This is a genomic window from Aureimonas sp. OT7 (assembly GCF_014844055.1).
Taxonomy (GTDB): Bacteria; Pseudomonadota; Alphaproteobacteria; order Rhizobiales; family Rhizobiaceae; genus Aureimonas; species Aureimonas altamirensis_A.
Window position 1 is genome coordinate 2573509 of sequence record NZ_CP062167.1, and the last position, 111804, is coordinate 2685312.

Consider the following 111804-nt stretch of genomic DNA (forward strand, 5'->3'; position numbering starts at 1 on the left):
CATGACGCTTCTTCTCGGCGTCGGTGCCATCGACGTTTCGGTCGGCGTCGCCATGGGGCTCGCGGCGATCCTGGCGGGCCGGATGCTGGAAGCCGGCGCGCCCTGGTATCTGGTGGCGCTGGCCGGGCCCCTGGCCGGCGCCGCACTCGGCCTTCTCGCCTCGCTCGTGGTCGTCGTCGGGCGCGTACCGGCCATCGTCGGCACGCTCGGCCTTTACGGCATCTATCGCGCCGCAATCTTTCTGGCGCTTGGCGGTAGCTGGCTTTCCGGCCTGCCGACCGGCCTGACCGATATTCTGGCCGCCCGCCCATTCGGCATCCCGGTCGCACTGCCGCTGATCGCCCTCGCCTATCTGGCGGTCTTCGTCGCCGTTCGCAAGACGCCCTTCGGCCCGCATCTGCTGGCCATCGGCCAGTCCGAGCCCAAGGCACGGCTGGCCGGCGTTCCGGTGCGTCGCACCGCCTGTATCGCATTCGTCGTCAGCGGCCTTCTTTGCGGCCTCGCCGCCATCTTCTACATCGCCACCTACCGCAACGTCGCCATGACCATCGGCGGCACGCTGGCGCTGGAGGCCATCGCAGCGGTGGTGCTGGGCGGAACCAGCATCCTCGGCGGGCGCATCAGCCTGATGGGCACCGCGCTGGGCGTGCTTCTGCTGCGTATCCTGCAGAACGGCCTGCTGCTCGTCGGCGTGCCGTCGCTTTGGCAGCCGGTGGTAACGGGTGCGCTCATCCTGCTGGTTCTGGGGGGAGAAGTCGCTTCGGGCCGCCTTGCGGTGCCGCGCATACGCAAGACCGCGGAGGCCGCACGATGATCCGCTCCAGGGACTTCACCCTTTATCTCCTGGCCGGTCTGTGGCTGGCGGCGATCGCCATTCTGGCGGTGATGCAGCCCGGGGCGCTGGCGCTGTCCACGGTGACGACCGTCCTGCAATTCTCCACCATCCTGGCGCTGGTGGCGCTCGGACAGGCCATGGTGATCCTGTGCGGCGGCGCCGGCATCGACCTGTCGGTCGGCGGCACCATGTCGCTGACCGCCATCCTGTCCATGATGGCGGTGGCAGCCGGCATGCCGGGCTGGCTGCTCGTGCCGGGCTGCGTGGCGCTCGGAGGCATCCTTGGCCTTGCCAACGGGCTGATCGTCACGCGCCTCGGCATCCTGCCGCTGATCGGCACGCTCGGCACCTTCTACATCTATTCCGGCACGGCGCTGGCCATTACCAGCGGGGCCAATATCGGCAACGTGCCCGCCGCACTGACGGTCTGGGGACGCGGCATGCTCGGCGGGCTGCCGCTTCCCTTCCTGACGCTCGCCCTGCCGCTGTTCCTGATTGCCGGCGGCCTGCTGCGCTTCACGAGCTGGGGCCGCTGGATCTATGCCGCCGGCTTCAACGAGCGGTCCGCCCGGCTTGTCGGCATCCCGGTGGATCGCCTGCGGCTTTCGGCCTATGTCGCCAGCGGCGCCCTTGCGGGCACCGCTGCGCTCGTCAGCCTCGCCTGGCTGGGCAGCGCTCGCCCCAATATCGGCCAGAACCTGGAACTCACCTCGTTGACGGCCGCCATGCTGGGCGGAATCGCCATCTTCGGCGGCCGGGGTGGCGTCATCGGCGTGCTTGCGGCCGTGCTGCTGCTCGTCACGGTGCAGACCGGGCTCCTGCTCATCAACGTCAACAGCATCTGGCAACTCGGCATCGTCGGCGCGCTGCTTCTGGCGGTGCTTCTCGTCGACACGCTTGCCATCGTTCGGAGAACATCATGACCCTATCGCCGGAAACCATCGCCGAGGCCGTGGAGGCGCGCGCCAGCCGCATCGTGGATACGCTGTCGCGCCTCGTCGAATTCCCATCCATCGTGTTGAACGACCCCACCAAGGCCGGCCCGGGCGAGCGCGATTGCCAGATCTACCTGCAGAAGCGGCTGGAAGCGCTCGGCTTCACGACCGACCTCTGGGAGCCGGACGGGCCTGCCCTCCTGGAAAAGTACGAAGGGCGGCCCGGCGCCAACAAGGGCCGCACCTTCGACGGGCGGCCCAATCTGGGCGGAACGCTGAAGGGCAGCGGCAACGGCCGCTCCATCATGCTGACGGGCCATATCGACGTCGTGCCCCCCGGACCTGCCACGCATTGGCAGAGCGACCCCTTCGTTCCCGTGGTGGAGGACGGGTTCGTGCGGGGGCGTGGCACGGTGGACATGAAGGGCGGCGTCGCCTGCATGCTGATGGCGGTGGAGATCCTGAAAGAGATCGGAGCCGAGTTGAAGGGCGATGTCGTCTTCACCACCGTCGTCGACGAGGAGATCGGCGGCATGGGCTCGCTCGCCATGGTCGACAGGGGCTTTTGCGCCGATGCCGGCATCATGACCGAGCCGACAGCCAACCGCATCGCGCCGCTGTGCCACGGCATCCTCTGGGGCCGCATCGTCATCGACGGCATCGGCGGCCATGCCGAGCTGACGCCGAACGCCTGGTATGCCGGCGGCCCGGTGGACGCTGTGCAATTGACCCGGCAGATGCTGGACGGCCTGGATATCCTGAACCGGCGCTGGATGCACGATCCCCGCAAGAACCACCCCCTAATGGCGATGCCCAACCAGATCATCATCACCCAGCTCAATGTCGGAGAGCATCCATCCTCGATGGCAGGCCGCGGCGAGATCGTCATCGACGTTCAGTATCTGCCGCATGAAAAGGACGAGTTCGGCCTCGGCGGGCATGTCAAGCGCGAGATCGAGGCGCATGTGGCGGCGGTGTGCCTGGCTGATCCTTACCTGAAAGAGCATCCGGCGCGGGTGGAATGGATACTCGACGCCGACTGTGCCGAGGTTCCGGCGGACCATCCGTTCGTCGAGAGCTTCCAGGGCGCCGTGGCTGCGGCCAAGCTGGACCCCGCCTTGTCAGGCTTCGGCGCGCACAGCGATATCGGGCTGCCGACCGGCCTCGGCAACACGCCGACGGTCAATTTCGGGCCGGGAGATCCGGCCCAGAGCCATCAGCCCAACGAACGGGTCTCGATCGAGGATCTGGTGGCCTGCACGAAGGCCATTGCGCTTACCGTCTACGACTGGACCAACCGGGAGCGGTCCGCCGCCTGAGGCGGCGGCGCCATGCGGGGCTTGCGGTCCGCAAGCCCCCCGGAGACATCGCCCACAGTGCGCCCGACGATGCGCATATGGATGCCCATCGCCTCGGCCGCGGCACCGCCATCGCCTGCCAGTATGGCCGCCACCACGCGGCCATGCTCTTCCTGAGAGCGGTCTATACGCCGGTCGGCATCGAACTGAAGCCGCCGGAACGGCGCCACCCGCCGGCGCACGCTGCGCGCGGTTTCCTCCAGAAAGCCATTGTGACTGCCGCCATAAATGGCGTCGTGGAAGCGGTCGTTGTGGGAGCGGTAGCGCTCCACCTCCCCCGCCGCCACCAGCGCCTCGCCAGACGCATGGAGCGCCTCGAGCCGGCATCGTTCGTTGTCGGTCATGGCCGTGGCGCACAAACGGGCGGCAAGGGTTTCAAGCTCCGCCATCACCAGAAAGATGTTCTGGAACTCGGCTTCCGTCAGCGTCGTCACCACCGCGCCCCGATGCGGCCGCGACAAGGCAAGGCCGATGGATTCCAATTGGCGGATCGCCTCGCGCACCGGCGTACGCGAAACGCCGAACTCGCCCGCCAGCCCTGCCTCGTCCAGAGGCTCTCCCGGCAACAAAATGCCATGCACGATCCGGTCGGCGATGGCCTCGCGGATCATGTCGGCCTGCGTACGGCGTGCCATGGTCTTGTCTGTCTGTGTCATCGTGCCGTGTCACGCTGCCGGGGCGCGGCCAGCGATATAATTGCGCCAACCACCATAATGCGTGATCTCTTGCGCGTTGGCGAGCGCGGCCGGTTCGCAGATGAAGCCGGTGACCAACGAGCCGTCGTCCAGCTCCACCTTGCCGACCCCGAGCGGCTGCGGGATGCCCGCAACGAACCGTCCGAAGCCGCCGGCCGGCATGGTCCACACCTCTACCTCAAGCCCCGGGCCGGCAAATCCGCCATCCCGCACAAGGCCGGGTTTGGGCGGCACCGTGCCGGACAGGGCATGGAGCCGGTAATGCGGCGCCGTGCGTGCCATGCGCAGCAACCGTGCGCCCTGCGCCGCAAGCTCGCCGTTCAACGGCATGCCCGTCAGATGCGCGCCGACAACGGCGATCTCCAGCCAGCCGCCATCCGATTGCGCGGCAGGCGCGCTCCGCGCGATCAGGCCACGATCCAGCCCCGCGCCGCAGGCGGCCTTTTCATGCAGGCGTGCCGCAAAAGCGGCCAGCGCGTCGTCGCTGTCGGCCGGGCCCACCAGTTGGACACCGAAGGGCAGCCCGCTTTCGGTAAAGCCGGCAGGCACGGCGATTGCCGCCGCACCGAAGAAATTGGCAAAATTGGTAAACCGGCCGAAGCGCGCATTCAGCGCCAGCGGATCGGCAAGCATCGCCGCCACCGTCTGGATGTCGGGCGAAGTCGGCAGCAACAAAGCGTCGACATCGGCCATCGCTTCTTCCGCCTGTCGGCGGTATGCGGCAAGGGCGTAGACACCCTCGAAGGCGTCCACGGCGCTCATGCCGCGCGCGCCCTCCATGATGGCGCGCACCGTCGGCTCGACGCTGTCCGGCTGCGCATCGATGAAGGGCTTGATGGCCGCAAGCCGTTCGGCCACCCACGGCCCCTCGTACAGCAGGGCCGCCGCCTTGCGGAAGGGTGCGTAGTCGAAGGGTACGATCTCCGCCCCCAGACTGCGTGCCCGTTCCACTGCCGCACCAAACAGCGCCGCATAGGCATCGTTGCCGAAGAACTCCAGCTCTTCCGCCTCCGGCACGCCAAGGCGCAGCCGCGTCGGCAGCGGGGTGTAGCCGAAGCGGCGTGAGAAGGCATCGGCGGCGTCGAAGCCCTCCATTACACGGCGCGCCGCGATGCCGTCGGCAACCGTTGCGGCAAACACGGTGACGACGTCGATGGAGCGGCAGGCGGGGACGACGCCGGTCGTGGACACCCGGCCGGTCGAAGGCTTGATCCCGACGATGTTGTTGAAGGCGGCGGGCACGCGCCCGGAGCCCGCGGTATCGGTGCCGAGCGCCAGCGCCGCCATGCCGGAGGCGACCGCCACAGCCGAGCCGGAGGACGAGCCGCCCGAGACATAGTCGGCATCGAACACGCAACGCGGCGCGCCATAGGGCGAGCGCGTGCCGTTCAGCCCCGTGGCGAACTGGTCTAGGTTCGTCTTGCCGACGATGATCGCGCCGGCCTGCCGCAGCCGGGCCACCACATGGGCGTCCGTATCCGGCGTATAGGCGAAGTCGGGGCACGCGGCCGTCGTCGGAAAGCCGGTAACGTCGATATTGTCCTTGACGGCGACCGGCACGCCCCACAGCGGCAGGCTGCCGGGAACGGGAGACCGCGCCTCCAGCGCCCTTGCCTGCAGCGTCAACTGCTGCCGGCTGGCCGGGGTGATGAATGCCGCCGGATCGCCCGCCGCGATGCGCCGGGACACGGCATCGACCATCGCATCCAGCGTCAGTCCCGCCGCGTAGGCGTCGGCCAGCGAAGCAAGGTCGATGATCTTCGGAAGATCGGTCATTATCGGTATGTCCTCAAGCCTGTTCGTCTTCATCGAGAATTTCCACCGGCGCCGCCCAGTGGATCAGCACCAGGCAACCCTCGTCGGACCAGACCCGGTGGATGCTGCCGGGGCGGTTGACGACGAAATCGCCGGCGACATAGCGCCCGGCATCGTCGGTTTGCGCCCCTTCCAGCACCAGAATGGTTTCCAGTCCGGCGTGTCGGTGGCGGGGCACGGACGCCCCGGCCCGGTATCGCAACAGGGCGACGCCGGGACCCCCATCCACCGAGCGGGCGATATGGTGGATGTCCACTCCGGGGCGGAACGGCTCGAAGGCCACGGCATCCGGCGCAAGGGCCAGAAGCCCCTGCAGGACTTCGGGTGTCATGTCGTCAATCCTTCCGCAATGGCGTCCACGGTAGCCGTCCAGCCGACAATGCCCCCCTGCGCGCGCACCATGTCCAGTGTCGCCTCCTTGAAGTGCGCAAAGTAGCTTTCCGTCGCGTCCTCGGCGAGCAGACAGTCGTAGCCGCGGTCGTTGGCCTCGCGCATGGTCGTCTGCACGCAGACCTCGGTCGTTACGCCGGCCAGCACCAGCGCGGTGACGCCGAAGCCTTCCAGGATCTCGGACAGGTCCGTCGCATGGAAGGCGCCCTTGCCCGGCTTGTCGATCACCGTTTCGCCCGGCAGCGGAAACAGTTCGGGCACGATCTCCGCGCCGGGCGCACCGGCCACAAGAATCCTGCCCATGGGCCCGATATCGCCGATACGCCGTCCCTCCGGCCCGCGCCGCCACTTGGCCGGCGGGCAGTCCGACAGATCCGGGCGATGACATTCGCGCGTGTGGACGATGGGTGCGCCACGCGCACGAAACAGCTCTATCAGCCTGCGCGTTGCGGGCACGATGGCCCGCAGCCGCGAAACGTCGTTGCCGAGGCTCTCGCCAAATCCGCCGGGCTCCAGAAAATCGCGCTGCATATCGATGACGATGAGCGCCACGCGCCCGTCCTCGAAGCGGAATGGAGAAGGGCTTGCCGCGATCGTGCCCATCATCGATGCCCCGCCATGTGCCTGCCGATTTCCATCGGATCGGCCTTGCGGCCGCCTTCCGTCTCAAAGACGATCCTGCCCTCGTGCATCACGAGGATACGGTCGGACAGGGCGATCACCTCATCCAGATCCTCGCTGACCAGCAACACCGCCGTTCCTTTGTTGCGCGCCTTCAAAAGCGCCGCGCGGATATCGGCCACCGCGCCGAAATCCAGCCCGAAGCACGGATTGGCGACCACCAGCAATTCGGCATCGCCGTCCAGTTCGCGGGCCAGTACGGTACGCTGCACATTGCCGCCCGAAAGAGTGGCGATGGGCGCGTCGGGAGACTGGGTCTTGATGGAATAGGCGGCAATCTGCGCCTCCGCGTAGCGGCGCATGCCGCGCCTGTCGACAAGGATACGCGCCCGCCCATCCGCATGCCGGTCGAAGCTGCGCAAGGCGAGATTTTCCATCACGCTCATCCGGCCGACGCAGGCATTGCGCAGCGGCTCTTCGGGCAGGACGCGCACGCCCATTGCCTGCGCCTGCGCGCGGCGGGCCTGGTATGGCGCACCGCCGACATGGATGGCGCCGGAGGCCGGCGTAGTCTGGCCGGACAGCGTCTCCACCAGCACCGCCTGGCCGTTACCGGATATGCCGGCGATGCCGACGATTTCACCGGCCCGCACCTCCAGCCTGTCGATATCGATGCCGCCGCGTTGCGGCCCGGCCTTGACGCCGCTGAGATCGAGGACGGCGCGCGCCTTGGCAGAGGCAGGCTCGGGCCGGGGCGCGGCCGCAAGATCGCGCTTGCCGATCATCATCTCTGCCATATCCGCCACCGACAAGGCATCGACGCGGCCATGCCCGGCCAGCCGGCCCCGGCGCAGCACGGTCACCTCGTCGCAGAAGCCCGTGACCTCCGGAAACTTGTGGCTGATCAGAAGAACGCCCAACCCCTCTTCGTTGGCGCGGCGACGCAGAAACCCCAGCACGTCGCTTGCCTCGCCCGGGGTCAGCACGGATGTCGGCTCGTCGAGCACCAGGACCCGGGAGCCGAGATACAATTCCTTCAGGATTTCGGTCTTCTGCCGTTCACCCGCCGACAGGCGATGCACGGGCACGTCCATCGGCACTTTCAGCGGCATATCGGCCATGAAGGCGGCCAGCTTTGCCCGCTCCTTGCGCCAATCCACGATGGCGGGCACATCCGGGCCGGCCATCACCAGATTTTCCAGAACGGTCATGGCCGGCACCAGGGTGAAATGCTGGTACACCATGCCGATGCCGAGGCGGCGCGCATCGCGCGGGCTGGCCACTTCAACCTCGCGGTCGTCCATCAGGACGCTGCCCTCGTCGGCGCGGTAATAGCCGAGAACGCATTTGACGAGGGTGGATTTGCCGGCGCCGTTCTCGCCCAGCAGGGCGTGGAACGTGCCGCGCCGCAGGCGCAGCGATACGCCATCCAGCGCCGTGAGGGCGCCGAAGCGCTTGGTCAGCCCCACCACCTCGAGCAGCGTCGTCAACGCAGGGCCTCCAGCAGCGCGTCGCTGTGGGCCACAGCGCCGAAGACACCGCCCTGCATGGTCACCATGCGGATGGCCGCGTCGTGGTTGCTTCTGTCGGTGGCGCCGCAGCAATCTTCCAGGATGACGCATTCATAGCCGCGGTCGTTTGCTTCGCGCATGGTCGTATGCACGCAGACATCGGTGGTGATGCCCGTCAGCACGATGTTGCGGATTCCCCGCTGGTTCAGGATCAGCTCCAGATCCGTGGCACAGAAGGAGCCCTTGCCCGGCTTGTCGATGACGACTTCGCCCGGCAAGGGCGCAAGCTCGGGGATGATTTCCCATCCCGGCTCGCCGCGCACCAGGATGCGCCCGCAGGGCCCCGGGTCGCCGATACCGGCGCCGATATTGCGCGAGCGCCAACGCTTGTTGGCCGGCAGGTCGGCAAGGTCTGGTCGGTGCCCCTCGCGCGTATGGATGATGTGGTAGCCGCCTGCCCGCATGGCCGCCATGACCCGTGCGATGGGTTCGATGGGCGCGCGCGTCAGCGACAGGTCGTAGCCCATTGCATCGACATAACCGCCCTTGCCGCAAAAATCGGTCTGCATGTCGATGACGATCAGCGCCGTATTGTCCGGGCGCAGGCTTGCGTCGTAGGGCCAGGCATAGGGCTGCGAGGCGATGGTGCCCACGGTGGTGCTCGATGTCGTGTCCATTGGGAGGGCCTCCTTATTCCGCCGCTTCGCGGGCCGGGCCGCCATAGCGGCGCGTCGGCGCGGCGAAGCCGAAGCCGGTTCCGTCCGTCACCTTCACGTCGTCTTCCCACGGCAGGCGATAGGTGCCCGCGGCAAGGTCGTGCATGTATGTGTAGGGGCAATCGCCGGCGCCGCCGGCCACGGCGACATAGCCGCGATGGCCGAGCTGGTAGATGTTGTTCTCCACGCCCCAATTGCGCCTTGCCTCGCGCACCAGGTCGGGCCGCACCTCGGCCGTGATGATCTCGTCCACCCGGCCGGTCGTGCCATGGGCGATGACCGTGCCGTCGAAATTGACGATCATGCCCTCGCCCATGGAATCGAAGCTTCCGTCCGACCCGCACATGCAGACATTGGCCGTGACCATGAGATTGCAGAAGGCGTTGGCCTGGTTGGTGAACCGCCAGCTTTCCCGGATCGGCGCGGTGTAACCGGCCGTCCGCAGCATGATCTCGGCCCCCTTGTAGGCGCATTCGCGCGCCATTTCCGGAAACATGCCGTCATGACAGATGATGAGAGCCAGCCTGGCGCCCCGGGGCCCGTCGATGACTGGAATGCCGAGGTTTCCGGGCTCCCACGGCTCCACCGGCACCCATGGGTGGAGCTTGCGATAATTCAGCCGGATTTCCCCGGTGTCGTCGATGACAAGCCCGGTATTGTAGGGCATGCCGCCGGGGTTCAGCTCCATGATGGAGAAGCAGCCCCAGATGGAGTTGTCGCGGCAGGCCTGCCGGAAGGCGGCAACCTCCGGCCCGTCGATACGGCACATGATGTCCGGGTTGGTGTCCATCGAAAGCCCGTGCAACGCGTATTCGGGAAACACGACAAGATCCATCGTGCCGAGGTTGCGCCGGGCTTTTGCCACCATGTCGACGATGCGCTGCGTCTGCGCGGCCAGATCGTCCTTCGTCACCACGGTCGGCAATTGCAGTTGCACGCAGCCGATGACGACGCCGTTTTCCGATTTGTTGAGTCCTCCAAGGCCGTTCATGCCTGGTCTCCCTATCTGGTGATCGAAAGTTCGCGCGGGGCGCCGTCGAGGGCGCGGTCCGGCGAGGAAGTGAAGATGAGAATGGCGAGGGTGAGCACGTAGGGCGCCGCATAGAACAGGTAGTAGCCCTGCGTGACGCCGATGGACTGAAGCGCCGGGCCAAGCGCCCCGGCGCCGCCGAAGATCAGCGCTGCGCCGAGGCACGCCACGGGCCGCCACCTGGCGAAGATAACCAGCGCAACGGCGATCAGCCCCTGGCCGGATGAAATTCCCTCGTTCCAGCTTCCGGGGTAGTAGAGCGACAGATAGGCGCCGGCGACGCCGGCCATGAAGCCGCCGAAGGCCGTTGCCCCGATGCGCACCGGCAGGATCGGATAGCCCATCGCCCGTGCGGCGTCGCTGCTGTCGCCCACCATGCGCAGCACCAGACCCAGCCGCGTGCGGCGAAAGACGAAGGCAATCACGAAGGCGAGCGCGATACCGATCAGGAACAGCGGGTTTACCTGCAGCGCCGCGCGCAGTTGCGGGCTGCCGGCCCAGAAGCCGAGGTCGATGGATGGCAGCATGGGCGCCGCCGGCTGGATCAGCGGCTTGCCGAGGAAGAATGCCAGCCCGGTGCCGAAAAGCATCAGCGCAATGCCCACGGCAATGTCGTTGACCCGCGGCAGCGAGCATAGAGCGCCGTGAAGCAGGCCGAACAGCGTTCCGGCAAGTCCGGCCGCCAGCACGCCCGTCCAGGGAGAACCCGTCAGGAGCGAGCCGCCGTAGCCGGCCATGGCCCCGAAGACGAGTGTGCCTTCCAGACCGAGATTGATGCGGCCGCTTTTCTCGGTCACGCATTCGCCGAGGCTGACGAACAGGAATGGGGTGGAAACGCGGATCGCGCCGCCAAGAACCGCAATCAGCACGCCCCACAGGCCGAGATCGCCGCTCATCGTCCGGCCTCCGTGGATGCGGCCCGGCGGGGCACCAGCCGGCCTGACAGGGTTTCGGAGGCCAGCATGGCGATGAACAGGATGCCCTGAAGCACCAGCATGGTAGCGTCGGGAAGCTGCATTCGGCGTTGAACCAGCCCACCGGCCGCGTCGATACCGCCGATCAGGATGGCCATCGGAATGATGGCAAGCGGGTTCTGTCGTGCCAGGAAGGCGACGAGGATGCCGGTATAGCCATAGCCGGCAATCAGCGCCGCATTGGCATTTCCGTGAATGGCAGCAACGTCGATCATGCCGGCGATGCCGGCCGCCGCCCCGCCCGCCATGCAGAACAGCACGATGAGCCGTCCGACGGGCAGGCCCTGTACGGCGGCGGCGCGCGGATTGCCGCCGGCGATGCGCGCCGCAAAACCGAAGCTCGTGCGCCCGATGACGAATGCCGAAACAAGGCAGGCCAGCGTTCCGATGACGAAGCCCCAATGCACGTCCAGCCCCGGCATCGCGCCGATGCGGAACTCGGCAGGCAAAGGCAGGGTCGACGGCTTGTTGAGGCTTGCGGGGTCGCGCAGCGGCCCTTCCACCATGTGGTTGAACAGCGCAATGGCGATATAGGCAAAGAGCAGGCTGGCGATCGTTTCGTTCACGCCGCGCCGCACGCGCAACAGGCCGACGCAGCCGATCCACAGGCCACCGGCCAGCGCTCCGGCCATGGCCATCAGGGCAATCGCCGGCAAGGCCGGCATTCCGGAAAGGGCCGCCCCGGTGACGGCGGCGGCAAGGCCGCCCAGCACGAAGGCGCCCTCGCCGCCGATGACGATCAGGCCGAGCTGGGCCGGCAGGGCTACGCACAAGGCCGTCAGCAGCAGCGGCGCAGCACGTTGCAGCGTATTGGACACGGAAAACTGCGTGCCGAAACCGCCACGCCAGACCAGTTGGTAGAACTCGATCGGCGATTTGCCGAAGGCCAGCAGGAACAGGCCGAACAGAAGCAGCCCGGCCAGGAGTGCCAGCAGCGGCAGCACCACCGCCTCCACCCGTGCGGCCTGCCGCTCCGGCAAGGCAAAGCCGCGCCTTGCGGCCGTCGCGCTCTGCATGATGCTCGTCATCGCAGTGCCCCTGCCGTCAGGAGGTCGAGCCGACGACGCCTTCGACCAGGTAGTCCATGCTCTCCAGCTCGATCGCCGTTTCCGGATAGTCCGTGCCCGCCGCGACGATCTCGTTGCCGCGATTGTCCTTCAGCGGACCCTTGATGATGGCGTAGCCGCCCTTCATCATCTCGTCGCGCACGGCGTCGGCCTGACGCCGCGCCGCATCGCCCACCATTGCGCCGTAGGGGCTGGATTTGACGAAGCCCTCGGCAAGGCCGCCCCGTACGAAGTTGGGCAGCGGCTCTCCAGCCAGGGCCTTCTCGACGAAGGATCGGTAGACATTGGCCCAGTTCCACTCCGCGCCGGTCAGATAATGCTCCGGCGCCAGCGCCGCCTGGCTGGTGTGGTAGCCGCAGACGAAGACGCCGCGCGCGGCGGCGGCCTGCGTCAGCACCTTCGGCCCATCGACATGGCAGGTGATAACGTCCACGCCCTGGTCGGCCAGCGCGTTGACGGCCTCTGCCTCCTTCACCGGCATCGACCAGTCACCCGTAAAGATCACCTGCGTCTGGATCGAAGGGTCGACGCTGCGCGCACCAAGGGTAAACGAGTTGATGTTCAGTAGCACCTGCGGAATGGGCTTTGCGGCGATGAAGCCGAGCTTCTTCGATTTGGTCTGGTGCCCGGCCACGATGCCGGACAGATACTGCGCCATGCCGATATAGCCGAAATACGAGCCGGCATTCGTGGGGTCGCTCTCGCTCCACAATCCACCGCAATGGCGGAACTGGACATCGGGGTTGGCATCGGCCGCCTGCAGCACGAAGGGCTTGTAGTAACCGAAGGATGTCGGAAACAGGAGCTGCGCGCCGTCCAGCTCGATCATCGACTGCATCGACCGCACGACGGCGTCGCTTTCCGGCACGTTCTCTTCTTCCAGCACCGTTACGCCGGCGATGTCCTTCACCGCTGCGGCGCCCTCGGCGTGCGCCTGATTGTATCCGAAGTCGTCGCGCGGCCCGACATAGAGAAAGCCGACGGTCATGTCGGCGGCAAAGGCGGGCGTGATCCGCCCCAGCGCCGGCATCAGCGCCATCGAGCCGGCAGCGGTCAGAAGGCGGCGGCGATTGAGGATGAAGGATGACATGGGGCTCTCCGGCGGGTTTCGATCTCTCGCCGGCAATTGCATGCAATGCGCGTGCCAAAACCGCTCACTGCTGCCATAACAATGATTTAGGAACATCCATGCCCGTCGGCCGAATTGCATAATGCCTATTTTATAGGCGGATTGTCGATAATTGTGCTGCCGCGCTTGGATAATTCGCGCGGCTTAGCAACAGTAATTGACTCGCCGAACCTGCGGCGCTTAAACGCCAACCTCAAGAGATCGTGAGCTGATGGTGCTATCTGCTCACGATAAACGGAGGTTTGTTCTACATGACGGTCAGCAAGGATGCCGAAGGAGCGATCGGAGGCGATCGCTGTCGGGCTGCACGGGGAAAGGCGCCATCCGGCGCCACCAAGGTTCGTTACTTCGTATTGTTCATGTGTTTCGTCGGCCTGACGATCAATTATCTCGACCGCGCCAACATGAGCGTCGCGCTGCCGTTCATCGACGAAGAGCTCGGTCTCAACCTGACGAACACACAGAAAGGCCTGATCCTCGGCGCGTTCTTCTGGGCCTATGACGGGATGATGCTGCTGGCCGGCTGGCTGACCGACAAGCTCGGCGCGCGCAAGAGCTTTTCGCTGGCCGCCGTCTGGTGGTCGGTGTTCACCGCACTGACGCCGCTGGCCAACAGCTTCTGGAGCTTCTTCGCGGTGCGCTTCATGCTGGGTGCCGGCGAGGCTCCCGCCTACCCGTCGTCCACCAAGGCCGCGTCGCGCTGGTTTCCCACCAGTGAGCGCGCCTTTGCAACGGCCGTCATCGATTCCGGCTCGCGTGTCGGCACGGTGCTGGCCCTGCCTATCGTGACCGCCATCATGGCGTTCGCCACCTGGCACTATTCCTTCGTCATTCTGGGAGTGGTCGGCATCGTCTGGGCATTGGCCTGGTACGTCACCTACCGCGATCCGGAGGAACAACCCCGCGCCAATGCGCTGGAACTCCAGTACATCGCCGACAATGGCGGGCGCTCGGAACAGAACGATGACCCCGCGGCGCTCGCTGTTCGCTGGGGCGATCTTTTCCGTTACCGCACGGTCTGGGGCATGATGGTGGGCTTCTTCTGCCTCAACTTCGTGATCTATTTCTTCCTGACGTGGTTCCCCAGCTACCTGAAGACGGCGCGGGGGCTGAACCTCGCGGAGCTCGGGCTCTACGGCATGCTGCCGGGCCTTGCCGCCGTGGTCACCGCATGGGCCGCCGGCCTTCTGGCCGACCGCGCGATCCGCAACGGGGCCGATGTCACGCTGGTGCGCAAGACGGTCATGGTCGGCGGCATGCTGGGCGGCGCCGCCATCCTGCCCGCGGCGCTGGTGGAGTCTCTCGCCGCCGCGCTGTTCTTCCTGGCGGTGTCCTACAGCAGCCTTGCCGTCGCGGCCACCGGCATCTGGTCCTTGCCCGCGGATGTCGCGCCAAGTTCCAGGCATGTCGCCTCCATCGGCGGCATCCAGAACTTCGCCTCCAACATTGCCGGCATCATCAGCCCGTTCCTGTTCGGCTGGCTGCTCGACATGTTCGGCGGCAGCTACACGCCGTCCTTCATGATGGCGGCGGTGATGGCGCTGGTGGGGGCGTTCTCCTACGCATTCGTCGTTGGCCGCGCGGAACCCCTGCCCGCTCTTGCCCCACGTCGCTAAAGCGGATGGCGTCCGGCCCTTCAGGCCGGACGCCGCATCCCGATCAGGATTTGCGCAGAACGTCCTGCCACTCCGGATGGCGGGCGATCTGCGCCTTCGCAAAGGGGCATAGCGGCAGGATGGTAATACCTTCGCGGCGTGCGTCCTCTACCGCGCGTTGCACCAGCCGCTGCCCTACATGCCGGCCCCGAAGTGCATCCGGAACGCCCGTATGGTCGATGATGATCATCGTTTCGCCGGCGCGGCTGTAGGTCATTTCCGCCTCGACGCCATCGACGACAAGGACGTACCGCCCCTTGGAGGGCCCATCCTGCCGTTCGATCTGCCCGGCCCCAGCCCTATCCTCGCTCATGATGTCTCCTTCGCTTGCCCGGTGCGGGTGCTGCCTCACAGGATATGAGACGCCGCCGGCCGCGCAAAGGGCCGTGATCTGCCACAGAGCGTCCCGTGGCGGGGAACGGTACGCCCGGAAGTGCTACTGCGTCAGCAGCGACTGGAAATCCGCATCGAGCCTGCCCAGGGCGGCGTCGATATGGTTCTGCCGCTCGGCAACCCAGCTTTCCTGCCGGTCCAGCCGCGCCGTGGCTTCGTCCAGCATGCGCTTCATCTCCGCCGGCTGAGGCCCCCCGGACGTCGCGCGGCCCCGCACGATGGCGACCGGGTCCAGCGCGGCGCGGAACTCGGCTTCACTCAACGGCAGCTCCTGTGGGAAATCGGTGCCCTTGACCGTCTCTGTGTAGATGTCCCGTGCCTTCTGATAGGGAAAGTCCAGGGGCCCGATTCCTTCCGCCCGGGCATAGGTGACGATCTCGGACGCGACATGGTGGCCTTCCCGGAACGGCAAACCGTGGTCGCGCATCAGGATATCGGCGATCTCCTGCGAGGCGGTCCAGTCCGCGTTCAGCTCCTCCAGGGCGCGTTCGGGGCTGATCACCAATGCCTTCAAGACCTTGTCGAGATCGGCGAGGGTCTTTACGCCGGCCTCGACCATGGCTGAGTTTGCCTCGACATCCTTTGGATCGGGCATGCCAGGGGTAATGTTGTGGGCCTGGATCATCGGGCCGAGAGCCAGCGTGATGGCCGTCGACGCCTGGCTGCGGGTGTTGTTGAGCAGGCCGGGATTGCGCTTCTGCGGCATGGCGGACGAGACATAGGTGTTGCCCCCGCCCTCCTGCAGCAAAATCCATGGCCGCGTCTGCGCATACTGGGTCATCACGTCTTCGACGAAGTTGCCGCTGTGCAGGGCGATCGCGGTGACGATGGAACCGATCTCGACCGGTTGGTCCATGGAGGCGATCTGCGAGGCGTCGTAGGCATTGTCCACCACGCCGGCGAAGCCGAGATAATCGGCCATCCGCTGCCGGTTCAGCGGCCAGCCCGTGCCGTTCAGGACCGTCGTGCCCATGGCGGAGCGGTCCACCCGCGCGTAAGCCTCGCGGATCCGGTCCGCATCGCGCGCGAAGCCGGCCGCGTGTCCCAGAAGGTAATGGCCATAGCTGTTGGGCTGCGCCGCGACGCCGTTGGTGTAATTGGGAACGATCGTTTCGGCGTGCGTGGCCGCAAGATCGACCAGCGTGCGGGAGGTGGCGTTGAGCTGCGTGGCGAGTTCCAGCAGCCCGTCTCGGAGGATGGCCGCCCGGTAGGTGGCGTGCATGTCCTGGCTGGAGCGGCCGGCATGCAGCAGGGTCACCTCCACCCCGCCTTCATCGATGAGCAGCGGCTCGAAGGTGATGACGGTGGCCGGGCGCTTTGCTCCCGGCTCGTTGCCGGCCTTGATGACGCTGTCGATCGCCTTTGCGATTGCCGGCGTCTTCGCCTTGTCGAGCAGGCCTTCCTGCGTGTTGATGACGGCCGTCGCCTTGTTGATCTGTCCCAGCCAGAAAAACTCGTCGCGCACGCCGTCCTGTGCCCAGGCGGGGCCGCACAGTATCGCGGCAAGCCCCGTCAAGCAGCCTAGTGCAGACAGGGGCCGCAGCCCCCGATCCCGAACTTCGACCATGACTTCCTCCCATGATGCCGCGGTTCAGGCGGCCTTGAACCTGTCCAGCGCCGTCAGTGTGACGGTCACAGGGTCGGCTTCCTCGCGCCGGTAGATCTCCTGGCGCAGAAACGACAATTCCGCATCGTAGGCCGCCTCGTCGACCTCGACCCACCAGCATTTCGGGCGGCCGTCGCTGCCATCCGACCAGCGATAGCCGCGCCGTTTCAGGACATCCTTCAGGTCGAAGGGCGTATGTTCGGCATAGATGCGCCGGCGGGTCCGACCGCTCGATTCCAGGAGATGGGCGAAGGCGCTGCGCCCATCCGCCCCGGAAGGACGCGTCAGCACTTCCAGAAGCGCATGGCAATCATCCACCGCGCGATGGCCATCGTGGAACAGGCCGCACTGCGACAGAAGATAGGACAGCTTGCTGCCTTCGAAACCGAGTTCGCGCCAGGGGATCTCGGCATGCGAGCACGCCCAGGCCTTGAATTCGAAGCAGGCGGACAGCCCCTCGCAGAAACGCCGGTCGAAGGCGGCATTATGCGCGATGACGAGGTCCGCCGTCTCTGCCAGCCGCTCCAGGGCGGCAAGGTCGATGCGCTGGCCCGCCACCATAGCATCGGTGATGCCCGTCAGTTGCGTGATCTCGGGCGGGATCGGCACGGAGGGCTGCTGCAGCCCGCCGAACACGCCGACGACATCGCCGATCGTGCCGTCGTCATCATAGGTGAAGGCAACGGCCCCCACCTCGATCACTTCGTCCATGCCATGGCGAAGGCCGGTCGTCTCGGTGTCGATCAGCAGCGCGACATGCGGAAACAGGCTTTCTTCGCGCGCCACCACGGGGCGCGGCACGAGCTTGCGCAAAATGCGGAACCGGCCCGTCGCCTCCAGCCGGCGCGCCATACGCTCCTCTTCGTCGAAGCTGAACAGATCGAGTTGGCCCATGCGAAATTCCTGCGTGCGTCGAGTATCAACTACCCGCAAGGATGGTCTGCGTCAAAAACTGAGCTTCACACCCGCAACCGCCACACGCCCCATGCCGCCATAGCCGTAGACATCCTCGTAGCGCTCGCCGAACAGGTTTTCGACACGGGCGAAGGCCTCCGCATGATCGTTGAAACGATACGATCCGGCGAGGTTCACCAGCGTATAGGGATCAAGCTCCACGCGTGACTGGTTGTAGAAGGCATCGAACGCGATATCCTGCTGTCCGCCGGTATAAAGGATGCCGAGGTTGAGCGCAGCCGCACCGTCCAGGAAGCTGTAGCCTATGTCGAGGCTCGCGACGTTTTCCGGACGGCGGGCCAGGGTGACGCCGTCCGCGTCATCGCCGTCGAGGAACGTATAGGCCGCGCGCACGGTCAGCCCATCCAGAAGATAGGCCGTCACCCCAAGCTCGATGCCGTGGATCGTGGACGTACCGTCCAGGTTGATGGACGTCGTACCCGCTCCCTGGATCAGGTCGGTAATGCGCTGGTTGAAATAGGTTGCTTCGATCGACAGCGCATCGCGCAGGATCCACTGGTCCAAGCCGATGTCCCAGCCTTCCGCCTTTTCCGGCTTCAGGTCGGGGTTTCCGCGATAGGTGCCGTCATAGCCGAACAGTTCGAACAAGGAAGGGTTCTTGATACCCGTACCATAGGAGCCGCGCAGTTTCGTTCCGGTCCGCGACAGATCGTAGGCCGCGGTGCCCCGCCATGTGGTGGCATCGGCGAAACGCTCGTTCATGTCGTGGCGCACCGCCCCGGTCAGGAACAGCGCGTCCGCGATACCGAGTTGGTACTGGCCGACCAGCCCGCTCTGGCCGGTGGAGCGGTCGAAGCTGGAGTATGCACCGTCCACTTCGGCGGATTCTTCCTCGTGCTCGGCAAGGAAGGTCAGCGTATGGTCCAGGCGCGCGGCCTCCTGCGCCAGGAAGACGTTGGATTGATAGTCCACCTTGGTCCGGTCGCCGACATAATCGTCGGTGCGGGACCTATCGGTGAAGTAGCGCAGCGTCGAATGGCTGCGGCTGATGCCGGCGACGTGCTGCCAGCGCCCGTCCAGCGTATCCAGCCGGGCCTGCACACGTCCGTACATCTGCCGGCCGCGTGTCGCGGCGTCCGCATCGGCCGGCAGGCCGTCGGCGAACCCATCCGCGTCGGCCCGATGGTCCGTCACGCGGCCCACCATGTCGAACCGCAGGTCCTGCGTGGCATCGAAGCCGAGTTTGGCGAAGCCCGTGACGTTGTCATAACCGTCGCGCTCAAGGTTGCCGCGCCACTCGGACGCGCTCGAGGCGCCGTCCGTGCGGTAGCCGCCGAGGCTGCCGAAAAAGTCGGCGCCGCCCGAAGCGCCGCCGATGGACAGGAGGCCGCTGGCCGTGCCCATGCTACCACCTTCCAGGCGTGCCGAAGCGGACGTCCGGCCCTCGCCCTTGCGGGTGACGATGTTGACGACGCCGCCGATGGCGTCGGACCCGTAGAGCGCACTCTGCGGACCGCGCAGCACCTCGATCCGCTCCACATCGTCGGCAAGCATGTTGGCGAAATCGTACTCGCCGCCACTGGCGGGATCGTTCACCTCGATGCCGTCGATGAGCACGAGCGTCTGGTTGCCCTCGGCGCCGCGCAGCCGAACCTGGGTCAGGCCGCCCACCGTGCCCGTGCGGCTCAGGCCCACCCCCGGCACGCTCCGCAACGCGTCGGCCACGAAGCGCACCTGCCGCCGCTCCAGTTCGGCCCTGTCGATGACGGTGACGGCGCTGCCGACGGCGCGCGCCGGCGTCGACGTCCGGTTGGCCGTGACGATGACGGGGTCCAGCGCGATCGCCGCCGGCAGCAAACTGATCTGTGCGCTGGCGGCGGACGAAATGGCGATAAGAGCCGAGCCTGTCAGGCAGGCAGCAAGGCGGATGGACAAGGCAACCTCGTTAACATCGTTTCCGGTTGCATCGAACGAGGTCCGGCCCTGTCGAGGCACCCCGCCCGACATGTTCGCGTGCAACCACGGCTGACGGCAGGTCTCCTGGCTCGCGGGTCCTTCCGCCGTGCCGCCTTCCCGGGGGCGCTGGCCCCAGTGGCATAATGGCAAGGCAGTCTCCGCCTACAGTTGCGGGGGCAGCCGCAGCATGGCCGGATGGCGCACTGCGTTCCCTTTGAAGCCCTTTCGGGGCACCGTCGCGCGGCACAATAGACACGGTACCGCGGCCTCACAAGCATCCACAGGATAAGGGATGGCTGACTTTCTGGTTGTGCTGCCGCAACGCAACTGTAACAAGGAGATGAGGGGCCGGTCCGGTCAGCGCGGAGTGCAAGGATGGCGCATAGTTTTCGGCAAGACCGTCCGACGGGGCGTGACGGACCGAGAATCCTGATCTACAGCCACGACACGTTCGGCCTTGGCCATCTTCGGCGTTGCCGCGCCATCGCCAACCGGCTGGTCGGGTCGATGGATGACGCCTCAATCGTCATCATTTCCGGCTCTCCCATCATCGGCCGCTTCGACTTCGAGGACGGCGTCGATTACGTACGCGTGCCGGGCGTGGTCAAGCTGCCGAATGGCGGGTACACAACCTCCAATCTGCGCCTGTCGCTGGACGAGACCGTGCAGATCCGCCGCTCCGTCATCATGGCAACGGCGCGCAGCCTGAACCCCGACCTCCTGATCGTCGACAAGGAGCCCGCCGGCTTCCGCGACGAGTTGCTGCCGACGCTGGAGCACCTGAAGGCGACAGGCGCGCGCATCGTGCTGGGCCTGCGCGACGTCCTGGACGATGCCGCAGTGATCGTGCCCGAATGGGAGCGCAAGGGCGCGACCGAGGCGCTTTCTGCCTTCTACGACAACGTCTGGGTCTACGGCCTTCCCGAGATCCACGAGCCGCTGGCGCCCTTTTCCCTGCCCGAGCGGCTGCAAAACGAAATCATCTATACCGGCTATCTCCGGCGCGACCTGCCCCAGGTCTCCGCGACGGCGGCCTACCCATCCATCACCTGCAAACCCTATGTGCTCGTTACGACGGGCGGTGGCGGCGACGGCGAAGGGCTGATCGACTGGACCCTTTCGGCCTACGAGGCCGACCGGTCCCTGCCCCTTGGCGCGCTCATCGTCTTCGGCCCCTTCGTGCCGCCCGATCAGCGTGCCGCCTTCATGGAGCGCGTGGCCCGCCTGCCCGACGTGGAAGCGATCACCTTCGATTCCAGAATCGAGCACCTCATCGCCAACTCCGAAGGCATCATCGCCATGGGTGGCTACAACACGTTCTGCGAGATCCTGTCCTTCGACAAACGATCCGTGATCGTGCCGCGCCGCACGCCGCGCATGGAACAGACCATCCGCGCCGAGCGGGCCGCCGAGCTGGGCCTCATCACGTGCCTGGACGGTGCCGGGCTGGAAGACGGCGCCCACCGCAACCCGCATTTGATGGCAGAAGCCATCCGCGCCCTTCCCGGACGCCCGAAACCTTCGGAAAAGACCCTGCCAAGGCTGCTTGATGGACTGGATACAATCGACGCAACGGTGCGAGGCTGGTTCCCCAGCCCCTCGAAAGAAACGGCCCGAACCGCAAGCCGGTAGAATTGCCGTCGTCCTGAAGGGCTATCCCCGGCTTTCGGAAACCTTCATCGCACAGGAAATCCTGGGGCTGGAGCAACTGGGCTTTTGTCTGGATATCTGGTCGTTGCGGCGCCCGACGGACCGTGCGCGCCACCCGATGCACGAGCAGATCGCGGCGCCTGTCTACTACCTGCCGGAATATCTGAAGGACGATCCGCTGCGCGTCCTGCGCGGCGTACTGGCGCTGCCACGCCAGAAGGGCCTTGGCCGCTTCGTCCGCACGGCGCTTGCCGACCTGCGCCGAGATCCGAGCCCCAACCGGCTGCGGCGCATCGGCCAGGCGGCGGTTCTGGCTCGGGAACTATCGCCGCAGATCACGCAAATCTACGCGCATTTCCTGCACACGCCGGCTTCCGTCGCACGCTATGCGGCGCAGCTCCGGCAACTGCCCTTCAGCTTTTCCGCCCATGCCAAGGATATCTGGACGACGCCGGACTGGGAAAAGCGCGAAAAGATCGCCGACAGCATCTGGGGAACCACCTGTACGCGGCAGGGCCACGACGAACTCGTGCGCCTGTCGCCGGGCGGCGACAAGAACCGCGTGCGCCTCGTCTATCATGGGCTGGACCTTCGTCGCTTTCCGGCACCGCCCGTCCGCGATGGCGGCGGAAACGGACGGGACACCCCCGTCCGGCTGGTCAGCATCGGCCGCCTGGTGGCCAAGAAGGGTTATGACGATCTCCTGCAGGCGCTCGCCATGTTGCCCAGGGAGCTGGACTGGCGCCTGACGCAGATCGGTGGGGGCGATCTGGCGAAGCCGCTTGCCGAAACGGCGGAGCGGCTGGGCCTGGCCGGCCGGATCGACTGGTTGGGAGCGCGCCCCCAAGGGCAGGTCATCGAGGCGCTACGCGCGGCAGACCTGTTCGTGCTGGCGTGCCGCGAGGGCGACGGCGGAGACCGGGACGGCCTGCCCAACGTCTTGATGGAGGCGGCCACGCAGGGCCTGCCCATCCTGTCGACGGACTTTGCCGGCGTGCCTGAGTTCGTCACCGATGGTGTGGAGGGGCTGCTGGTGCCGCCTCGGGACCCGGCGGCGCTGGCCGAGGCGCTGGAGCGGCTGATCGGGCGGCCTGCGTTGCGACTGCAACTGGGGGCGGCGGCCCGTGCCCGTGTGACGGGCGACTTTTCCGCCGACGCCGGCATCGGCAGGATCGCCGCGCTTCTATCGCACGGCGATGTCGATCAGCGGGCGGAAACGCGGGTCAGATAGGCTTCGGCCAGACGAGCATTCTCGCACTCGTCGGCGCGGTGGTGGCCCGCCACGCAGGAGGCGGTCACCTCGGCGCGCATCGGCTCGTTGGCCACCAGGCTGGCAACGCTTTCCGGAGGCGATTTGAGGAAGAGAAGGCACAGGACGCCCGCGCCGATCGCCAGGCGGCAGCCTGTTTTCATTACCGTTGCAGAACCAGTCATCGTATCGTTTCGATCGCTCGGTGTTACTTGCGGCGGGCTATATGTCACCACTTTTTAACCATTGCAAGCCCCCGCGGCGACGGGGCCTTTCCGGGCCTGGTGCAGGCCCGGAAAGCGTTTTTAATCAAAGCTTTGCGCGTGCGACCAATACGGCGTCGATATCCGAGGCGGCATGCCTTTCCCGCAATCCCGGCCCTTTTTCGCCGTCATTGCTATTCACGATCCGGCCGCGCTGCACGCCGGGCCGCGCACCGACCTCATCCGTCCAGCGGCGCAGGTTGGTATAGGACTCCACACCCAGGAAACGGCCGGCCTTGTAGGCCTCGTTGTTCATCAGGGCGCCCAGCCACGGCCATGCCGCGATATCGGCGATGGTGTAGGAGTCGCCCCCCAGGTACCGCGCCTCGGCCAGCCGCCTGTCGGCGACATCCAGCAGCCGCTTGGTTTCCATGGCGTATCGGTTGATGGGGTATTCCTGCGGGAACGGTGCGTAAGCATAGAAATGGCCGAAGCCCCCACCGATGAACGGTGCCGAACCCTGCAGCCAGAACAGCCAGTTCAAAGCTTCCGTGCGCTCCGGGCCGGACGCCGGCAGAAACTTGCCGAACCTGTCGGCAAGATGCAGCAGGATGGCACCGGACTCGAAAACGCGGACCGGTGTCTCGCTCGAGCAGTCCAGAAGCGCCGGAATCTTGGAGTTGGGGTTGACCGCGACGAAGCCGCTCGAAAACTGGTCACCCTTGCCGATATCGATCATCCAGGCATCGTATTCGGCACCGCTTTCGCCGGCGGCCAGCAGCTCTTCCAGCATGATCCCGGCCTTCTGGCCGTTGGGCGTCGCAAGGGAGTAGAGCTGCATGGGATGGCTGCCGCGCGGAAGCTCCGCCTCGTGACGCGCGCCTGCGGTGGGGCGGTTGATGGACGACCAGCGCCCCGCGTCCCCGGCAGGTGGGCTCCACACCTCGGGCGGTGTATAATCGGCGTTTTCGTCGCTCATTTCTTCTGTCCTTCCGTTCGTCGGTCTTCAGGCCTTGACGACGCGGCTCATGTCCGCTCCAGCCTTTTCGAAGGCGTTCCGCGTATCGACGCCCAGCTTCATCACCGAGGCGATCCGCGCATAGTCGACGCCGCCATGGTCCGTCGCAACAAGCACAGCGTCATAGGATGCGATGCCGTGATCGTCGAGCAACCGGGAGGCGCGCCCGGCAAGATGGGGATGCTCCCGCGTCTTCGGCAACACCGGAACATGCGGATCGTGATAATTGACCCGTGCACCGCGTTCTTCCAGAAGGTCGATCAGGCGCAGCGATGCGCTTTCGCGCGTATCTTCCACGTCCCGCTTGTAGGCGACCCCGAGCACGAGGATCGAGGAGCCGTTGAGGCCGCGCCCGAAATACCTGTCCAGCGCCTCCGCCGTGGCGCGCACGACATGGCGCGGCATATCGGTGTTGATCTCGCCGGCCAGTTCGATGAACCGTGTGGCGATCTCGTATTCCCGGGCTTTCCATGTCAGGTAGAAGGGGTCGATGGGAATGCAGTGCCCGCCGAGCCCAGGGCCGGGATAGAAGGGCATGAAGCCGAAGGGCTTGGTCTTCGCGGCCTCGATCACTTCCCAGATGTCGATGCCCATCGCGCCGTAGACGAGTTTCAGCTCGTTCATCAAGGCGATATTGACCGAACGGAAGATGTTCTCCGTCAGCTTGACCGCCTCAGCCACGCCCGGCGAGGATACCGGCACGACGGACTGCATGGCCGCCCCGTACAGGGCGCTTGCCAGCCGCAATGCCGCCGGGCCGTCGCCCCCCACCACCTTCGGTATGTCGCGCGTTCCGTACTCCCGGTTTCCGGGATCTTCCCGCTCTGGCGAAAAGGCCAGGAAGAAGTCCTGCCCCGACCGCATCCCGGCGGCTTCGAGAATGGGCTTCACCAGCTCGAGCGTCGTTCCGGGCCATGTCGTGGATTCCAGCACGATCAACTGGCCCGGCCGCAGGGACTGCGCGATCTGGCGCACCGACCGCTCCACGAAGGACAGGTCGGGCTCGCGGTGACGCGTCAGCGGTGTCGGCACGCAGATCAGGATCGCGTCCGCTTCGCCGGCCCTTGCAAAGTCCACCGTGGCTTCGAAGCGTTCCTCACGCAGCGCCTCGGCCAGCGCGTCGCCGGGAATGTGCGTGAAGCCGCTTTCGCCCCGGTTCAGAAGCGCGACGCGTTCCGGATTGATGTCGAAGCCCAGCACCGGAAAACCCGCCCGGCACATGGCGAGCGCCAGGGGCAGGCCAACATAGCCGAGCCCGATGATGCCGACTTTGGCGCGGCGCGCTTCCAGGGCCCGCGCCAATGCACCCGCTATATCCGAATCCGTCATTGCCTGCTCCACATGCCGTGTGCCGAACAAAATCGCACGGCGGGATGCCTGGCCAAAAGGGCCAGCAACCTGTCGACGAAGCGCCATGTCGCGCCGTCATGAATGAGATGGTGGGTCAGAAGTCCCACCGGTTCGCCCAAGTCGGCCAGAGCCGCGATGCGCTCGACAAACAATGCCGGCTCGCCCAGCCGCTTGCCCCCGCGCCAATCCACCGGGTCTATGTGGGTATTGAACACGCGCAGCCCGGCGAGCCGCGCCGACGCACGACGGCCGAATGTCGAAAGTCCTTCGAAACCAAGATCATGAAGCCGCCCGATAATGTTTTGGTCTATCCTGTTCCAGGGTGGCACCATGACCGGAAGAGCCCTGTCGCCAAAGGTATCCCGGTGACGGGACAACCCTTCGGAGAGCGGCGCGATGAAGGCGCCCGGCGGCGCATAGCCCAACTCCTGCCGCTTCGCGCCGGGTGGCGCATTGTTTCGATGCTCCAGGCCATGCAGCAGGACATCGACCCCGGCTTCCTCGCGCAGAAGCCGCGGCAGGGCCGGCTGGATCAGAAAGGGGCTCACGGCCAACGCCACCGGCACGCCGTGCCGCTGCCGCAGCGCCAGCAGGCGGCGTAGCTGCGGCGTATCGTCGGCCGCGTCGTCGTCGCGCCACCAGATGTCCATGACGGTCCCTTGCGCATGCAGGGAATTGAGCCTGTCCACCAAGGCCGCAAACGACATCTCTGTCGCATCGCGCCGGCGCACCGCCGCCTCGGCGATCCGGACAGCCTGCCGGGCGCCGTCCGGCGGCGCGGCCGGCGCCCTGCGCGGCAGCTCCGCAAGGCCGGTGCGCACGCACGACAAAAGGGTTTCGCCATTCAAACGCGCGGCATCCAGCAGCATCGCCACGCGATCGGCGGCCAACGCCTCGGCGCGCAGCCGTTGCTCCTGCTCGCCCCCGTCTTCGAAAGGCACCAGAACGGCGGGCGTTCCGGCGGCAGCCAGATCGGCCGCCGTATTGTAACCGGCCTGACTGACGGACAGTCGGGCCGCAGCCAGCAAAGCGGGGAAATCAGGCCGCGCCCGCTCGACTTGCGCATTGGACGGCGCGCCGGCCACAAGACCCTGCATGTCGCCTTGGCTGACCCCAGCCCCGACAAGGATATGCCAGGTAAGGTCCGGCGCGGCGTGTGCCGCCGCGATGGCGGCACGGAACAGCGGCAACGCCGCCGCGCTACCGCCGCCCGAAACCAGAATGGCGCCGTCTCCATCGAAAGCGGCCACGGTGTCGCGTGGTCTTGCGACATATCCCGTATAGGAAAGGAAGGTCTCCAGCCGGCTACTGACCGGCCAGGAGCGGGACAAGGGCGTGCGTGCGGGATCGCCGTGCACCAGCACCCCATCGTAATGCTCCACGATGCAGTCTTCCGCGCGTTCCGCCTTTTGTGGTTTCGATGGAGGGTTCAGGATATCGCGTATGGACGCCAACGCCACGGGACGCGGCAGGGCACTGTCCGCATAATCAAGCAAAGCCTGAAATTCTTGTCGCAACGCATTGCGCCCGAACGGAAATGTCTCAGTCATAATGCAGTCCGGGGCGAAGTCGGCCGCGTGTCGCAGGAGGTGTTCTGCGCGGTCTTCCAGATAGATAGGGGTAACGGGCCCGTCGCCTTCATCGCGCAGGTTCACGAAGTCGGCCCCATGGGCATGGACGGCCGGCAATTGTGCGGTCCGCACGCCCTTTCCCGGCAGGTGGTGGGGGTGTGGCCGGCCGCCCGACACCAGCAGCACGTCATGCCCGGCATCAGCGAAGGCATCGGCCAGGACGGCCGCCCGCGCGAGATGTCCGACGCCCAGCAGATGGGTGACAGCAATCAGGACACGCAAGACCGGCTCCCATACGCCGCAAGCCGCTGCAGCCGGCCCGATACCGACGACGCGGCGGATTCGATGTCATGGCGGCGGGCCAGGTCCGCCGCGCCGCGCCCGAGCGCGGACAGGCGCCCTGGGTCCGACAGCAGATGGACGAGGGTTTGCGCATAGGCGACGGTATCGCCGGCGGCGACGAGATGGCCGCTCACGCCATCGGCGACCACTTCGCCGACACCGCCATACGCCATAGCAAGGCTGGGACAGCCGCTGGCGGCCGCCTCCAGATAGGCCATGCCGAACGCTTCGTTCACGCCGGGCCAGACGATGAGGTCGCTTTGGCGGTAGAGAGCGCCAAGCATGGCGGCGTCGACCTCGCCCAGAAAGGTCACCCTGTCGCCGAACGGCAGGAACAGGGCCTCGACCTGCGCTCGGGCGGGCCCGTCCCCTGCGATTTCGAGGCGCCAGCCGTCCGGTGCATGCCGCAGCGCATCGGCCAGCAGGGCGTAGGAGGCAAGCTTGTCGCCCGACCGCATCATGGCCACGGAGGCCAGCCGGACCGGCGTTCCGATACGCCAGCCGGTCCTGCACGGCCACTGGGCCGTGTTGATGAACGGCGGCAGGGCAAGGATGTCCCGCGCGCCGACGGCTTCCAGCCCGGCACGGTCACGGCCGTTCAACAGGAGGTGGAGATCTGCTGCACGGTTGGCCGCGTCCGCCAGGGCCGAGAAGCGCGCATATCGCCCACTGGCCCGCTTGCCGGCGCTGGAGCCTTCGGCAATCACGTAGGGAATGCCGAAATGGGCGGCGACGCGGGGCCCGATCAGGTCCGGCGCCTTGTAGTAGTTATGATAGGTGAACCATGCCGCAGGGGCCGGCCCGGCAACGAGGCGCTGCACCTCGCGCTCGGCACCGGCCAGGATTTCGTCCTGCGGATCGGCCGCGCCGACACCGTCGCGGCTGGAAAAACGCGTCGCCAGCACTGGCGATGCCCCGGCCCGTTCCAGCGCACGCAGCCACAGGCGCGCCATGGTCCGGTCGCCCGAGGGCACCGGATGGTCCGGAGGCTTCATTGGTGCATGAAAGGCGACCGGACCGTTTCGAGACGCTGATAAACGCATGCTCGCACTTCGCACTGGAAACGACTACCTGTCGTACTTCTCTGCTGCTAGCGTTGGCAAGGCAGCTCGGCAGGTAACGAACCGTTCATGGCGCCATCCCTTTACAGCTACCTTTGGAAGCACACGAAACGCCAGCAGCTCTGGATGCTGGTGGTCGTCCTCGTGTCGGTGGTGCCGCTCTATCTGTCGCTCAACCTGCCCAAGCTCATCATCAACGGCCCCATCCAGGGCTCGGGCTTCGAGGATGGCAGTGCCGACACCTATTTCCGCTGGAGCCTGCCCGATTTCCTGCCCTTTTTCGGCGGAGCGGATGTCTATCCCGGCCTGGAGCTGGAGCGGCTCGAGGCTCTCTACATCCTGTCGGCGCTGTTCCTGGGCCTCGTCATCGTCAATGGCGCGTTCAAATACTACCTGAACATCTACAAGGGCCGTCTCGGCGAGCGGATGCTGCGCCGACTGCGCTTCGAGATGGTGGACCGGGTGCTGCGCTTTCCGATGCGGCGGCTGCGGCGGGTACGCCCGGCCGAGATCGCCAGCATGGTCAAGGACGAGCTGGAGCCGATCGGCGGCTTCATCGGCGATGCCGTCATCCAGCCGATCTACCTGATGAGCCAGATCCTGACGGCGATGGTTTTCATCTTCGTGCAGAGCTTCACGCTCGGCCTGGTGGCCCTGGCCGTGATGGGCCTGCAGGTGGTGGTGATTCCCCGGATGAGGCGCCGGCTGCTGATATTGGGCAGGCAGCGCCAGTTGGCTGCAAGGCGACTTGCCGGCAGCGTCGGCGAGATCGTGGAGGGCATGCCCGCCATCCGCACCAACGATGTGTCCAACTTCGTGCGGGCCCGCATCTCGGACGAGTTGGGGCACATTTTCCTGATCCGCTTCGATATCTATCAGTGGAAGTTTTTCGTTAAGTTTCTCAATAACTTCCTGTCACAGGCGACGCCCTTCATCTTCTATTTGTTCGGCGGCTATTTCGCCATCACGGGGCAAATGGACATCGGTGCGCTGGTGGCCACCATCGCCGCCTACCGCGAGCTTCCCTCGCCGCTGAAAGACCTGATCGACTGGGACCTGACGCGCCTGGACGTCAACGTCAAATACGAACAGGTGATGGACCAGTTCTATGTGGACGGCCTGTTGAATCCGCGCTCGCAGGCGCAGGTCGACGGAGAGGTGCCGCACCTCACCGGGCCGCTGCGCCTCGAGGGCGTGACCATCCGCGACGAAACGGGCATCTCGCTCGCCACCGCCATCGACCTCGTACTGCCGTTGACCCAGCAGGTCGCGGCGACGGGCCCCGTCGGCGACGGCGCCGAAAGCGTGGCCGAGGCCCTGGCACTTCTGTCGCAGCCGGCCGAGGGAGCGATCACCGATGGCGGAAGGGCCCTGGCGGACTTGCCGGAGCGCATCACCGGCCGGCGCATCGCCTTCGTCGACACTACAACCTACTTTCCGCAGTCGAGCCTCAGGGCTGCCCTCTTCTACCCGCTGATGCACCGGCTGGAGGACAAGCTTCCGCCGGCCGTCACGCGCCGGGAGCAACTGGCGCGCGCCGAATCCGTCGCTTCGGGCAACAGCGTGGAGACCCCCGAAGGCGATTGGGTGGACCATACGGCCATCGGCGCCAGCCACGAGGAAAGGCTCGCGGCGATCCGAAACGTCCTGGAAATCACGCAGTTGACGCGCGACATCAAGCGCATCGGCCTCGGCTCGATCGTGCCGGCCACGCTCGTATCCGCGGCGGCGGCGCCCATTCTGCGGGCCCGCGCCGATTTCAGCACGCGGCTGCAGGAGCGCGGGCTTGCCAAGGCGGTCCAGCTTTTCACGCCGGATGCCTTCCTGTCCGATGCGACCATCATCGAAAACATCGTCTTCGGCGCGATGCGCGGCGAGGAATCCATGGCTGCCCAACTCACCGCGCTGGCCGAGGTGCGCGACATCATCCTGTCTACTGGCCTGGATGCCCCATTGGCCGAAATGGGGCGCAAGATGGCCGAAACACTGGTCGAGGTGTTCGGCGGCATGGGGGAAGGCAACCCTCTGTTCCGGCGCATGTCCATCGGCTCGGCCGAAGAGATCGAGGCGCTCCGCGCCCTCCTTGCCCGCATCGAGGGACGCCCCACCGGAGCGGCGGACCCGGACGACCGGCGACAGCTGATCCGGCTGGCGCTCGGCTATGCCGAGCCGCGCTTCAGGTTGGGCCTTCTCGACGCCACGTTGAAGCAGCGCATCATCGACGCGCGCCGTTCCCTGCATGCCGGGGCCTCGGACAGGCTCCTGGCCGAGGTGGACCTTTACGAACCGGGCGAGTTCAACCCTTCGGCCACGATCCGCGACAATATCGTGTTCGGCCGCGTCGGCGAGGTCACCTCCGCCACCAGCGACGCGCTAAATGAAATCCTGGTCGACGTCATCAACGCCAACGGCCTGTCGGACATCGTGCTGGAAGCAGCCCTGGATTACGACATCGGGTCCGGCGCCAAGCGACTGACGGTCAGCCAGCAGCAGCGCCTGGCGCTGGCGCGCGCCATCCTCAAGGCGCCGGACTACCTCATCGCCAACCGCTGCCTGTCATCGCTGGACAGCAATCTGCAGCAGAAGATCGTTCAGGCCACGCTGGCGCGTGGACGGGATGAGAAGCGGCCCTTCGGGGTGTTCTGGGTCGTCGGCAACCTTGCCGTCGCCACGCAGTTCGAGCGGTTGATCACGTTCAAGGGCGGACGCATCGTGGAGGACAAGGCCCTTGCCGACGATGCGGCATTGGGCCAATCTCCCGTTGAGGCCCTACGCGGAGAGCCGCGTCAAGCAAGGGGAGCCACCCCATGAGCCTGTTGACGGACGAAGTCGAAGTTCTTCGCCGCAGCCCCATGTTTGCCGGGGTCGAAACACCGCAGTTGAAGCTGCTCGCCTATACGGGCGAGATGGTCCGCTTCGACGCCGGGGAAGTTCTGTTTCGACAGGGAGAGCCCGGCGACAGCGCTTATGTGATCCTGTCCGGCGAGGTCGTCGTGCTGGCGGATTCGCCCATCGGGCCCATCCAGCTCGCGCGCCTCGGCCAGCATGAGATCGTCGGGGAAATCGGCATCCTGTGCGATGTCCCCCGTACCGCCACGGTGCAGGCGGCGACGTCGCTGCGCACCCTGCGCATCGCCAAGGATTGTCTGGCTGAAATGCTGGAAAGTTTCCCGGGCATGGCGCTCGCCATGCTGCGGGAGCTGGCGCAGCGCCTGTCCCGCACATCGGCCGATCTGGTGATGCTGCGCGGCGAAGGCGAGCGGCCGGACATGTAATGCGGGCACCATGACAGAGAGACAGCGGATCGGGGCGTTCGATGGATTGCGCCTCACCATATTCGGCGCACGCGGCTCTATCCCGTCCGCACCGGACGACCCGAGCGAATTCGGCGCCCGTAGCTGCTGCGTCCTCGTGGAGGCGGACGGGCGCCCGCTCGTCTTCGACGCCGGCTCGGGCATCGTGGAGTGCGGGCGGGCCCTGGCCGCGGACGGCTGGAACGATGTGGACCTGTTTTTCGGCCACATGCATTACGATCACATCATCGGCCTGCCCTACTTCATGCCGATGTACGATCCGGCAGGCTCGGTCCGCGTCCATGCCGGGCACATGATGGACGGCGCCTCGTGCGAGGCCCTCGTACGCGACTTCATGCGCGCGCCCTTCCACCCCGTCGGCATCGAGGCGCTGAAAGCGCGGCTGAGCTTCATCACGTTCAAGCCGGGGGATAGGCTGCAACCGACGCCGCGCACGACGATCACGACCTACAGGCTCACCCACCCCAACGGCGCCGTGGCCTACCGCATCGAGCATGCGGGGCGCTGCCTGGTCTATGCAACGGACCATGAGCACACGCCCGGCACCGTCGACGAGGCGCTCACCGATTTCGTCCGCGATGCCGATCTTCTGGTCTACGACACGACCTACTCGGATGCGGAGATGGAGCGCTATCGCGGTTACGGCCATTCATCGCACGAGGAAGGCGTACGGCTCTGCAAGCGGGCCGGCATCGGCCAGCTCGTGCTTTTCCATCATTCGTTCAAGCATTCGGACGCGGTCCTCTGCCAGACGGAAGCCGCCTGCCGCGCCGTCTTCCCCGGCACGACGGCGGCCCGCATCGGGCAGGTATTCGAGCTTCCCGCCCGCACAGGCGCACCTGCATGAGCATTGACAGCAAGAGCCTGCACGAACTCGGCGAATGGATGGTCGGCGAGGTGCTGGCCGATGCGCCGCTGAAATCGGTAGTGCCGGAACTGGCCCGCCGCCTGACGACGCTGGGCGTGCCCGTCCATCGCTGCCGTCTGACCTGGCCGACGCTGCACCCCTTGTTCGAGGCCGAGACCCTGCTGTGGACCACGCAATTCGGTGTCACCAGCCAGAGCTTCGACCGGGAGCGCGTGGACGATACGGCCTGGCGGCAGAGCACCGTCAAATGGATGCTCGACAATCGCTCCAACCTCCTGCGCGCGCGGCTCGACGGGCCAACCCCGGACCCCACCTTTCCGCTGTATGACGAATTGCGCGGCGAGGCCTTCGTGGACTTCATCGCCCTGCGCACGCAACTCTTCGCCGACGGCTCCATGCTGCGCCAGGGCAGTTCGGACCTGGATTTCGGGCTTTATGTCGCCTGGGCGACAAAGGATCCCGCAGGCTTTTCCGACGACGCCGTCGAACTTCTGGGGCGTATCCAGCGCTATGTCGCGATGGTGTGCAAGTCGCTGGCCCTGCCTCGCCTGATCTTCGGCGTCGCCAACACTTACCTCGGCCCCACCATCGCGCGTGAAGTGCTGGGCGGGCGCATAACGCTGGGCAGCGGCAGCCAGGTGCGGGCCCTGATCTGGTACTCGGACCTGCGCGATTCCACCGCGCTGGCGGAATCGATGGGCAGCGAACCCTATCTGGCATTGCTCAACGACTACTTCGACAGCACCGGCCGTGCCGTGGTGGAGGCCGGCGGGGAAATCCTCGCCTTTATCGGCGACGCCGTAATGGCGATCTTTCCGATTTCGCAAACCGCATTCAGCGAAAGTCAGGCATCGCTTCTCGGCATGCAGGCCGCGGACGCGGCCCTCAAGATGGCCGAGCACGTCAATGCCCGGCGGATCACCAAGGGCCAGCCCCCCATCCATTTCGGCATAGCCATGTGTGTCGGCGAAGTCCGCCTTGGCAATATCGGCATACGCCAGCGCCTGTCCTTCTCGGTCATCGGCCCTAGCGCCAACGAGGTCGAGCGCATGGAAAAGATGACGAAGACCATGCGCGTTCGCGTCCTGGCCACCGAAGAGATCGCCCAGGCCGCGCCCCACCGCTGGCAGGCCATGGGGCCCGTGCCGCTGCGCGGCTTCCGCGACGCCGTCCCGCTATTCGCCCTTGTGCCGGACCGAACACCCCAAGGTTGAGGCTTCGCGTCGCCGTTTTTGAAACGGACCGTAGCCCGCCGGCATCATACAACTGCAATTGACGCGACTTATGGTTTGCCTGCCTATGATCCGGCAGAAAGGTGGGCATCCATGCGCATAGCTATGATCGGTTGTGGTTACGTCGGGCTCGTCTCCGGCGCATGCCTTGCGGATTTTGGGCACGATGTCACCGCCGTCGACCGGGATTCCGGCCGCATCCAGGGGCTGGAGGCCGGCGTCATGCCGATATTCGAGCCGGGACTGGACCAGCTCGTGGCAACCAACGTTTCCGCCGGACGCCTGCGATTCTCGAGCGATATGCAATCTTCGGTTGCCGATGCCGATGTCGTCTTCATCGCGGTCGGCACGCCCTCGCGGCGCGGCGATGGCCACGCCGACATCAGCTTCGTGGAAGCAGCGGTTGAGAGCATCGCCCGGCACCTCGAGCCGGGCGCGGTGGTGGCCACCAAGTCCACCGTACCGGTGGGCACCGGAGACAGGATCGCCGTTCAACTGGCCCGCCTGGCGCCGGGACGCCCCGTTTCCGTCGTCTCCAACCCGGAGTTCCTGCGCCAGGGTGCGGCCATCGAGGATTTCTGCCGCCCCGACCGGATCGTCGTCGGCACGGAGGACGCGCACGGCCGGGCCGTGATGGAGGCCGTCTACGGCCCGCTGTCGATCAACCGGGCGCCGCTCCTGTTCACCGGCCGGCGCGATGCGGAGCTGGTCAAATATGCCGGCAACGCCTTCCTGGCGATGAAGATCGAGTTCATCAACGAAATGGCCGATCTGTGCGAAAGGCTGGGCGCGGACGTGCAGGAGGTTGCACGCGGCATCGGGCTGGACAACCGGATCGGCCCGAAGTTCCTGCATGCCGGCCCCGGCTATGGCGGCTCGTGCTTCCCCAAGGATACGCAGGCGCTTCTGGAAACGGCGCGCGCCCATGGCGCGCCGCTGGCGCTCGTGGAAGCCACCGTCGCCGGCAATCTGGCGCGCAAGGAAGGGCTGGCCGCCCGTGTGGCGCATGCCTTCGGCGGCAGCGTCGAGGGCCTGCGCGTGGCGCTGCTGGGCCTGTCCTTCAAGCCGAACACCGACGACATGCGCGAAGCCCCTTCCATTCACCTGGCACAGGCCCTCAAGGCCGCCGGGGCGGACGTTACGGCAACCGACCCGCGCGCCATGGAAAACGCCCGTGGCCTGTTACCGGACGTACGGCTGGTGGAAGATGCCTACGAGGCGGCCAGGGGCGCCGACGCGGTGGTGCTGGTGACCGAGTGGAACGCCTACCGCGCGCTGGACCTTGCGGCCCTGTCGACCCGCATGCGCGGCAACGTCTTCATAGACCTGCGCAACGTCTACAGCCACGCGGCGATGGCCGAGCACGGGCTGATCCATCATGGGGTGGGACGCGGCCCGGCGGCGACCGCCCTACCCCTCCGGCGTCAGGCGTAGCGGAAGCCTTGCGCGCGATACCAGCCGACGAATTTCGGGATACCGTCGGCGATCGGCGTCTGCGGCGCGTAGCCGGTCAGGCCGCGCAGCAACCGCGTATCGGCAAAGGTTGCGTCGGAATCGCCGGCGGGCAGCGGGCGATACAGCTTCTGCGCCGTCACCCCGGCCGCCTTTTCGATTTCCGCGACGAAATCCATCAGCCCCACCGGCTGGCCGCCGCCCGCATTGACGACGCGATAGGGTGCAACGGCGCTCAGCGTATCGCCCTCGACGCGGCCGTCTTCGCCCGGGATGGCGTCCATCAGGCGGGCCATCGCCTCCACCAGATCGTCTATGTAGGTAAAGTCCCTGAGGCTGGAGCCGTTATTGTTGATCTGCAGCGGCTCCCCGGACAGGATGCGCCGGGCGAAGATGTAATAGGCCATGTCGGGCCGGCCCCACGGCCCGTACACGGTGAAGAACCGGACCGCCGTGGTGGGTATGGCGTAGAGATGGGCATAGGAATGGGCCATCAACTCGCCCGCACCCTTGCTGGCGGCATAAATGGTCAGCGGCTCGGCGGTACGGACGCGCTCGTCGAAAGGCATGGATGTGCTGGCGCCGTAGATGCTGCTGGTGGATGCGAGCACCAGATGCGCGGGCGTGTGGGCTCTACATGCCTCCAGCATGTTGAACGTACCCACGATGTTGGCGCCCACATAGGCTTGCGGGTGCGAAATCGAGTGTCGCACCCCCGCCTGCGCCGCCAGATGGAAAACGATCTCGGGCCGCTCCATCGCGAAGAGCGAGACAAGCTCCGCCGCGCTCTCGATATCCATGCCGACGAAGCGAAAACCATTCCGGCCTTCGATCTGAGCCAGCCGGGCGTGTTTCAGGGCCGGGTCGTAATAGGGCGACAGATTGTCGATCCCCGTAACCTCGTGCCCCGCATCCAGCAGCCGGCGCGCCAGATGGAAACCGATGAAACCGGCGCAACCGGTAATGAGAATACGCATGAACGGTCCCGCGCGGATGGTGGCGATGCCTTCCGATAGCGCGGCCACGGGCAAAGGCATAGGGCAGCGCCGTCGCTTTCTGGTTCTGCGCCATGCCCCCACCGCCTGGAATGCGGATGGCCGCATACAGGGCCGGACCGATTGTCCGCTGTCGCCCGAGGGGCACGAACGCGCGCTGACCTGGCGCGTGCCGGCGGGATTTTGCCGGGCGCCCTGTTTCAGCAGCCCGCTGCGGCGCTGTCTCGACACGGCCCGCGCCATGGGCCTGTCGCCCGTCGTCGACGACAGGCTGGTGGAGATGGACTGGGGAACGCTCGAAGGCGCAACCCTTGCCGGGATGCGCGCCGGGGGCGGCACGGATTTCGCCCGCCGCGAGGCCGCCGGCCTCGATTTCCGGCCACCGGGCGGCGAAACGCCGCGTGAAACGGGCGCGCGCGCCGTGGCGGTGCTGGCGCAGGCAACCTCCGATGCCGTCATCGTGACGCACAAGGGCGTCATGCGCGCGCTGCTTGCGCTGGCGACGGGTTGGGACATGGTGGGCAAGCCGCCGATCCGCTTTCCGGCAGAGGGGCACGCATTGCTCATGGAATGGCGGGAGGGCGTCCTGTACCTGCAACCAGACACTGTGGATATGCGCAACTGAAGCGCGCTATGCTTGACCGCCGATCGTTTCCGCCAAGGGCCTATGGACGACCTCCTCAAGATCGAAGACCTGATCGTCGATTTTCATGCGCCATCGGGCCGCGTGCGCGCCGTCGGCGGCGTTTCCTTCCGCGTACCACGCGGTGGCACGGTGGCGCTGGTGGGCGAATCGGGCTCCGGCAAATCGGTCACGGCGCATGCCATCATGGGCCTTCTCCCGGGCGCGGCGCGCATGGAGGCCGGGCGCATCCTGTTCGACGACGGCTTGTCCGGGCCGCTCGACCTTGCCGCCCTGCCGCCGCAGTCCGACACGTTCACGGCCCTGCGGGGCGCCCGCATATCCATGATCTTCCAGGAGCCTTCGACCTCCTTTTCGGCCTTCCACACGATCGGCGCGCAGATCGTCGAGGCACTGATGCTGCACGAGAAGGTCGACGCGGGACAGGCCCGCAAACGGGCGATCGACGCGTTGGCCGCCGTGGGCTTCCGGCAGCCGGAGCGGCAGATAGACGCCTATCCCTTCGAATTGTCCGGCGGCCTGAACCAGCGCGCGATGATCGCGATGGCCACCATAACCCGCCCCGCCCTTTTGATCGCGGACGAGCCGACGACCGCTCTGGACGTGACGGTACAGGCCGAGATCCTGCGCCTGCTGCGCGACCTGCAGCGTGACCATGGGACGGCCATCCTGTTGATCGCGCACGATCTTGGCGTGGTCGCCAACCTCGCCGACGAGATGGTGGTGATGCACCATGGACGGGTGATGGAAAGTGGCATGGCCGACGAGCTTTTCGCCCAGCCGCGCCACCCCTATCTCAAGGCGCTGGTGGGTGCGGTGCCTCGCATCGGCATGCCGCGGCACGAACGGCTGAAGCCACTGCGCGAGATCGACGTTTCGCTGCCGGCTACGCCCAGGCAGCCGCCCCCCGACCAGGCGGTGCTGTTGCGGGCCGAGGGCCTGCAGAAGCGTTTCGCCAGGCGCAAGGGCGGGCTGTGGCCGGGCCGCAAAGGCGAGGCCGCGCCGCCGGCCGTCAACGACGTCTCCTTCGAAATCCGACGCGGCGAGTGCCTTGGCCTGGTGGGGGAAAGCGGCAGCGGCAAGACGACCGTTACGCGCATCCTGGCGCGCAGCATCGAGGCGGATGCCGGGAGCATCCGCATGGCAGGCCGGGACGGCAGCGACGTCGATGTGCTGGCGCTCGAGGGCGAAGCCCTGCGCCAGTGGCGCCGGCGCATCCAGTTCGTGTTCCAGAACCCTTATTCGGCGCTCAATCCCCGCATGACCGTCGGCGCCATCGTTGCCGAGCCTCTGAAGATCCACGGGATCGGCACGCCGGCCAGCCGGCGGGACACGGCCCTGGACCTGCTTCGGCTGGTGGGCCTCGACGAAAGCCACATGGCCCGATACCCGCACAGTTTTTCCGGCGGACAACGCCAGCGCATTGGCATTGCCCGGGCGCTGGCGCTGGAGCCTGAGCTCCTGGTGCTGGACGAACCGGTCTCCGCGCTGGACGTGTCCGTGCAGGCGCAGATCCTGAACCTGTTGCGCGACCTGAAGGACAGGCTCGGCATCACGTGCCTGTTCATTTCGCACAATCTGGCCGTGGTGGACTACCTGGCCGACCGCATCGCCGTGATGTCTGGCGGGCGGCTGGTGGAAACGGCGCCGCGCGCCGCCCTCTTCGCCGATCCGCGCCACCCCTACACGCGGTCGCTGATCCGCGCCGTGCCGGAGCCGGACCCCGACAACCGGCTGGACCTGGACGCCATCGGCCTGACGCAATCGGGGCCTTCGCAATGGGGAGCCGATTTTCTGCCCGACGCCGCCGGCACGGAGCCCGGCATGGTGACCGTGGGCCCGGACCATTCCGTACGCGCCCACCGTGTGCCGGGGGATGCCGAGCTTGGCGGACGAAGCCGGGCGGAACACGACGAGATCGCGCGCGCCATCGAGACCGATCCGAAGGGCGAGCCGACGGTGCATCTGGATTTCGAGGACGGCACGCTTGCAGGCTGGAGCACACGGCGTCTCGTCGGCCCATGGTCGGCGCGGACGGACACGTCCCATGCCCGCACCGGGCGCTTTTCCTGCCGCTTCGAGCTTCGGCCCCAGGACACGGTCAGCCAGGGCAACCGCGCCGAATTGCGCGACTGGTGGAACGCTCCCCTCGGCACCGAATGCTGGTATGGCTTCTCCACGTTCCTGCCGGTCGATTTTGCGGCGCCCCCGGGCACCTCCATCGTGCTGGCGCAATGGCATGACCAGGCCCGGCTCGGCGAGCCATCCGGCAAGCCGCCCGTCGCCCTGCGTTACCGGGACGGTGTCCTGCGCTTCACCGGCGCCGCCGGCGCCGTCGCATCGTCCACACCGGAGATCGTCCATTTGTTCGGGGAAACGCCGGCAACGCCCGGCGCATGGATGGACTTCGTTCTGCGCGTCCATTGGCCCATTGGCGGCGAAGGGGCTGTGGAATGCTTCGTGAATGGCGAAAGCCTGTTCCGCTTCAATGGGCCGCTGGGCTACCGCAACCAGACGCTTGGCCCTTATTTCAAGTTCGGCCTGTATGCGAGCGGCCCCTTCACCGATCCGCTCATTGCCTGGCAGGACAATTACAGCCGTGGGGGCACCTATGCCGCCGTGGACCCATCGATTGACCATAGAGAACGGGAAACCGCCTGATGCGCCTTGCGGCCAATGACGCGACCTTGGCGGCTGCGGAGCCTTTCGGCGCTGTGGAGGCGGTTCGTCTGCCCGATGCTGCGCCCTTCGGCACGCGCCTCGCCGCCCTCGCAGGCGCTGCGAGGCAGCAAGGCTGCAAATGGCTGTTCCACACGCCCCCGGGGGAGACGCCATCGCCAACGGCGCTGGACAGGGTCGCCTTGGCCAGCCTGCATTACGACATCGTCTTCGGGGCGCTGGCCACGGGGACCCCGCCGGCCCTGTGGCGACCGTCGCGCCTGGCCTTCGACGCGGCGGAGCGGCTGCCCCACGCGCTGCTGAACTGGTGGGTGGGCCAGACGGTCCTGGCCCGCACCGACACGATATTGCGGCTTGCCGAGGCCGGACACTTCGACGATGCCGACGCGGTGGCCACCCTGTTCGCGCTGTGGGCCCATGCGCGCACCGTCAAGCTGGCGCAACCCTTGAGCGAGCGGCCCGACGAGCCGGAGCCGCTGCAGACGGAAGAACGGGGAGCCATCCTGGCGCGTCTTGCGCTGGACCCGGCCAGGCTTGCCGTCGACTGGGGCGACCGGCGGTATTTTCTACCCTATACGGGCCGCAATGCCGGCATTGAGCGGCAGCAGACGCGTGGCCAGTTCTTCGAGGCCGATGAGCTGGCCTGGCTTTCCCGCCGGCTTGGGCCGGGGCGCGTGATCGCCGATATCGGGGCCAACACCGGCAACCACACCATCTTCTTCGCCGGTCCGATGCAGGCGGCCCGCGTCATCCCGTTCGAGCCACTTCCCGACGCGGCAGCCATGCTGTCGCGCGCCGTCGCGTGGAACCGGCTTGCCAATGTGGACCTTTCGATGCTGCACCATGGCGTCGGCGCACGGCCGCTTGCCATGCGCGCCGAACGGTCCGAGCGCGGCGGCCTTGGTGCGACCCGGCTGGTGGAGGATGTGACGGGCGACATAAAGGTTCAGCCGCTCGATGCCCTCTTGACCGGACCGGTGGACTTTCTGAAGATCGATGTCGAGGCGATGGAGATGGACGTCCTGTCCGGCGCAAAGGGCGTTATCGCACGCAATCGCCCCGCCATCTTCATCGAGGTGGCCGAGATCACGGCGGATGCCTTCCGCATCTGGCTCGGCGAAAACGATTACGGTGTCGAGCGCGTCTTTTCCGACAAGGGACACACCAACCTTCTGGTGCTGCCCCGTGCCGCCTGAGCGGAGATTGCAACGCATGCGGCTGCCCGCGATCCTCCTTTTCCTGGCCGCCATGGCCGCGCCGGCCCTGGCGCAGGACTGGCGTGAGCCGCCGGTCCTTGCCGAACGGGTGGCGGATGGAAGCCTTCCACCCGTTTCGGAGCGGATCCCCGACGAGCCGTTGATCTACGATCCCCGCGCCCGTGGCGGCGAGATCGGCTCCTATGGCGGCACGCTGCGGCTGATCGAGGGCCAGGCCAAGGATACGCGGCGCATGGTCGTGTATGGTTACGCCCGCCTCCTCGGTTACACGCCCGAGGGCACCCTTGCACCCGACATCGCCAAGGCCGTCGAGGTGGAGGACGGTCGCATCTTCACCTTCCGCCTGCGGTCGGGGCACCGCTGGTCGGACGGCGCGCCCTTCACCGCCGACGATTTCCGCTACTACTGGGAAGACATCGCCAACAATTCCGAACTCGCCCCCTACGGTCCCCCGCGCGAGTTGCTGGTGGACGGCAAGCCGCCGCGCGTCACCTTTCCCGACGCTTCGACCGTGCGCTACGAATGGGATGCGCCGAACCCGTATTTCCTGCCCGCGCTTGCAGGCGCGCAACCGCTCTACATCTTCCGCCCGGCCCATTACCTGAAGCAGTTTCATGCCCGCTACGCAGAACCGGAGCAGTTGAAGCGCGCCGTGGCGCAGGCGGGCCAGCGCAACTGGGTCGCGCTGCATTTCAAGTTCGACCAGGCCTACAAGAACAGCAATCCCGACATGCCCTCGCTGGAGCCGTGGGTTCTGAGAACGTTCCCGCCATCGGACCGCTTCATCTTCGCCCGCAATCCGTACTTCCACCGCGTCGACCCGGAGGGCCATCAGCTTCCCTATATCGACGAGGTGGCGATGAGCATCGCCGCCCCGCGCCTGATCCCCGCCAAGACGGGCGCCGGGGAAGCCGACCTGCAGGCCAGCTATCTGGGGCTCGCCAATTTCGCCTTCCTGAACCGGGCCGAAAAGATCGAGGATTTCGAAGTGCGGCGCTGGCAGAGCGGGCGCGGCTCGCGGCTGGTGCTGTTTCCCAACCTCAACGCTCAGGACCCGGTCTGGGCCGAACTTTTCCGGCAGGCGGATTTCCGCCGCGCCCTGTCGCTGTCCATCAACCGCGAGGACATCAACAAGGCCATCTATTACGGCCTGGGGCGGCCGGGCATCGATACGGTGGAACCACAATCGCCCCTCTACGACGCGCGCACGGCCAACCTCTATGCCGGCTACGACCCCGCCTATGCGCAAAGACTTCTGGACGGGCTGGGCCTCGACAAGCGCGGACCCGGAGGGGTTCGCCTTCTGCCCGACGGACGGCCGATGATCATCGTGGTCGAGACGGCCGGCGAGGATACCGAGCAGGTCGATGTGCTGGAGCTCGTTGCCGAAGACCTCGCCAGGGTGGGCATCACGCTCATCACACGCACCGGCGAGCGCGAAACCATGGAGCGCCGGATATCGGCAGGGCTGACGCTGATGTCGGTCTGGACTGGCCTCGAAAATGCGCTGCCCAATGCAAAGTCCGATCCGGCGGAGCTCGCGCCCACCAATTCACGGCAGCCCGAATGGCCGGCCTGGGGGGCCTGGTACGAGACCAAGGGCTCGTCGGGGACGGAGCCCGACATGCCGGCAGCAAGGCAGTTGCTGGCACTCAACGCCGAGTGGAGCGAAACGACCGACGACGCCCGCAAGGCCGAAATCTGGCGCGAGATGCTGCGCATCAACGCCGACGAGGCGCTGCGTATCGGCATCGTATCCAACATCGACCAGATCGTCGTGGTATCGGACCGGCTGAAGAACGTTCCCCAGCGGGGCATCTACAACTGGAACCCCGGCGCCTTCTTCGGCATGTACCGGCCGGACAGCTTCTTCCTGACGCGGCCCGCTCAGGTGGCCGAAGGGCGGGGCTGAACGGCGATGCTGTCTTACGTTGCGCGACGGCTGGCGACGATGGCGGGTACCCTCCTGGCCATCAGCGTCATCGTGTTCGTCATCATCCAGTTGCCACCCGGCGATTACCTCACCACGACCATCGCCGAAATGCAGGCATCGGGCGAGACGGTGGACCAGGACAGGATCGAGTTCCTGCGCCAGCAATACGGTCTCGACAAGCCCATGCCGCTTCAATACCTGACCTGGGTGGGCGGATTGCTGCAGGGCGATCTGGGCTATTCCTTCGAATACGGCATGCCCGTCAGCGACGTCGTCGGAGACCGCCTCTTCCTGTCGCTGGTGCTGAACTTCGCCACCATCCTCTTCATCTATGCCGTGTCCTTTCCCATCGGCATCTATGTGGCGACTCGCCCATACGGCCTTGCAGACCATGGGCTCTCGTTTTTGGGCTATCTCGGGCTCGCGACGCCCAACTTCCTGCTGGCGTTGATCCTTCTGTATTTGTCGAACCGCTATTTCGGGCTGTCCATCGGCGGACTGACGGATCCGGAATATGTCGATGCGCCGTGGAGCGCGGCCAAGGCCGGATCGCTGCTGGCGCATCTGGTGGTGCCGGTGGTCGTCATCGGCACGGCGGGCACCGCCGGAATGATCCGCCGCCTGCGGGCCAATCTGATGGACGAGTTGCATCGCCCCTACGTCGTCGCCGCGCGGGCACGCGGCGTGCCCGAGGGCCGGTTGCTGCGCCGCTATCCGCTGCGCGCCGTGCTGAATCCTTTCATCTCAGATATCGGCACCCTGCTGCCGCAGGTGGTCTCGGGTTCCGTCATCGTCTCGGCCGTCATGTCGCTGCCGACCACGGGGCCGATGCTGCTGTCGGCCCTGCGCAGCCAGGACATGTATCTGGCGGGCTCTTTCCTGATGTTCCTGGCGCTGCTGACCGTCGTCGGCATGTTCCTGTCCGATATCCTGCTGGCCATGGTGGATCCGCGTGTCCGCCTGCAGGCGGAGCGCAAGGCATGAGCGGGCGGCTGCCCCATTTCGTGTCCACCGAGCCGTTCGACCCTGGCCGCACGCAGGCCGTCGGCACCATGCGGTCGGAGCGGTTCCTGCGCGCGTCGCAGGGTCAGCTCGTCTGGTGGCGCTTCTGCCGGCACCGGCTGGCGCTGTTCTCGCTGGTCTTCCTCGGGCTGGCCTACGCCTCCATCCTGATCTCCGAGTTCCTGGCGCCCTATCCGCTGGCCGCACGCCATACCGATTTCATCTTCATGCCGCCGCAGCCGGTGCATCTTTTCCACGAGGGCAGTTTCATCGGCCCCTTCACCTACCGCATGGTGGGAACGCTCGACATGGAGACGCTCGAGCGCAGCTATGCCGAAGAGCGTACCACCCCGATGCCGCTGAGCTTTTTCTGCCGGGGCGAGCCCTATTCCTTCTGGGGCCTGGTCGAGGGCGACCTGCATCTGGTCTGCCCGCCGGAGGGCGGCACACTGTTCCTGATGGGCACTGACCGGCTGGGGCGGGACATGCTGTCGCGCATTCTCTACGGCGCCCGCATATCGCTCACCATCGGCCTCGTCGGCGTTGCCCTGTCCTTCATGCTCGGCCTGTTCTTCGGGGGCATGGCCGGGTATTTCGGAGGCAGGATCGACTATTGGGTGCAGCGTGTGACGGAAGTGCTACGCTCCATTCCCGAGCTTCCGCTGTGGCTGGCCCTGTCCGCTGCGCTGCCTGTCACCTGGAGCCCGCTTCTCGTCTATTTCGGCATCACCCTCATTCTCGCCCTTCTGGACTGGCCGTCGCTGGCGCGCGCCGTGCGCTCCAAGCTCCTGTCCCTGCGCGAGGAAGACTTCACCGCCGCCGCCGTCACCATGGGGGCCAGGCCCGCCCGTATCATCGGGCGACACCTGATCCCCAATTTCATGAGCCATCTGATCGCCTCGGCATCGCTGTCCATTCCCACCATGATCCTCGCCGAGACGGCGCTCAGCTTTCTCGGCCTCGGGCTGCGGCCGCCGATCACCAGTTGGGGCGTCCTGTTGACGGAGGCGCAGAACATCGAGGCCGTGGCGCTGTATCCGTGGCTGCTGTTCCCGATGCTGCCCGTCATCGCGACGGTGCTGGCCTTCTCGTTTCTCGGAGATGGCCTGCGCGACGCGCTGGATCCGCACGCCCAGGTCTAGGGCCGGGGCCTGCCGATAGAACACCATGCCGCGTCAGGCCGGAAATATGATAAGCCATGCTTCGCAATGCGGCCGGGCCCGCTCTATCTTCGGCGTCAAACACAGCCATCCCCCATTTCCGAGGTTCGCCATGTCCACCATCGCCGCACCGCGTCCCGGTGCCACGGCCCCATCCCCCGGGCTTCCCGGCTTCGGGGCGCTCGCCGCTCTCGCCATCGGCACGGTCGCGCTGGCATTGGCCTTCGGCCCCAGGCAGGGGGCGCTGTTCCTGACGGGTGGCGCCCTGGGAATGGCGCTCTATCATGCGGCCTTCGGCTTTACCTCGGCATGGCGGGTCTTCATCCTGGAGGGGCGCGGGCGTGGCCTTCGGGCGCAGATGGTGCTTCTGGCCGTCGCGGTGCTTCTGTTTTTTCCCGCCCTCGCTTCCGGCACGCTTTTCGGCGAAGAGGTGCGCGGCAACGTCTCCCCCCTATCGACTTCGGTCGTCATCGGCGCCTTCATGTTCGGCATCGGCATGCAGATGGGCGGCGGCTGCGCATCCGGCACGCTGTTCACCGCGGGCGGCGGCAATGCCCGGATGGTCGTGACGCTGGTGTTCTTCATCATCGGCTCGGTCCTGGCCACGATTCATTTCGACTGGTGGTTAGCCCTCCCGTCATTCCAGCCGGTAACGCTGGTCTCGCTCGGCGCGCCGCTCGGCATCGCGGTTTCGCTGGCCCTGTTCGCGGCCATCGCTGCCCTGACGGTGGTGATCGAAAAGCGTCGCAACGGCGGCAGGCTGGAGCAGGCGCCGCCCTCGCCCCGCCACGGGTTGCAGCGTTACCTGCGGGGCCCGTGGCCGCTGGTGTTCGGTGCGGTTGCGCTGGCGATCCTCAACTTCGTCACCTTGGCTTTGGCCGGTCGGCCATGGGGCATCACCTCCGCCTTTGCCCTGTGGGGTGCCAAGGCCGCGCAACTTGTCGGCATAGACCCGACCGCATGGGCCTACTGGCAGATGCCGGGCAATGCCCGCGCCTTGTCGGAAAGCGTCTTTGCCGACATCACCTCGGTCATGAATTTCGGCATCATCGCCGGCGCCATGCTGGCTGCGGCGCTGGCGGGCCGTTTCGCCCCCTCATTGCGTATCCCGCTGCGTTCCCTGCTGGCGGCCATCATCGGCGGACTGTTGCTCGGATACGGCGCGCGGATTGCCTATGGCTGCAACATCGGGGCCTACTTTTCCGGCATCGCGTCCGGCAGCCTGCACGGTTGGCTGTGGGCGGTCGCGGCATTTGCGGGCAACGTCGTGGGTGTGAAGCTGCGTCCCTTCTTCTTTGCGGAACGACGCGGCGCGGTCGCCCGCGGCGACGGCGCTTAAGGATTGGAACGCGTCGGTTACTCGAACAGATCAGCGTGAGTACCGGCGCGCACGAAGATCACGCTGTTGCCGTCCACCCAAAACACCAGAAGGCAATCTCCGCCGATATGACATTCCCGGTGGTCGGCCCAGTCCCTTTTCAAGGCGTGGTCAAGCCATTCCGGGCCGAGCGGTTCGTCGTTCGCTATCAGAAGAAGCATGGCCTTCTTGATCTGGCGCATGTTGTAGCGGCCAGAACGGGACAGCCGCTACCAATCCTTTACGAAGCTCTTCGTATAGTCGGCCGATCTTGGCAGCGAAGCCCACTTTCTACTTGCGGTTTTCTTCGTCGAGGCCATCAAACAATTCCTGACCGCTGCTGAACCGTGCCTTACGGGCCTTCGCCAAGGCGCGCGATTCCGTAATCGCGGCGTGCGTTTCGGCGTTCGGTACCTTCAATTCGAAGGGCAAAGCCTTGTCCTTTGCAACGCGGGTCAACGTCATCCGCACAACATCGGACACGGTCAGCCCCATTTCGGCCAGCACGGCCGCTGCCTCGTCTTTCATGCGCTCGTCGATGCGGGCGCGCACAAATGCACGAGAAGCCATGACCGGCCTCCTTTCCATGTCCTGAATAGCTCGCATGAGGCACATCTTCACGGAATCCGCGCTACTCGTTCCGGTGCGTTACTAGGCCGAACGGTTAGGACAAGAACGCGTCGGCCACCAATTTCAGCGACACGAGAAACAGGGTCGTCTGCACGAAAAGGTAGAAGCCGCGCTCCGGCAGCACCCGCACCAGCCACCAACCCGCAACCGTGCCGACAAGCGCGACCGGCAGAAGCATCGCCGCAAACTCCAGATTGCGCAGGGTGAACTGGCCGAGTGCCGTGTAGGGTACCAGCTTCATGGCGTTGACCGCCGCGAAGGTGATGGTCGTCGTGCCGGCGAAGACAGTTTTTTCCAGCCGCTGCGGCAGGACATAGACCTGGAAGGGCGGCGCGCCCGCATGCGACACGAAGCTGGTGAAGCCGATGACCGCGCCCCAGATGACGCCGCGCGGCACATCGGCCGGGCGCGGCGGCACCGTGCGTTTGCGCTTCAGGAACATGTCGACGCAGAAGACAAGGCCGATCAGCCCGATCATCAGCGTCACGAGGCGCGCATCGGCGATGCTGGCGGTGGCCCAGCCGACGCCGATGCCAAGGCCCGCCGCCGGGATCAGGATGGCCAGGTTGCGGCCAGAGAAGCGATGCCGGTACAGGTAGACGCCGACCATGTCGCTGGCCACGTAGATCGGGGCCAGAAGGGCCGTCGCCTGCAAGGGCGGCATGGTCAGGGCCAGCACGGGCACCCCCAGCATGCCCACCATGGACAGTCCGCCCTTTGACAGGCCCACGAAAAACGCCGCCAGCGTGGCGGCGATGATGAAGCCCACGTCGATCGTCTCGGGCACGTCGTCCTCGAATCGCGGTTGCGCACTATTTAGTTGCTTCTATCGCAAATCCCCGCCTGGCGGGTGCAGGAGGGCTCCCTTGGCCGTGACACCCGCATTCACTGGCGCGCAATGGCGCATCCTTGCCGCGACAATCCTCGGCTCCAGCCTGACCTTCATCGACGGAACCGTCGTCAACGTCGCGCTGCCCGCCATCGGCGCCAGCCTCGAGGCCGGGTTCAGCGCCCTGCAATGGGTGGTCAGCGGCTACCTGCTGACGCTGGCAAGCCTGATGCTGCCGGCCGGGACGCTGGGAGACCGGCGCGGCTATGCCCGTACCTTCCGCCTCGGTCTCGTTCTGTTTTCCCTGGCCTCCCTGCTCTGCGCCCTCGCCCTGGCCGTCGGCTGGCTGATTGCCGCGCGCCTGTTCCAGGGGATGGCCGCCGCGGTGCTGGTGCCCGCCAGTCTGGCACTGCTGGCGCAGAATTTTCGTGGCGAGGCACGGGGCCGGGCCATTGGCATCTGGGCCGCATCCAGCGCCATAACCACCGCCATCGCGCCGCTTCTCGGCGGATTTCTGGTCGATGTCGCCGGCTGGCGGGTCGTTTTCCTGATAAACCTGCCGCTGGCGGCGGCCGCATGGGCGTTGGCGCGCCCGGCAGGCGGCCGCGATGCAGCCAGGGATGCCGGTCCCGTCGATCTTGCGGGGGCCGCGCTTGCGACCGCAAGCCTCGGGCTGATGAGCCTCGGCCTGGTGCGAATGGGCGAAGGAGCCTTGTTGCAAGGTGGCATGCTGCTTGCCCTGTCGCTGCCGTTTCTTGCCGGCTTCATCGCATGGCAGTTCCGCTGCCCCAACCCGATGATGCCTCCGGACCTGTTCGCCAACCGGGTGTTTTCCGGCGTCAACCTGCAAACCGTGCTTCTGTATGCGGCGTTTTCCGGCGGCCTCCTGATGGTGCCACTGTCCCTGATCGAGGCGCGCGGTTTCGACGCGCTGGAAGCCGGTGCGGCCCTGCTTCCCATCTCGATCATCATGGGTCTCTTCTCGAGCCTGTCGGGCCGTTATGCAGCCAGGGCCGGACCCAGGCTGTCCCTGACCGTCGGACCGCTTCTCGCCGCGGCCGGCTTCGCGCTCATCGGCGTCGGCGCGCCGCAAGCCGGCTACTGGCTCGGCTATCTTCCGGGTCTGATCGTCCTCGGCTGCGGCATGACCATGGCCGTGCCGCCATTGACGACGGTGGTGCTGGACGCGGTTCCGGAGGGGCGCAGCGGAACCGCGTCCAGCATCAACAACGTGGCGGCCCGCACGGGAAGCCTTCTGGCCGTCGCCGCCCTGGGTTTCGCTTTCGGTGGCGCTGCCGCCGACAGTCTCGGCGATGCCGGCATCGGCCGTGCAACCGCACTGGCCATGTTTGGCGCGGCCATCCTGTCGGCATTGTCGGCCATCGCAGGCTATGTCGCGACGCGCGGCGGCGTCAGGCCAGAAGCACGCGCTTCCACACCCGTTCCGCCGCGGCGCTGAGAACCCCCTGCCGGAAGATGCAGATGTTGATGTCGATCTCCGGCAGGTCGCCCGCCATCCGCACGAGCCTGCCGTCCGCAAGGTCGCCGGCCACCAGTTGCAGCGGCAGCCAGGCATAGCCGGCTCCGCCCACCGCTGCGCCGCGCAAGGCGGCGGCCAGATGCGACGTGAAGGCTGGGCTTTCTCCGGTGGCAACGGTGACCGAGGGCACACAGGCGGAAGCGATACGGCCAAGCCCCGATTCGGTGCTGTAGGCGAGATGCGGAATGTCGCCCCCATCCAACCCCGGCGCGTGAACGGCCACCATCCTGTCCCTGCCGATGACGCGATGCTGGAGCCGCCCATCGAATGGATCGTCGATGGACGGGTGATGATGGCAGATCAGGAACTCGGCGGCCTGCCGGCGCATCATCTCGGCACACATTGCCATGTTGGCGGCGTTGAGCTGGATGGGCCCGAGTTCGAACCCCTCGCCCATGCGCCGGATCCAATCGGGAAAGAAAACGAAGGACAGGGTCTGCGTGGCGGCGAAAGGCACAGCGGACGTGGTCGGCCCGGCAGCCTCCCGTGCCCTGCGGGCAATATGGGCGATGCGGCGTTGCAGGTCCGGGGCCAGCTCGGCGAAGGCTTCCCCCGCCGGCGTCAGCGCCACGCCGTGCGGCAGGCGCTGGAACAGCGATGCACCCACCCATGCCTCCAGCGCGCGGATGCGCCGGCTGAAGGCGGGTTGGGTCACGTTGCGACAGGCCGCCGCCCGCGAGAAGCCACCCTCCTCCACCACCGCCATGAAGTCTTCAAGCCAGATGCCGTCCACGTCGCCCTCATCAACGCCCATGCCGACACGGCATGGGGCTAGCCGATCATGGCATTGGATCGACGGCGGATCAAAGCCGTATCCATGCCGAAGGAAAAAGGAGCAGCTTGCCCATGCGTATCGTTGATATCCGGGAGAAGACGGTGTCCATCGCCTCTCCCATCGCCAACGCCTATATCGACTTTTCGAAGATGACCTGTTCGGTGGTCGCCGTGGTGACCGATGTCGTGCGCGATGGCAAGCCGGTGATCGGCTACGGCTTCAACTCCAACGGGCGCTACGGGCAAGGCGCGCTGATGCGCGAGCGGTTTTTCCCGCGGCTCCTGGAAGCCGACCCGAAGACGCTGGTGGACGCTGGCAACGACAATCTGGACCCGTTCGCCATCTGGCGCACGCTGATGCAGAACGAGAAGCCGGGCGGCCACGGCGAGCGGTCGGTTGCGGTCGGCACGATCGACATGGCGGTCTGGGATGCCGTCGCGAAGATTGCCGGCGTGCCGCTATGGCGCCTCCTGGCCGACCGGTATCGCGGCGGCGTCGCCGACGAGAAGGTCTGGGTCTATGCGGCCGGTGGCTACTACTACCCGGGCAAGGACGATGAAAAGCTCAAGGACGAGATGCGATCCTATCTCGACCGGGGCTACGAGGTCGTCAAGATGAAGATCGGCGCCGTCCCCCTCGACGAGGATCTCCGGCGCATCGAATCCGTGCTGTCGGTGGTCGGAAGCGGCGCCCGCCTGGCAGTCGACGCCAATGGCCGTTTCGACCTGGAGACCGCCATCGCCTATGCAAAGGCGCTCGGCCCCTACGACCTGTTCTGGTACGAGGAAGCAGGCGATCCGCTGGATTACGCGCTGCAGGCCGAACTGGCGAACCATTATGCCGGGCCGATGGCAACGGGCGAGAACCTCTTTTCGCATCAGGACGCGCGCAATCTCCTGCGCCATGGAGGCATGCGCCCCGACCGGGACTGGCTGCAGTTCGATTGCGCGCTGTCCTACGGCCTCGTCGAATATCTGCGCACGCTGGATGTCATGGAAGAGTTGGGCTGGTCCAGCCGCCGGGTCGTGCCGCATGGCGGGCACCAGATGTCACTGAACATCGCAGCCGGCCTGCATCTCGGCGGCAATGAATCCTACCCCGACGTGTTCCAGCCCTTTGGCGGCTTCGCCGACGGCATCGCCGTGGAAGGCGGCCTGGTTGGCCTTCCCGATATTCCCGGCGTAGGCTTCGAGGCGAAATCGGCGCTGTACAGCGTCATGAGGGAGATTGCCGAGTAGATTAAAAAAATAATGCAAGGGGAGGAGAAACAATGAGAAAATACGCTTTCACCATGGCCTCGCTGCTCAGCGCGGTCTCGTTCTGCGCCATGGCGCAATCCTATCCCGACAAGCCGATCACCATGATCGTGCCGTTCTCGGCGGGCGGGCCCACCGATACGGTCGCCCGGCTGACCGCCGAGGCGATGTCGCAGGAGCTTGGGCAGCAGGTGGTGGTGCAGAATGTCGGCGGCGCCGGCGGCACGCTGGGCGCCGGGCAGGCAGCGCAGGCCGCGCCGGATGGCTACACGATCCTCGTGCACCATATCGGCATGTCCACGGCGCCGTCGCTGTATGCCAATCTTCCCTACGATCCGGTGGAGAGCTTCGAGCCGATCGGCCTCGTCACCAATGCGCCGATGACGATCATCGGGCGCAAGGACATGGCGGAAGGCACGTTGCAGGAGCTGGTCACGGCCATCAAGGCGGACCCGCAGGCCTACACGCTGGCCAATGCGGGTGTCGGTGCGGCGTCGCATCTGTGCAGCATGCTCTTCATGTCGGCCATCGATACCGAAATGACCACCGTGCCGTATCAGGGCAACGGGCCGATCATGACAGATATTTTGGGCGGCCATGTCGACCTGACATGCGACCAGACCACCAACACCACGCAGCCGATCCTGGATGGGCAGGTGAAGGCCTATGCCGTCACCACGCCGGGCCGCATCGGGCAACTGCCCGACGTGTCGACGGCGACCGAAGCCGGGTTGGACGATTTCGTCATCACCGTCTGGCATGGGGTCTACGCCCCGAAAGGGATCGAACCGAATGTCCGTGATGCGCTGGTTTCGGCGTTGCAGAAGGGCCTGACACACGAAAAACTGGTGCAGCGATTCACCGATCTCGGCACCGCGCCCGTGACGCAGGCGGATGCGACGCCCGAGGCGCTGGAAACGCAACTGACCTCGCAGATCGAGTTCTGGCGCCCCTTCATCGAGCGCGCCGGGCTTGCCGCCGGACAATAGCCCAAAGGACGGGAACCTGAAGATGAGCAGCAATGGAAACGCCTACCGGATCGCGGTCATAGCGGGTGACGGCATCGGCAAGGAAGTCATGCCGGAAGGCATCCGGGTTCTGGAGGCGACCGCCAGGGCATTCGACCTGGACCTGCGCTTCGACGTGTTCGACTTCGCGTCCTACGATTACTACGAAAAGCACGGCACGATGCTGCCGGAAGACTGGAAGGCGCAGATCGGCTCGCACGATGCGATCTTCTTCGGGGCGGTGGGCTGGCCGGAGAAGATACCCGACCATGTGTCCCTCTGGGGCTCGCTGCTGCAGTTCCGCCGCGAATTCGACCAGTATGTGAACCTGCGCCCGGTGCGCTTGATGCCGGGCGTGCCCTGCCCGCTGGCGGGGCGCAAGCCCGGCGACATCGACTTCTATGTCGTACGCGAGAATACCGAGGGCGAATATTCGTCCATCGGCGGCAGGATGTTCCCCGGCACCGAGCGCGAGGTGGTTCTTCAGGAAACGGTCATGACCCGTCACGGCGTGGACCGTATCCTGCGCTATGCCTTCGACCTGGCCCGGACGCGGCCGGCAAAGCACCTGACCTCTGCCACCAAATCCAACGGCATCTCCATTTCCATGCCGTACTGGGACGAGCGCGTGGAGGAGATGGCGAAGGCCTACGAGGACGTGCGCTGGGACAAATATCACATCGATATCCTGACCGCGCATTTCGTGCTGAACCCGGACAGGTTCGACGTCGTCGTCGCCTCCAACCTGTTCGGAGATATCCTGTCCGATCTCGGTCCGGCCTGCACGGGCACCATCGGCATCGCCCCGTCGGCCAACATCAACCCGGAGGGCGATTTTCCATCCCTGTTCGAGCCGGTGCACGGCTCGGCGCCGGATATCGCGGGACAAGGCATAGCAAACCCGGTCGGCCAGATATGGACGGCCGCGATGATGCTTGAGCATCTGGGAGAGGCCAGCGCCTCCAGGGCAATCGTGGAGGCGATCGAGCGCGTGCTGACAAGCCCGTCCGGCCGCACGCGCGACCTCGGGGGCCAGGCCGACACCATGGCCGCCGGCAAGGCCATCGCCGCCGAGATCGGCTGAGCGGTCGTCAGGGTTTCATCTGGTGCTGCAACGCACGTTCGAGTGGCACGGGCGCGATGGCGGTCATGCCCTCGAAGGGCGTGTTCAGATCCAGTATCAGGTAGATCGTCGCGGCTATGCAGGCCGGACAGATGATAAGGAACAGCACCGACACGATATTGCGCGGTGCGAACAGTCCGAACGAGATGAAGATCAGCGTCAACCAGACGGTCAGCACGACGACCATGATCGGGTTGACCGAAGAATAGCTCTCGATCCCGATCTTCCAGCGATCCTGCTGCACCTTGCGATACATCGCCACCGCCGCGCTGCGGTCCTGCGCAGCGTCGGCGCTGTCGCCCGGCAGGTCGAAAATGGCCGTTCCGATCGCGGCCAGCGCCTGCTCGACATCGGTTTCCTCCGCACCCGGCATCAGGCTGCGGCGCGCGGGCCACGCCTCGGCAAGCGACAGCACCGTAAACTGCTGCAGGTCGGCGCGCACGGCGTCGGCCCCAGCTCCATAATCCCGTAGCGCCCCGTCCAGGTTGACGAGGTCGGTTGCGTATTGCTGTACGTCCCGTTCGGTCAGGTTGTAGCTGGACATGACCGAAGAAACGGTAAGCCCCAGGATCAGCGCGCTCATGGCCGACACCATGCCGATGCCGAGCTTCACCACATCGCGCGTTTCCGTCGATATGTGGTGCGGCCGGAGAGAGGGCCCGACCGCCATGGCCGCTATGGCCCCGACAACGACGATCGTGAAGATCAGCAACGACGTCGAAAACGGCTCCACCGGCTTGCTCCCCCTGTACCACCTGCCTCAACCACAGGATCAACACGACAGGAGCTCGAACTCAAGCTCATGTCCCCCATTCCAATGCGGCTGAGCGGCACGGGTCTTTCAGGAGATCGGCGAGCTGGTCGTCGAGATGCATGATGGACAGCGATACGCCGGCCATATCGAGCGAGGTGTAGTAGGGCCCGACAAGGCTCATCGCCACGTTGAGCCCCCTTGCCCGCAGACGCTCGCGGACGCGGCGATAGACGATATAGAGTTCCATCGTCGGCGTGCCGCCAAGAGAGTTGACCAGCACGGCCACGCGGTCGCCTTCGGTTGCGGGCATCTCGGACAGGATCCGGTCCAGCATCAGGTCTGCCGCGGCATCGGCCGTGGCAACGGGCTGCCGCGCAATACCGGGCTCGCCGTGGACACCGACGCCGATTTCCATGTCCTCCGGCCCGATGACGAAACTGGGGCGGCGTGTTTCAGGAAGCGAACCGGCCTCCAGCGCGATACCCATCGTGTAGGTTCTGGCATTGGCCCGCCGTGCGATGGATTCGCAGGCGTCCAGCGGCAGGCGCCTCTCGGCGGCCGCACCCGCCACCTTGAAAACGAAGACGTTGCCGGCCACACCGCGCCGCGCGGCGCGCGACTCCGCCGGTGACGAGGCGACGTCGTCCGTCGTGACGATCGACCGGACGGCAATGCCTTCCGCCGCGGCAAGCTCTGCCGCCATGTCGAAGTTCATGACATCGCCCGAGAAGTTTCCGTAGATGTACAATACCCCCGCGCCGGCATCGACGGCGCGCGTTGCCGCCAGGATCGGGTCCGGCGGCGGCGCGGAGAACACGTTGCCGATGGCGGCGGCATCCGCCAGGCCGGGGCCGACATAGCCCCAGAAGCCCGGCTCGTGCCCGGAGCCGCCCCCCACCACGATCCCGACCTTGCCGGGCCGCGGCAGATCCGTACGGGCGATGGCGCGCGGTGCATCGATGACGGGGGCCAGGATATCGCCATGCGCCGCCGCCGCCCCCGCCAGCATCTCATCGATGGCGTCATGGGGATCGTTCAGGAGTTTCTTGACCCGCGTCCGCGCCGCCAGTGGCGTCTGCGCCGGCGGCGCCGAACGGCGCGGCGTATCGTGGAAGCCCTCGGCCGTCAGAATGCCCCGCCCGGTCGAAGCGTCGGTCACCAGCACACTGACGAAGCCACCCCGCAGCGCGGCCAGTATGGCCGGAACCTTGTCCACCCCGCCGGCGACGGCGATGCGCTGCGGAATCCTCCGGAGCGCAGAAAGGTCGACCCCCACGGTTCGTCCGTCCAATGGCCCGGGCACGGCTTCCCCGCGCGTCGAGATGAAGCGGCCGGCAATGCTGCCGATGGCGTCCTGATAGTGAAGGTGCTGCGTCACCCCGTCGAAGAAGCCGCTCGTGTGGATCGTGCTTTCTGGCCGTAACGAGGAAATGCCCAGCACGATGCGGTTCGCTTGCGCTAGAACGTCCATCTGCTCGGCCAGGACGGCCTCGCTCACAAGCATGTCGCGCACGGTGGCACTGGATACGATGGCCGGCGCCGACAACGGAATGCAGCGGGCGCCGAGTGCCTCGGCCAGCCGTGAGGCGCAGGCCTCCGGCGTCCAGGGGATCTTGGCGGTCGTGCCGCCGGTGGCCTGCACCACGCGGATATCGGCCAGGCCGGGCGCCTGCATCGCCTGCGCCAAGGCAAGCATCGTCCGGCCCCATGTGACGGCGATCGTATCGCCGGACCGTACATGGAACGACAAAGCCTGCGCGCCGGCAGCCCCGAGCCGCGCGATCAGCGACCGCTCCCCGCCATCCGTAGGGATGACGAGGCAATCCTGAAGCCCGAAATGTTCCTTCAGGGCCTGCGCCAGGGACAATGCCCGGAACTTGACCGGCTCAATCTCGATATTGACGAGGCCGCGGGTGCGCGCGTCGGCCAGATAGGCGTTCACGGACGCCCGCGATACGCCCATCGTCGACGCGATGTCGCCCTGGGTCATCCCTTCTTCGTAGTACAGCCAGGCTGCCCACAGCAGCGCATCGTCGCCGAAGCGCAGCGGCATCACCCCCGGCTCGCCCGACGCCTTTCCGGCAATACGCGTCATCGGCCGGCCTCGCCCTTGCGCTCCAGGATCAGCGTCAGTCCTTCGCGGAACCCTTCGATGACGATGACGGCGGATGCGGCGCCCGGGTCCAGGTGCCCGAGGCTCCGCTCGCCCAGGCGCGCCGCGCGGCCCTTCGAGGCCACCATGGCCCTGGTGGAATCACGTCCGTCCATGGCCGCTTCCAGTGCGGCATCGAGCGCGCGCGGCGGCAAGGCCCCTGCCGCGAGGGCCGCTTCCACGGCGCGGGCCGCAGGGCCCCATGCGTCCATCATGGTCTTGTCGCCGGCGGCGGCCTTGCCGCGCTGGCGAATGCCGTCCGCCATGGCCGGAATCAGCTTGGCTATGTCGCGGTCCGACAGGCTTTCGGCGGCTTCGAGCCCCTGTCCGGCCCGCAGCAGGGCGCTGGCATACAGCGGCCCGGCCGTCGCCCCCACGGCGCTGAGAAAAGACCGCGCGGCAATGGGAAACAAGGCGCCGGCAGGCGTACCGCTTGCCGCCGCATCCCGGGTCGCGCGGACGATGGCCGCAAACCCCTCGGCCATGGACGCGCCATGGTCCGCGTCTCCGATGGCGCCGTCCAGCTCTCCCAGCCAGCCGCGCGCTTCCGACAACCGCGCGGAAACCACGCGGAAGATATCGACCAGATCGCTCGATTCTATCCTGCCCATGGCGCAGTGTCCGCCGGAATCCGGCTCATGCGCAAGCCGTCAGCCAAGCCGGCGGGCGATGGCGCCGCCGAATGTCGACAGGATGAGGCAGCAGGATGTCGCCCCGGCGTCCAGGACACCGCGCGACCGCTCCCCGAGCCGGCTGGCGCGGCCGATCCTGGCAACCAGATCCACGGTGGAGTCGCGCCCCTTCTCGGCCGCCGCGCTCATCGCTTCGAGGGCCGTGGCGAATCCCTCCGCCTTGTGCGCATCGAAAGCGGCGACGGCGGGTACGAGCGTATCCATCAACGTCTTGTCGCCCACATCGGCGCCACCGACGCCGCGCACCCCGTCCAGCCCGGCGTTGAGCATGGCCGAGAAGGTATCGGCATCGATGGTGTCGCGGCCCTTCAGCGCCGCTGCCATGTCTTCGAACATCAGCCCGTAGAGAGGCCCCATCGAGCCGCCGATCTCAGACATCAGGACATCCGAAAGCGTCGCCATCGCCTCTTCCAGGCTGACCCCCTGGCCATGGATACGCTCGGCCGCGCGGCCAAATCCCTTGGCCATGTTCACGCCGTGGTCTCCATCGCCGATCTTGCCGTCGATTTCGGACAGATAGGCCTTGTTGGCCACGATGACGGCCGCGATCTCTTCAACGATCACGCCGTTGCCGGCATTGTCGATAGCTTCCATCATCCTGGTCCTTACAACGCCGGAGAGGCGGTTTCCATGTCGAGAAGGCGCTTGAGCTCGTCGTCCAGCACCATCACCGTCAACGTCGCGCCCACCATTTCCAGCGAGGTGAAGTAGTTGCCGACGAATGCCCTGTGAACGGACAGGCCTCGCCTCGAAAGTCCCTTCTCGACCCGGTCGTAGAGAACATAGAGCTCGTTTACCGGTGTGGCGCCGAGGCCGGATACCAGCACAGCCACCTCGCCCCCGGTGGACACCTCGTGCTCCGCCATGACGATGTCGAGCATCTCGTCGGCGACCTCGTCGGCGGTGCGAAGGGCTTCCACCTTGGTTCCCGGCTCGCCATGGTGGCCGATGCCGACCTCCATCGTGCCGGGCTCGATGCTGAAATTGGGATGCCCCACCGCCGGCAGCGTGCATGGCCCGAGCCCGACGCCCACCGAGCGGCATGCGTCGACCGCCTTCTGCGCTGCCGCCTGTACCTCGGCCAACGACGCGCCCTCGGCCGCGCGGGCCCCGCCGATCTTCCACATGAAGATCTCGCCCGCGACGCCGCGCCGCTTCTCGCGCTCCGCCAAGGGCGCGGACAGGACATCGTCGTTGGCAACCACGGTCGCCACCTCGATCCCGTCCTTGCCGACCATGCGCGTCGCCATTTTGACGTTCATGTTGTCGCCGGCATAATTGCCGTACAGGACGGCAACCCCGGCGCCTCCATCCGCCGCCCGGATGGCGTCCGCAAAGCTTTTCGCCGTCGGTGACGAGAAAAGCTCGCCCACTGCCACCGCATCGACCATGTTGCGGCCCGTATAGCCGATAAAGGCCGGCTCGTGGCCCGAGCCGCCGCCGGTCACGATGCCGACCCGCCCGGGCGTGGCCGCGTCGACGGAAAGCACCACCCGTGGATTCTCCGGATGAAGACGCACCAGATGCCTGTGCGCCTTGACGAAGCCGGCTACCGTTTCGTCGACGAGATCGTCCGGGTTGTTGATGAAACGCTGCATGGACCTGACCTCTCCCTGCGCCGACCCGACATGGCCGCGCCTCCCTCACCTACGGCTCATAGAGGATTTGCGCACGGCTGTCATTATTCAAAAACGATTGACATATGTCATCGACAGCTTAGTGTGGCGCTGCACGTCAGGGAGGCGCCAGCAGCATATCCGCTGCCGGTTAGACGGCTGGGAGGTTTACGCATGAGCGAGCAGCTCGACCGCCAATTTACATTTCTGGTTGCGGTCAATGCGCTCATCATCGTCGCGGCGCTTGCGCTCGTGGGCCCCTCCTACACAAGCCTGTTCAATTTCCAGTCGATGGGCGCGCAGGTTCCCGAACTGGGTCTTCTGGCCCTCGGCGTGATGCTGGCGATGGTGTCCGGAAATGGTGGCATCGACCTTTCGGGGATCGCCCTGGCCAACCTCGCCGGCATCGTGGCGGCGCTGCTGGCGCCCCTCATCGCAGCGCCGGACGCGGCACCCCTTGCCTATACCTGGGTCTTCTTCGGCCTCGCGCTGGCCACGGGCATTGCCGGCGGCATCGTCAACGGCCTGCTTGTCGGCTATGCCGGCCTGACGCCCATCATCGCCACCCTGGGCACGCAACTCCTGTTCACCGGGATCGCCGTGGGGCTGACGGGCGGTTCGGCGCAGACGCTGGGCTTCATCCTTCCCATGGACGATTTCGGCAACATGCCCGTATTCGGTGTGCCGCTGCCATTCGCCCTGTTCATCGCCATTGCGGCCCTTCTTGCCATCGCCTTGAGGTTCAGCGCCTTCGGCAAGCGGTTGTTCCTGATGGGCAGCAACCCCGTCGCGGCGTTCTATGCGGGTATCCCGGTGCGGCGGATGCTGTTTGGCACCTATCTCCTGTCCAGCGTTCTCGCCGGCGTGGCCGGCTTCGTGATCGCGGCGCGCACCTCCAGCGTCAAATGGGATTACGGGACGTCCTATGTGCTCATCGCCATCCTGATCGTGGTGATGGCGGGCGTGCGTCCATCGGGCGGATATGGCCGCGTGGTCTGCGTCGTGCTGTCGGCCATGGCACTGCAGATGCTGTCCAGCCTTTTCAACTTCATGGGCATTTCAAACTTTTTCCGCGACTGCGCGTGGGGGCTGCTTCTGCTGCTGTTCCTTGCCTCGGCGCGGATCGACCTGCGCCCCTTCATGCGCGTGCGGGCCTGAGCCGATTGCCCCGCGCGGTCCCTCCCGCGCGAGTGCTGAGCGATCGAGGGATTGTGGAGGAAACGGGAATGCGAATCTTGACTGCCCTTCTGGGCACCGCCGCCTTGAGCATGGCCATGGCTTCGCCGCTCGCGGCACAGGAAAAGACCGTCGTCACGGTGGTCAAGGTGACCGGCGAAAACTGGTTCACCCGCATGGAAGAAGGCGTGAAGGCCTACGGCGACGAGCACGAGGGCATCGCCACGCGCCAGGTAGGCCCGGCCAAGGCGGACGCGGCGCAGCAGGCCGCCATCATCCAGGATCTGATCGCGCAGGGTGTGGACGCCATCGCCGTCGTGCCCATGGACCCGTCCTCGCTGGAAGGCGTCCTGCGCCGCGCGACGCAGCGTGGCATCAAGGTGATCACGCACGAGGCCGACAACCTGCAGAACACGGAAGTGGACCTTGAGGCGTTCGACAACGCCGAGTTCGGCGCCCACTTCAACGAACAGCTTGCCGAATGCATGGGCCACGAAGGCAAGTGGACGTCGTTCGTCGGCTCGCTGGGCAGCCTGACGCATGTGCAGTGGGCCGATGGCGGCGCCAAGAATGCCGAGAAGTACGACAAGATGGAACTTGTCTCGGCCAAGAACGAATCCTTCAACGATGCCAACCGCGCCTATGAGCTTGCCCGCGAGATCCTGCGCGCGCATCCCGACATCAAGGGCTTCCAGGGCGGTTCGGCCATCGACGTCATCGGCATCGGCCGCGCCGTCGAGGAAGCCGGCATCGCCGACAAGACGTGTGTCTACGGTCTTGGCCTGCCGAAGGATACCGGCCCGTATCTGGAGACCGGCGCGGTCGACGGCATCGCCTTCTGGGATCCGAAGGACGCCGGCTACGTCATGAACATCCTGGCCGCGAAGGTATTGGCAGGCGAGGAGATCACCGACGGCATGGATCTCGGCGTTCCCGGCTACGACAAGGTCAGCGTTACGGACGGTCCGGGCGAAGGCGTGATCGTGCGCGGCCAGGCCTGGGTGGATGTCACCAAGGACAACTACAAAGACTATCCGTTCTGAGATCGACAGGACAGGCGAAGCCACGGGACGGGCTGCTGCCCGTTCCGTCGAAAGCGGATGACAGGAACACGGCAATGGCGCGCGACGGCAATTCCGCAGGCGAGACGAAGGACGGCCCCGCGTTTCTGGAGGTCAGCAACCTCCACAAGCGTTACGGCGGCGTTCACGCGCTGCGCGGCGTCAGCTTCCGCATCGACCGTGGACAGACATACCACCTTCTCGGTGAAAACGGCTGTGGCAAGTCCACCCTCATCCGCATCCTGTCGGGCGCGCAGCCCGCGACGGAGGGCAGCCTCGTCATCGACGGCGTGACGCGCGATCGGTTGAACCCCATTGCCGCGCTGAAGGCCGGCATCGAGACGGTCTACCAGGACCTGTCCCTTCTGCCGAACCTGTCGGTGGAAGAAAACGTCGCGCTCAACCAGCAGCTCGTAGAGGGCGACGGACGCCTCTTTCGGGGCGTTTCCGGCGCACGGCTGCGGACGACGGCGCGCGCCGCTCTGGCCAAGGTGGACCTGCCCACCGACACCGCATTCCTGAAACGTCGCATCGAAGACCTGCCCATCGCAACACGCCAGCTCGTCGCCATTGCCCGGGCCATTGCCGGTCGCGCCGGTCTGGTCATCATGGACGAGCCGACCACCTCCCTGACGCGCCGGGAAGTGGAAAACCTGATCGCTGTGGTGCGGCGCCTGCACGCGGACGGTGTTTCGGTGCTGTTCGTCACCCACAAGCTGGACGAGTGCAAGGCGATCGGCGGCCAGGCCATCGTGATGCGCGACGGCGCGATCGTGCGCCAATGCGACATTGCCGGCGTCTCCAAGCGCGAGCTGGCCGCCCTGATGACCGGCCGCGATATCGACGAAGGCCGCTATCGCACCCATCCACGCATTGGCAAGCCTCTGCTGGAAACCCGCGCGCTCGGAAGGAAGGCGGCGTTCGGCGACGTATCGCTGACGGTGGCCGAAGGAGAAATACTCGGCATAACCGGCCTGCTCGATTCGGGACGCAACGAGCTGGCCCGGGCCCTCGCCGGCGTCTCTCCCGCCGATGTCGGCGAAATCCGCATCGCCGGCAGCCCCGTCACGCTGGCGACCCCTTCGCAGGCCAACCGGGCAGGCATCGGCTATGTGCCCGAGGACCGGCTGACGGAGGGCCTCTTTCTTGAAAAGCCGATCGAGGACAACCTCGTCATGGCCATTCTGCGCAGGCTGCGGGGCCGTCTCGGCCTTGTCGACAGGCGCAAGAGCGCCGAGGTCGCCAATGGGCTGATGCAGGAGCTGAAAGTTGTCGCGCCCAATATCCGGCGTCCCGTACAGTCGCTTTCGGGCGGCAACCAGCAAAGGATCCTGATCGGCCGCTGGCTGGCGATCCAGCCGAGACTGCTGATCCTCCACGGGCCGACAGTCGGCGTGGATGTCGGATCCAAGGATACGATCTTCCGCATCATCCAATCCCTCGCCGATGGCGGCATGGCCGTCATCATCATCAGCGACGACCTGCCGGAACTGCTTCAGAACTGCGACCGGATCGCCGTCATGCAGAAGGGTCGTATCGTTTCCACCGACGCGGCGACCGACCTCGACGAGGCCGCCCTGTACGAACGGATGGGCGCAGCATTGCAGCTCGGCACGAACCGCAACAGGGCCTGACACGAATGACCACCGACACGATCACCACCGCCACGCCGAGCCTTCCGGTCCGTATCCTCAGCCTGTTCCGCCGGCACCCCGAAGCGTTCGCCGCGCTTCTGATCGTCGTCATCTGCGTCGGCGTCGGCGCGATTAACCCCGCCTTCTGGCAGCTCGCGAACCTGTTCGACATCCTGCGGGCATCCGTCGTGCGCGGGCTCTTCGCTCTCGGCGTCCTCATGGTGCTGGCGGCCGGTGGGCTGGACGTCTCCTTTTCGGCTATCGCGGCCTTCGTCATGTATGCGGTGACGAAGGCCGTCACGCTGTTTGCGCCGGATACCGGGATGGTCGTCATCTTCTGTATCGCGGCGCTGGGCGGCGCGCTTCTGGGCGCGGTCAACGGCGTTCTCGTCAACGCACTCAAGGCCCCGTCGCTGATCGTGACCATCGGCACGCAATACGCCTATCGCGGCTTCCTGCTGACATTCATCGGCACGGCCCTGTTCATGAACATTCCGGCCGCGATGGACCGGTTCGGCCAGGCCAGCCTGATGACGCGCACGGCCGAAAACGGATTCACCGTGCAATTGCCGGCATTCGTGCTGGTGCTGGCGGTCGCCGCGCTCGCCACCTGGGCGATCCTGCGCTTCACCCTGATCGGGCGCGCCGTCTATGCCGTGGGCGGCAGGCCCGACATTGCGGAACGGCTGGGCTACAAGGTGACGACCGTTCAGCTATTCGTCTTCGCCTGGGCCGGAATGCTTGCCGGTATCGGCGGCATCATCCACGTATCCAGCAACCGGCTGGCCAATCCGTTCGACCTTGCCGGCATCGAGCTTTCGGTCATCGCCGCGGTCATCCTTGGCGGGGCGCGGATAACCGGCGGCTCGGGCACCGTGCTCGGCACGCTCCTGGGCGTGGTTCTCATCACGCTGGTCAGCAACGTCCTGATCATGGTGGGCATTCCGAGCACCTGGCAGACGGCCATCCTGGGCCTGTTCATCGTATCGGCAGGCGTCTTCTTCGTGCTTCAACGTCGCTAGGCTTGGCGCCTCATCCCGCAGGGATGATCGCCCGGCCTCCGGCCGGGTCGTCGCCTAGACCTTGAGGTCGGATTCCCCGGTGTCGATATAGGGCGCCCAGAAGGCGATGCTTTCCGCGATGGCCGGGATCACGCGTCGGTCGTCCGGCTCGCGCTCTTTGAACGACAGTTCCAGGCAGATTTCATTGTCGCTCGCGCCGCCCTCGCGCAGGGCTTCCAGCAGCGGTTCCGGCTTGATGCGCCCATTGGCGTTGTGCTCTGCCGTAAAGGGACGGTGGCCGCTCTTGTCCATCTTGGACTGCTTGATGTGGATGATGGGCGATACCGTAGGCACGGCGCGCGCCCAGGCATAGGGGTCGGTATCGTCAGGGTTTGGCGAGGTCACGTCGCCATGATCGATATCGGCCATCATGAACATGGGAATGGCCATTCCGGCGGCGGACAGCCGGTTCTGCAGCGTCAGGCATTCGGCGATGGTGTGCCCGAACTCGCGGCCAACCGACATCGGCTCCCAGTAGACATAGTCCAGCCCGGCCGCCTTGGCGTGTTCGGCCACCTCTGCCCAGCAATCGATGGCGATGGCCGTCAGCTCTTCGCGCCGCGCCGGATCGTCATAGTCGCGGAAAGTGAAGATGGCGAACTGCGTGCCCACCGAAACCCCGCCGAGGTCGGCGGTGATGTCGGCGAAGGTCTTGAACCAGTCCACATAATAGCGCCGCACGTCGCGGTCGGGATGTCCGAAATGGTTCAACCGGCCGTACGGGCCCGTCATGCCGGATGTGACGCGCACGCCCGTCCGGTCCAGCGCGGCGGACATCGACCGCGTCAACCGGCGGATCACGGGGGCCGGCCAGGATGGGTTGATGAACTCGTGGGTCAGTTGCAGATCGCGGATGCGCAGGTGCCGCGCCACGGTGTCGATCAGGTCGTCCACATCGGCAAAACGATTGACGAGCGGATTGGTGTTCAGGGAAAGCGTCAGGGCCATGTCGGGATCGTCCAATGCTGTCGTTGCGCGTCAGGCTGCGATATCGGCCCGGTTGTCGAACCACTCGGCCAACCCGCCCTTTTCCGCCTCGCTGAGGTGCAGACCGTGCTTGGTCCGGCGCACCAGGACGTCATCGGCCGTCATCGCCCATTCATGCGCGATCAAATAGCGCACCTCGGCCTCGTACAGATCGCCGCCGAAATGCCGGCCCAGTCCGCTCACGCTGCCGGCGTCGCCCACCAGGATGTGGGTCCGCGCCCCGTACAGCCGGGCATAATGGCGCATCAGACGGCGTGGCATCCAGGGATAGGCCTCGCGCAGCCTTTCGGTGAAGGTGACGAAATCCGCGTTCGGAATTTCACCGCCCGGCAGCGGCGCGCCGCTGGTCCAGGAGCCCGCCATGCCGGGGAAATACCCCTCGATCTTCTCCACCGCATGCTCGGCAAGCTTGCGGAAGGTGGTGATCTTGCCGCCGAAGACGTTCAGCAGCGGCACGCCATCGGTTTCATCGAGGTCGAACGTGTAATCGCGGGTCACGGCCGATGGGTTGCCCTTGCCGTCGTCGAACAGGGGGCGGACGCCGGAGAAGGCATGGACGATGTCCTCGCGCCGCAACTGTTCCTTGAAGTAGCGGTTCACCACGTCCAGCAGGTAGGCGATCTCGCTTTCGTCGGCGGTCACATCCTCCGGCCGGCCTTCATAGGGAATGTCGGTCGTGCCGATCAGCGCCTTGTCGCCCTCGTACGGGTTGATGAAGATGACGCGCTTGTCGTCGTTCTGCACCAGGTAGGCCTGCGAGCCTTCCCAGAACTTCGGAACGATGATGTGGCTGCCCTTCACAAGGCGCACATTGCGTGGGCTGTTGCTGCCGGCGACACGGCCCGCGATATCCTTTACCCATGGGCCGCCGGCGTTCACCACGACCCTGGCCCGGAGAGTGCGCTTTTCGCCCGTTTCGCGGTTGGTCAACTCGGCCGTCCAGGCGCCGTCGACGCGCCGGACGCCGGTGCAGGCGGTGCGCGTCAGGACCTCGGCGCCCTTTTCGGCAGCGCCAACGGCGTTCAACACCACCAGCCGGGCATCGTCCACCCAGCAGTCCGAATACTCGAAGCCGCGTGTGTAGCTGTCCTTGATGGGCGCGCCCTCCGGATCCCGCCGCAAATCCAGCGAGCGTGTACCCGGCAGCTTCCGACGCCCGCCGAGATGATCGTAGAGGAACAGGCCCAGCCGCACCAGCCACGCCGGCCTGTCGTTCGGGCTGTGCGGAAGCACGAAACGCATCGGCCAGATGATGTGCGGGGCCGCGTTCAGCAGAACCTCGCGCTCGATCAGCGCCTCGCGCACCAGGCGGAACTCGTAATATTCCAGGTAGCGCAAGCCGCCATGCACCAGCTTGCCGGAGCGCGACGAGGTGCCCTGCGCCAGATCGTCCTTTTCGCACAGGACGACGGAAAGGCCCCGGCCCGCCGCATCACGCGCGATGCCCGCGCCGTTGATGCCGCCGCCGACAACCAGAAGATCGATCATTTGGGTATCGCTCATCATGCACTCCCTTCGGACGCCTCGGCGGCGTCCATGGTCTGTTCCGTATGCTCGCGCGCGGGTTCCTCGGCGCCGGCCCCGCCGATGCCGGCCCCGCGATTGTCCGCCATGGTCTGCCAAACGCCTTCCAGGGCACGGCGCGCCTGCCCGTAGGCGGCGAAATCGCGGTCGTAGATCTTCTGCAGGTCGCGGTCCGGGTGTTCCGGCGCACCGAGCAGCGGCGTCACCCATTCCGCGATGCAGGAATCCATGTCCGGATATGCCCCGATGGCAACGGCGGCCATCATGGCCGCGCCGGCTGCCCCGGCCTCTTCACGGGCCGAGACGCGGACGGGCGCGCCGATTGCGGCCGACAGCACCGCACGCAGCGCCCGCGAGCGCGCCGCACCACCCGTCAGCCGCAGCTCGGCCGGCATGTCTCCCATCGCGGCGTAGCAATCGCGCGTGGCCATGCCGAGCCCCTCGACGACCGCCCGCACAAGGTCGGAAAAGCGATGGGTCGCCGCAAGCCCGATGAAGCTGGCGCGCGCATTGGCGTCGATGAACGGTCCGCGTTCGCCGGTATCGGAAATGTAGGGATGGTACAGGATGGAGCCCGGGCGGCTGCGATCCATCCAGCCGTCGATCCGGCGGACGAGGTCCGCGTGAGCCGTGGGCTGGCCGGCCTCTGCCAGAAGGTCGCCGGCGACGCGCAGGAGCCAGTCTATGTTCAGCGTCGCGGCCATGTTGGTCTGCACCTGCGTGACCATGCCGGGCACCGGAAGCAGGATGACGTAGCCCGTCCCCTCGTCGTTCAGGACCACGTCGTCGGCCGCGACGGCCCGCATGTGCACACCGGTGGACCCCACGGTGGAACAGGCCGCATTGCGGTGCCCGGTATGGACGCCCGCACCAAGCGCCGTCATCACCATGTCGACGAAGCCGAGCGAGACCGGCGTTCCGGCGAGAAGGCCGGTTGCGTCGGCAGCGGCCTGCGTCAGAGGGTGCGTTACGCGCGTGCCATCGATGATGTCCGGCAGAAGACGGCGCTCGCGCGTCAGGCCCAGCGCGTCGATGACCGCGTCGTCATAGGCGCGGCGGCGAAAATCGCCGAAGGTGAAGCTGGCTTCCGACGGGTCGGTGGCCCGCACGCCCGTCAGGTTGAGATACAGCCAGTCCTTGCAGTGCAAGGCGGTTTCGGCGCGCTGCAGCAGCTCGGGCGCGGCGCTGGCCATATGCGCCATCTGCGCACCCTGCTGGCAGGTATTGAGCCCGGTGCCCGTCGCCTCGAAGCGGGCCCGCTCGTGCGGGGCGTCGCGCAGCCGGCGCACGGTCGGCGCGGCCCGTGCATCCAGCCACAGCCAGGCATCGCCAACCGGGCGGTTTCCCGCGCCGACGAGCCAGGTGCCGTCGCCCTGTCCGGTTACGGACAGGGCCGCGACGCGCGCGGCAAGGTCCGGCGTGCCGGCTACCAGCTGGCGCAGGGCCTCCACGCAATCGGCCCAGGTCTGGTCCAGCGATTGCGTTGCGGCGCCATCCGGCCCGTGCGAATAGCGGTTGAGGACGGAGGCGACCGCCATCTGCCGTCCGGACAGGTCAAAGGCGACCGCCTTGATGACGGATGTGCCGGCATCGATGCCAATGACGACGTCCCTGCCCTTCGACGAAGCCTGCATTGTCTTTCCTCCCATCCCCGGCCTCAGAACGAATCCGTCTCAAGCAGGGCGGATGCGGTCTTCTCGTCGGTTATCAGCCCGGCCAGAAGCCCGCTTTTGAGCACCGAGCGTATGCCCCGAACCTTGCTTTCGCCGCCGGCCAGCGCCACGATCCGCCTGTTCTTCAGGAGGTCGATCCCGGGCGAAACGGTGCGGGCGGACAATGATGTCTCGATGGGCAGGCCATCCCTGTCGAAGAAGTGGCCCAGCATTTCCCCGACGCCACCCCCGGCCTGCACCTCGCGGATCTCCTCGATATCGATCATGCGCGAGGCGACAAGCTGCGCCTCTGGCTGCGCGATGCCGATGCCGACGAACATCAGGTCGGCGTTCAACGCCATCTGGAAAACATCGTTGACGCCGCGTTGCGCCAGCAGCACATCGCGATCCGCCACCGAATTGGCGAAAAACGGAACCGGCAGCACATAGGCGGCCGCGCCGGTGTTCTCGGCCAGACGGTGCATCACGTCATGCGGATTGGCCAGGAAGTTGCGGGTGAGCCCGCCGAGCAGCGAAACGAAGCGCACCTGCCCGCCATCCACCTTCGGCATGGAGGAGATTGCGGCCGCCAGCGTGCGTCCGTGGCCAAGCCCGATCACGCCGCCGCCCTGCATGGTTTCGATCTCGCGGCGCATGAAGGCGGCGCCGGCCATGCCCAGCGCCCGCAGCGGCAATCCGCTTTCGAAGAGATCGGGCACAACCTCGCAACGCGTCAGGCCGAAACGCTCCGACAGCTGGTCCTCCAGCTGGAGGCACTCGGTGACATCGCCCTCGATAATCACCTTGACCGCGCCCGTCTGACTGGCGCGCGCAACCAGACGATGCGCCTTGACGCTCGATACGCCCAGCCGCTCGGCAACTTCGGCCTGCGTCAGGCCGGCGCCGAAATGCAGCCATGCCGCGCGGATGGCAAGGCTGTCGTCTGCCGGGCGGCGCAATATGCGGGACATGACCCTCCACACCCTGCTACAGGTGAAATTATTTTATGTTGGCGAAAATTCTTTCACTTTCCATCTCACAAGTCAAATTGGCCGCCGGGGCGCCAAATGCCGCACAAAACCATGCTGCACCGCGAGAAGTGCAGGGATGCGATGATTACGGCTAACGGCGAGGATTGACAGGGGGAAGTGGTATATAACATTATCGACCTGAAACTTAACACAGACATATCACGTCCCATTGGGACCATGCTTTGCAATGCGACGCCCTGCCGGGAGGAACACGGCAGGAAAACGCGTCATCGGGAGGAAGGCTCAATGTCAGGTTCAGCCGATACGGCCGTGCTGCCGGTCGTCGCACCACCGCGACGCGGCGACCGCGTGGGCCATCGCAAGGCATTTCGATTCTTCCAGACACTTCAGCCGAACCGGAGGTTGATCCGCCCATGAGTACAGAGGCCGTCGCCGCGCGCCGCGCGCGCTTTCGCCCCAGCCACATGGTTCTTGCCGCCACGGCGGTGGCGCTCCTTGCAGCCATCGCGCTCGACACGACCTATGTGAGCGTCGATTCCGCCGAAGGCGCGCGCGCCCAGGGCTTCTCGCCCGAGACGTATGGCGCCGAGGAATTCCCGAACGTGCAGTCGGCCATCGAGGGCAAGGCGACGGATGCGGCGGCGCTGGCCGCCGCCATCGCCGCCAACAAGGATGAGGCCGTCGCGCAGCACGGCACGCCGTCCGGTATCGCGCCCGTCATGTCCGTCACCTTCACCGGTGTCGCCGGCGAACCGCGCTCCGGCATCTACCCCGTCACGGTCGAGGGCGCGCCCGACGATCTCGTCATCCGCGTCCAGACCGGGCCGGCCATCAACGGCACCGAGTTGCGGGATGCGCCCGGCACGATCGAGTTTGGCCAGTTCACCAACCAGATCGAGTACCAGAACGCCGGTGCGGCGCTGAACGAGGAGATGAAGAAGCAGGTGCTGGCCGGCGTCGACACTGCCAACCTGAACGGCAAGACGATCACGGTCACCGGCGCCTTCCGCCTCATCAACCCGAAGAGCTGGCTCGTGACGCCGGTTCGGATGTCGGTCGAATGAGCGCGCCCCGGCAGGCCGGCGGCATCGGCGAAACGGTTCTTTCCGCGCGAAACGTCGCCAAATCATACGGCAACATCCACGCATTGAAGGGCGTCAACTTCGACGTCCGCCGCGGCGAGGTGACGACCCTGTTCGGCGAAAACGGTGCCGGCAAGTCCACCCTCATGCGCATCCTGTCGGGCGTAACGCCGCCGACATCGGGCGAAGTCATCCTCGATGGACAGTCCGTCACCTTCTCTTCTTCGGTGGACGCGCGCGATCGCGGTATCTCCATCATCCACCAGGAACTCAGCCTGGCGCCCAATCTCAGCGTGCGGGACAACATCTTCATGGGACGCGAGATCCGCGGCCCGATGGGCGTCGACTTTGCCGAGGAAGAACGGCAGGCCCGCGCCCTGATGGAGGAGCTGGAAGAGGATATCGATCCCCTCACCCCGGTCGAGGAACTGCGGCTGGGGCAGCAGCAGATCGTCGAGATTGCCCGGGCGCTGTCCATCAACGCGCGCATTCTCATCATGGACGAGCCGACTTCGGCGCTCAGCGCGTCCGAGGTGGAGGTGCTGTTCAAGGTCATCCGTGACCTGAAGGCGCGCGGCGTCGCCATCGTCTATATTTCGCATCACCTGGAAGAGGCGCTGCAGATCACCGATCATGCGGTCGTCCTGCGCGACGGCAGCATGACGGCCAAGGCCGAGCGCCGCGATATCGACCTGGAGTGGATCGTCCGCAACATGGTGGGCGAGAACTTCGACCTTGGCTCGCCGCCCGCCGGCTACGATTTCGGGCCGGTGGCGCTGTCGGTGCGCAATGTCAGCGTGACCGAATCCTCCAGCGGGGTCGATGTCGTCGACAGGCTCAGCCTAGACGTGCGTGCCGGCGAGATCGTCTGCATCTACGGGCTCATGGGCGCGGGCCGCACCGAGCTCCTGGAAGCGGTGGCCGGGCGCGTCCCGCTGGCGGCCGGACAGGTCGTGCTGGAGGGGCAGGACGTGTCGCGCCTATCCATCGCCGAGCGCATCCAGCGCGGGCTGGTGCTGATCCCCGAAGACCGGCAGCGCGACGGGCTGGTGCAGACCATGAGCGTCGGCGAAAACCTGTCGCTGGCCAGCATCAAGGCCTTCACGCGCGGGCTTTTCACCTCGGGCCGCAAGGAGCGCGACCTGGTGAAGGAGTCCATCGGCCGCGTCCACATCAAGACCGGTGGGCCGGAAGCGCCCATCGGCTCGCTTTCGGGCGGCAACCAGCAGAAGGTCGTCATCGGCAAGATGCTGGCGACCGGGCCGCGCGTCGTGCTGCTGGACGAGCCGAGCCGTGGCATCGACATCGGCGCCAAGGCCGAGGTGTTCAAGCTTCTGGCGGGCCGCGCCACGGAAGGCCTGGCCGTCGTGTATTCCACCTCCGAAGTCGGAGAGTGCCTTTCCATTGCCCATCGCATCATCGTCATGAGCCGGGGCCGCATCGCGGCCGAGTTCGGCTCCGACGTGAGCAAGGAACAGATCATGGCCGCGTCGGGCGAGGCCGTCGTCGCATGACCAGAGACAAGAGCGGAGCCGCGAACATGGCCGACACCACTTCACCCTCGAAGCAGGCCTCCCGGGCAGGCGGGTTCGACCTTGCCCGGCTGCTGCTGGAAGGGCGCGCCTTCTTCGCGCTGATCGCGATCATCATCGTCTTCTCGGTGCTGTCGCCGGTTTACTTCACGGTCAACAACTTCCTCGTCATGTCGTCGCATGTGGCGATCTTCGGGCTTCTGGCCATCGGGATGCTGCTGGTGATCCTGACGGGCGGCATCGACCTTTCGGTCGGCTCCACGCTGGGGCTCGCCGGCGTCGTCGCCGGCTTCCTGATGCAGGGCGTGACGCTTGAGGCCTTCGGCATCGTCGCCTATCCGCCGGTCTGGGCGGTGGTGGTGCTGACATTGATGCTCGGAGCCTTCGTGGGCGCCATCAACGGAGTGCTCATCGCCTTCTTCAAGGTGCCGGCCTTCGTGGCCACGCTCGGCGTGCTCTACGTGGCGCGCGGCGTTGCGCTGCTGATGACCAACGGCCTGACCTACAACAACCTTGCCGGCCGGCCCGAACTTGGCAACACCGGCTTCGACTGGCTGGGCTTCAACCGGCTGTTCAGCGTGCCCATCGGCGTCATCATCCTGGCGGTCGTGGCCGTCATAGCCAGCATCATGCTCAACCGCACGGCCTTCGGGCGCTGGATCTACTCCACCGGCGGCAACGCACGGGCGGCCGAGCTTTCGGGCGTTCCGGTGCGCTTCACCACGCTGATGGTCTACATCCTGTCCGGCATGTGCGCGGCCATCGCCGGCCTGGTCCTGTCTTCGCAGCTCACCTCGGCCGGCCCCACCGCCGGCACCACCTACGAATTGACGGCCATCGCTGCCGTCGTGGTGGGCGGCGCGGCGCTGACCGGTGGCCGGGGCACCATCCGCGGCACGCTGCTGGGCGCCTTCGTCATCGGCTTCCTGGGCGACGGCCTCGTCATCATCGGCGTGTCGTCCTACTGGCAGACGGTCTTCACCGGTGCGGTGATCGTGCTTGCCGTCCTTCTGAACAGCATCCAGTACGGCCGCCGGCCCAAGCGCACCGCGCCGGCAGCCGCCGCCCCTTCTCCGCAGCAGGGTTCCACGGCCTGAGGGCCGGTCTACGGCGGAAGATCGCCGGGCAACCGGCTCCACTTGAGTGCAACGCACGGGAGAAAAGTGAGCATGCGCAAGACAATCAAGGCCCTGCTTCTGGCAGGCATGGTATCCATCGCACCGTCCTTCGCCACTACGGCTTCGGCCGAAGGCCTGGTGACGATCATCGTCAACGATCCGTCGAACCCGTACTGGTTCACCGAAGGCGAAGTCGCCTCCAAGACAGCCAAGGAACTCGGCTACGACGCCACCGTCGGGGCCCATCGCGGCGACACCAACACCGAAAGCAACCTGATCGATACCGCGATCACCAACCAGTCGGTCGCCATCATCCTCGATCCCGCCAATGCCGACGGTTCGGTGGGCGCGGTGCGCAAGGCCGTCAATGCGGGCATCCCGGTCTTCCTCGTCAACGCCGAGATCAACCAGGAGGGCCTCGCCAAGTCGCAGCTCGTGTCCAACAACGCGCAGGGCGCGGCGCTGGGCGCACAGCAATGGGTGGAGATCCTTGGCGATAAGGCCACCTATGTCGAGTTGCTCGGCGCGCCGTCCGACAATAACGCGGCGACCCGCTCCAACGGCTACACGACCGTTCTCAGCCAGTATCCCGACCTCGAGAAGGTTGGCCAGGAAGTTGCCAACTGGGATCGCACCCAGGGTTTCAACCGCATGCAGAGCCTGCTGCAGGCCAACCCCAACATCAACGGCGTGATCAGCGGTAACGACGAAATGGCGCTTGGCGCCATCGCCGCCCTCAAGCAGGCCGGCAAGCTCGGCGACGTCACGGTTGGCGGCTTCGACGGCTCGCCCGATGCGGTCGCCGCCATCAAGGCCGGCGAACTCGCCTACACGGTGCTGCAGCCGGTTGCCGTGTTTGCGGAGGAAGCCGTGCGCCAGGCCGACAACTTCATCAAGAACGGCGAGACGGGCGCCCCCGCCGAGAAGCAGCTTTTCGACTGCGTCCTGATCACCAAGGACAATGTCGACAAGTACACCTCGCCCTTCGTGCTCGAGCAGTAATGTCGAAGAAAGGGGCGGCCCGGCCGCCCCCTTCCATTTGAGGGGGGAGACAGATGGCGGCAGGAAAATCCGACGACAACGATCCGGCGGTGGCCGTCGCCGCGGACGATTCCCTGAGCGACTCGCGGCAGGCCCGCCAGCTTGCCCGCCGCCAGTCCATTGCCCAGACCGTCATGGCCGAAGGGTCCATGCGGATCGAAGATCTGACGGCGCGCTTCGGCGTCAGCCTCATGACGGCGCACCGCGATCTCGACGAACTCGTCAGCCGCGGCCTGCTGCGCAAGGCGCGTGGTGTCGTCTCGGCCGCCCCGACCAGTCTGATCGAATCCAGCGACGTCTATCGCGCCAACAGGCAGGCCGCCGAGAAGGAGGCCATCGCCGAAGCCGCCATGCAGTTCGTGGAGCCGGGGCAGGCCCTGTTCTTCGACGATTCGACCACCGTTCAGCAGATGGCCCGGCATCTGCCGATGAAGGTGCCGCTGACCTGCATCACCAATTCCCTGACATTGATGAACGAGTTGAAGGCCGTTCGCGACCTGACCCTGCTCGGCCTCGGCGGACAATATTACAACTGGTGCAACGCGTTCATGGGCCGCATGACGACCAGCGAAATTTCGCGCCTGCGGGCCGACACGCTGTTCATCTCCATGGCCGCGGTTACCGACGACATCGTCTTCCACCAGTCACCCGAGATGATCGAGACAAAGCGCGCCATGTTCAACGCGTCGGCCCGGCGCATCCTGCTGATCGATCATACGAAATTCGAAAGGCGCGCGCTGCACGGCTTTGCTGCCCTTTCCGAGTTCGACACCGTGATCGTCGATGGCCATACGCCCGGGGAACACGTCTCGCGCCTGCGGGACAAGGGGATCAACGTCGTGGTCGCGCCCGTGCGCTAACGCTGATCGCAGGCATCGTAACAAATATTGCCGTTACATTTCGACTGTTGTAACACTCCGGCACGGAATCGCACGGGAGGTTTGCGGTCGTGCCATCAATCCTGGGTATCGATAACGGGCTCACCGTCACCAAGGCCGTCATTTTCGACGCGGATGGGCGGCAGCTTGCGGTGGCACGGCGAAGGGTGCCGCAGGACATCCCCCATCCCCGCCACGTCGAACGCGACATGGCCGGCCTGTGGCGGGCGACGGCGGAGGCGATCCGCGATGCCCTCGCCTCGTCCGGCCGCCCGGCCGGCGATATCGTCGCCATTGCCGCCACGGCGCACGGCGACGGACTGTATCTGCTGGACCGGGAGCGCCAACCGCTCGGGCCGGGTATCCTTTCCCTGGACAGCCGCGCACTGGACATCGTGAAGCGCTGGTCGGGCGCCGGCCTTTTCGATGCCGCGCTGGAGCTGACCGGCCAGGCGCCGCACGTATCCGCCCCGTCGGCCCTTCTGGCCTGGATCCGCGACAACGAGCCCGAGCGGTATGCGCGCATCGGGCACGTGCTCGGCTGCAAGGACTGGCTGCGCTTCTGCCTGACCGATACGATCGGCACGGACCGCACGGAGGCCAGCACCTCCTTTACCGACGTCAAGACGCAAGAATACTCCAGGCCGGCGGCGGAATTGTTCGGACTGTCCGGCATCTTCGATGCCCTTGCCCCCATGGCGGGTTCGGCCGAAATCGTCGGCCACGTCACCGCGCAGGCGGCGGCGGCCACAGGCCTCGTCGAAGGAACGCCCGTCGCCTGCGGCCTTCATGACGTGACCGCCTCGGCGCTGGGCGCGGGCGGGCACCGGCACGGCGTGGTCGATATCGTGGCGGGCACCTACTCGATCAACGAGGTCGTCACCGACACGCCGCGTGTCGATGCGCGCTGGTTCTGCCGCAACGGCATCGCGCCCGGCCAGTGGAACGCCATGTCGATCTCGCCGGCGTCGGCCGCCAATTACGACTGGTTCCTCGATACGGTCTTCACGGCAGAGCTTGAGGCGTCGCATGCCGGTGGTCGGCCCATCCACACCCTTGCGGCGGCAGAGCTTGACGCGGCACTGGCGCGGCCCTCTGGCATCCTCTTCCATCCGTATCTGTTCGGCTCGCCGCAGGCCGGTCCGGCAAGCGCCGGCTTCTTCGGCCTGCATGGCTGGCACACGCGGGGCGACATGCTGCGCGCCGTGCTGGAAGGAATCGCCTTCAACCACCGCTATCATATCGACGCCCTTGCGGATGGATTCCGCTTCGAGGCGGCGCGCCTGACGGGGGGCATCTCCCGCAACCCTGCATTTGCCCAGCTTTTCGCCGATATCATCGACCGCCCGGTCACCCTGTCCACGACCGAAGAAACCGCCGCCTTCGGTGCCGCGCTCTGCGCCGGGGCGGCGGTCGGCCTGTACGACAGCCCGATGGCCGATCCGCGCGGCGCGGCCGTCGACGGGCCGACCTATCGGCCCGACGCGGCCCGCCATGCCGCGCTGTCGGCGCGCTACGCGGTGTACCGCAATCTTGCGGATGCGATGGCGCCCTTGTGGCCGCAACTGGAATCCTTGAGCGAAGGGGGCCGGCAATGACGCGCGGAGCGGACCGGCGCGAGGAGATCGCCGCCTTCGTCGCAGAGCGTGGCCATGTGCGCGTGGAGGAGCTGGTGGAACGCTTCGGCGTCTCGCGCATGACCATACATCGCCACGTCGACCAGTTGGCACAGCGCGGCATACTGCACAAGCTCCACGGAGCGGTCAGCGCGCAGCCCTCCGGCATCTATGAGAGCCTGTTTCGCTATCGCAGCGGCATCGCCGTGCAGGAGAAGGCGCAGCTTGCGCAGGCGGCGCTTCGGCATATCGAGCCGGGACAGGTCGTCATGCTGGACGATTCGACCACGGTGACGGCGCTGGCGCCCCTTCTGGCTGCCAGGACGCCCATCAGCGTCGTCACCAACAGCCTGGCCGCCGCCGATGTCCTGCGCGGGCTCGACGGGGTGGATCTCCTGTGTCCCGGCGGCCAGTACCACCGCACCTACGACGCCTATATCGGGCACCTGTGCGAAACCGCGCTCGGCCGGCTGCGGGCGGACGTGGCGATCTGTTCCGCCTCTGCTGTCGACGGTGCCACCGCCTTCATCCAGGATTCGCAGATCGTGCGAATAAAGCAGGCGATGCTGGCCTCGGCGCGCCAGCGCATCCTGCTGGTGGACGGCTCCAAGTTCGGCCGCGTGGCGCTGCACGAGTTCGCGCCGCTGGACACGTTCGATACGGTGATCGTCGATGCAGGACTGTCGGCGCAAACGGTTTCCGGACTTCGCGACGCGGGTATCCGGATAGAAACAGCCTCTTCCAGGAAAAGCGGATCATGAGCGAAGCACCCATCAACGGCACGCCCGACGATTTCGATGTCCTCATCCTGGGAGCCGGGATCAACGGCGCGGGCCTGTTCCGCGATCTGTGCGAGCAAGGCGTACGCTGCCTGATCGTCGACAAGGGCGACTATGGGTCCGGCACCAGCGCCGCACCCTCGCGCCTGATCCATGGCGGCATCAAATATCTGGAGACGGGCGAGTTCGGGCTCGTGCGCCAATCCACGCTGGAGCGCAACCTCCTGCTCCGCAACGCCCCACACGCGGTGCATCCGCTGCCGACGATCATTCCGATCTTTTCATGGACCAAGGGCGCATGGGCGGCCCTGCGAACCCTGTTCGGCTCCACGACCGCGCCGCGCAGCCGGGGCGCCGCCATCGTCAAGATCGGCATGGCCATGTACGACATCTACGGTGCGAAGCACCGCGTGATGCCGCGGCACACGCTGTACGGCAAAGGCAGGGCCCTCAGGGAAATACCGGCGCTGACGCCGCGCATCGTCGCGGCCGGGCGCTACTACGACGCCTGGATCGCCCGTCCGGAACGCCTCGTCTACGAACTCGTCGCCGATGGGCTTGCGGCAATGCCCCGCTCGATGGCGTTGAACGATACGACGCTGAAGGGTTTCGACGGGGACGTCCTGCACCTCGAGGGCCACGACGGCGCCGCATATGCCGTGCGGCCACGCATCGTCGTCAACGCCGCCGGTCCGTGGATCGATACGGTCAACGCGGCGCTGGGCGCACCGTCCCGCCTGATCGGCGGCACGAAAGGCTCGCACATCCTGCTGGATCATGACGAGCTGGTGCGCATGCTAGATGGCCGGATGATCTATTTCGAGGCCGATGACGGCCGCATCTGCCTCGTCTACGACTATCTCGGACGCGCCCTCGTCGGCTCTACCGATATTCCCGCCGCCAACCCGGACACCGTCCGCTGCGAGGACGCAGAGATCGACTATCTCCTTGCCAGCCTTTCGGCCCTCTTGCCGAAACTCTCCTTCTCCCGCGCGCAGATCGTCTACGCCTATAGCGGCATCCGGCCCCTTCCCGCCTCCGACGCCACCAATCCGGGGCTCATCAGCCGCGATCATTCGGCTCCGGTGGACGAACCGTCCGGCCGGCGCAGCTTTCCCATCGTGTCGCTGGTCGGCGGCAAGTGGACTACCTTCCGGGGGTTTGCCGAGGAGGTTGCCGATACGGTGCTCGGGCGGCTCGGGCGGACAAGGCAGGTATCGACGCAATCCCTGCCCATCGGCGGCGGGCGCGATTTTCCGGCATCCGACGGCGAACGGCACGCCTGGGTCGACGGCGTTGCCCGCAGGACCGGCCTGGGAATCGAACGCGTCGGTGCGCTTTTGTCGCGCTATGGCACCACGGCGGCCGCCTTCGCCGCTGCCGAAGCGCAGCAAGGCGATGCGCGTTTGCCGGACAGCTCCGATTACAGCCTTGCCGAGATCGGCCATATCGCGCGGCACGAGCATGTGCGGCATCTCTCCGACATCGTCATGCGCCGCACGACGCTTGCCGTCTGCGGTACGCTGACGATGCGGGATCTGGAAGCCGTCGCGGACATAGCCGCGGCGGCCCTTGGCTGGACCGACGCCACGCGGGCCAGCGAGGTTGCCGACCTGTCCACGCGCCTGACCCGCGACAACCAGATGCGCTTGTCTGCCGCCGGCTAGATGCCGAGATCGGCGATGGCCAGAACAGCCGCTGCAGCCTCCTTGCCCTTCTTGACGAAGTGCTCGGTGAAGAAGGCCACGTGCTCGGCCGACGGCTGGAAGTGATGCGGCGTCAGCGACACCGAAAAGGTCGGCACGCCCGTCTTCATCTGGGCGTCCATAAGGCCGTTCACCACGGCAGCCGCGACGAAGTCGTGGCGGTAGATGCCACCGTCAACCACCAGCGCGGCGGCGACGACGGCGTCGTATCGCCCGCTGTGTCCAAGCTTTTGGGCAAGTAGCGGCATTTCGAAAGCGCCGGGCACGTCGAAGCTATCCAGCGTGTGCGGCCGGCCGCTCTGCGCCATCGCTTCGGCAAACCCCGCATGGGCCCGATCGACGATGTCGGCGTGCCAGCGGGCCTTGATGAAAGCTATCCTAAGGGTGTTTGTCATTGCGGCGTCCAGAACAGGTGTTGAACAGGAGTCGGGCCGCAAACAGGCCGGCGCCCGCGCAAACAGGACGTGCGCGCGGGTACTGGCCGTTCTCTCTTATCCGGACTGTAACCGTCGGCGCCGGAATCTCACCGGACTCTGCTGACCCTGCCGTTGCCGGCAGGCGCTCGCGGGCTGTACCGCCGGTGGGGAGTTTCACCCCGCCCCGAGAACCTTGAAGTCTTATGTCTTCGATATCTCATTGCCCCGGCCGATCCGCCGGGGCAAGTCTTGCGTGTGTGAACGGCGTGTTCAGCCAACCGGATGATATTTTGAATCGAGCGCGTTGATCGCCTCGACATTGCCGGCCGACTTGCCGGCAGGGTCGAACTCGTTTGCCAGATACGCGTCGGCGATGGATTTCGCCAGTTCCGCCCCGATCACGCGCGCACCCATGGTGATGATCTGCGCGTTGTTGGACAGCGCGGCCCGCTCGGCCGAATAGGTGTCGTGCGTCTGCGCCGCGCGAATGCCCGGCACCTTGTTGGCCGACAGGGCCACGCCGATACCCGTGCCGCAGCACAGGATGGCGCGGTCGTAGGTGCCGTCGAGAACCCCCTTGGCCACACGCTCCGAAAGATTGGCATAATATTCGTCGGTACCGGCCGGCGGCGTCGAGACTTCGGACACTTCGAGGCCCGGCTTGCCCTTCAGATGGTCGGCCAGAACCTTGGCCAGGGGTGCGCCCGCACTGTCTCCGGCGATTGCGATTTTCATGATTTTTCCTTTCGTTAAAGTGCCTTGGCGCATTTTGCCAGGATGTCGAGATAACCCTCGACCTGCCAGGCCGAACGCCCGATGAAAAGTCCGTCGACATGTGGGCAGGCGATCAGTTCCTCGCAATTGCCCGGATTGACGCTGCCGCCGTACAGGCATGGCACCGTCCTGCCCGTGATGGCGCGCGCCAGCTCGATGATGCGTTCCTGACGGGCATCGGCATAGGCGGCGCTGGCCGGCTTGCCGCCCTCTCCGATAGCCCAAACCGGCTCATAGGCGAACAGGATGGGCATGGCCTTCTGCGCATCGTCCAGCCGGCCGAGCGCGCCCTCTACCTGCCGGGCCAGCACGGCGTCGGCCTGTCCGGCGTCTTTTTCGCGTTCCGTCTCGCCGATGCAGATCAGCGGCGTCAGCCCATGGCGAAGGGCAGCCTCGGTCTTCAGCCCGACGGTCTCGTCCGTCTCGCCGAAATGCTCGCGGCGTTCGGAATGACCGAGTTCGACGATATCGAGCCCGCAATCCACGAGCATGGGTGCCGAAATCTCGCCCGTCCAGGCGCCGGCTTCTGCCCAATGCATGTTCTGCGCGCCCACTTTCACGTCGCTTGCCGAGAGGATGGACTTGACCTCCCGCACGGCGGTGAAGGGCGGAATGACGAAGCGCTGGATACGCGGATCGCCTATCTCGGCCGCAAGGCGCTCGGCGAAGGCACGCGCCTGCGCCAGCGTCTTGTTCATTTTCCAGCTCGTGCCGATCCAGACATGCGGCTTATCGACCATGCTTCAACCTTCTTCCGCGAAATAGAGCTTGATGCCGTCCTGCCTGAGGGCGTCCGCCCTCTCCTGTGGCAGGGCGGCGGATGTGACGACGCCGTCGAAGACGTCGAGATCGGCCAGACGATGCAGGGCCGTACGCCCGAACTTGCGATGATCCACCATCAGGTAGCGCGATGCAGACGAGGCGATCATGCCGCGCTTGACCTCCAGCACCTCCTGGTCCTGATGGAAGGCGGTCCGCCCGTCTATGGCCGACGACGACAGAAAGGCGATGTCCGCCCGCAGCTCGGCGATGGACTTTTCCGTCAACACGCCGAAGAAGCCGTTGAACTTCTTGGAAAAGCTGCCGCCAAGCGCGATCAGCTCGATGCCGGGCTGCCCCGACAGTTCGACGATGACCGCCAGATTGTTGGTGATGACCGTCAGCGGACGGCATTCGACGAGATGCGGCGTGATCATCTGCGAGGTCGAGCCGTCGTCCACCATGACGATCATGCGCTTCTCGATGAAGCCGGCGGCACGCCGCGCGATCATCTGCTTTTCCTTCGCAGCGACGCGGGCCCGATAGCGGAAATCCGATTCGAACTGGCCGCCCGCCTCGATGGTGGCCCCGCCGCGAATCTTGCGCAGCAACCCGGCGGATTCCAGATCGTCCAGATCGCGATGAATGGTCATGGTGGACACCTCGAAGGCGCGCGCCATCGATTCCAGAGAGGCGGCCCCCTCGCGGATCAGAAGCTCGATAATCTCGTGACGACGCTGTTCCGGCCTCATTGGTGGCCCCGCCCCTCCATGCGGAATGAACCTAACATTCACACTGTCAAATTCAACATCATTTTTGTTATTTTGAGGATCAGCTTGTTATATCTGTGCAAGGCCCTTAATCCCGGTATGCCATGCCGGCATCGCCAATTTCGCCGATCGACGAGGAGACATCTTTTGGCGCGCATAACACTCAGACAGCTGCTCGACCACGCTGCCGAAAACGCCTATGGCGTGCCGGCCTTCAACATCAGCAACATGGAACAGGGGCTGGCCATCATGGCCGCCGCGGACGAAACGGGCTCACCCGTCATCCTCCAGGCCAGCCGGGGCGCGCGCGCCTATGCGAACGACATCGTGCTGGCCCGGCTGATCGACGGCCTCGTCGAGCTGTATCCGCACATTCCGGTCTGCATGCATCTGGACCACGGCAACACGGTCGCGACCTGCGTGACGGCCATCCAGAACGGCTTCACCTCGGTCATGATGGACGGTTCGCTGAAGGCGGACGGCACCACGCCGGCGGACTACGCCTACAATCGCGACATCACCCGCAAGGTGGTCGAGATCGCCCACTCCTCCGGCGTGTCCGTGGAAGGAGAGCTGGGCGTCCTCGGCTCGCTGGAAACGGGCATGGGCGACCAGGAAGACGGCCACGGCGCAACGGGTACGCTGTCGCACGACCAGCTTCTGACCGATCCGGAAGAGGCGGAGCGCTTCGTGGCCGAAACCGGCGTCGACGCGCTGGCCGTCGCGATGGGCACGAGCCATGGCGCCTACAAGTTCAGCCGCCAGCCGGACGGCGACGTGCTGGCCATGGGCGTGATCGAGGAAATCCACAAGCGCCTGCCCAACACGCATCTGGTCATGCACGGGTCTTCCTCCGTGCCGGTGGACCTGCAGGACGTCATCAACGCCCATGGCGGCGCATTGAAGCCGACCTGGGGCGTGCCCGTGGAAGAGATCCAGCGCGGCATCCGCCATGGCGTGCGCAAGATCAACATCGATACCGACCTGCGCCTTGCGGTGACGGCGGCGGTCCGCAGCGTCCTGTGGAACGATCCCGCCGAGTTCGATCCGCGCAAATACATGAAGCCGGCCATGGACGGCATGCGCAAGGTCTGCGTTGCGCGGTTCGAGGCCTTCGGCACCGCCGGGCAGGCCGAGGCGATCCGGCCGCGCGCGCTGTCGGCGATGGCGCGCCAATACGCCTGAGGCATGGACCTCGCGTCCCTTCTGCCGCCGGAGGTTTCCCCGGTTTTCGGGCTGGCCATCATCGTGGCCAGCTTCCTGACATCCGCCCTGACGGCGGCACTCGGGCTTGGCGGCGGGCTTGCCATGCTGGCGATCCTCGGGCTGGGCCTGCCATCGGCCAGCCTGCTCGCGGTTCACGGCATCGTGCAGCTTGGATCGAACGCCAGTCGCGTCGCCATCCAGCGCCGGTTCATCGCCTGGCCCCTCGTGCTGTGGTTCTTTCTGGGCAGTGTCGCGGGCGTCGCCATCGGCACCCCCATCGCCGCGGCGATCCCCGAGACGGCCGCGAAGCTGGCTCTCGGCCTGTTCATCCTGTGGTCCGTCTTCGGCGCCCGCCCAAAACCCGAACGCATGGGCCGTGCCACCTTCGTCGCCGGCGGCGCGATCACCTCGATAGCAACGATGATCGTGGGCGCCACCGGCCCTCTCGTCGCCGGTCTTCTATCGGCACGCGGCCTTGTCAAACAGGCGCTCGTGGCCACACACGCCACCTGCATGGTGGTGCAGCACGGGCTGAAGATCATTGCCTTCGGCCTGATCGGCTTTTCCTATGCGCAATGGGCCCCTCTGCTGGCCGCCATGATAGGCACCGGGGCACTCGGCTCGCTTGCGGGCACGATTGCGCTGGACAGGTTGCCGGAGCCGATCTTCCGCCGGGCCTTCAAGATAACCATGACCCTGTTGGCGCTGCACATCATCTACGGCGCCGTCGCCTGACGGGTCTTCAGCCGCGTCCCCGGTAAGGCGGCACGCCCTGGTCTGGAATCCAGACGTCGCCCGGAACCGCGCCCGTCTGCCAGAAGACGTCGATGGGGATGCCGCCACGCGGGTACCAGTATCCGCCGATGCGCAGCCATTCGGGTTCCAGCAGATCGACCAGCCGACGCGCGATGGAGATGGTGCAATCCTCGTGGAATGCGCCGTGGTTGCGGAACGCGCCGAGATAGAGCTTCAGCGACTTGCTTTCCACCAGCCACCCGGACGGCACGTAATCGATCACCAGATGGGCGAAGTCCGGCTGGCCCGTCATCGGGCACAGCGACGTAAATTCCGGGGCGGTAAAGCGGACGCAATAGCGGATGCCGGCCTGCGGGTTTGCCACGCGTTCCAGCACGGCCTCCTCAGGACTCGCCGGCAGCGCGGTCGGCTGTCCCAGTTGCGTCAGGTCGTTGTAGATATCGCTCATCGTCACTCTTGCAGTCCGTTGGCCTACCGCTCTACGCGGAAAACCCCGTTATGGGTGTAATCGCGGACGAGGTCCACGCATCGTCCGTTCCAGTGATAGGCAAGATGCCGACCCTGTACGGGCGCCGATGCGCAGTCTGGATAAAACAGCGCGACGCACTCCCCGCCCGGCTGCCGGACGCTGGGATAGCGCAAGCCGTTGGACCCGGCGGCGCGCAGCCTTGCCGCGGCATCCTGTGCCTGGGCATAATCGTCCGGGTGCAGCAGGGCGGCATCGGCCTGCGGGTCCACCATATGCAGATCCGCATCGACATCGAGAACGATTTCCCGAAACTGGTTGGTCCAGCTTTCGGGTTCGTCCGTCGCGGCCATGAACCGCTCATGATGGTGAATGGTCTCGGCCAGCGCCACCTCGAACCGGTCCGCCACGTAGAGAACGCCGTAGCTGCCATTGGAAAAGCGGCTCTGCCGGTCTTCCGATACATGCGTGAACGGCGCCATCAGATAGGATGCGCCCGCGCCGCCGACGCGCCTGCCAGGCGGCACGCGCTCGACTTCGCCGAGGCGCTCGGCAAGCCGGGGGTTGGTCTTCTGCTCGGCGGCCATGATCGCCGGCCAATCGGCGGGATCGGCGATATCCTCGAACAGGTGGATCGGCGGGAAGATGCTGCGAATGATGCGGACCGCCTTAGCCCACCGCGTTTTCACGACCCTCACCAGCCACCGCGCTCCGCGTCGATATAGCGGCGAACGCGGATGAGGTCGGTCAACTCTCCCCGCAGCATCACGTCCAGCGCCGACATGCCGCCAAAGGCCGCATTGGGCGCATTGATCCATGCGTATACACGCGGAGAGTCACCGAAGATCAGCCGCAGGCCCTTGTGAATCCCCATCAGGTTGGACAGGCGCGCCTTGCCGTCCCGTCCAAGGCGCCCCGGGCCGTCCGCCTTCCAGCGGCGGTAGCTGCGCAAGCCCAGGTCCAGCAGCACCGCGGCCTGTTCATCGGTCAGCCCCCACCGCGAGAAAAGCCGCACCGCCGCCCGGAAGCTGGCCGCCGCTTCATCGTCGGTTATCAGCGGCGAAGCCTGCGCCAAACCCACCACATCGACAGGTGTCAGCCGTACCATGGACGTCCCTTCAATGTCATCTGGCATCAATATAAACATTAAATGCCATTTGGCAATACGAGACGGACTTTAGAACCCGGCGGCCATCCCATCCTTTCGTGGGTCGGACCCGGCGATATAAACCTCACCGACTTTCCGGATCAGTTGCGCCCCGCCGAAGCCGAAGCCTGCGGTGTCCGGCTCGACCGTCAGGCGATGGCCCATGTCGGCCAGCCTCGAAACGGTGTGCGGCCGGGTCGTCGCCTCTATCGCGACATCCAGCCCGGCAATGACACGCCAGCGCGGCGCATCCGCCGCCATCTGCGGGTCCTGCCCCCAGACATGGGTGCGCAGCATCATCTGCACATGCCCCTGGGCCTGCATCGGGCCGCCCATCAGGCCAAAGGCCATGGAGGGTCCATCGGCCCCCATGACGAAGCCGGGAATGATCGTATGGAAGGGGCGCTTGCCAGGGCCAACCTGGTTTGGATGCCCGGCTTTGGTGGAGAAGCCGAAGGCGCGGTTCTGCAGGCTGATACCGGTGCCCGGCACCACGACGCCGGATCCGAAGCCTGCGTAGTTGGACTGGATGAAGGACACCATCATGCCATCCGCATCGGCTGCGGCAAGGCAGACCGTGCCGCCGTCACGCGGGGCGCCGACGGGATATTCCCGCGCCCGTGTCCGGTCTATGAGCGCGGCGCGCGACGCCAGATAGGCCGGATCGAGGAGGTGCGAGGCCGTGACCTCATCCATCGACAACTGGTCGGCCACGAAGGCATGGATATCCATGAAGGCGAGCTTCATCGCTTCGATCTGCAGGTGCAGCGCCTCCGGCCCATCGGGGTCCAGATCCTCGATGCCGCTGCCCTTCAGCATGCCCAACGCCATCAGGGCCGCGATGCCCTGCCCGTTCGGCGGGATCTCGTGCAGCGCGGCATCGCCGAAGCCCTGCTCGATCGTGCCGCACCAGTCGTTCGTGTGGGCCGCCATGTCCGCGGCGGTGATGGCCGCGCCGTGTTCCGTGGCGAATGCCTGGATACGCTCGGCGAGCTCTCCGCGATAGAAGGCCTCGCCGCGGCTTTCGGCGATCAGCCGCAGCGTGCGCGCCATCTCCGCGCTGCGGAAGATTTCACCGGCCCGGGGCGCACGGCCTTCGGGCATGAACGTCTGCGCAAAACCCGGCTGGCTGTGCAGCTCTGCGGCGCCCCGGCGCCATTGCTCGGCGATGATGGGCGATACCGGGTACCCCTCTTCCGCATAGCGGACTGCCGGCTCGAACAGCTCTTCGAAAGGCAGACGGCCGAAGCGTGACGACAAGTCCACCCAGGCGGAGACGGCCCCCGGCACCGTCACGCTGTCGAAGCCGCGACGCGGCATCGCGCCCAGCCCGGCAAATCGCTCGGGCGTCCAGCTTGCCGGCGAGTGGCCGGATGCGTTCAAGCCATGCAGCGACACCCCATCCCACAGAATGCAGAATGCGTCGGAACCCAGACCATTACCGGTCGGCTCCACGACCGGCAGCGTAATGGCCGCCGCAAGCGCGGCATCGACCGCATTGCCGCCGCGCCGCAGCATCTCCAGCCCGGCAGCGGTAGCCAGGGGTTGCGAGGTGGAAACCATCTGCCGCGCCATGACGGGAGAGCGGCGCGACGCATACGGATTGCCAATTTCAAGCTGCATTTTCATCCTGTCCGATCGTCAGTGTGTCGGGCACGCCGTCGGAAGCCTCCAGGGCGTTCTCGATGGCCTTCAGTGTAGTGGTGTAGTGCGCCGTCAGCGCGGCAGAGGCGGCTTCGATATCGCCGGAAAGGGCGGTCTTCATCAGCCTTTCATGCTCCGCTTCGCCATCCCGGGGCTCGCGGCGAACGGCATTGGAAACGGAGATGTAGCGCTGCGCATGGTCGGCGAGCGTGTCGCAGAACTCGACCAGCCAGGGGGAATCGCAATTGCCGATCAAGGTCTGATGAAATACGCGATGCGCCCGCTGCCACTGGGCATGGGCTTCCGGCTCGGCCGACCAGGCAAGGCGCGACAGGCGGTGGAAAGCCAGCACGAGGCTATCTTCCCACGCGTCGCTGCGCCGCTTCATCGATTCCTCCAGGGCACGCGTTTCCACCCAGCAGCGCGTGCGCACCAAAGCGCGCCATTCCTCCAGCGCGACGGCCGGCACCCGAAAGCCGCGCTGCTCGTATCGGTCGACCAGCCTTTCCGTCGACAGCCTGGACAACGCCTCGCGCACCGCGCTTCCCGATACGTCGAAACGCTCGGCCAGCGCATCGATGCGCAGGCGCTCCCCCGGCCGCAGTTGGGCTCCGAGTATGTCCGCCCTGAGGGAATTGTAGATCGATGTGGCCAGGGTGAGCTTCTCTCCCGCCGCTTCCTTCTTTGCCATTCGCACCAAACCCGCCTGCTTGTCGCTTTCCTCGTCCATCGGCTTGTTCATAGCGCGTCAGACGGCTTTTTTGGGCATGGAATTCGACGATCGGTGCCAGAAGACGAACCTGTTCTGCATCCAGCTGACGAGCCCGAACATGGCAAGCCCAATCAGGCTGAGGTACAGGATCAGGGAAAAGACGCGCGGCGTATCGAGTTGCGAGGCCGCGACCCGGATGAGTTCGCCGAAGCCTTGCCCGCCGCCGAGGAACTCGCCGGCGATGGCACCGGAAACGACGCTGATGGACGCGATCTTGAGCCCGGTGAAGAATTGCGGAAGCCCTGTCGGTATCTTCAGCTTAACCAGCGTCTGCCAGCGCGTCGCCCCGATACTCTGGAACAGCATGCGGGAATTGGCATCGGCGGCATGCAGCCCGGCCGCCGTGCCGACGACGATGGGAAACACCGAGATAAAGGCCGCAAGCGCCAGCTTGGACGAGATCCCGAAGCCGAGCCATGCGACGAAAAGCGGCGCAAAGGCGATCTTCGGCATGGTATCGATGGCCACGATGTAAGGCATGATCGCCCGCTCGCCGAACGTCGTCTCGCCCACGACGACCCCCAGGAACACCCCGATGCCTACGGCAAGGACGAAGCCCCAGATCACCTCCTGAACGGTGATCCAGAGCGCCGGCAGCATGTAGTTACCGGAGGCGAGGCCCTTGCCGACGACCCACAGGTCGGCGATCACGGCGAAGGGGGATGGAAGGATGAGCGGCGAGACGATGCCCGACGTTGAAAACAGGTGCCAGGCCCCCAGAAAGGCCGCCAGCACCCCGATCAGCAACAACGAACGCGGCGTGGTGGCCGACCATGATACATCCTGCCGCCAGACGGTGTGGGCCGGCTCGGCGGCCGTATCCTGAGGAAGAACGCTCACAGGAATGCTCCCTTGTCGAGTAGATCTCTGATGGTCGAGACATAGGAGCCGAAGGCCGGTTGCGACGACATCTCCAGCGTTCGTGGACGGGGAAGGTCTATGTCGATTGTGCGGATGACCCTGCCGGGCCGGGCCGACATGACATGGACCTTGTCGGACAGAAGCACCGCCTCCGAAATGGAATGGGTTACCAGAAAGGCCGTTGCCCGCCGCTTCATACAGACCCGCTGCAGTTCCAGGTTCATGAAATCACGGGTGATCTCGTCCAGCGCGCTGAACGGCTCGTCCAGCAACAGTACTTCGGGCTCGCAGACGAGCATACGGCACATGGCGGCCCGCTGCGCCATCCCGCCCGAAAGCTCCGACGGATAGGCGGTGCCGAAGCCCTTGAGACCCACCAGCTCCAGCAGCGCTTCCGCGCTGGGCCGCGCGGCGGCTGCGGCACGCTTGCCGTCGCGCACCTCGATCGGCAGCAGGATGTTTTCGATGGTGGTGCGCCAGGGAAACAGCGTCGCCTGCTGGAACATCATGCCGATATCCGGACGCGGTCCCAACACCGGCCTGTCGGCCAGCATGACCTTGCCGGCCGATGGCGGAAGCAGGCCCGCCATGATCTTCAGAAGGGTCGTCTTGCCGCATCCACTGGAGCCGATCACCGAATGGAACTCACCCCGCGCGAGGGTCAGGTCCACATCCTGAAGGGCGACGACATGCCCGTCGCCGAAGGTCCGGTTGACACCCTGCAGGCGATAGACCGGGCGCGCCTCCGCCGCCATCATCGGTCGGCATTCCAGGCCGGCACGAAGGCGTTCGTATAGGCCGCCTCGAGATTATCGACGGGCTTGTCGAGGTCGCCCGACGCCACCAGGGTGTCGTGCCAGCGCACCCAGGCTTCGGGGCGCTGGTAGCCGAAGCCCTGTGCCTCGTCCTGCGGAGCCGTGAGGTCGAGATAGGTGTCCATCAGGGCTGCCGCAAAATCCGGGTCGTCGAGCTGCTGCGGATTGCCGACAAGCGCATTCTGCAAGGTCTTCTCGCGGTTCTCCGGCGCAAAACCGAAGCGGCTTCCTTTCACCAGGGCGCGCCCGAAGCCTTCGATCGTCTCCGGATTGCTTTCCAGGAAAGCCCGTGTCACCGCGTAGCCATTGCCGAAATAGGCCTTGAACTCCGGCGGCGTCAGCATCTTGAGGTCGACACCGCGCAGCCGCAGCGTCGCCACACCTGCCGTATCCGAGACATAGGCGTCGATGGAATCCTGCATGAAGGCGGCAACGGCCATGCCGCCCTCGCCAACCGTGAGGAAGCGGAAATCCTCGCCTTCCTTCATGCCCTGTGCATCGAAGATGGACCGGGCGAAGGCGACTTCCGCACCATCGGCGGTTCCGACGCCGATCACCTTGCCGCGCAACTCCTCGACGGAGGTATAGGGTGCGTCGCCCTCGACCACGATGTTGAACTGGCTGCTGGTGAAGGTGTTGTAGATGTAGACGATGTCTTCGCCGCCCTCCCGCGCATTGAGGACCGGCGCAACGCCGGGATGCCCGATCTGCGCCTGCCCCGCCAGAAGCGCCTGGATCACTTGCGCGGAGCCGTTGACGCTCTGCGCCTGGACCTCGATCCCCTCCTGCGCGAAATATCCTTCCTGGATGGCGTTGTAGAAGGCGTAGTAGCCGAGCCCGCCCGGGCTCGGAAAAACGACCGTCAGCCGGGTGGTCTCGGCCTGTCCGGCCACGGGAAACGCCAGCGCGGCCAGGAGCGTACCGGTGGCGAGAAGACATCTGCGGGAAATCATAATGCCAGTCCCCTATGATGCGGTGTGTCGGTGAACGACCCTAGCAACGCATCAAAGACCACCGACTGTCAACGTAAAATCGATTTTATTATATAATGTGATTTTTTATCGATTTTTGTCGACAGATGGAGTTGGGGCCGCTAGCGTTCCGGCATCGTGAACGAAATCCGGATCATGTCATGCTGAACGCACCCAAGATGGTCGTCCCCGCCCCCGCACAGCCAACGCTGCCCGTCATCGGAAGCCATGATCGCTATCCTGTCCGGCGGATCTACTGCGTCGGGCGCAACTATGTCGCGCATGTCCGCGAGATGGGGGGCGACGAGACACGCGACTTCCCGCTGGTGTTCCAGAAGCCGCGCGACGCGGTGGTGCAGTCGGGCGAGACGGTGCCCTATCCGCCTGGGACCGACGATTTCCATTACGAGCTGGAGTTGATGGCCGTGATGAAGTCGGGAGGCTATGACATCCCCGAATCCGAGGCGCTGGACCATGTCTTCGGATACGGCATCTGCCTCGACATGACGCGGCGGCGCGTGACGGGGCAGCCGGACGCCCCGCGCCTGCCATGGGAGATGAAGAAATCCTTCGACCATTCGGCGCCCTGCGGGCCCGTCTACCCCGTATCGGAGGTCGGGCATCCCTCGTCCGGCAGCATCCGCCTTGCCGTCAACGGCAGGGTGCAGCAGGATTCGGACTTGTCCCTCATGATCTGGAAGACACCCGAGATCATCGCGACGCTGTCGCGCTATTTCTCGCTTGAGCCTGGCGACGTCATCATGACCGGCACGCCCGACGGCGTCGGCCCGGTGGTCACCGGAGACGAACTCGTCGGAACGATAGACGGACTGGGCGAACTGCGTATTACCATCGGCTGACGTTACCCTATGGGCATCGCCGCGTTCCACGTGGCGATGCCCCCGATCTTCAGATGTCCAGTTTAGCGCGCATGTCTTCCAGGCGCCGCATGGCGACGAGCCCGTCATGAATGTCCGGCGCCGGGGTATCGGCGCCGGCAAGAGCCGGCAGTACATCCGCGAGCAAGGCGTGATAGCCCTTGTAGTCCTCGTTTGCCGCAGCCGTGAAATTGGGTTTCCACGTCAGGCTGTCGCTATCGTCCGCAAGCGTTGCGCCAAGATCGTCCACCTTGAAGGGTGGGTTGCGATGCCAGCGGATTTCCACCACGTCCTCGACCTCTATGCGCTGATGGTCTCCCATGATCTCGATGCGCTCGACCGGTGTGCCGCGCGACTGGATCGTCCCCATGGCGATGGTTCCGACGGCACCGCATTCGAAGTCGAACTGTGTATGAAAGAGGATGCGGCCGGGTGTCTTCTCAACCTTGCGCGCCTCGATACGCCGTACCGGCGAAACAAGGAAAGAGACAAGGTCCATGTAGTGCACGCAGTGATGCAGCAGGAAGCCGGTATAATCGACGTTACCGGCGAAATAGCCGGGTGCGGTCATGTAATAGCCCGTCAGGCCGAGCACGTCGCCGAAACGCCCCGAGCGCAGGATATTGGCAGCGATGCGATTGCCGACCGAATAGCGTTTCATGAAGCCGACCAGCAGCGGCTTGCCGGCCTTCTCGGAGGCGCGGGCCAGTTGCTCCGCTCCGGCGGCGCTTCCGCTTGGCGGCTTCTCCATGAAGACGGGCAGACCCCTTTCCAGCGCGGCGAGGCCGAATGCCAAATGCTGGTCCGGCCCGACAGCCATGCCGATAGCGTCTATGCCGGGGGTGGCAATGAGGTCCATTGCATCCGAATGCAGCGTGCGCACGCCGAACTGCCGTCCGGCGGCGGCCAGCCGCGCTCCGTCTACGTCGCATAGGGCGACGATTTCCACATCATGCCGCACGAATTGCGGCAGCAACATCTGGGTGGCGTGAACGCCACAACCGATCCACCCGATTTTCAGTGTCATCGTCTGTAACCTGCAAGCTGGAGGTGCGAACGGATGAAATCGACGCTGGCCGCCAGCCGGTCGCTTTCGTCTTCATGCGGCGCTCGCCACTGGGCAAAGGGCACGCCAAACCTGTCGTCGTCGCGCCGGAACGGCTCCAGCGATACCGGGCCGGCATAGCCGACCTCGCGCAGGGCGCGACAGACGGGGACCCAGTCGGTGGCGCCCGTGCCGGGAAAGCCACGATGGTTCTCGTTTGCCTGGAAATGGCAGATCCGCGGGCCGGCCAAAAGGATCGCCTCTGCGATCGAGGCCTCTTCCATATGCATATGGAACGTATCCAGCATCAGCGCGACGGCGGGATGGTCCACCGCATCCAACAGTTCCATCGCCTGTTGCGTGGTGCAGAGGACGTCGCTTTCGAAGCGGTTCAGCGGCTCGACCGCCAGCATCACGCCGGCCTTTGCCGCATGCTCGCCCGCTGCCCGCAACCCCTTTACGGCATGGTCCTTGCGCGCTTTCCGCTGGTCTTCGGAAACGGGCTGGGGCGGCCGCCCCGCAAACACCAGCGGATTGCCGGTCAAGGGTCCACCGACGATCGTCGAGCCCATCGCCGCCGCGACATCCGTGGCATAGCGCAGATAATCGACCCCGGCCGCCCGTGCCGATGCATCGTCGGAGCAGAGGTTGCGTTGCAGGTTCACGCGCGCGGCCAGCACCACGCCAAGGCCGGCATCCTTCAACGCCCGCGACGTCTCAGCGGGGTCGAGCTCTCCCGGTTCGGGTACCAGCAGCTCGACGAAATCGTATCCGAGCGACTTCATCTTATCGAAGAACGGAAAGTGCTCCGCCGTGAACGGACGTGCATATTGCATGGAGATCAACCCGATCGGGTTCATGGTCTCGATTTCCTTCAAGCCTGGATGGATGTGTTGCGGCATGGGCTCAACCCTTCACCGCGCCCTGCGTCAGCCCGCCGACCAGACGGCGCTGCACCAGCAGGAACAGAAGTGTCGCGGGCAACGCGCCGACGACGCCACCGGCGGCAAGCAGCCCCCACTCGATCTGGTATTCGCCGATCAGCGTCTGGATGGCCACCGTGACGGTACGCACGTTGCGGCCGCCAAGCGTAAGGGCATAGAGGTACTCGTTCCACGCCGTGATGAAGATGTAGATCCCGGTGGAGATGATGCCCGGCACGGCCAAGGGCAGGATCACCCGCCGCAACGCCTTCAGCCGCGAGCATCCGTCGATCATCGCCGCTTCGTCCAGGCTCTTGGGGATGGCGTTGACGTAACTCGTCAACATCCACACCGCAAAGGGTATGGCCGTCGTGGCGTTGGCGAGGATCAGCCCGACATGCGTATCGAGAATGCCGATCTTTCGCATGATGATGAACAGCGGCAGGATCAGCAGCACGACGGGGAACATGTTGACGAGCAGGAACTGCAGCATCAGCGCCCGGCGGCCAATGAAACGGAACCGCGAGAACGCGTAGGCAGCCGTAACCGACACCACCAGCCCGACGACGACGGTGCCCAGCGCCACGATCAGGCTATGGCCCATATTGCCAAGAAACGACGTCTGCTCGATCAGCCGCGTGTAATTGTCGATGCTCCATCCCTGCGGCGTCAGCGCCACGCCGCGCGCGGCGATATCGGCAGACGGCGTCAGAGACGTCAGGATCAACCACAGGAAGGGGCCGAGGGCAATCAGCACGATCGCCAGGACAGGCAGGTGAACGGTCAGGAGCCGGGACAGAAAGCTTGCACGGTTCATTTTTCGACCTCCCGCATGGACCGCGCAATGTAGAGCGCAACCACGACGCCAAGCAGGATCGTGAAGGTGACCGCGATCGAGGTTCCGTAGCCGAAATCCAGGTTCTGCCGGGCCTTGATGAAGGCGTAGAGCGGCAGCGTATAGGTGGCGTAGCCGGGTCCGCCGCCCGTCATGACGAAGATGACGTCCATCGAGTTGGCCACCCAGATGATGCGCAGCAGGCCGGCCGTGGCAAGGATAGGCGCGATGCCCGGCAGCGTGATGTGGCGGAACTGCCGCCACGCGCTGGCGCCGTCGATCGACGCCGCTTCGTACTGGCTGCGCGGAATGCCTTGCAGGCCAGCGAGGATCATGACCGTGAAAAAGGGGAAGCCCTGCCAGACCAGCGTTGCGATGACGGCGTAAAGCGCCTTGTCCGGGTCGGCCAGCCAGGGAACGGCCGTCTGCAGAATGGACAGGTAGATAAGAAGATCGTTGAGCACGCCGGTGGTGGGATCGTAAATCCACCGCCACATCAGCGCTATGACGACGCTCGGCAGCGCCCAGGGTATGATCACCAGTGCACGGGCAATGCCGCGCCAGGCAAACTCCTTGTTCAGAAGCAGCGCCGCAACGAGGCCGAGCCCCATCTGCAGGGGCACGGTCAGGCCGATCCAGATGCAGGTCTGCCAGAGGGCGGTCCAGAAGACAGGATCGCCGAACAGGGCGACATAGTTTCCAAGGCCCACGAAGCGGCTAGCATTCGGACGGAACAGGACCAGCTCATAGAGGCTCGTCACCACCGCTTCCAGCATCGGCATGAAGACGACGACGAAGGTTACGATCAGCGCCGGCGCCAGGAGCGCATAGGGCATGATACGGTGGCGAATGGAGCGGCGCGGACGCCGCTCCATCGCATCGAGTTCCGACAGCGCCGTCATTACTGGAACAGGCCCTGAAGCCGCTGCATCATCTGTTCGGAGGTGATCTGCCCGGTCAGCGCCTGCTGCATGGCCGTCTGCCATTCGGTATTGACGAAGTCGGCGGTGGCCGATGTCTGCGGCAGGACATGCGCGAAGGGCAGCGACTGCACCGTGGCGTCGACGAAGCGCTTTTCATGATTGGTCCAGTTTTCCGATCCGCTGCGCGTCACCGTCATCTGGTTGGTCGCCTTGACGAAATCGACGTTGTTCTGCCCTTCCGCCAGGAAGGATATCCATTTCCAGGCCGCATCCTTGACGCTGGAATTGGCGAAGATGGCAAGGGATTCATCGCCGTAAGACGTCCAGGCCGTACCATCGCACGCCGGTACCGGGACGGCGGACACCTTGTCGCCAAGCGCGGCGACGAGGTCGTTCGACGAGCCGATATGGTGGATCGTCATGGCCGTACGCCCGGCCTTGAACGCGCCGATGATCTCCTGGAACCCGTCATTGGGCGCCGATGGCGGGATGGACTTGTCCTCCCGGAACATATCGACCAGCCATTGGTTTGCGGCGATCGCCTCCGGCGTATCGAGCCCGCCCGGCTCCAGCCTCGCCCCGCGCGACATCACGAAGGTACCCCACTGGTCCCAGCCGCCCTTGCCGCCACGGAAGCCGAAACCATAAGTATCGCCGCTCGACAGGGCCTTGGCGGCCACGCGAAATTCGTCGCACGTCTTGGGGGGCTGGATGCCGGCCGCTTCCAGCAGGTCTGCACGATAGTAGAGGTACAGGGTCACATACTGGATCGGCAGGTAATATGCCTCGCCATCCGGCCCCTTGTTGAGATCCAGCAACCCGTCCAACAGGTCCGCCTTGCCGGGCCACGCATCGATCTGCGCGCCGATCGGCTCCAGCATCCCCATTTCAAGCAGGCGCGGCTGCGCGAACAGCTTGACCATCGCCGCATCCGGCGCATTGCCGCCGATCAGCGCAGTGTACAGGTTGTCGTAATAGCTGTTCCACGGAATGTTCTCGGCCTCGATGGTGATATCGGGGTTGGCCGCCTCGAATTTCGCGATCAGCTCGCTCATCGGGTTTTCCGGATTGTCGAAATGGTACCAGAACCGTACGGTCTCGGCCGCGTTGGCCGGCAGGACGGTAGCAAGCACCGCCCCCGTTGCGATGGCCGACAGCATCAGTTTGCGTAGCATGACTTGTATCCTCCCAGATCAGTCCAAAGGTTTGGCGCGTCCTCAGGCGTGCGCGCGTATGAAAGCCCCCGCATCGGCCAGCACCGCGCGGGCTTCCGGCAAAAGCAACGACATCTGCAGAAATCCGTGCACCACACCTGAAACGATGTGCAGGCGCTCCACTCGCCCAAGCTCGGCCAGACGGTTTGCGAAGGCGATGCTGTCGGACAGCAGCGGATCGATGCCGGCAGCCACCAGATGCAGCGGCGGCAGCGCCTTCAAGGCCTGGTCGTGGGCCTTTAGCGGGGCGATCAGAGGGTCGTCTCGCAACGCCGCGTCCGCCACGTACCAGTCCCAGTAACGCTGCATCTTGCCACGCGTCAGCCCGGGCCCTTCGGCAAAGAACCGGTAGCTTTCGCTGTCGAAATCGGCGTCGTAGACGCCGTAGAACAGCAGCGCGCCGGAAATTGCGTCCGCCCCGTCAAGCAGCATGGCCGCCAGCGCCAGGTTGGCACCGGCGGAATCGCCGGCCAGGAAGAGCGGCCCGGGCACGACGCCATGGCCGGCGACGACCTGCATGCCCCGCCGAATACAGGACACCACATCTTTCAGCCCGGCAGGAAACGGGTGCTCCGGTGCCAGCCGGTACGCCGGCAAGGCGACGGCCATGCCGGAAGCCACGGCAAGCATGCGCGCGCACCGCTCGTGCGTGGCCGGGCTGCAGAACGCGAAGCCACCGCCGTGCACGTAAAGAACAAGGCCCGGTCGCGCCCCATGCGGCACCAGCAGCCGCAACGGCACATCCACGGCGCCAAGCGGCCCGTCGGACGGAACGATGAGATCCGACACCACCGCCATTTCCGGCAGGTCGACGTTCCAGCGCGCATTGGCCCGCTCTACTTCCGCCCTGCCCGCCGAGGGCTCCATCAGGGTGACGTCCGGTGCGGGGCCCTCCGCTGCCAGCACAGCGGAAACCTCGGCCATGCCGGAAGACAACGTCCGGTTCATCGAGGACGTCATGCGCCCATCTCCGGGAAGACGGCCGGGCCGAAATCGACGATGGTGACGATGTGATGATCCAGCGCGCGCGCCGCCTCCTCTGCGTCGCCCGCCTCGACGGCGGCAACGATGGGCGCATGCCGCCGGGCCGTCTGCCTGAGATCGCGTTCGGCGGTGGTGCTCCGAGAAATTTTGAAGCGGTGGTTGTGCACCAGGCAGCGATGCAGGATCGTATCCAGCGCCGGTAGCTCCGCATCTGCAAAGAGGCGCCGGTGAAAATCCCTGTCGAGCGAAGCCAGCTCGAGTTCGTCGCCAGCTTCAGCCGCCGTCTCCATGGCTTCGGCCAGCATCCGAAGGTCCGCGACAAGCGACCGGCTTCTGCCGGCGACCGCGCGGCGGATGCCCCGCCCCTCGATGGACCGGCGAATACGAAACAGCTCCACCGCTTCGACCTCCGTGCAGGCAGAGACAACGGTGCCGCGATGGCCCTGCCGTACGACGAGCCCTTCATCCTGCAATTGAAGCAGCGCCTCGCGGATGGTGCCCTGGCTGCAGGCGAAGCGCCCCGCCAGCTCCAGCTCCGTCAGCGTCTGGCCCGGCCCGAGATCCCCCAGCATGATATCGCGCTTGAGCGCGCTCAGCACCGCATAGGACTTCATCGCCGTGGCACGCCGCGCCCTTGTTTCGAGAGCGATGTTCATCGCCACGCACCACCTTCCTTGCCCTTGTAGATCGATATCGTTATCGATAATGATAATCAAGATCAAGGCCGATATCTCGGGAGGGTTCGGAACATGTCCGCCATCGCACTGCAGAACATCCGTAAGACCTACGGCTCGGTGGAGGTGATCCATTCGGCATCGCTGGAAATCGAGAGTGGGGAGTTCATCGTGCTGGTCGGCCCCTCGGGCTGCGGGAAAAGCACCCTCCTTCGTATGGTCGCGGGGTTGGAGGAGATCACCGGCGGGGAGCTGTTCATTGCCGGCAAGCCGGTCGGGCATCTGCCACCGGCCGAGCGCAACATCGCGATGGTATTCCAGGATTACGCGCTCTACCCGCATATGAGCGTGAAGGAAAACATGGGCTTCGGCCTGAAGATGCGGGACACCGCCGCGGCCGAGATCGACAATCAGGTCGGCCAGGCAGCCGATATCCTCAAGCTGGACGAGTTGCTGGAGCGCAAGCCGGCACAGCTTTCGGGTGGGCAGCGGCAGCGCGTGGCCATGGGTCGCGCCATTGTCCGCCATCCGGACGCATTCCTGTTCGACGAGCCGCTATCGAATCTCGATGCTGCGCTGCGGGTGGAAATGCGACTGGAAATCGCCCGTCTGCACCGCCGGATGCGCGCCACGACCCTTTACGTGACGCATGACCAGGTGGAAGCCATGACACTGGCCGACCGGATCGTGGTGATGAACAAGGGTCATATGGAACAGGTCGGCGCACCGATGGACCTGTATCTCAAGCCGGAGACGCTGTTCGTCGCACGCTTCATCGGCAGCCCGACCATGAATACGCCGACACTCAAGGCACGGCCCGTCGCTGGCGATGGCATAAGCATCGCCCTTCCCGGTACTTCGCTGACACTGCCCGTGTCGCGTCGGCTTCCCGGCAGCGAGGTCGTCTTCGGCATTCGCCCGGAAGATCTGCGTGTCGTCGATGGCGGTGACACCGCTGGCTGGTTCAGCGGGGAGATCTCGATGGTCGAACGGCTGGGCAGCCAGACGTTCGGCTATCTCGATACCGAAATCGGCATGATCACCGTGCAGTTTCCGCGCGGCTCCACCGTTGCCACGGGCGATCGTGTATCCGTTGCCGGCGATCCTGCGCATGTTCATCTTTTTGACCCGCAAAGCGGGCAGCGCCTGTCCTGAGCATCAGGCGGCGGCCGGCTCGTCTTCCGTCTCCCGCGTCTTGCGCTTGCGAGGCTGGACGAGAGGTTCGGGCCGGGGCTCCACCAGCATCGTATCGTTGCCGACCATGATGCCGCCCTGGGCCTGCGCCAGAAGCCTGTCCTCGTCGCGCTGGCGGATGTCGGCCGTCACTTCCTCGACGTCCACGCTCGTCATGCCCAGCATTTTCAGGCCCGCTCCGCCGAAGACGATGGCCGATTCCAGCGTTTCGCGCAGCTCGAAGTCCACCCCGGCCTTTCGCAGCCGGATCGAGTGCCCCCTGTCGTAGGAGCGGGCGAGAACCCGGGCATTGGGGAAATTCTCGCGGATCAGTTCGACCATGCGGTCGGCCTCCACCGGCTTGTCCACGCACAGCATGATGATATCGGCGGTGCCCGCCCCTGACTGGCGCAGGATGTCCAGCCGCGTACCGTCGCCGTAAAATACCTTGAAGCCGAACTTGCCGGCCTCGCGGACCCTGTCCGGATCGTTGTCGATCAGCGATACGTCCACGGCCTGCGCCAGAAGGAGCTGCGAGGCGATCTGCCCAAACCGCCCGAAGCCGATCATCAGGACGCGCCCCTTGAGGCCATCGGGCTCTTCCACGCCATCCAGCGAAACCGCATCGTCCTTGAGCAACCGATCGGCAAGAATGGTGATGAGCGGCGTGAAGGCCATGGAAAGAATGATGACCGTGGCGAAGATCGCGTTTTCCGGACCGGATATCACGTCGCCGCCGACGGCAGCCGCATACAGCACGAAAGCGAATTCACCACCCTGGGCGAAGATGGAAACGCGATGCAACGCCTGCACGTTGGTGGAGCCGAAGGCGCGTGCCACGACATAGATCCCGATGGACTTGACGATGACGAACAGCGCCAGAAGCGCCAGGATCATCGGCCATTGCGCCGCCACGACCGCGAGGTCCAGCGACATGCCCACCGCAAGGAAGAACAGGCCCATGAGAAGCCCCTTGAAGGGCTCGACATCGGTTTCGATCTGGTGCCGGTAGCTGGAGCCGGACAGCATGACGCCGGCCAGGAAGGCGCCCATTGCCATCGACAGGCCGACGAATTCCATCAGGAGCGCCGAGCCGAGCACCACGAGCAGGGCCCCGGCGGTCAGCACCTCGGTCGTGCGGGAGCGCGCCAGCAGCGCGAAGAACGGGTCCAGCAACCAGCGCCCGGCCGCCACGACGAAGGCTACCGCCGCGACCGGCGCAACGAAGGACATGAGCGTCAGACCTTCGCCTTCGGCGATACTGCTTGCGCCGAGGAAGGCGACGATGGCCAGAAGCGGCACGATCATCAGGTCTTCCAACAGCAGGATGGACACCGATTGCTGGCCGGTCGGCGATGCCAGTTCGCCGCGCTCCTGCAGGACCGACATGATGACGGCCGTGGACGAGAGCACGAAGCCGGCGCCGGCGACGAAGGCGACGGGCAGCGAAAAGCCCAGCAGCATGGCGGCGCCCGTCAGGAGTGCGATGCACAGCACGACCTGCGCCAGTCCGAGGCCGAAAATCTGCGTTCTCATGGCCCACAATTTGTGGGGGCGCATCTCCAGCCCGATCAGGAACAGGAACATCACCACGCCGAGTTCGGAAATATGAAGGATGGTTGCGGGGTCGGTGAAAATTCCGAGAATCGATGGCCCGACCAGCAGGCCGCCGGCGAAGTAACCCAGCACCGAACCCAGACCCAGCCGCCTGAACAGCGGCACGGCTATCACCGCCGATGCCAGAAGAACGACAGCCGGCCCGACCGTCCCCGACAAACCTGCTTCCGCCATGCCTGACCCCACTCGCACATGAACCCCTGGCGGCGACTATGGCACGGCTGGCCGCGACAGCACGACCGTTAGTTGCTGCCATGCCGCAGGAATCTGGCACGTCGATTGCATGATCGAATAGGCAACACAAAAGGTCCATCCGATGTCCACCACCGCCGCACCGCACGAGGGCAACACGCTCTTCCCCCTGGTCCTGTCCATCGTGGCAGCAGCCGCGACGGGCGTGCTCTGGGCCTATGCCAACCCGATCCAGCTCGTGCCGGGCGTCATCCAGTGGCGCATCTTCGCTTTCCTGCCACCGCTCGTCGGCATCCTTCTGGGTTGGAAAAGCGGTTTCATCTGCGGCTATCTCGGTACCATCGTCTGGTCTCTTCTGGCCGGAACCTTCATTCCCGCCCATTCGCTGATCGTCGACGGGATCATGGTGGGCCTTACGGGGCTGGTTCCCGGAATGCTGTTCGACCCGGCCCGCACCCGGTTCGACGTGCCGGCCCTGGTCAAACTTGCGGCAACCTGCCTGATTGTCGGGCTGGCCATGGTGGTTGCGGTGTCCGCCAGCCTCGCCTGGCTCGGCATATTCCCGTTCTGGTGGGCGGTCATGTATCTCGGCCTTTCGGATATCGTGCCGATGCTGATCGGAACGCCGCTTCTGGTGCGACCGGCCATCAAGCTGCTCAAATCCGCTCATCCCGGCAGCTTCGCGCGCTTCTGATTCCACCGTGCTCGAACTCAAGGACATCGTCGTCGCCCATGGCGACGCAGCACCCGTGCTCGACGGCTGCTCCCTCACGCTGGAACCCGGCGAACGGCTGCTGATCTGCGGCAGCGCCGGCGCCGGCAAGTCCACCCTCGCCTCCGTCGCCTCCGGCATCGTGCCGCGGCTGGTCACGCCGACCGTCTTTTCCGGCATCCACCGCGTCGGCGGCGAGGATGCCGGACGGCTGGATCGCGGCTCCCTGTTCGGCGCGGTCGGTTCCGTCGGCCAGAGCGTCGAGGACCAGTTGTGGGATCTCGGCGTGGAAGACCTGATCGCCTTCCCGCTGGAAAACAGTGGTCTGGCAAAGCCCGCAATCCGGGAGCGGGTCGACGCGCTGATCCACGACTTCGGGTTGAACGCCCTGCGCGGACGGCGGGTGCTGACGCTGTCCGGCGGAGAGCGGCGCATGGTTGCGTTGGCGGCCGCCCAGGCGGACCGGCCGCGCTATCTGGTGCTGGACGAACCGACGACCGGGCTCGACCCTGCCGCCACCGCGCGGCTGATTTCGCTGCTGGAGCGCGCCTCCGTCGACAGGATGGGCATCCTCGTCACGGAAGAGAACGCCGTACCGTTCGGTCGACTGGCCGATGCCGTGCAGTTGCTGCAGAATGGCAGGCTGACCGCACGTCGTCCGATGGCCGAATGCCTGGCCGACGACGCCGCGTGGGCCGATTGCGGGCTCATTGCGCCGGCAAGCCGGCCCCGGAAGCTGGAAGCGGTGACCCCGGGTGCCGACAGGCTTGCGGTGGAGCACATCCGTACCCGGCTGCAGCGCGGCGACGGCAGGCCGGTCCTCGGCGATGCCGGCTTCCGGCTGCAGGCAGGAGAGATCGTTGGCCTGATCGGGCGCAACGGCGCCGGCAAGACGACATTGTTCCAGGCACTCCTTGGTCTTGCGCCGATTGCCGCGGGACGCGTCGTCATCGAAGGTGCGGACGCCGAAAGCTGGACCGCCGCCCGCCGCGCACGGTCCATCGCCTATCTGCCGCAGACCATGCGGCGTGTGCTTTTCAACATGACGGTGCGCGAGGAGTTGCTGTTTGCCGTCACAGCCGGCGGCGCGGTGGACGACGAGGCCCGCCAGCGAGCCGCGCATGCGCTGGCGACATATGGCCTGGCCGCCCATGCGGAAACAAACCCGTTTGCCCTTTCGGCACGGCAACAGGCACTGCTGGGCCTTGCCTGCGCCGATGCTGCGGCGGCCCCCGTCGCCATACTGGACGAGCCCCTCTTCGGCCGCGACGTCCATGGCCGGCGGATGCTCGACACCTTCCTGCAGGCGCAGAGGCGGCGTGGCGGCGCGGTGCTTGTGATCTCTCACGATCTCGACATGGTCGACGACGTTGCGGAGCGGCTTCTGATACTCGACGGCGGCGCCATCACGCATGACGGCCCAACCGATACGGCATGGACCAGCGCCGCCTTCGCGGCCCTCGGCTGGCCGGCGCCCCGCAACGCCACCCGCGGAGAAGCCGCATGACGCGCATTCACGACATCAATTTCTTCGCCAAGCTGGGGCTTGCCTTCGCGCTGATGGTGGTGGCCTGGGCCGTGCCCGGCTGGTGGTGGGGCGTGCCCATCGCGGCCGTCACCATACTGGTCCTTGCGGCAACCGGTGTCCCGGGCCTGTCGGCCTATCTCAAGGGTGCAGGCCTTCTGGTCCTGCTGGTCATGGCAAGCTGGATCGTCAACCTTGCGATACAGGGCATGCCGTGGCCGGACACGATACCGGTGGCTGCCGGCATGGCCGCGCGGCTCGTCACGACCACCGCCGCCTTCTACTTCGTGATGGAGACATCCAGTCCCGGCTCCATCCTGGCCGCATGCAGCGCCGCGCGCCTGCCACCGGTGGTGACGCTGGTGCTGTCGCTGACCTTCGGCATCATCCCGATGCTGCGTGAGGATTTCCAGCGCATTGCCGATGCGCAGCGCGCCCGGGGCATGGAGATAGACGACGTGCCCTTCTTCAGGCGGCTGCGCTATTCGCTTGCGCGCGGGGTTCCGCTCCTGGTGCAGGCCGTGCGCATGGCGCACGCCATCTCGCTGTCGCTCGCCATCAACGGCTTCGACATGCGGCGCAAGCGCACCACATGGCGCAATGTCGGCCTGCTGGTGGAGCCGACCCTGCCACCGAGGAGAGGCACCGTATGACGCATTCCCCCATGACCGGCCAGCACTGGACTGTCGATGTCGCCGGCCTTGCCGTCGAACTTCCCATCGTGGCCATCAAACCGGACTTCGCCATTTCGCTGATGATGGTCATCGATCTCGGCGTCCGCTTCGGCGCCCATGCGGGCGCCGCGCTGGCACAGAAGGTCGCGCCGCTGCGGCCGGACATCATCGTCGGGCCGGCCACCCTAGGCATCCCCGTGGCCATCGAGACGACGCGGGCGCTGGGGCTGGACCGGTACGTCGTGCTGCAAAAATCGCCCAAGATCCATCTCGGCGACGCGCTGGTGCAGACGATCTCCTCTATTACCTCGACCCGCGAGCAGCAATTGCTGCTGGACCGCCAGGCCGTGCCGCTGATCGCCGGCAAGCGCGTCGTCGTGGTGGACGATGTGGTGGCGTCCGGCTCCAGCCTGAAGGGCGCGGCCGACCTCGTCAGGCGGGCCGGCGGCATCGTCGTTGGCCTTGGCGTGATCCTGACCGAGGCGCGAGACTGGCTCCAAACCCTTGGCGAGGATGCGGCGCTGGTTCACAGTCTGGCGCATATCCCACAGTTCAGGAACGAGGGCGGAACCTGGGTTCCAATGCCGGAAACGTTTCTTCACAATCCGGATTAGCGGCGTCCGCCAACCTCATCGATATGCACAAGAAGATCGGCTGGATCGTCATAGACGCGGATGGCTCCCGCCTCTTGCAGCTCTTCCCGCCCGTAGCCACCGCTGAGAAGCCCGATGCCGAGGGCCCGGGCGCGCGTTGCAGCCAGCATGTCCCAGATGGCGTCGCCCACCACCATGCAGTTCCCGATCGGAAATCCGAGCCTGTCGGCGGCGGCCAGGAACAGGTCCGGGTCGGGTTTGGCGTAACGCACCTGATCGCGCGTCACGACAACGGAGCGATCCGGGTCGACGCCGAGCGCCTCCAGGTTGACACGTGCGGTTTCCATGCGGCCGCTGGTGGCGATGGCCCATGGTATGCCGGCCTCGCCAAGCCATTTCAGCAGTGCGCGGGCGCCGGGTAGCGGCTGGACGCTCGCCCTTTGCGCCCGGTACGCTTCCGCGTGGAGATGGCGCAGCCGCTCCATCCGCTCAGGGGTCAGGTCCTGGCCGGTTTCCCGCAGGAGCTGGTTTGTGAACAGGCCCCCGCTCATGCCGATGCGCCGGTGGATGCGCCAGACGGACAGGGCGATACCCTCTTCATCCAGCGCATGCTTCCACGCCAGCACATGCTGATAGACGCTGTCGACGAGCGTCCCGTCGAGATCGAACAGGAAGGCGGTTTCCATGCGCATGTCGCAGCCTCTCGCTTTACCTGGCACCGGTAGGGCGGAAACTGGCGCAAACATGTCGGTTGACGAGGGGCGTCAGGCGTCGGCGAAGACGTCCACCTGCGCGCCCGGGCGCGTACAGGCGATGGATGCAGCATGCGCTGCCGCAGAAACCGCCTCTGCAAGGCCCATGCCTTCGTTGACGCGCGCGGCGAGCGTTCCGGTGAACAGGTCCCCGGCGCCCGTCGTGTCCACGACGACGACCTTGGGCGCATCGAAATGTCGTTTCGCCCCGTCGGGCGCATAGAGGTCGACGCCGGCAGCCCCCAGAGTGACGACAAGCTGGACGCCGAACCGCCGGGCAAGCTCGGCCAGCCCATCGGCCCCGCCGGCCAACCGTCCGGCAACCTCGGCCTCGTGCTCGTTGACGACGAAGATATCGGTGCGGTCCAGCATGGCGGCCAGGACCGCCGGGTCGGCATTTTCGTCCGCCGGGGCGAAATTGAAGACGACCGTCGCGTCGTCCGGCAGCCGCCGCGCGAAAGCCAGTGTTTCGACCAGCGGTACTTCCATCTGGAAAATGGCCGTCGAGGCCGACAGGACGAGCGCCTCGGGCACCGCGTCGGCGGAAATCGTCAAATTGGCGCCGCTGGCGACGGTTATCGCGTTTTCCGCCGTATCGTCGACGGAAATGAAGGCGACGCCGGTCCGCTCGCTCGTCCGCTGCAGGGCGGAGACGTCCACCCCGGCACTGGCGAAATTGGCGGCGCAGTCATTGCCGAAGGAGTCCCGCCCGATGGCGCCGGCCATGGCCACGGAGCCGCCTGCGGCCCGGGCGGCGCGGGCTGCGGCGACCGCCTGGTTTGCGCCCTTGCCACCGAAATAGATGTCATAGGAGGCGGAAAGAACGGTCTCGCCCGGCCGCGCGATGCGCGTGACGCGCGACACCAGATCGACGTTCACGGAACCGAAAATGATGATGCTACCCATGATATCGCCTGTCCGATTGATACCAGAACCGCCGGGCGCATGGCGCCCGGCGGACTCGATAACAGAGGGTCGTCCGGTAGGACAGTCTCAGTTGAGCATTTCGGCCGGCAATGGCGAGCCGTGGTACTTCTGGTAGATGTCGTTCAGCTTGCCGTTCTTCAGGTTCTCGGCAATCCAGGCGTCCAGCTTTTCCTTGAGCTGCGTTTCGCCCTTGCGCACGCCCATGGCGAGATCGAAGACCTGGATGGTGAACTTGGGCTCGAATGCCAGTTGCGGATTGCGTTCTCCGATCTGGTTGATGAGCGTCTCGGACGTCGCCACGGCCGCGGCCTGGCCACTGACGGCCGCGGTCACCATGGTCGCGTCGTCGTCATACCGCGTGATCGTATAACCGCGCTCTCCAGCCAGAGGGGTCAGCGCGGTATCCTGCGTGGTGCCCCGCGTTACGGTGACGGCCTTGCCGCGCAAGTCTTCCCAATCGGAGATTTCCGCGGCCTTGGGCGCACCGACGACCGAGTTGAGAGCGGCGTAGGGTAATGTGAAGTCGATCACCTCGGCGCGCTGCGGCGTCACCGACAGGGTGGAGATGATCAAATCGGCCTTGCCGGTCTGCAGGTTGGGAATGCGCGTCGCACCGGTGGTCGGTACGAATTCAAGCTCAAGGCCCCAATCGCTGGCAAGAAGCTGGGCTGTCTCGACATCCGAGCCGATCGGCTTCAACTCGGCGTCCAGCATGCCGGACGGCGGAATGGCGAGGTCCGTCGATACGCGGATCTTGCCGGCGGCGATGATGTCGTCATACGCATCGGCCAGGGCGGCGTTGGCGCTGCACAGCACGACACCGGCCACAAGCGCCATTTTCAGTATGTTCATGTCAGTCTCCTCCCGTTGCAGGCGGCGATGCCGCCCGTTCTTTCAAAGCTCGTTGGATACGAAATCCGCCAGTTCCGGCGTGCGCGGCGCGCTCAGTATGGAAGCCTCGCCTTCCTCGTGGACGCGGCCCTGATGCATGAAGACGATCTTGTCGGCGATCCGCCGCGCAAAGTTCATCTCATGCGTCACCATGATCATCGTCATGCCGCCATCGGCCAGCTTCTCGATGACGCGCAGAACCTCGCCCGTCAGCTTCGGGTCGAGCGCCGAAGTGACTTCGTCGAACAGCATGACCTTTGGCTCCATCGCCAGCGACCGCGCGATGGCCGCACGCTGCTGCTGTCCGCCCGACAGTTGCTCGGGATAGAAATCGGCCTTGTCCGACAGGCCCACCTGCGCCAGCACCCGCCCCGCGATCTCCCGCGCCTGCGCCCGGGGCAGCCCTTTGACCGAAACCGGAGCCAGCATGATGTTCTCGACGATGGTCAGATGGGGGAACAGGTTGTAGCTCTGGAAGACGATGCCGACATCCAGCCGCAGCGCGCGCTTGTCGAGCTTCGGGTCTTCCAGCCGGTGCCCGCACACCTCGATCCGCCCGGAGTTGATCGTTTCGAGAAGGTCGATGCAGCGCAGAGCCGTGCTCTTGCCCGAGCCGCTGGCGCCGATCAGCGCCATGACCTGGCCCTTCTCCACGCGGAAGGATACGCCGTGCAGCACCTGCACCGCTCCGAAGCTTTTCTTGACGTCATCCAGTATGACGATGGACATGAAACGACCTCCCCTGAACCCGGTGCGTGCCGCGGCGTCAGGCCGGCGTCAGCTCGAGCCGGGCGCGGCGGGCCGCACCGCGACGCTCGAGGCGGCGGCTGAAGACGGAGACGGGAAAGCACAGGCAGAAATACAGTGCCGCGACGATCATGTAGATGACGAACGGCTCGAAGATGGAATTGTTGATAAGCTGCCCGGCGCGGGTGATCTCGACGAAGCCGACCACCGACGCCAGCGACGTGTTCTTGATGATCTGCACCGAAAACCCCACGGTCGGCGGCGTGGCTATCCGCACCGCCTGCGGCAGGATGACTTTCAGCATCCGCTGGGTGCGGCTCATCGCCAGGCATTCGGCCGCCTCCCACTGCGCCTGCGGTACGGACTGGATGCATCCGCGCCAGATTTCGCCGAGATAGGCGCTGACATAGATCGTCATCGACAGGCTCGCGGCCATCAGCGGAGAGATGGAGAATCCGAGCTGCGGCAGGCCGAAGAAGATAAGGAACAGGATGACGAGCAGCGGCGTACCCTGCACGATCTGCACATACAGCGTGGTGAGGGCGCGTACGGCGCGCAGCGGCGCGATGCGCCCCAGCGCCACCAGGAAGCCGCCGGCGCCGCCGCCGGCAAAGGCGATCAGCGATAGCGCCAGGGTCCAGGCGGCGCCTTCCAGGAGGAAGCGGATATGGCCGGGGTTGAGTGCGGTTTCCATTGCCGGTCGCCCCTACAGGTTGGTGCCGAGGCGGCGGCGGCGCGGAAACAGCGCCAGGCCGGCAAGGTGGAACACCAGCCGCATCCCCAGCGACAGCGCGACATAGATGATCGCGATGACGATATAGGTTTCGAAGGGCCGATACGTTTCGGACTGGATGTAGTTGGCCGCCGCCGTCAGCTCCTCGGTCGAGATCTGCGAGGTGACGGAAGACGCCAGCATCAACAGGATGAACTGGCTGGTGAGCGAGGGATAGACGCGCTCCATCGCCGGGCGCAGGGCCACATGCCAGTACTGCTGGAGTCGGTTCAGGCCAAGTGTCTCAGCCGCCTCCCACTGCCCCTTCTGGATCGAATCGAACCCGGCCCGCATGATCTCCGCCGTGTAGGCGGCGACGTTGATGGTCAGCGCGATGATCGCCACCGTGACGGCCGAGAACGAAAAGCCGAGGCTCGACAGGCCGAAATAGACGATGAATATCTGGACCAGGAAAGGCGTATTACGGATCATTTCCACGTAGAAGCCCGCCAGCGCCGACAGCCAGCGGATGCTGGACCGCCGCGCAACGGCGCACAGCGTGCCGATCAGGAACCCGGTGAGCGTCGTGACGCTGGCCAGTTGCACCGTCAGCCATGCGCCGTCCGCCAGCATTTGCCAGCGAGCAAGGATGGACGTGAAATCGAGCGTCATGCGGCCCTGCCCGACGGCTGCCGCAGCTCCAGGCCCGCAAGGCGATCATAGACGCGGAACAGGGCCTGGTTGCCGTTGGAGCCTTCGCCATGCGCCTGCGCTTCCATGTACTGCGCCGCCACCAGCGCCGTCGCCGGCAAGGGCACCGGCCCCTGGCGCGCCGCATCCAGCACGAGGCGCAGATCCTTCATCATCAGGTCGATCCGGAATCCGGCGGACGTATCGCCCTCGATCATCGCCGCGCCGAGATTGTCCAGCATCCACGAATTGGCCGAACCGCCCTTCAGCACCTCCCGCATCTGCGCAAGGTCGATGCCGAAGCTGCGCCCGAGGGAAAGCGCCTCGCAGATCGCCTGGATGTTCAGCGCGCAGACAAGCTGGTTGCACAGCTTGACCGCCTGGCCCGCTCCGGGGCCGCCGACATGATTGATGGTCGTTCCCATGGCTTGCAAATAGGGTAGCGCCGCCTCGTACGCCTTCGCGCTGCCGCCTGCCATGATGGACAGTCGTGCATCGCGCGCGCCGCCCGGTCCGCCGGAAACGGGTGCATCGACCATGTCGATGCTGGCAGCCAGGAGCGCCTCGCCCATGCGACGCGTCGCCTCGGGCGCGATGGTGCTCATGTCGACGAACAGCCGGCCTTTCGGAGGTACCGCCAGGAGGCCGTCCGGACCATGCACCAGCATCTCCACCTGCGGCGTATCCGGCAGCATGGAAACGACGATATCTGCCCCGGCCACCGCGCCGGATATGCTGGCCGACGCCGTGACGCCGTGTTCGGCAAGGGCGGCGGCGGCACCCGGGACGATGTCGTATGCGATGACATCGTGGCCCGCCTGTGCCAGATTGCGGGCCATCTCCCGCCCCATGACACCGATGCCGACAAAGGCGACCCGGCCTGTTTTCGATCTGCTGTCCGTCATCGTCTGGTTCCTCCCCGATGATGCGCCTGCCGTCAGTTCGCCTCTTCCAGGCGGGCGAGCTTTTCGACGCGGCGGACGAAATCGGGATCGCTGGTCACGAATTCGGCTGAAAGGAAGGACTCGATCAGATCCCTGGCGAGCCAGGGGCCGACGATCTGAGCGCCGAGGCACATCACGTTGACGTCGTCATGCTCGACCGATTGATGCGCCGAATGGACGTCGTGGCAGACGGCGGCGCGGATACCGCGGATCTTGTTTGCCGCGATCACGGCGCCGACGCCGGTGCCGCAGACCAGAATGCCGCGTGCCCCCGCCTCATTGCGGACCTTGTCGCAGACCGCGCGGGCGATATCGGGAAAGTCGACCGGATCGGGGTCGAAGCTGCCGACATCGACGAGGTCGTGGCCGGCTTGCCGCAGTGGCTCGAGCAGGTCCTGCTTCAGGCTGTAGCCGGCGTGATCGCTGCCGATGATGATGCGCATCAGTCTTTCCTCGAGTCGGGTTGAGTTGGCCCGCCAGGCACCGGCCGGTGGCGCAGCGCGTTGACGGTCGCCTTGCGGCGGAATTCCGCGCCGATTTCGAAATGGCGGGTCAGAAGGTCGTCGGCGGCCGCGGCGTCGCGCGCGGAGATCGCCTCGTAGATCAGTCGATGATGATCGATGAGGAACTCCTCGATACCCTCGACGGCGATGATCTGTTCGCGGCGGTCGAGGTGGGACTTCATCATCAGGCTGGAGATCGAGGCGTAGATGCTGGTCAGCGTCGGCGAACCGGCGGCCCGCACGATGGCTTCGTGGAACTGGAAGTCCGCGACGCCGCCTGCCTCCGCGCTATGGATCGTATCGACGATGCGGCGCAGGCAAGAGGCAAGACGGTCCATGTCGGCGGGCCCGGCGCGGCGGCACGCCAGCCGGATCGCGTGATGCTCGATGGCCACGCGCGCTTCCATGATGTCGTCGATCGCGTCGGCCTGCTGTGCCAGGACGAAGGTGAAGAACTCCCCGAGCGTCGACACGTCCGGCTTCTTCACGATCGTACCCACCCCATGGCGTATCTCCAGTGCACCGATCATCGCCAGAGCCCGCAGGGCCTCGCGAAGCACCGGGCGGCCGACGCCCAGTTGCGCGGCCAGCTCGCGCTCCGGCAGCAGGCAATCGCCCGTCTTCAGTGCGCCGGACAGGAGCTCTTCGCGCAGGAACGCGACGACCCGGTCGTAGCCGCTTTTATGTTCAACCGCTTCGCGTCGGATCGACATCAGGTGGACGTCCATTGATCTTGCCGTGGTAAGACCAATTAACTCACGTGGTATTACCACGTCAATGCAGGCAGCATGCTGCACTGCGGCAGGACGGCTGTAATGGTGGGGGAACTAGGCTTAGGCCGTAGACCCATAAGCGCGGGGCCCACAGCCGAATCGAGGCAAGTTTGGCCATCGCGAGAAAGGGTTCGGCCAGCTTGTCGTAGCGGGTAGCGATCCCGCGGAAGTGTTTCGGCCTGGAGAAGAAGCGCTCGATGAGGTTCCGCTCGCGATAGAGCCACGTGCTGAAGTAAGGTTTCGAGCGTCGACCGGACCTGGGCTGGATTTCGGCGAACGCCCCCTTCTCACGATGAGCCAAACGGATGCGATCGGCATCGTAGGCCTAGTCCGCCAGCACGATGGTTCCAGCGGCAACGTGAGCGAGCAAGTCGTCGGCAGCTTGCCCATCATGGCTTTGCCCTGCGGCTAAGCTCAGCCGGATCGGGAGCCCTTGTGCATCGACGACCGCGTGGATTTTGGTTGTAAGCCCACCTCCGGAACGACCGAGACAATGATCTCGGCCCCCTTCCTGCCGTCGCAGCCTGCTGGTGCGCCCGGATGGACGTGCTGTCGATCATCCGTATGTCGCCATCGTGAGCGGCGGTCATCGCATCCACCATCCGATCCCATTCACCTGCTTTTCGCCATCGCACGAAGCGGTTGTAGCAGGTGGTGCGCGGGCCATAGCGTTCGGGAAGGTCACGCCACGGAGCACCGGAGCGCAGCACCCGGAAGATGCCATTCAGCACACGACGGTCATCGACATGCGGGACGCCTCTTGGCGTGTTGGGCAGCGCGGCCCGATCACACGCATTCGAAGTCGGCCAGGCCATAAGGGCTTATGGCAACGCTGAATCAGGTCCCCTCGGGCGTGGAATCCCGATGCGTTGACGCGGTAGAGAAGGATCGCGCAAATTGGGACGATGCAGTTGTTTCATTTCAGCGATCGGCGCGACATCGAGGTATTCGTGCCGAGGCCAGTTGCCGTCCCTCCCCGACGGCCAGCAGGCATGGACTGGCTCAATGGCCCGCTAGTTTGGGCCATCGATGATTGGCATCAGCCGTTGTACCTATTTCCCCGTGATTGTCCGCGCATCTTACTTTGGCCGACAAATGCCACCACGCCTGAAGATCGCCGCGCACACTGGACCACATCATGCCGCATGATTGCCTATATCGAATGGCGCTGGTTTACCCGGCTCGCAGGCGGTGTTCTTTACCGTTATACGTTACCGAGTGAGGGCTTCGAAAGCCTGAACGACGCGGGAATGTGGGTCTGCCGCTCCGCTGCGAGGCCAGCGGAGGTTCAGGAAATTACCAATATTGGTACTGCGCTCGCCGAAGCGGACGTCGAATTGCGCGTCGTGCCTACATTGGAGCCTCTCAAGAGCCTCTGGAATACGTCACATCATGTGAGCGGTATCCGGCTCCGTAACGCGGGCGCCATCCATCTC

Annotated in this window: 105 protein-coding genes, 1 pseudogene and 2 riboswitches (2 of these 108 cut by a window edge); of the genes and pseudogenes, 43 read left to right on the forward strand and 63 right to left on the reverse strand. The window is 65.8% G+C overall.

Features of this window, described 5'->3' with window-relative positions; genetic code table 11:
* The 3 genes in view from IGS74_RS12310 to IGS74_RS12320 are tightly spaced (each overlapping or abutting the next) and all read left to right on the forward strand, a layout consistent with a single transcriptional unit that may run on beyond the window.
* Window positions 1-814, forward strand: the 3' portion of a protein-coding gene (locus IGS74_RS12310) for an ABC transporter permease (protein WP_206688159.1). Its footprint begins 173 nt before the window's first position; the window shows 814 of its 987 coding nt (coding positions 174-987); its start codon lies beyond the left edge, outside the window; its stop codon occupies window positions 812-814.
* On the forward strand, window positions 811-1758 hold the full coding sequence (locus IGS74_RS12315; RefSeq protein ID WP_192386463.1) for an ABC transporter permease: 948 nt from the start codon (window positions 811-813) through the stop codon (window positions 1756-1758). Before IGS74_RS12310 ends, IGS74_RS12315 begins: the two co-directional genes overlap by 4 nt.
* Window positions 1755-3089 (forward strand): ArgE/DapE family deacylase, encoded by a 1335-nt coding sequence (locus tag IGS74_RS12320; protein ID WP_192386465.1) that lies wholly within the window; start codon window positions 1755-1757, stop codon window positions 3087-3089. The genes IGS74_RS12315 and IGS74_RS12320 overlap by 4 nt, the downstream gene beginning before the upstream one ends.
* Here IGS74_RS12320 and IGS74_RS12325 read toward each other — a convergent pair.
* From IGS74_RS12325 to IGS74_RS12370, 10 genes are read right to left on the reverse strand one after another with little or no spacing between them, the layout of a single operon-like run.
* Window positions 3053-3784 carry a GntR family transcriptional regulator gene (locus IGS74_RS12325; RefSeq protein WP_192386467.1) on the reverse strand — a complete coding sequence of 244 codons (732 nt, stop codon included), beginning with the start codon at window positions 3782-3784 and terminating at the stop codon, window positions 3053-3055. The two genes, IGS74_RS12320 and IGS74_RS12325, sit on opposite strands and share 37 nt — an antisense overlap.
* 9 nt (window positions 3785-3793) lie before the next feature.
* Window positions 3794-5599 carry an allophanate hydrolase gene (atzF, locus tag IGS74_RS12330; RefSeq protein ID WP_192386469.1) on the reverse strand — a complete coding sequence of 602 codons (1806 nt, stop codon included), beginning with the start codon at window positions 5597-5599 and terminating at the stop codon, window positions 3794-3796.
* A gap of 13 nt (window positions 5600-5612) precedes the next feature.
* The gene (locus IGS74_RS12335) at window positions 5613-5969 is read right to left on the reverse strand and encodes a cupin domain-containing protein (RefSeq protein ID WP_192386471.1); all 357 of its coding nucleotides are present in this window, start codon (window positions 5967-5969) and stop codon (window positions 5613-5615) included.
* Window positions 5966-6631, reverse strand: coding sequence for an isochorismatase family cysteine hydrolase (locus IGS74_RS12340; RefSeq protein WP_192391778.1), 666 nt, complete (start codon window positions 6629-6631; stop codon window positions 5966-5968). The genes IGS74_RS12335 and IGS74_RS12340 overlap by 4 nt, the downstream gene beginning before the upstream one ends.
* Window positions 6631-8139: an ABC transporter ATP-binding protein gene (locus IGS74_RS12345; RefSeq protein ID WP_192386473.1), complete on the reverse strand. Its 1509-nt coding sequence runs from the start codon at window positions 8137-8139 to the stop codon at window positions 6631-6633. Before IGS74_RS12345 ends, IGS74_RS12340 begins: the two co-directional genes overlap by 1 nt.
* Complete coding sequence (locus tag IGS74_RS12350; RefSeq protein ID WP_192386475.1) at window positions 8136-8837, reverse strand: isochorismatase family cysteine hydrolase; 702 nt, start codon at window positions 8835-8837, stop codon at window positions 8136-8138. Before IGS74_RS12350 ends, IGS74_RS12345 begins: the two co-directional genes overlap by 4 nt.
* 13 nt (window positions 8838-8850) lie before the next feature.
* A complete protein-coding gene (locus IGS74_RS12355) occupies window positions 8851-9867 on the reverse strand; it encodes a formamidase (RefSeq protein WP_192386477.1) in 1017 nt (338 codons plus the stop codon).
* Between the two features lie 11 nt (window positions 9868-9878).
* Window positions 9879-10802 (reverse strand): ABC transporter permease, encoded by a 924-nt coding sequence (locus IGS74_RS12360; protein WP_060602502.1) that lies wholly within the window; start codon window positions 10800-10802, stop codon window positions 9879-9881.
* Entirely contained in the window at window positions 10799-11896 is a 1098-nt protein-coding gene (locus IGS74_RS12365) for an ABC transporter permease (RefSeq protein ID WP_246723148.1), read from the reverse strand. Before IGS74_RS12365 ends, IGS74_RS12360 begins: the two co-directional genes overlap by 4 nt.
* A 28-nt stretch (window positions 11897-11924) precedes the next feature.
* On the reverse strand, window positions 11925-13037 hold the full coding sequence (locus IGS74_RS12370; protein ID WP_192386481.1) for a BMP family ABC transporter substrate-binding protein: 1113 nt from the start codon (window positions 13035-13037) through the stop codon (window positions 11925-11927).
* Window positions 13038-13327: 290 nt separating this feature from the next.
* Between IGS74_RS12370 and IGS74_RS12375 the strand changes: the two genes are divergently transcribed.
* Window positions 13328-14692, forward strand: a complete 1365-nt coding sequence (locus IGS74_RS12375) for an MFS transporter (RefSeq protein ID WP_192386483.1) — start codon at window positions 13328-13330, stop codon at window positions 14690-14692.
* 43 nt (window positions 14693-14735) lie between these two features.
* On the opposite strand, the gene IGS74_RS12380 is transcribed toward IGS74_RS12375, so the two are convergent.
* The 4 genes from IGS74_RS12380 to IGS74_RS12395 all read right to left on the reverse strand — a co-directional run bounded on the left by IGS74_RS12380 (window position 14736) and on the right by IGS74_RS12395 (window position 19580).
* Complete coding sequence (locus IGS74_RS12380) at window positions 14736-15044, reverse strand: GNAT family N-acetyltransferase (RefSeq protein WP_192386485.1); 309 nt, start codon at window positions 15042-15044, stop codon at window positions 14736-14738.
* Between the two features lie 123 nt (window positions 15045-15167).
* Entirely contained in the window at window positions 15168-16691 is a 1524-nt protein-coding gene (locus IGS74_RS12385; RefSeq protein WP_192386487.1) for an argininosuccinate lyase, read from the reverse strand.
* A 24-nt stretch (window positions 16692-16715) separates the two neighbouring features.
* Window positions 16716-17624, reverse strand: a complete 909-nt coding sequence (locus IGS74_RS12390) for a 3'-5' exonuclease (RefSeq protein ID WP_192386489.1) — start codon at window positions 17622-17624, stop codon at window positions 16716-16718.
* A gap of 51 nt (window positions 17625-17675) precedes the next feature.
* Entirely contained in the window at window positions 17676-19580 is a 1905-nt protein-coding gene (locus tag IGS74_RS12395; RefSeq protein ID WP_206688160.1) for a TonB-dependent receptor, read from the reverse strand.
* Window positions 19581-19657: 77 nt separating this feature from the next.
* A riboswitch (cobalamin riboswitch) is annotated at window positions 19658-19854 on the reverse strand.
* Between the two features lie 122 nt (window positions 19855-19976).
* Between IGS74_RS12395 and IGS74_RS12400 the strand changes: the two genes are divergently transcribed.
* Window positions 19977-21233 (forward strand): glycosyltransferase, encoded by a 1257-nt coding sequence (locus tag IGS74_RS12400; RefSeq protein WP_192386493.1) that lies wholly within the window; start codon window positions 19977-19979, stop codon window positions 21231-21233.
* The gene (locus tag IGS74_RS12405; protein WP_192386495.1) at window positions 21151-22482 is read left to right on the forward strand and encodes a glycosyltransferase family 4 protein; all 1332 of its coding nucleotides are present in this window, start codon (window positions 21151-21153) and stop codon (window positions 22480-22482) included. Before IGS74_RS12400 ends, IGS74_RS12405 begins: the two co-directional genes overlap by 83 nt.
* Here IGS74_RS12405 and IGS74_RS12410 read toward each other — a convergent pair.
* The 5 genes from IGS74_RS12410 to IGS74_RS12430 form a co-directional block, all read right to left on the reverse strand.
* Window positions 22455-22664, reverse strand: coding sequence for a hypothetical protein (locus IGS74_RS12410; protein WP_039194021.1), 210 nt, complete (start codon window positions 22662-22664; stop codon window positions 22455-22457). The two genes, IGS74_RS12405 and IGS74_RS12410, sit on opposite strands and share 28 nt — an antisense overlap.
* A 145-nt stretch (window positions 22665-22809) precedes the next feature.
* The gene (yghU, locus tag IGS74_RS12415; protein ID WP_192386497.1) at window positions 22810-23682 is read right to left on the reverse strand and encodes a glutathione-dependent disulfide-bond oxidoreductase; all 873 of its coding nucleotides are present in this window, start codon (window positions 23680-23682) and stop codon (window positions 22810-22812) included.
* Between the two features lie 27 nt (window positions 23683-23709).
* Window positions 23710-25050 carry a nucleotide sugar dehydrogenase gene (locus IGS74_RS12420; RefSeq protein WP_246722542.1) on the reverse strand — a complete coding sequence of 447 codons (1341 nt, stop codon included), beginning with the start codon at window positions 25048-25050 and terminating at the stop codon, window positions 23710-23712.
* The gene (locus IGS74_RS12425) at window positions 25047-26924 is read right to left on the reverse strand and encodes a glycosyltransferase (RefSeq protein WP_192386501.1); all 1878 of its coding nucleotides are present in this window, start codon (window positions 26922-26924) and stop codon (window positions 25047-25049) included. Before IGS74_RS12425 ends, IGS74_RS12420 begins: the two co-directional genes overlap by 4 nt.
* Complete coding sequence (locus IGS74_RS12430; protein WP_206688161.1) at window positions 26912-27979, reverse strand: glycosyltransferase family 4 protein; 1068 nt, start codon at window positions 27977-27979, stop codon at window positions 26912-26914. Before IGS74_RS12430 ends, IGS74_RS12425 begins: the two co-directional genes overlap by 13 nt.
* A gap of 135 nt (window positions 27980-28114) precedes the next feature.
* Here IGS74_RS12430 and IGS74_RS12435 point away from each other — a divergent pair, with 135 nt between their 5' ends.
* The 5 genes from IGS74_RS12435 (at window position 28115) to IGS74_RS12455 (ending at window position 34893) form a co-directional block, all read left to right on the forward strand.
* Window positions 28115-30856 (forward strand): ABC transporter ATP-binding protein, encoded by a 2742-nt coding sequence (locus IGS74_RS12435; RefSeq protein WP_192386505.1) that lies wholly within the window; start codon window positions 28115-28117, stop codon window positions 30854-30856.
* Window positions 30853-31320, forward strand: a complete 468-nt coding sequence (locus tag IGS74_RS12440; RefSeq protein WP_039194006.1) for a cyclic nucleotide-binding domain-containing protein — start codon at window positions 30853-30855, stop codon at window positions 31318-31320. Before IGS74_RS12435 ends, IGS74_RS12440 begins: the two co-directional genes overlap by 4 nt.
* 10 nt (window positions 31321-31330) lie before the next feature.
* The gene (locus IGS74_RS12445; protein ID WP_192386507.1) at window positions 31331-32206 is read left to right on the forward strand and encodes an MBL fold metallo-hydrolase; all 876 of its coding nucleotides are present in this window, start codon (window positions 31331-31333) and stop codon (window positions 32204-32206) included.
* Complete coding sequence (locus IGS74_RS12450; RefSeq protein ID WP_192386509.1) at window positions 32203-33441, forward strand: adenylate/guanylate cyclase domain-containing protein; 1239 nt, start codon at window positions 32203-32205, stop codon at window positions 33439-33441. Before IGS74_RS12445 ends, IGS74_RS12450 begins: the two co-directional genes overlap by 4 nt.
* A 111-nt stretch (window positions 33442-33552) precedes the next feature.
* Window positions 33553-34893 carry a UDP-glucose/GDP-mannose dehydrogenase family protein gene (locus tag IGS74_RS12455; RefSeq protein ID WP_192386511.1) on the forward strand — a complete coding sequence of 447 codons (1341 nt, stop codon included), beginning with the start codon at window positions 33553-33555 and terminating at the stop codon, window positions 34891-34893.
* Here the strand turns inward: IGS74_RS12455 and IGS74_RS12460 are convergent.
* Complete coding sequence (locus tag IGS74_RS12460; RefSeq protein ID WP_192386514.1) at window positions 34884-35888, reverse strand: SDR family NAD(P)-dependent oxidoreductase; 1005 nt, start codon at window positions 35886-35888, stop codon at window positions 34884-34886. The two genes, IGS74_RS12455 and IGS74_RS12460, sit on opposite strands and share 10 nt — an antisense overlap.
* Here IGS74_RS12460 and IGS74_RS12465 point away from each other — a divergent pair.
* From IGS74_RS12465 to IGS74_RS12495, 7 genes are all read left to right on the forward strand, one after another.
* Window positions 35887-36531, forward strand: a complete 645-nt coding sequence (locus IGS74_RS12465) for a histidine phosphatase family protein (protein ID WP_192386515.1) — start codon at window positions 35887-35889, stop codon at window positions 36529-36531. The two genes, IGS74_RS12460 and IGS74_RS12465, sit on opposite strands and share 2 nt — an antisense overlap.
* Window positions 36532-36573: 42 nt before the next feature.
* Window positions 36574-39210: a dipeptide ABC transporter ATP-binding protein gene (locus IGS74_RS12470; protein WP_192386516.1), complete on the forward strand. Its 2637-nt coding sequence runs from the start codon at window positions 36574-36576 to the stop codon at window positions 39208-39210.
* Entirely contained in the window at window positions 39210-40424 is a 1215-nt protein-coding gene (locus IGS74_RS12475; protein ID WP_192386517.1) for an FkbM family methyltransferase, read from the forward strand. The genes IGS74_RS12470 and IGS74_RS12475 overlap by 1 nt, the downstream gene beginning before the upstream one ends.
* Window positions 40425-40440: 16 nt before the next feature.
* The gene (locus IGS74_RS12480) at window positions 40441-42357 is read left to right on the forward strand and encodes an ABC transporter substrate-binding protein (RefSeq protein WP_192386518.1); all 1917 of its coding nucleotides are present in this window, start codon (window positions 40441-40443) and stop codon (window positions 42355-42357) included.
* 6 nt (window positions 42358-42363) lie between these two features.
* The gene (locus tag IGS74_RS12485; RefSeq protein ID WP_039193995.1) at window positions 42364-43362 is read left to right on the forward strand and encodes an ABC transporter permease; all 999 of its coding nucleotides are present in this window, start codon (window positions 42364-42366) and stop codon (window positions 43360-43362) included.
* Window positions 43359-44522 carry an ABC transporter permease gene (locus IGS74_RS12490; RefSeq protein WP_192386519.1) on the forward strand — a complete coding sequence of 388 codons (1164 nt, stop codon included), beginning with the start codon at window positions 43359-43361 and terminating at the stop codon, window positions 44520-44522. The genes IGS74_RS12485 and IGS74_RS12490 overlap by 4 nt, the downstream gene beginning before the upstream one ends.
* Window positions 44523-44652: 130 nt before the next feature.
* Window positions 44653-45879 (forward strand): YeeE/YedE family protein, encoded by a 1227-nt coding sequence (locus IGS74_RS12495; protein WP_192386520.1) that lies wholly within the window; start codon window positions 44653-44655, stop codon window positions 45877-45879.
* 17 nt (window positions 45880-45896) lie between these two features.
* Here IGS74_RS12495 and IGS74_RS20290 read toward each other — a convergent pair whose 3' ends face one another.
* From IGS74_RS20290 to IGS74_RS12510, 3 genes are all read right to left on the reverse strand, one after another.
* On the reverse strand, window positions 45897-46124 hold the full coding sequence (locus tag IGS74_RS20290; RefSeq protein WP_192391779.1) for a type II toxin-antitoxin system YafQ family toxin: 228 nt from the start codon (window positions 46122-46124) through the stop codon (window positions 45897-45899).
* A 64-nt stretch (window positions 46125-46188) separates the two neighbouring features.
* Window positions 46189-46467, reverse strand: coding sequence for a type II toxin-antitoxin system RelB/DinJ family antitoxin (locus IGS74_RS12505; protein ID WP_192386521.1), 279 nt, complete (start codon window positions 46465-46467; stop codon window positions 46189-46191).
* 94 nt (window positions 46468-46561) lie between these two features.
* Complete coding sequence (locus IGS74_RS12510) at window positions 46562-47314, reverse strand: sulfite exporter TauE/SafE family protein (protein ID WP_246722544.1); 753 nt, start codon at window positions 47312-47314, stop codon at window positions 46562-46564.
* A gap of 85 nt (window positions 47315-47399) precedes the next feature.
* Here IGS74_RS12510 and IGS74_RS12515 point away from each other — a divergent pair, with 85 nt between their 5' ends.
* Window positions 47400-48815 carry an MFS transporter gene (locus tag IGS74_RS12515; RefSeq protein ID WP_246723149.1) on the forward strand — a complete coding sequence of 472 codons (1416 nt, stop codon included), beginning with the start codon at window positions 47400-47402 and terminating at the stop codon, window positions 48813-48815.
* Here the strand turns inward: IGS74_RS12515 and IGS74_RS12520 are convergent.
* Window positions 48769-49650 (reverse strand): LysR family transcriptional regulator, encoded by an 882-nt coding sequence (locus IGS74_RS12520; RefSeq protein WP_192386525.1) that lies wholly within the window; start codon window positions 49648-49650, stop codon window positions 48769-48771. The genes IGS74_RS12515 and IGS74_RS12520 overlap by 47 nt on opposite strands.
* Before the next feature lie 92 nt (window positions 49651-49742).
* Between IGS74_RS12520 and IGS74_RS12525 the strand changes: the two genes are divergently transcribed.
* Genes IGS74_RS12525 through IGS74_RS12535 form a run of 3 tightly spaced genes read left to right on the forward strand, consistent with a single transcriptional unit; the run spans window position 49743 to window position 53018 of the window.
* Window positions 49743-50909, forward strand: coding sequence for a mandelate racemase/muconate lactonizing enzyme family protein (locus IGS74_RS12525; RefSeq protein WP_192386527.1), 1167 nt, complete (start codon window positions 49743-49745; stop codon window positions 50907-50909).
* 32 nt (window positions 50910-50941) lie between these two features.
* On the forward strand, window positions 50942-51916 hold the full coding sequence (locus IGS74_RS12530) for a tripartite tricarboxylate transporter substrate-binding protein (RefSeq protein WP_192386529.1): 975 nt from the start codon (window positions 50942-50944) through the stop codon (window positions 51914-51916).
* Between the two features lie 22 nt (window positions 51917-51938).
* The gene (locus IGS74_RS12535; RefSeq protein ID WP_192386531.1) at window positions 51939-53018 is read left to right on the forward strand and encodes a tartrate dehydrogenase; all 1080 of its coding nucleotides are present in this window, start codon (window positions 51939-51941) and stop codon (window positions 53016-53018) included.
* 7 nt (window positions 53019-53025) lie between these two features.
* Here IGS74_RS12535 and IGS74_RS12540 read toward each other — a convergent pair whose 3' ends face one another.
* The 5 genes from IGS74_RS12540 to IGS74_RS12560 form a co-directional block, all read right to left on the reverse strand.
* A complete protein-coding gene (locus IGS74_RS12540) occupies window positions 53026-53790 on the reverse strand; it encodes a hypothetical protein (RefSeq protein ID WP_192386533.1) in 765 nt (254 codons plus the stop codon).
* Between the two features lie 67 nt (window positions 53791-53857).
* Complete coding sequence (locus tag IGS74_RS12545) at window positions 53858-55906, reverse strand: bifunctional sugar-binding transcriptional regulator/dihydroxyacetone kinase subunit DhaK (RefSeq protein WP_246722545.1); 2049 nt, start codon at window positions 55904-55906, stop codon at window positions 53858-53860.
* Window positions 55903-56574 carry a dihydroxyacetone kinase subunit DhaL gene (gene dhaL / locus IGS74_RS12550; protein ID WP_192386535.1) on the reverse strand — a complete coding sequence of 224 codons (672 nt, stop codon included), beginning with the start codon at window positions 56572-56574 and terminating at the stop codon, window positions 55903-55905. Before dhaL (IGS74_RS12550) ends, IGS74_RS12545 begins: the two co-directional genes overlap by 4 nt.
* A gap of 39 nt (window positions 56575-56613) precedes the next feature.
* A complete protein-coding gene (gene dhaL / locus IGS74_RS12555) occupies window positions 56614-57249 on the reverse strand; it encodes a dihydroxyacetone kinase subunit DhaL (RefSeq protein WP_192391782.1) in 636 nt (211 codons plus the stop codon).
* Between the two features lie 11 nt (window positions 57250-57260).
* On the reverse strand, window positions 57261-58253 hold the full coding sequence (locus IGS74_RS12560) for a dihydroxyacetone kinase subunit DhaK (protein ID WP_192386537.1): 993 nt from the start codon (window positions 58251-58253) through the stop codon (window positions 57261-57263).
* Window positions 58254-58445: 192 nt separating this feature from the next.
* Here IGS74_RS12560 and IGS74_RS12565 point away from each other — a divergent pair, with 192 nt between their 5' ends.
* The 4 genes from IGS74_RS12565 (at window position 58446) to IGS74_RS12580 (ending at window position 63164) form a co-directional block, all read left to right on the forward strand.
* Complete coding sequence (locus tag IGS74_RS12565) at window positions 58446-59429, forward strand: ABC transporter permease (RefSeq protein ID WP_192386539.1); 984 nt, start codon at window positions 58446-58448, stop codon at window positions 59427-59429.
* Between the two features lie 110 nt (window positions 59430-59539).
* Window positions 59540-60490: a substrate-binding domain-containing protein gene (locus IGS74_RS12570; RefSeq protein WP_245283056.1), complete on the forward strand. Its 951-nt coding sequence runs from the start codon at window positions 59540-59542 to the stop codon at window positions 60488-60490.
* A gap of 74 nt (window positions 60491-60564) precedes the next feature.
* Window positions 60565-62142: a sugar ABC transporter ATP-binding protein gene (locus tag IGS74_RS12575; protein WP_192386541.1), complete on the forward strand. Its 1578-nt coding sequence runs from the start codon at window positions 60565-60567 to the stop codon at window positions 62140-62142.
* 5 nt (window positions 62143-62147) lie between these two features.
* Window positions 62148-63164 carry an ABC transporter permease gene (locus tag IGS74_RS12580; protein WP_192386543.1) on the forward strand — a complete coding sequence of 339 codons (1017 nt, stop codon included), beginning with the start codon at window positions 62148-62150 and terminating at the stop codon, window positions 63162-63164.
* Window positions 63165-63218: 54 nt separating this feature from the next.
* Here the strand turns inward: IGS74_RS12580 and IGS74_RS12585 are convergent, their stop codons facing one another.
* From IGS74_RS12585 to IGS74_RS12600, 4 genes are read right to left on the reverse strand one after another with little or no spacing between them, the layout of a single operon-like run.
* A complete protein-coding gene (locus IGS74_RS12585) occupies window positions 63219-64151 on the reverse strand; it encodes a TIM barrel protein (protein WP_192386545.1) in 933 nt (310 codons plus the stop codon).
* 30 nt (window positions 64152-64181) lie between these two features.
* Window positions 64182-65693, reverse strand: a complete 1512-nt coding sequence (locus tag IGS74_RS12590) for a glycerol-3-phosphate dehydrogenase (RefSeq protein WP_192386547.1) — start codon at window positions 65691-65693, stop codon at window positions 64182-64184.
* Window positions 65693-67348 carry an FGGY-family carbohydrate kinase gene (locus IGS74_RS12595; RefSeq protein WP_192386549.1) on the reverse strand — a complete coding sequence of 552 codons (1656 nt, stop codon included), beginning with the start codon at window positions 67346-67348 and terminating at the stop codon, window positions 65693-65695. The genes IGS74_RS12590 and IGS74_RS12595 overlap by 1 nt, the downstream gene beginning before the upstream one ends.
* A gap of 23 nt (window positions 67349-67371) precedes the next feature.
* Window positions 67372-68337 (reverse strand): sugar-binding transcriptional regulator, encoded by a 966-nt coding sequence (locus tag IGS74_RS12600; protein ID WP_192386551.1) that lies wholly within the window; start codon window positions 68335-68337, stop codon window positions 67372-67374.
* A 434-nt stretch (window positions 68338-68771) separates the two neighbouring features.
* On the opposite strand from IGS74_RS12600, the gene IGS74_RS12605 reads away from it, so the two are divergent.
* The 8 genes from IGS74_RS12605 to IGS74_RS12640 all read left to right on the forward strand — a co-directional run bounded on the left by IGS74_RS12605 (window position 68772) and on the right by IGS74_RS12640 (window position 78071).
* Window positions 68772-69422, forward strand: a complete 651-nt coding sequence (locus IGS74_RS12605) for a DUF2291 domain-containing protein (protein ID WP_039193938.1) — start codon at window positions 68772-68774, stop codon at window positions 69420-69422.
* On the forward strand, window positions 69419-70954 hold the full coding sequence (locus IGS74_RS12610) for a sugar ABC transporter ATP-binding protein (RefSeq protein ID WP_192386553.1): 1536 nt from the start codon (window positions 69419-69421) through the stop codon (window positions 70952-70954). The genes IGS74_RS12605 and IGS74_RS12610 overlap by 4 nt, the downstream gene beginning before the upstream one ends.
* Before the next feature lie 26 nt (window positions 70955-70980).
* Window positions 70981-72069: an ABC transporter permease gene (locus tag IGS74_RS12615; RefSeq protein ID WP_192386555.1), complete on the forward strand. Its 1089-nt coding sequence runs from the start codon at window positions 70981-70983 to the stop codon at window positions 72067-72069.
* Window positions 72070-72177: 108 nt separating this feature from the next.
* Window positions 72178-73092: a D-ribose ABC transporter substrate-binding protein gene (locus tag IGS74_RS12620; protein ID WP_192391783.1), complete on the forward strand. Its 915-nt coding sequence runs from the start codon at window positions 72178-72180 to the stop codon at window positions 73090-73092.
* Window positions 73093-73145: 53 nt separating this feature from the next.
* Window positions 73146-73991 carry a DeoR/GlpR family DNA-binding transcription regulator gene (locus tag IGS74_RS12625; RefSeq protein ID WP_192386557.1) on the forward strand — a complete coding sequence of 282 codons (846 nt, stop codon included), beginning with the start codon at window positions 73146-73148 and terminating at the stop codon, window positions 73989-73991.
* An 89-nt stretch (window positions 73992-74080) separates the two neighbouring features.
* Window positions 74081-75607 (forward strand): FGGY-family carbohydrate kinase, encoded by a 1527-nt coding sequence (locus tag IGS74_RS12630; RefSeq protein ID WP_192386559.1) that lies wholly within the window; start codon window positions 74081-74083, stop codon window positions 75605-75607.
* On the forward strand, window positions 75604-76386 hold the full coding sequence (locus tag IGS74_RS12635) for a DeoR/GlpR family DNA-binding transcription regulator (RefSeq protein WP_192386561.1): 783 nt from the start codon (window positions 75604-75606) through the stop codon (window positions 76384-76386). Before IGS74_RS12630 ends, IGS74_RS12635 begins: the two co-directional genes overlap by 4 nt.
* Window positions 76383-78071 carry a glycerol-3-phosphate dehydrogenase/oxidase gene (locus tag IGS74_RS12640; RefSeq protein ID WP_192386563.1) on the forward strand — a complete coding sequence of 563 codons (1689 nt, stop codon included), beginning with the start codon at window positions 76383-76385 and terminating at the stop codon, window positions 78069-78071. The genes IGS74_RS12635 and IGS74_RS12640 overlap by 4 nt, the downstream gene beginning before the upstream one ends.
* On the opposite strand, the gene IGS74_RS12645 is transcribed toward IGS74_RS12640, so the two are convergent.
* From IGS74_RS12645 to IGS74_RS12660, 4 genes are all read right to left on the reverse strand, one after another.
* Window positions 78068-78505, reverse strand: coding sequence for a 6,7-dimethyl-8-ribityllumazine synthase (locus tag IGS74_RS12645; RefSeq protein WP_192386565.1), 438 nt, complete (start codon window positions 78503-78505; stop codon window positions 78068-78070). The genes IGS74_RS12640 and IGS74_RS12645 overlap by 4 nt on opposite strands.
* 84 nt (window positions 78506-78589) lie before the next feature.
* Window positions 78590-78722, reverse strand: a riboswitch (FMN riboswitch).
* A gap of 74 nt (window positions 78723-78796) precedes the next feature.
* Window positions 78797-79261: an RpiB/LacA/LacB family sugar-phosphate isomerase gene (locus IGS74_RS12650; RefSeq protein WP_192386566.1), complete on the reverse strand. Its 465-nt coding sequence runs from the start codon at window positions 79259-79261 to the stop codon at window positions 78797-78799.
* Between the two features lie 14 nt (window positions 79262-79275).
* The gene (locus IGS74_RS12655) at window positions 79276-80040 is read right to left on the reverse strand and encodes a triose-phosphate isomerase (RefSeq protein WP_192386568.1); all 765 of its coding nucleotides are present in this window, start codon (window positions 80038-80040) and stop codon (window positions 79276-79278) included.
* 3 nt (window positions 80041-80043) lie between these two features.
* Window positions 80044-80811, reverse strand: a complete 768-nt coding sequence (locus IGS74_RS12660; protein ID WP_192386570.1) for a DeoR/GlpR family DNA-binding transcription regulator — start codon at window positions 80809-80811, stop codon at window positions 80044-80046.
* A 165-nt stretch (window positions 80812-80976) separates the two neighbouring features.
* On the opposite strand from IGS74_RS12660, the gene fba reads away from it, so the two are divergent.
* On the forward strand, window positions 80977-82014 hold the full coding sequence (gene fba / locus IGS74_RS12665) for a class II fructose-bisphosphate aldolase (protein WP_192386572.1): 1038 nt from the start codon (window positions 80977-80979) through the stop codon (window positions 82012-82014).
* A gap of 3 nt (window positions 82015-82017) precedes the next feature.
* Window positions 82018-82770 (forward strand): sulfite exporter TauE/SafE family protein, encoded by a 753-nt coding sequence (locus tag IGS74_RS12670; RefSeq protein ID WP_192386574.1) that lies wholly within the window; start codon window positions 82018-82020, stop codon window positions 82768-82770.
* Between the two features lie 7 nt (window positions 82771-82777).
* On the opposite strand, the gene queF is transcribed toward IGS74_RS12670, so the two are convergent.
* From queF to IGS74_RS12710, 8 genes are all read right to left on the reverse strand, one after another.
* Entirely contained in the window at window positions 82778-83245 is a 468-nt protein-coding gene (gene queF, locus IGS74_RS12675; RefSeq protein ID WP_197057512.1) for a preQ(1) synthase, read from the reverse strand.
* Between the two features lie 17 nt (window positions 83246-83262).
* Entirely contained in the window at window positions 83263-83958 is a 696-nt protein-coding gene (locus IGS74_RS12680) for an RES family NAD+ phosphorylase (protein WP_206688256.1), read from the reverse strand.
* Window positions 83952-84365 (reverse strand): MbcA/ParS/Xre antitoxin family protein, encoded by a 414-nt coding sequence (locus IGS74_RS12685; RefSeq protein WP_192386576.1) that lies wholly within the window; start codon window positions 84363-84365, stop codon window positions 83952-83954. The genes IGS74_RS12680 and IGS74_RS12685 overlap by 7 nt, the downstream gene beginning before the upstream one ends.
* Window positions 84366-84434: 69 nt before the next feature.
* A complete protein-coding gene (locus IGS74_RS12690) occupies window positions 84435-86027 on the reverse strand; it encodes a gamma-glutamyltransferase family protein (RefSeq protein ID WP_192386578.1) in 1593 nt (530 codons plus the stop codon).
* Window positions 86017-86778: a GntR family transcriptional regulator gene (locus IGS74_RS12695; RefSeq protein ID WP_246722546.1), complete on the reverse strand. Its 762-nt coding sequence runs from the start codon at window positions 86776-86778 to the stop codon at window positions 86017-86019. Before IGS74_RS12695 ends, IGS74_RS12690 begins: the two co-directional genes overlap by 11 nt.
* 18 nt (window positions 86779-86796) lie before the next feature.
* On the reverse strand, window positions 86797-87660 hold the full coding sequence (locus tag IGS74_RS12700) for an ABC transporter permease (protein WP_245283043.1): 864 nt from the start codon (window positions 87658-87660) through the stop codon (window positions 86797-86799).
* On the reverse strand, window positions 87657-88439 hold the full coding sequence (locus IGS74_RS12705; protein WP_192386582.1) for an ABC transporter ATP-binding protein: 783 nt from the start codon (window positions 88437-88439) through the stop codon (window positions 87657-87659). Before IGS74_RS12705 ends, IGS74_RS12700 begins: the two co-directional genes overlap by 4 nt.
* Complete coding sequence (locus IGS74_RS12710; RefSeq protein ID WP_192386584.1) at window positions 88436-89449, reverse strand: ABC transporter substrate-binding protein; 1014 nt, start codon at window positions 89447-89449, stop codon at window positions 88436-88438. The genes IGS74_RS12705 and IGS74_RS12710 overlap by 4 nt, the downstream gene beginning before the upstream one ends.
* Before the next feature lie 179 nt (window positions 89450-89628).
* On the opposite strand from IGS74_RS12710, the gene IGS74_RS12715 reads away from it, so the two are divergent.
* Window positions 89629-90327 carry a fumarylacetoacetate hydrolase family protein gene (locus IGS74_RS12715; RefSeq protein WP_039193893.1) on the forward strand — a complete coding sequence of 233 codons (699 nt, stop codon included), beginning with the start codon at window positions 89629-89631 and terminating at the stop codon, window positions 90325-90327.
* A gap of 49 nt (window positions 90328-90376) precedes the next feature.
* On the opposite strand, the gene IGS74_RS12720 is transcribed toward IGS74_RS12715, so the two are convergent.
* From IGS74_RS12720 to IGS74_RS12750, 7 genes are read right to left on the reverse strand one after another with little or no spacing between them, the layout of a single operon-like run.
* On the reverse strand, window positions 90377-91372 hold the full coding sequence (locus IGS74_RS12720) for a Gfo/Idh/MocA family oxidoreductase (RefSeq protein WP_192386586.1): 996 nt from the start codon (window positions 91370-91372) through the stop codon (window positions 90377-90379).
* On the reverse strand, window positions 91369-92250 hold the full coding sequence (locus IGS74_RS12725) for a sugar phosphate isomerase/epimerase family protein (protein ID WP_192391784.1): 882 nt from the start codon (window positions 92248-92250) through the stop codon (window positions 91369-91371). Before IGS74_RS12725 ends, IGS74_RS12720 begins: the two co-directional genes overlap by 4 nt.
* A gap of 46 nt (window positions 92251-92296) precedes the next feature.
* On the reverse strand, window positions 92297-93130 hold the full coding sequence (locus IGS74_RS12730; RefSeq protein ID WP_192386588.1) for a carbohydrate ABC transporter permease: 834 nt from the start codon (window positions 93128-93130) through the stop codon (window positions 92297-92299).
* Entirely contained in the window at window positions 93127-94050 is a 924-nt protein-coding gene (locus tag IGS74_RS12735; RefSeq protein WP_039193885.1) for a sugar ABC transporter permease, read from the reverse strand. Before IGS74_RS12735 ends, IGS74_RS12730 begins: the two co-directional genes overlap by 4 nt.
* Complete coding sequence (locus IGS74_RS12740; protein ID WP_246722548.1) at window positions 94050-95246, reverse strand: sugar ABC transporter substrate-binding protein; 1197 nt, start codon at window positions 95244-95246, stop codon at window positions 94050-94052. Before IGS74_RS12740 ends, IGS74_RS12735 begins: the two co-directional genes overlap by 1 nt.
* 42 nt (window positions 95247-95288) lie before the next feature.
* Window positions 95289-96245, reverse strand: coding sequence for an alpha/beta hydrolase (locus tag IGS74_RS12745; RefSeq protein ID WP_206688163.1), 957 nt, complete (start codon window positions 96243-96245; stop codon window positions 95289-95291).
* Window positions 96242-96925, reverse strand: coding sequence for a GntR family transcriptional regulator (locus IGS74_RS12750; RefSeq protein WP_192391787.1), 684 nt, complete (start codon window positions 96923-96925; stop codon window positions 96242-96244). Before IGS74_RS12750 ends, IGS74_RS12745 begins: the two co-directional genes overlap by 4 nt.
* A 93-nt stretch (window positions 96926-97018) precedes the next feature.
* On the opposite strand from IGS74_RS12750, the gene ugpC reads away from it, so the two are divergent.
* Complete coding sequence (gene ugpC, locus IGS74_RS12755) at window positions 97019-98098, forward strand: sn-glycerol-3-phosphate ABC transporter ATP-binding protein UgpC (protein ID WP_192386590.1); 1080 nt, start codon at window positions 97019-97021, stop codon at window positions 98096-98098.
* Window positions 98099-98101: 3 nt separating this feature from the next.
* Here ugpC and IGS74_RS12760 read toward each other — a convergent pair whose 3' ends face one another.
* Window positions 98102-99907 (reverse strand): monovalent cation:proton antiporter-2 (CPA2) family protein, encoded by a 1806-nt coding sequence (locus IGS74_RS12760; RefSeq protein WP_192386592.1) that lies wholly within the window; start codon window positions 99905-99907, stop codon window positions 98102-98104.
* 142 nt (window positions 99908-100049) lie between these two features.
* Here IGS74_RS12760 and IGS74_RS12765 point away from each other — a divergent pair, with 142 nt between their 5' ends.
* Genes IGS74_RS12765 through IGS74_RS12780 form a run of 4 tightly spaced genes read left to right on the forward strand, consistent with a single transcriptional unit; the run spans window position 100050 to window position 103450 of the window.
* Window positions 100050-100619 carry an aminotriazole resistance protein gene (locus IGS74_RS12765; RefSeq protein ID WP_192386594.1) on the forward strand — a complete coding sequence of 190 codons (570 nt, stop codon included), beginning with the start codon at window positions 100050-100052 and terminating at the stop codon, window positions 100617-100619.
* A gap of 7 nt (window positions 100620-100626) precedes the next feature.
* On the forward strand, window positions 100627-102144 hold the full coding sequence (locus IGS74_RS12770) for an ABC transporter ATP-binding protein (protein WP_192386596.1): 1518 nt from the start codon (window positions 100627-100629) through the stop codon (window positions 102142-102144).
* Window positions 102141-102815: an energy-coupling factor transporter transmembrane component T gene (locus IGS74_RS12775; protein ID WP_192386598.1), complete on the forward strand. Its 675-nt coding sequence runs from the start codon at window positions 102141-102143 to the stop codon at window positions 102813-102815. The genes IGS74_RS12770 and IGS74_RS12775 overlap by 4 nt, the downstream gene beginning before the upstream one ends.
* Window positions 102812-103450 (forward strand): phosphoribosyltransferase family protein, encoded by a 639-nt coding sequence (locus IGS74_RS12780; protein ID WP_192386600.1) that lies wholly within the window; start codon window positions 102812-102814, stop codon window positions 103448-103450. The genes IGS74_RS12775 and IGS74_RS12780 overlap by 4 nt, the downstream gene beginning before the upstream one ends.
* Here IGS74_RS12780 and IGS74_RS12785 read toward each other — a convergent pair.
* From IGS74_RS12785 to IGS74_RS12830, 10 genes and pseudogenes are all read right to left on the reverse strand, one after another.
* Entirely contained in the window at window positions 103447-104121 is a 675-nt protein-coding gene (locus IGS74_RS12785; RefSeq protein WP_192386602.1) for an HAD family hydrolase, read from the reverse strand. The genes IGS74_RS12780 and IGS74_RS12785 overlap by 4 nt on opposite strands.
* Window positions 104122-104193: 72 nt before the next feature.
* Complete coding sequence (locus IGS74_RS12790; protein WP_192386604.1) at window positions 104194-105087, reverse strand: PfkB family carbohydrate kinase; 894 nt, start codon at window positions 105085-105087, stop codon at window positions 104194-104196.
* 87 nt (window positions 105088-105174) lie between these two features.
* Window positions 105175-105960, reverse strand: coding sequence for a transporter substrate-binding domain-containing protein (locus tag IGS74_RS12795; protein ID WP_192386606.1), 786 nt, complete (start codon window positions 105958-105960; stop codon window positions 105175-105177).
* A 42-nt stretch (window positions 105961-106002) separates the two neighbouring features.
* Window positions 106003-106728 carry an amino acid ABC transporter ATP-binding protein gene (locus tag IGS74_RS12800; RefSeq protein WP_192386608.1) on the reverse strand — a complete coding sequence of 242 codons (726 nt, stop codon included), beginning with the start codon at window positions 106726-106728 and terminating at the stop codon, window positions 106003-106005.
* A 37-nt stretch (window positions 106729-106765) separates the two neighbouring features.
* Window positions 106766-107440: an amino acid ABC transporter permease gene (locus IGS74_RS12805; protein ID WP_192386610.1), complete on the reverse strand. Its 675-nt coding sequence runs from the start codon at window positions 107438-107440 to the stop codon at window positions 106766-106768.
* A 12-nt stretch (window positions 107441-107452) separates the two neighbouring features.
* Complete coding sequence (locus IGS74_RS12810; protein WP_039193853.1) at window positions 107453-108130, reverse strand: amino acid ABC transporter permease; 678 nt, start codon at window positions 108128-108130, stop codon at window positions 107453-107455.
* Entirely contained in the window at window positions 108127-109053 is a 927-nt protein-coding gene (locus IGS74_RS12815; RefSeq protein ID WP_192386612.1) for an NAD(P)-dependent oxidoreductase, read from the reverse strand. Before IGS74_RS12815 ends, IGS74_RS12810 begins: the two co-directional genes overlap by 4 nt.
* A 32-nt stretch (window positions 109054-109085) precedes the next feature.
* On the reverse strand, window positions 109086-109535 hold the full coding sequence (gene rpiB, locus IGS74_RS12820) for a ribose 5-phosphate isomerase B (RefSeq protein WP_039193846.1): 450 nt from the start codon (window positions 109533-109535) through the stop codon (window positions 109086-109088).
* Entirely contained in the window at window positions 109535-110308 is a 774-nt protein-coding gene (locus tag IGS74_RS12825; protein WP_192386614.1) for a FadR/GntR family transcriptional regulator, read from the reverse strand. The genes rpiB and IGS74_RS12825 overlap by 1 nt, the downstream gene beginning before the upstream one ends.
* Before the next feature lie 120 nt (window positions 110309-110428).
* Window positions 110429-111183: pseudogene (locus IGS74_RS12830) on the reverse strand (IS5 family transposase).
* A 90-nt stretch (window positions 111184-111273) separates the two neighbouring features.
* Here IGS74_RS12830 and IGS74_RS12835 point away from each other — a divergent pair.
* On the forward strand, window positions 111274-111804 hold the 5' portion of the coding sequence (locus IGS74_RS12835; protein WP_192386616.1) for a DUF6886 family protein. The gene runs 6 nt beyond the window's last position; only the first 531 of its 537 coding nucleotides appear in the window; it begins with the start codon at window positions 111274-111276; the stop codon falls past the right edge of the window.

What these genes read in the sequence shown, in the direction of transcription:
- IGS74_RS12315 (WP_192386463.1), top strand. Translation starts at nt 811, where the DNA reads ATGATCCGCTCCAGGGACTTCACCCTTTATCTCCTGGCCGGTCTGTGG.
- IGS74_RS12320 (WP_192386465.1), top strand. Translation starts at nt 1,755, where the DNA reads ATGACCCTATCGCCGGAAACCATCGCCGAGGCCGTGGAGGCGCGCGCC.
- IGS74_RS12325 (WP_192386467.1), bottom strand. Translation starts at nt 3,784, where the DNA reads ATGACACAGACAGACAAGACCATGGCACGCCGTACGCAGGCCGACATG.
- atzF (WP_192386469.1), bottom strand. Translation starts at nt 5,599, where the DNA reads ATGACCGATCTTCCGAAGATCATCGACCTTGCTTCGCTGGCCGACGCC.
- IGS74_RS12335 (WP_192386471.1), bottom strand. Translation starts at nt 5,969, where the DNA reads ATGACACCCGAAGTCCTGCAGGGGCTTCTGGCCCTTGCGCCGGATGCC.
- IGS74_RS12340 (WP_192391778.1), bottom strand. Translation starts at nt 6,631, where the DNA reads ATGGGCACGATCGCGGCAAGCCCTTCTCCATTCCGCTTCGAGGACGGG.
- IGS74_RS12350 (WP_192386475.1), bottom strand. Translation starts at nt 8,837, where the DNA reads ATGGACACGACATCGAGCACCACCGTGGGCACCATCGCCTCGCAGCCC.
- IGS74_RS12355 (WP_192386477.1), bottom strand. Translation starts at nt 9,867, where the DNA reads ATGAACGGCCTTGGAGGACTCAACAAATCGGAAAACGGCGTCGTCATC.
- IGS74_RS12360 (WP_060602502.1), bottom strand. Translation starts at nt 10,802, where the DNA reads ATGAGCGGCGATCTCGGCCTGTGGGGCGTGCTGATTGCGGTTCTTGGC.
- IGS74_RS12365 (WP_246723148.1), bottom strand. Translation starts at nt 11,896, where the DNA reads ATGCAGAGCGCGACGGCCGCAAGGCGCGGCTTTGCCTTGCCGGAGCGG.
- IGS74_RS12370 (WP_192386481.1), bottom strand. Translation starts at nt 13,037, where the DNA reads ATGTCATCCTTCATCCTCAATCGCCGCCGCCTTCTGACCGCTGCCGGC.
- IGS74_RS12375 (WP_192386483.1), top strand. Translation starts at nt 13,328, where the DNA reads ATGACGGTCAGCAAGGATGCCGAAGGAGCGATCGGAGGCGATCGCTGT.
- IGS74_RS12380 (WP_192386485.1), bottom strand. Translation starts at nt 15,044, where the DNA reads ATGAGCGAGGATAGGGCTGGGGCCGGGCAGATCGAACGGCAGGATGGG.
- IGS74_RS12385 (WP_192386487.1), bottom strand. Translation starts at nt 16,691, where the DNA reads ATGGTCGAAGTTCGGGATCGGGGGCTGCGGCCCCTGTCTGCACTAGGC.
- IGS74_RS12390 (WP_192386489.1), bottom strand. Translation starts at nt 17,624, where the DNA reads ATGGGCCAACTCGATCTGTTCAGCTTCGACGAAGAGGAGCGTATGGCG.
- IGS74_RS12400 (WP_192386493.1), top strand. Translation starts at nt 19,977, where the DNA reads ATGGCGCATAGTTTTCGGCAAGACCGTCCGACGGGGCGTGACGGACCG.
- IGS74_RS12405 (WP_192386495.1), top strand. Translation starts at nt 21,151, where the DNA reads ATGGACTGGATACAATCGACGCAACGGTGCGAGGCTGGTTCCCCAGCC.
- IGS74_RS12410 (WP_039194021.1), bottom strand. Translation starts at nt 22,664, where the DNA reads ATGAAAACAGGCTGCCGCCTGGCGATCGGCGCGGGCGTCCTGTGCCTT.
- yghU (WP_192386497.1), bottom strand. Translation starts at nt 23,682, where the DNA reads ATGAGCGACGAAAACGCCGATTATACACCGCCCGAGGTGTGGAGCCCA.
- IGS74_RS12420 (WP_246722542.1), bottom strand. Translation starts at nt 25,050, where the DNA reads ATGACGGATTCGGATATAGCGGGTGCATTGGCGCGGGCCCTGGAAGCG.
- IGS74_RS12430 (WP_206688161.1), bottom strand. Translation starts at nt 27,979, where the DNA reads ATGAAGCCTCCGGACCATCCGGTGCCCTCGGGCGACCGGACCATGGCG.
- IGS74_RS12435 (WP_192386505.1), top strand. Translation starts at nt 28,115, where the DNA reads ATGGCGCCATCCCTTTACAGCTACCTTTGGAAGCACACGAAACGCCAG.
- IGS74_RS12440 (WP_039194006.1), top strand. Translation starts at nt 30,853, where the DNA reads ATGAGCCTGTTGACGGACGAAGTCGAAGTTCTTCGCCGCAGCCCCATG.
- IGS74_RS12445 (WP_192386507.1), top strand. Translation starts at nt 31,331, where the DNA reads ATGACAGAGAGACAGCGGATCGGGGCGTTCGATGGATTGCGCCTCACC.
- IGS74_RS12450 (WP_192386509.1), top strand. Translation starts at nt 32,203, where the DNA reads ATGAGCATTGACAGCAAGAGCCTGCACGAACTCGGCGAATGGATGGTC.
- IGS74_RS12455 (WP_192386511.1), top strand. Translation starts at nt 33,553, where the DNA reads ATGCGCATAGCTATGATCGGTTGTGGTTACGTCGGGCTCGTCTCCGGC.
- IGS74_RS12465 (WP_192386515.1), top strand. Translation starts at nt 35,887, where the DNA reads ATGAACGGTCCCGCGCGGATGGTGGCGATGCCTTCCGATAGCGCGGCC.
- IGS74_RS12460 (WP_192386514.1), bottom strand. Translation starts at nt 35,888, where the DNA reads ATGCGTATTCTCATTACCGGTTGCGCCGGTTTCATCGGTTTCCATCTG.
- IGS74_RS12470 (WP_192386516.1), top strand. Translation starts at nt 36,574, where the DNA reads ATGGACGACCTCCTCAAGATCGAAGACCTGATCGTCGATTTTCATGCG.
- IGS74_RS12475 (WP_192386517.1), top strand. Translation starts at nt 39,210, where the DNA reads ATGCGCCTTGCGGCCAATGACGCGACCTTGGCGGCTGCGGAGCCTTTC.
- IGS74_RS12480 (WP_192386518.1), top strand. Translation starts at nt 40,441, where the DNA reads ATGCGGCTGCCCGCGATCCTCCTTTTCCTGGCCGCCATGGCCGCGCCG.
- IGS74_RS12485 (WP_039193995.1), top strand. Translation starts at nt 42,364, where the DNA reads ATGCTGTCTTACGTTGCGCGACGGCTGGCGACGATGGCGGGTACCCTC.
- IGS74_RS12490 (WP_192386519.1), top strand. Translation starts at nt 43,359, where the DNA reads ATGAGCGGGCGGCTGCCCCATTTCGTGTCCACCGAGCCGTTCGACCCT.
- IGS74_RS12495 (WP_192386520.1), top strand. Translation starts at nt 44,653, where the DNA reads ATGTCCACCATCGCCGCACCGCGTCCCGGTGCCACGGCCCCATCCCCC.
- IGS74_RS12505 (WP_192386521.1), bottom strand. Translation starts at nt 46,467, where the DNA reads ATGGCTTCTCGTGCATTTGTGCGCGCCCGCATCGACGAGCGCATGAAA.
- IGS74_RS12520 (WP_192386525.1), bottom strand. Translation starts at nt 49,650, where the DNA reads ATGGGCGTTGATGAGGGCGACGTGGACGGCATCTGGCTTGAAGACTTC.
- IGS74_RS12525 (WP_192386527.1), top strand. Translation starts at nt 49,743, where the DNA reads ATGCGTATCGTTGATATCCGGGAGAAGACGGTGTCCATCGCCTCTCCC.
- IGS74_RS12530 (WP_192386529.1), top strand. Translation starts at nt 50,942, where the DNA reads ATGAGAAAATACGCTTTCACCATGGCCTCGCTGCTCAGCGCGGTCTCG.
- IGS74_RS12535 (WP_192386531.1), top strand. Translation starts at nt 51,939, where the DNA reads ATGAGCAGCAATGGAAACGCCTACCGGATCGCGGTCATAGCGGGTGAC.
- IGS74_RS12545 (WP_246722545.1), bottom strand. Translation starts at nt 55,906, where the DNA reads ATGACGCGTATTGCCGGAAAGGCGTCGGGCGAGCCGGGGGTGATGCCG.
- dhaL (WP_192386535.1), bottom strand. Translation starts at nt 56,574, where the DNA reads ATGGGCAGGATAGAATCGAGCGATCTGGTCGATATCTTCCGCGTGGTT.
- dhaL (WP_192391782.1), bottom strand. Translation starts at nt 57,249, where the DNA reads ATGGAAGCTATCGACAATGCCGGCAACGGCGTGATCGTTGAAGAGATC.
- IGS74_RS12560 (WP_192386537.1), bottom strand. Translation starts at nt 58,253, where the DNA reads ATGCAGCGTTTCATCAACAACCCGGACGATCTCGTCGACGAAACGGTA.
- IGS74_RS12565 (WP_192386539.1), top strand. Translation starts at nt 58,446, where the DNA reads ATGAGCGAGCAGCTCGACCGCCAATTTACATTTCTGGTTGCGGTCAAT.
- IGS74_RS12570 (WP_245283056.1), top strand. Translation starts at nt 59,540, where the DNA reads ATGGCCATGGCTTCGCCGCTCGCGGCACAGGAAAAGACCGTCGTCACG.
- IGS74_RS12575 (WP_192386541.1), top strand. Translation starts at nt 60,565, where the DNA reads ATGGCGCGCGACGGCAATTCCGCAGGCGAGACGAAGGACGGCCCCGCG.
- IGS74_RS12580 (WP_192386543.1), top strand. Translation starts at nt 62,148, where the DNA reads ATGACCACCGACACGATCACCACCGCCACGCCGAGCCTTCCGGTCCGT.
- IGS74_RS12585 (WP_192386545.1), bottom strand. Translation starts at nt 64,151, where the DNA reads ATGGCCCTGACGCTTTCCCTGAACACCAATCCGCTCGTCAATCGTTTT.
- IGS74_RS12590 (WP_192386547.1), bottom strand. Translation starts at nt 65,693, where the DNA reads ATGAGCGATACCCAAATGATCGATCTTCTGGTTGTCGGCGGCGGCATC.
- IGS74_RS12595 (WP_192386549.1), bottom strand. Translation starts at nt 67,348, where the DNA reads ATGCAGGCTTCGTCGAAGGGCAGGGACGTCGTCATTGGCATCGATGCC.
- IGS74_RS12600 (WP_192386551.1), bottom strand. Translation starts at nt 68,337, where the DNA reads ATGTCCCGCATATTGCGCCGCCCGGCAGACGACAGCCTTGCCATCCGC.
- IGS74_RS12605 (WP_039193938.1), top strand. Translation starts at nt 68,772, where the DNA reads ATGAGTACAGAGGCCGTCGCCGCGCGCCGCGCGCGCTTTCGCCCCAGC.
- IGS74_RS12610 (WP_192386553.1), top strand. Translation starts at nt 69,419, where the DNA reads ATGAGCGCGCCCCGGCAGGCCGGCGGCATCGGCGAAACGGTTCTTTCC.
- IGS74_RS12615 (WP_192386555.1), top strand. Translation starts at nt 70,981, where the DNA reads ATGGCCGACACCACTTCACCCTCGAAGCAGGCCTCCCGGGCAGGCGGG.
- IGS74_RS12620 (WP_192391783.1), top strand. Translation starts at nt 72,178, where the DNA reads ATGGTATCCATCGCACCGTCCTTCGCCACTACGGCTTCGGCCGAAGGC.
- IGS74_RS12625 (WP_192386557.1), top strand. Translation starts at nt 73,146, where the DNA reads ATGGCGGCAGGAAAATCCGACGACAACGATCCGGCGGTGGCCGTCGCC.
- IGS74_RS12635 (WP_192386561.1), top strand. Translation starts at nt 75,604, where the DNA reads ATGACGCGCGGAGCGGACCGGCGCGAGGAGATCGCCGCCTTCGTCGCA.
- IGS74_RS12640 (WP_192386563.1), top strand. Translation starts at nt 76,383, where the DNA reads ATGAGCGAAGCACCCATCAACGGCACGCCCGACGATTTCGATGTCCTC.
- IGS74_RS12645 (WP_192386565.1), bottom strand. Translation starts at nt 78,505, where the DNA reads ATGACAAACACCCTTAGGATAGCTTTCATCAAGGCCCGCTGGCACGCC.
- IGS74_RS12650 (WP_192386566.1), bottom strand. Translation starts at nt 79,261, where the DNA reads ATGAAAATCGCAATCGCCGGAGACAGTGCGGGCGCACCCCTGGCCAAG.
- IGS74_RS12655 (WP_192386568.1), bottom strand. Translation starts at nt 80,040, where the DNA reads ATGGTCGATAAGCCGCATGTCTGGATCGGCACGAGCTGGAAAATGAAC.
- IGS74_RS12660 (WP_192386570.1), bottom strand. Translation starts at nt 80,811, where the DNA reads ATGAGGCCGGAACAGCGTCGTCACGAGATTATCGAGCTTCTGATCCGC.
- IGS74_RS12670 (WP_192386574.1), top strand. Translation starts at nt 82,018, where the DNA reads ATGGACCTCGCGTCCCTTCTGCCGCCGGAGGTTTCCCCGGTTTTCGGG.
- IGS74_RS12685 (WP_192386576.1), bottom strand. Translation starts at nt 84,365, where the DNA reads ATGGTACGGCTGACACCTGTCGATGTGGTGGGTTTGGCGCAGGCTTCG.
- IGS74_RS12690 (WP_192386578.1), bottom strand. Translation starts at nt 86,027, where the DNA reads ATGCAGCTTGAAATTGGCAATCCGTATGCGTCGCGCCGCTCTCCCGTC.
- IGS74_RS12695 (WP_246722546.1), bottom strand. Translation starts at nt 86,778, where the DNA reads ATGGACGAGGAAAGCGACAAGCAGGCGGGTTTGGTGCGAATGGCAAAG.
- IGS74_RS12705 (WP_192386582.1), bottom strand. Translation starts at nt 88,439, where the DNA reads ATGATGGCGGCGGAGGCGCGCCCGGTCTATCGCCTGCAGGGTGTCAAC.
- IGS74_RS12710 (WP_192386584.1), bottom strand. Translation starts at nt 89,449, where the DNA reads ATGATTTCCCGCAGATGTCTTCTCGCCACCGGTACGCTCCTGGCCGCG.
- IGS74_RS12715 (WP_039193893.1), top strand. Translation starts at nt 89,629, where the DNA reads ATGCTGAACGCACCCAAGATGGTCGTCCCCGCCCCCGCACAGCCAACG.
- IGS74_RS12720 (WP_192386586.1), bottom strand. Translation starts at nt 91,372, where the DNA reads ATGACACTGAAAATCGGGTGGATCGGTTGTGGCGTTCACGCCACCCAG.
- IGS74_RS12725 (WP_192391784.1), bottom strand. Translation starts at nt 92,250, where the DNA reads ATGAACCCGATCGGGTTGATCTCCATGCAATATGCACGTCCGTTCACG.
- IGS74_RS12730 (WP_192386588.1), bottom strand. Translation starts at nt 93,130, where the DNA reads ATGAACCGTGCAAGCTTTCTGTCCCGGCTCCTGACCGTTCACCTGCCT.
- IGS74_RS12735 (WP_039193885.1), bottom strand. Translation starts at nt 94,050, where the DNA reads ATGACGGCGCTGTCGGAACTCGATGCGATGGAGCGGCGTCCGCGCCGC.
- IGS74_RS12740 (WP_246722548.1), bottom strand. Translation starts at nt 95,246, where the DNA reads ATGCTACGCAAACTGATGCTGTCGGCCATCGCAACGGGGGCGGTGCTT.
- IGS74_RS12745 (WP_206688163.1), bottom strand. Translation starts at nt 96,245, where the DNA reads ATGACGTCCTCGATGAACCGGACGTTGTCTTCCGGCATGGCCGAGGTT.
- IGS74_RS12750 (WP_192391787.1), bottom strand. Translation starts at nt 96,925, where the DNA reads ATGAACATCGCTCTCGAAACAAGGGCGCGGCGTGCCACGGCGATGAAG.
- ugpC (WP_192386590.1), top strand. Translation starts at nt 97,019, where the DNA reads ATGTCCGCCATCGCACTGCAGAACATCCGTAAGACCTACGGCTCGGTG.
- IGS74_RS12760 (WP_192386592.1), bottom strand. Translation starts at nt 99,907, where the DNA reads ATGGCGGAAGCAGGTTTGTCGGGGACGGTCGGGCCGGCTGTCGTTCTT.
- IGS74_RS12765 (WP_192386594.1), top strand. Translation starts at nt 100,050, where the DNA reads ATGTCCACCACCGCCGCACCGCACGAGGGCAACACGCTCTTCCCCCTG.
- IGS74_RS12775 (WP_192386598.1), top strand. Translation starts at nt 102,141, where the DNA reads ATGACGCGCATTCACGACATCAATTTCTTCGCCAAGCTGGGGCTTGCC.
- IGS74_RS12780 (WP_192386600.1), top strand. Translation starts at nt 102,812, where the DNA reads ATGACGCATTCCCCCATGACCGGCCAGCACTGGACTGTCGATGTCGCC.
- IGS74_RS12785 (WP_192386602.1), bottom strand. Translation starts at nt 104,121, where the DNA reads ATGCGCATGGAAACCGCCTTCCTGTTCGATCTCGACGGGACGCTCGTC.
- IGS74_RS12790 (WP_192386604.1), bottom strand. Translation starts at nt 105,087, where the DNA reads ATGGGTAGCATCATCATTTTCGGTTCCGTGAACGTCGATCTGGTGTCG.
- IGS74_RS12795 (WP_192386606.1), bottom strand. Translation starts at nt 105,960, where the DNA reads ATGAACATACTGAAAATGGCGCTTGTGGCCGGTGTCGTGCTGTGCAGC.
- IGS74_RS12800 (WP_192386608.1), bottom strand. Translation starts at nt 106,728, where the DNA reads ATGTCCATCGTCATACTGGATGACGTCAAGAAAAGCTTCGGAGCGGTG.
- IGS74_RS12805 (WP_192386610.1), bottom strand. Translation starts at nt 107,440, where the DNA reads ATGGAAACCGCACTCAACCCCGGCCATATCCGCTTCCTCCTGGAAGGC.
- IGS74_RS12810 (WP_039193853.1), bottom strand. Translation starts at nt 108,130, where the DNA reads ATGACGCTCGATTTCACGTCCATCCTTGCTCGCTGGCAAATGCTGGCG.
- IGS74_RS12815 (WP_192386612.1), bottom strand. Translation starts at nt 109,053, where the DNA reads ATGACGGACAGCAGATCGAAAACAGGCCGGGTCGCCTTTGTCGGCATC.
- rpiB (WP_039193846.1), bottom strand. Translation starts at nt 109,535, where the DNA reads ATGCGCATCATCATCGGCAGCGATCACGCCGGCTACAGCCTGAAGCAG.
- IGS74_RS12825 (WP_192386614.1), bottom strand. Translation starts at nt 110,308, where the DNA reads ATGTCGATCCGACGCGAAGCGGTTGAACATAAAAGCGGCTACGACCGG.